Origin of the sequence: Aureimonas sp. AU20, assembly GCF_001442755.1 — a bacterium.
GTDB lineage: Bacteria > Pseudomonadota > Alphaproteobacteria > Rhizobiales > Rhizobiaceae > Aureimonas.
On record NZ_CP006367.1, the window covers coordinates 2,328,755 to 2,440,647 of the forward strand.

111 protein-coding genes, 6 tRNA genes and 1 pseudogene (2 of these 118 running past the window's edge) are annotated in these 111,893 nt (G+C 64.6%); 73 read left to right on the forward strand and 45 right to left on the reverse strand.

Going from position 1 to position 111,893, the window contains the following annotated elements; all coding sequences use genetic code 11:
- The 3 genes from purB to M673_RS10285 form a co-directional block, all read right to left on the reverse strand.
- Positions 1 to 619: the 5' end (the start) of an adenylosuccinate lyase gene (purB, locus tag M673_RS10275; protein WP_061975926.1), read on the reverse strand. The gene continues 689 nt to the left of window position 1, outside the view; only the first 619 of its 1,308 coding nucleotides appear in the window; the start codon lies at positions 617 to 619; the stop codon falls past the left edge of the window.
- Positions 620 to 720: 101 nt separating this feature from the next.
- A complete protein-coding gene (locus tag M673_RS10280) occupies positions 721 to 1,725 on the reverse strand; it encodes a P1 family peptidase (RefSeq protein WP_061975928.1) in 1,005 nt (334 codons plus the stop codon).
- A 5-nt stretch (positions 1,726 to 1,730) separates the two neighbouring features.
- Positions 1,731 to 2,762 (reverse strand): ABC transporter substrate-binding protein, encoded by a 1,032-nt coding sequence (locus tag M673_RS10285; RefSeq protein WP_187301249.1) that lies wholly within the window; start codon positions 2,760 to 2,762, stop codon positions 1,731 to 1,733.
- A 174-nt stretch (positions 2,763 to 2,936) separates the two neighbouring features.
- Between M673_RS10285 and M673_RS10290 the strand changes: the two genes are divergently transcribed.
- Positions 2,937 to 4,151 carry an ABC transporter substrate-binding protein gene (locus M673_RS10290; RefSeq protein WP_061975932.1) on the forward strand — a complete coding sequence of 405 codons (1,215 nt, stop codon included), beginning with the start codon at positions 2,937 to 2,939 and terminating at the stop codon, positions 4,149 to 4,151.
- Positions 4,152 to 4,214: 63 nt separating this feature from the next.
- On the opposite strand, the gene M673_RS10295 is transcribed toward M673_RS10290, so the two are convergent.
- The 5 genes from M673_RS10295 to M673_RS10315 all read right to left on the reverse strand — a co-directional run bounded on the left by M673_RS10295 (position 4,215) and on the right by M673_RS10315 (position 8,459).
- Positions 4,215 to 4,553: a DUF3140 domain-containing protein gene (locus M673_RS10295; protein WP_061975934.1), complete on the reverse strand. Its 339-nt coding sequence runs from the start codon at positions 4,551 to 4,553 to the stop codon at positions 4,215 to 4,217.
- An 86-nt stretch (positions 4,554 to 4,639) separates the two neighbouring features.
- Positions 4,640 to 5,932, reverse strand: coding sequence for a branched-chain amino acid ABC transporter permease (locus M673_RS10300; RefSeq protein WP_061975936.1), 1,293 nt, complete (start codon positions 5,930 to 5,932; stop codon positions 4,640 to 4,642).
- Complete coding sequence (locus M673_RS10305; RefSeq protein WP_061975938.1) at positions 5,932 to 6,924, reverse strand: branched-chain amino acid ABC transporter permease; 993 nt, start codon at positions 6,922 to 6,924, stop codon at positions 5,932 to 5,934. Before M673_RS10305 ends, M673_RS10300 begins: the two co-directional genes overlap by 1 nt.
- A gap of 30 nt (positions 6,925 to 6,954) precedes the next feature.
- A complete protein-coding gene (locus M673_RS10310) occupies positions 6,955 to 7,659 on the reverse strand; it encodes an ABC transporter ATP-binding protein (protein WP_061975940.1) in 705 nt (234 codons plus the stop codon).
- Positions 7,656 to 8,459, reverse strand: a complete 804-nt coding sequence (locus tag M673_RS10315; protein WP_061975942.1) for an ABC transporter ATP-binding protein — start codon at positions 8,457 to 8,459, stop codon at positions 7,656 to 7,658. The genes M673_RS10310 and M673_RS10315 overlap by 4 nt, the downstream gene beginning before the upstream one ends.
- Positions 8,460 to 8,704: 245 nt before the next feature.
- On the opposite strand from M673_RS10315, the gene M673_RS10320 reads away from it, so the two are divergent.
- Genes M673_RS10320 through M673_RS10345 form a run of 6 tightly spaced genes read left to right on the forward strand, consistent with a single transcriptional unit; the run spans position 8,705 to position 14,038 of the window.
- The gene (locus tag M673_RS10320) at positions 8,705 to 9,154 is read left to right on the forward strand and encodes a flavin reductase (protein WP_061977781.1); all 450 of its coding nucleotides are present in this window, start codon (positions 8,705 to 8,707) and stop codon (positions 9,152 to 9,154) included.
- A 44-nt stretch (positions 9,155 to 9,198) separates the two neighbouring features.
- On the forward strand, positions 9,199 to 10,110 hold the full coding sequence (locus tag M673_RS10325) for an AAA family ATPase (protein ID WP_061975944.1): 912 nt from the start codon (positions 9,199 to 9,201) through the stop codon (positions 10,108 to 10,110).
- A 3-nt stretch (positions 10,111 to 10,113) separates the two neighbouring features.
- A complete protein-coding gene (locus tag M673_RS10330) occupies positions 10,114 to 11,355 on the forward strand; it encodes a vWA domain-containing protein (RefSeq protein ID WP_061975946.1) in 1,242 nt (413 codons plus the stop codon).
- Positions 11,356 to 11,367: 12 nt separating this feature from the next.
- Complete coding sequence (locus M673_RS10335) at positions 11,368 to 11,697, forward strand: XdhC family protein (protein WP_061975948.1); 330 nt, start codon at positions 11,368 to 11,370, stop codon at positions 11,695 to 11,697.
- The gene (locus M673_RS10340) at positions 11,697 to 12,404 is read left to right on the forward strand and encodes an XdhC family protein (protein ID WP_061975950.1); all 708 of its coding nucleotides are present in this window, start codon (positions 11,697 to 11,699) and stop codon (positions 12,402 to 12,404) included. The genes M673_RS10335 and M673_RS10340 overlap by 1 nt, the downstream gene beginning before the upstream one ends.
- The gene (locus tag M673_RS10345; RefSeq protein ID WP_061975952.1) at positions 12,401 to 14,038 is read left to right on the forward strand and encodes an NTP transferase domain-containing protein; all 1,638 of its coding nucleotides are present in this window, start codon (positions 12,401 to 12,403) and stop codon (positions 14,036 to 14,038) included. Before M673_RS10340 ends, M673_RS10345 begins: the two co-directional genes overlap by 4 nt.
- A gap of 19 nt (positions 14,039 to 14,057) precedes the next feature.
- Here the strand turns inward: M673_RS10345 and M673_RS23660 are convergent, their stop codons facing one another.
- Positions 14,058 to 14,240: a DUF2256 domain-containing protein gene (locus M673_RS23660; protein WP_082639328.1), complete on the reverse strand. Its 183-nt coding sequence runs from the start codon at positions 14,238 to 14,240 to the stop codon at positions 14,058 to 14,060.
- Positions 14,241 to 14,503: 263 nt separating this feature from the next.
- On the opposite strand from M673_RS23660, the gene M673_RS10350 reads away from it, so the two are divergent.
- Entirely contained in the window at positions 14,504 to 14,788 is a 285-nt protein-coding gene (locus tag M673_RS10350; RefSeq protein WP_082639331.1) for an usg protein, read from the forward strand.
- Here M673_RS10350 and radC read toward each other — a convergent pair whose 3' ends face one another.
- From radC to phaC, 3 genes are all read right to left on the reverse strand, one after another.
- Positions 14,789 to 15,574 (reverse strand): RadC family protein, encoded by a 786-nt coding sequence (gene radC, locus M673_RS10355; protein WP_061975957.1) that lies wholly within the window; start codon positions 15,572 to 15,574, stop codon positions 14,789 to 14,791.
- Between the two features lie 11 nt (positions 15,575 to 15,585).
- The gene (gene map, locus M673_RS10360) at positions 15,586 to 16,437 is read right to left on the reverse strand and encodes a type I methionyl aminopeptidase (protein ID WP_061975959.1); all 852 of its coding nucleotides are present in this window, start codon (positions 16,435 to 16,437) and stop codon (positions 15,586 to 15,588) included.
- A gap of 135 nt (positions 16,438 to 16,572) precedes the next feature.
- Positions 16,573 to 18,387 (reverse strand): class I poly(R)-hydroxyalkanoic acid synthase, encoded by a 1,815-nt coding sequence (gene phaC, locus M673_RS10365; RefSeq protein ID WP_061975961.1) that lies wholly within the window; start codon positions 18,385 to 18,387, stop codon positions 16,573 to 16,575.
- A 57-nt stretch (positions 18,388 to 18,444) separates the two neighbouring features.
- Here phaC and M673_RS10370 point away from each other — a divergent pair, with 57 nt between their 5' ends.
- The 11 genes from M673_RS10370 to M673_RS10420 all read left to right on the forward strand — a co-directional run bounded on the left by M673_RS10370 (position 18,445) and on the right by M673_RS10420 (position 30,869).
- On the forward strand, positions 18,445 to 18,975 hold the full coding sequence (locus M673_RS10370) for a hypothetical protein (RefSeq protein WP_061975963.1): 531 nt from the start codon (positions 18,445 to 18,447) through the stop codon (positions 18,973 to 18,975).
- Between the two features lie 133 nt (positions 18,976 to 19,108).
- Entirely contained in the window at positions 19,109 to 20,326 is a 1,218-nt protein-coding gene (locus M673_RS10375; RefSeq protein ID WP_061975966.1) for an LL-diaminopimelate aminotransferase, read from the forward strand.
- Between the two features lie 45 nt (positions 20,327 to 20,371).
- A complete protein-coding gene (locus M673_RS10380) occupies positions 20,372 to 21,676 on the forward strand; it encodes a homoserine dehydrogenase (RefSeq protein ID WP_061975968.1) in 1,305 nt (434 codons plus the stop codon).
- 86 nt (positions 21,677 to 21,762) lie between these two features.
- Positions 21,763 to 22,752 carry a class II fructose-bisphosphatase gene (glpX, locus tag M673_RS10385; RefSeq protein WP_061975970.1) on the forward strand — a complete coding sequence of 330 codons (990 nt, stop codon included), beginning with the start codon at positions 21,763 to 21,765 and terminating at the stop codon, positions 22,750 to 22,752.
- Positions 22,753 to 22,828: 76 nt separating this feature from the next.
- Positions 22,829 to 24,625: a single-stranded-DNA-specific exonuclease RecJ gene (gene recJ / locus M673_RS10390; RefSeq protein WP_061975972.1), complete on the forward strand. Its 1,797-nt coding sequence runs from the start codon at positions 22,829 to 22,831 to the stop codon at positions 24,623 to 24,625.
- Positions 24,626 to 25,160: 535 nt separating this feature from the next.
- Entirely contained in the window at positions 25,161 to 25,523 is a 363-nt protein-coding gene (locus M673_RS10395) for a hypothetical protein (RefSeq protein ID WP_061975974.1), read from the forward strand.
- Positions 25,520 to 26,701, forward strand: coding sequence for a MarR family transcriptional regulator (locus M673_RS10400; RefSeq protein WP_061975976.1), 1,182 nt, complete (start codon positions 25,520 to 25,522; stop codon positions 26,699 to 26,701). Before M673_RS10395 ends, M673_RS10400 begins: the two co-directional genes overlap by 4 nt.
- Positions 26,694 to 27,074, forward strand: coding sequence for a hypothetical protein (locus M673_RS24175; protein ID WP_148640020.1), 381 nt, complete (start codon positions 26,694 to 26,696; stop codon positions 27,072 to 27,074). Before M673_RS10400 ends, M673_RS24175 begins: the two co-directional genes overlap by 8 nt.
- Positions 27,064 to 27,405 (forward strand): hypothetical protein, encoded by a 342-nt coding sequence (locus M673_RS10410; protein ID WP_061975980.1) that lies wholly within the window; start codon positions 27,064 to 27,066, stop codon positions 27,403 to 27,405. Before M673_RS24175 ends, M673_RS10410 begins: the two co-directional genes overlap by 11 nt.
- A 195-nt stretch (positions 27,406 to 27,600) precedes the next feature.
- Positions 27,601 to 28,077, forward strand: coding sequence for a hypothetical protein (locus M673_RS10415; RefSeq protein ID WP_061975982.1), 477 nt, complete (start codon positions 27,601 to 27,603; stop codon positions 28,075 to 28,077).
- Between the two features lie 2 nt (positions 28,078 to 28,079).
- Positions 28,080 to 30,869, forward strand: a complete 2,790-nt coding sequence (locus tag M673_RS10420; protein WP_082639333.1) for a phage tail tape measure protein — start codon at positions 28,080 to 28,082, stop codon at positions 30,867 to 30,869.
- A 19-nt stretch (positions 30,870 to 30,888) separates the two neighbouring features.
- Here M673_RS10420 and M673_RS10425 read toward each other — a convergent pair whose 3' ends face one another.
- Positions 30,889 to 31,302: a hypothetical protein gene (locus tag M673_RS10425; protein ID WP_061975986.1), complete on the reverse strand. Its 414-nt coding sequence runs from the start codon at positions 31,300 to 31,302 to the stop codon at positions 30,889 to 30,891.
- A gap of 288 nt (positions 31,303 to 31,590) precedes the next feature.
- On the opposite strand from M673_RS10425, the gene M673_RS10430 reads away from it, so the two are divergent.
- The 6 genes from M673_RS10430 to M673_RS10455 all read left to right on the forward strand — a co-directional run bounded on the left by M673_RS10430 (position 31,591) and on the right by M673_RS10455 (position 36,032).
- Positions 31,591 to 32,046, forward strand: a complete 456-nt coding sequence (locus M673_RS10430) for a hypothetical protein (RefSeq protein ID WP_061975988.1) — start codon at positions 31,591 to 31,593, stop codon at positions 32,044 to 32,046.
- Positions 32,039 to 32,260, forward strand: a complete 222-nt coding sequence (locus M673_RS10435) for a hypothetical protein (RefSeq protein WP_061975990.1) — start codon at positions 32,039 to 32,041, stop codon at positions 32,258 to 32,260. Before M673_RS10430 ends, M673_RS10435 begins: the two co-directional genes overlap by 8 nt.
- Positions 32,257 to 34,173 carry a prohead protease/major capsid protein fusion protein gene (locus M673_RS10440; protein WP_061975992.1) on the forward strand — a complete coding sequence of 639 codons (1,917 nt, stop codon included), beginning with the start codon at positions 32,257 to 32,259 and terminating at the stop codon, positions 34,171 to 34,173. Before M673_RS10435 ends, M673_RS10440 begins: the two co-directional genes overlap by 4 nt.
- A gap of 185 nt (positions 34,174 to 34,358) precedes the next feature.
- Positions 34,359 to 34,763 (forward strand): head-tail joining protein, encoded by a 405-nt coding sequence (locus tag M673_RS10445; RefSeq protein ID WP_148640021.1) that lies wholly within the window; start codon positions 34,359 to 34,361, stop codon positions 34,761 to 34,763.
- A gap of 1 nt (position 34,764) precedes the next feature.
- Positions 34,765 to 34,953, forward strand: coding sequence for a hypothetical protein (locus tag M673_RS10450; RefSeq protein WP_061975997.1), 189 nt, complete (start codon positions 34,765 to 34,767; stop codon positions 34,951 to 34,953).
- 56 nt (positions 34,954 to 35,009) lie between these two features.
- The gene (locus M673_RS10455) at positions 35,010 to 36,032 is read left to right on the forward strand and encodes a tyrosine-type recombinase/integrase (RefSeq protein WP_061975999.1); all 1,023 of its coding nucleotides are present in this window, start codon (positions 35,010 to 35,012) and stop codon (positions 36,030 to 36,032) included.
- An 18-nt stretch (positions 36,033 to 36,050) separates the two neighbouring features.
- Here M673_RS10455 and M673_RS10460 read toward each other — a convergent pair.
- From M673_RS10460 to M673_RS10475, 4 genes are all read right to left on the reverse strand, one after another.
- Positions 36,051 to 36,125: transfer RNA gene (locus M673_RS10460), tRNA-Glu, on the reverse strand.
- Positions 36,126 to 36,265: 140 nt separating this feature from the next.
- Positions 36,266 to 36,340 (reverse strand) — tRNA-Glu (locus tag M673_RS10465).
- A gap of 69 nt (positions 36,341 to 36,409) precedes the next feature.
- The gene (locus M673_RS10470) at positions 36,410 to 37,486 is read right to left on the reverse strand and encodes a YcbK family protein (RefSeq protein ID WP_148640022.1); all 1,077 of its coding nucleotides are present in this window, start codon (positions 37,484 to 37,486) and stop codon (positions 36,410 to 36,412) included.
- Positions 37,487 to 37,674: 188 nt separating this feature from the next.
- Complete coding sequence (locus tag M673_RS10475; RefSeq protein ID WP_061976003.1) at positions 37,675 to 38,115, reverse strand: VOC family protein; 441 nt, start codon at positions 38,113 to 38,115, stop codon at positions 37,675 to 37,677.
- Positions 38,116 to 38,438: 323 nt separating this feature from the next.
- Here M673_RS10475 and M673_RS10480 point away from each other — a divergent pair, with 323 nt between their 5' ends.
- The 5 genes from M673_RS10480 to M673_RS10500 all read left to right on the forward strand — a co-directional run bounded on the left by M673_RS10480 (position 38,439) and on the right by M673_RS10500 (position 40,136).
- Positions 38,439 to 39,020, forward strand: a complete 582-nt coding sequence (locus M673_RS10480) for a cold-shock protein (protein WP_061976005.1) — start codon at positions 38,439 to 38,441, stop codon at positions 39,018 to 39,020.
- On the forward strand, positions 39,020 to 39,493 hold the full coding sequence (locus tag M673_RS10485; protein ID WP_061976006.1) for a DUF192 domain-containing protein: 474 nt from the start codon (positions 39,020 to 39,022) through the stop codon (positions 39,491 to 39,493). Before M673_RS10480 ends, M673_RS10485 begins: the two co-directional genes overlap by 1 nt.
- Before the next feature lie 105 nt (positions 39,494 to 39,598).
- A tRNA-Pro gene (locus tag M673_RS10490) sits at positions 39,599 to 39,675 on the forward strand.
- Positions 39,676 to 39,718: 43 nt separating this feature from the next.
- Entirely contained in the window at positions 39,719 to 40,024 is a 306-nt protein-coding gene (locus M673_RS10495; protein WP_061976008.1) for an ETC complex I subunit, read from the forward strand.
- A gap of 36 nt (positions 40,025 to 40,060) precedes the next feature.
- Positions 40,061 to 40,136 (forward strand) — tRNA-Arg (locus M673_RS10500).
- Between the two features lie 177 nt (positions 40,137 to 40,313).
- On the opposite strand, the gene M673_RS24615 is transcribed toward M673_RS10500, so the two are convergent.
- Positions 40,314 to 40,466 (reverse strand): hypothetical protein, encoded by a 153-nt coding sequence (locus M673_RS24615; RefSeq protein ID WP_156421116.1) that lies wholly within the window; start codon positions 40,464 to 40,466, stop codon positions 40,314 to 40,316.
- A gap of 118 nt (positions 40,467 to 40,584) precedes the next feature.
- Here M673_RS24615 and M673_RS10505 point away from each other — a divergent pair, with 118 nt between their 5' ends.
- On the forward strand, positions 40,585 to 41,175 hold the full coding sequence (locus M673_RS10505; protein ID WP_082639334.1) for a pyridoxamine 5'-phosphate oxidase family protein: 591 nt from the start codon (positions 40,585 to 40,587) through the stop codon (positions 41,173 to 41,175).
- A gap of 5 nt (positions 41,176 to 41,180) precedes the next feature.
- Here the strand turns inward: M673_RS10505 and M673_RS10510 are convergent, their stop codons facing one another.
- On the reverse strand, positions 41,181 to 42,362 hold the full coding sequence (locus M673_RS10510) for a cystathionine beta-lyase (protein ID WP_061976012.1): 1,182 nt from the start codon (positions 42,360 to 42,362) through the stop codon (positions 41,181 to 41,183).
- A 193-nt stretch (positions 42,363 to 42,555) separates the two neighbouring features.
- Between M673_RS10510 and M673_RS10515 the strand changes: the two genes are divergently transcribed.
- From M673_RS10515 to M673_RS10535, 5 genes are all read left to right on the forward strand, one after another.
- Positions 42,556 to 43,575: an amino acid ABC transporter substrate-binding protein gene (locus tag M673_RS10515; RefSeq protein ID WP_061976014.1), complete on the forward strand. Its 1,020-nt coding sequence runs from the start codon at positions 42,556 to 42,558 to the stop codon at positions 43,573 to 43,575.
- 74 nt (positions 43,576 to 43,649) lie between these two features.
- The gene (locus M673_RS10520) at positions 43,650 to 44,840 is read left to right on the forward strand and encodes an amino acid ABC transporter permease (protein WP_061976016.1); all 1,191 of its coding nucleotides are present in this window, start codon (positions 43,650 to 43,652) and stop codon (positions 44,838 to 44,840) included.
- A gap of 10 nt (positions 44,841 to 44,850) precedes the next feature.
- Positions 44,851 to 46,341 carry an amino acid ABC transporter permease gene (locus tag M673_RS10525; protein WP_061976018.1) on the forward strand — a complete coding sequence of 497 codons (1,491 nt, stop codon included), beginning with the start codon at positions 44,851 to 44,853 and terminating at the stop codon, positions 46,339 to 46,341.
- A gap of 76 nt (positions 46,342 to 46,417) precedes the next feature.
- Positions 46,418 to 47,200: an amino acid ABC transporter ATP-binding protein gene (locus M673_RS10530; RefSeq protein ID WP_061976020.1), complete on the forward strand. Its 783-nt coding sequence runs from the start codon at positions 46,418 to 46,420 to the stop codon at positions 47,198 to 47,200.
- 137 nt (positions 47,201 to 47,337) lie between these two features.
- Positions 47,338 to 48,498, forward strand: a complete 1,161-nt coding sequence (locus M673_RS10535) for an AI-2E family transporter (RefSeq protein WP_061976022.1) — start codon at positions 47,338 to 47,340, stop codon at positions 48,496 to 48,498.
- Between the two features lie 78 nt (positions 48,499 to 48,576).
- Here M673_RS10535 and M673_RS10540 read toward each other — a convergent pair whose 3' ends face one another.
- From M673_RS10540 to M673_RS10550, 3 genes are all read right to left on the reverse strand, one after another.
- Positions 48,577 to 49,455: an OmpA family protein gene (locus tag M673_RS10540; RefSeq protein WP_244510296.1), complete on the reverse strand. Its 879-nt coding sequence runs from the start codon at positions 49,453 to 49,455 to the stop codon at positions 48,577 to 48,579.
- A 1,364-nt stretch (positions 49,456 to 50,819) separates the two neighbouring features.
- A complete protein-coding gene (locus M673_RS10545) occupies positions 50,820 to 51,959 on the reverse strand; it encodes an FAD-dependent monooxygenase (RefSeq protein WP_061976024.1) in 1,140 nt (379 codons plus the stop codon).
- Between the two features lie 10 nt (positions 51,960 to 51,969).
- Entirely contained in the window at positions 51,970 to 52,215 is a 246-nt protein-coding gene (locus tag M673_RS10550) for a zinc-finger domain-containing protein (RefSeq protein ID WP_061976026.1), read from the reverse strand.
- 129 nt (positions 52,216 to 52,344) lie between these two features.
- Here M673_RS10550 and M673_RS10555 point away from each other — a divergent pair, with 129 nt between their 5' ends.
- The 3 genes from M673_RS10555 to M673_RS10565 all read left to right on the forward strand — a co-directional run bounded on the left by M673_RS10555 (position 52,345) and on the right by M673_RS10565 (position 54,397).
- Positions 52,345 to 53,118 carry an alpha/beta fold hydrolase gene (locus tag M673_RS10555; protein ID WP_061976028.1) on the forward strand — a complete coding sequence of 258 codons (774 nt, stop codon included), beginning with the start codon at positions 52,345 to 52,347 and terminating at the stop codon, positions 53,116 to 53,118.
- A 149-nt stretch (positions 53,119 to 53,267) separates the two neighbouring features.
- On the forward strand, positions 53,268 to 54,089 hold the full coding sequence (cysE, locus tag M673_RS10560; protein ID WP_061976030.1) for a serine O-acetyltransferase: 822 nt from the start codon (positions 53,268 to 53,270) through the stop codon (positions 54,087 to 54,089).
- A gap of 98 nt (positions 54,090 to 54,187) precedes the next feature.
- Positions 54,188 to 54,397, forward strand: a complete 210-nt coding sequence (locus M673_RS10565) for a DUF3126 family protein (RefSeq protein WP_061976032.1) — start codon at positions 54,188 to 54,190, stop codon at positions 54,395 to 54,397.
- Between the two features lie 52 nt (positions 54,398 to 54,449).
- Here the strand turns inward: M673_RS10565 and M673_RS10570 are convergent, their stop codons facing one another.
- Together M673_RS10570 and M673_RS10575 are read right to left on the reverse strand one after the other, a co-directional pair.
- The gene (locus M673_RS10570) at positions 54,450 to 54,995 is read right to left on the reverse strand and encodes a transglutaminase-like cysteine peptidase (protein ID WP_061977783.1); all 546 of its coding nucleotides are present in this window, start codon (positions 54,993 to 54,995) and stop codon (positions 54,450 to 54,452) included.
- A gap of 545 nt (positions 54,996 to 55,540) precedes the next feature.
- Positions 55,541 to 56,146 (reverse strand): PilZ domain-containing protein, encoded by a 606-nt coding sequence (locus tag M673_RS10575; protein WP_061976034.1) that lies wholly within the window; start codon positions 56,144 to 56,146, stop codon positions 55,541 to 55,543.
- Between the two features lie 238 nt (positions 56,147 to 56,384).
- Between M673_RS10575 and M673_RS10580 the strand changes: the two genes are divergently transcribed.
- Positions 56,385 to 57,137 (forward strand): rhomboid family intramembrane serine protease, encoded by a 753-nt coding sequence (locus M673_RS10580; RefSeq protein ID WP_061976036.1) that lies wholly within the window; start codon positions 56,385 to 56,387, stop codon positions 57,135 to 57,137.
- A 75-nt stretch (positions 57,138 to 57,212) separates the two neighbouring features.
- A complete protein-coding gene (locus tag M673_RS10585; protein ID WP_061976038.1) occupies positions 57,213 to 57,647 on the forward strand; it encodes a CBS domain-containing protein in 435 nt (144 codons plus the stop codon).
- Between the two features lie 6 nt (positions 57,648 to 57,653).
- On the opposite strand, the gene M673_RS10590 is transcribed toward M673_RS10585, so the two are convergent.
- The 3 genes from M673_RS10590 to folE all read right to left on the reverse strand — a co-directional run bounded on the left by M673_RS10590 (position 57,654) and on the right by folE (position 59,791).
- The gene (locus M673_RS10590; RefSeq protein ID WP_061976040.1) at positions 57,654 to 58,643 is read right to left on the reverse strand and encodes a patatin-like phospholipase family protein; all 990 of its coding nucleotides are present in this window, start codon (positions 58,641 to 58,643) and stop codon (positions 57,654 to 57,656) included.
- Between the two features lie 90 nt (positions 58,644 to 58,733).
- Positions 58,734 to 59,171 carry a phosphoribosyl-AMP cyclohydrolase gene (gene hisI, locus M673_RS10595; protein ID WP_061976041.1) on the reverse strand — a complete coding sequence of 146 codons (438 nt, stop codon included), beginning with the start codon at positions 59,169 to 59,171 and terminating at the stop codon, positions 58,734 to 58,736.
- On the reverse strand, positions 59,168 to 59,791 hold the full coding sequence (gene folE / locus M673_RS10600) for a GTP cyclohydrolase I FolE (RefSeq protein ID WP_061977784.1): 624 nt from the start codon (positions 59,789 to 59,791) through the stop codon (positions 59,168 to 59,170). The genes hisI and folE overlap by 4 nt, the downstream gene beginning before the upstream one ends.
- 228 nt (positions 59,792 to 60,019) lie before the next feature.
- Between folE and M673_RS10605 the strand changes: the two genes are divergently transcribed.
- The 3 genes and pseudogenes from M673_RS10605 (at position 60,020) to thrS (ending at position 62,886) form a co-directional block, all read left to right on the forward strand.
- Positions 60,020 to 60,481, forward strand: a complete 462-nt coding sequence (locus tag M673_RS10605; protein ID WP_061976042.1) for an iron-sulfur cluster assembly scaffold protein — start codon at positions 60,020 to 60,022, stop codon at positions 60,479 to 60,481.
- Positions 60,478 to 60,735 (forward strand): annotated as a pseudogene (gene yidD / locus M673_RS10610) (membrane protein insertion efficiency factor YidD); the annotation flags it as partial. The gene M673_RS10605 and the pseudogene yidD, both read left to right, overlap by 4 nt.
- Before the next feature lie 177 nt (positions 60,736 to 60,912).
- On the forward strand, positions 60,913 to 62,886 hold the full coding sequence (thrS, locus tag M673_RS10615; RefSeq protein ID WP_061976044.1) for a threonine--tRNA ligase: 1,974 nt from the start codon (positions 60,913 to 60,915) through the stop codon (positions 62,884 to 62,886).
- A 44-nt stretch (positions 62,887 to 62,930) separates the two neighbouring features.
- Here the strand turns inward: thrS and M673_RS10620 are convergent, their stop codons facing one another.
- Positions 62,931 to 64,043 carry a hypothetical protein gene (locus M673_RS10620; RefSeq protein ID WP_244493147.1) on the reverse strand — a complete coding sequence of 371 codons (1,113 nt, stop codon included), beginning with the start codon at positions 64,041 to 64,043 and terminating at the stop codon, positions 62,931 to 62,933.
- Between the two features lie 163 nt (positions 64,044 to 64,206).
- Between M673_RS10620 and M673_RS10625 the strand changes: the two genes are divergently transcribed.
- The 3 genes from M673_RS10625 to M673_RS10635 all read left to right on the forward strand — a co-directional run bounded on the left by M673_RS10625 (position 64,207) and on the right by M673_RS10635 (position 66,647).
- Positions 64,207 to 64,791 (forward strand): nitroreductase family protein, encoded by a 585-nt coding sequence (locus M673_RS10625; protein ID WP_244493148.1) that lies wholly within the window; start codon positions 64,207 to 64,209, stop codon positions 64,789 to 64,791.
- Positions 64,791 to 65,423: a flavin reductase family protein gene (locus M673_RS10630; protein WP_061976047.1), complete on the forward strand. Its 633-nt coding sequence runs from the start codon at positions 64,791 to 64,793 to the stop codon at positions 65,421 to 65,423. Before M673_RS10625 ends, M673_RS10630 begins: the two co-directional genes overlap by 1 nt.
- Positions 65,424 to 65,510: 87 nt before the next feature.
- Positions 65,511 to 66,647, forward strand: coding sequence for a DUF2336 domain-containing protein (locus tag M673_RS10635; RefSeq protein WP_187301250.1), 1,137 nt, complete (start codon positions 65,511 to 65,513; stop codon positions 66,645 to 66,647).
- An 18-nt stretch (positions 66,648 to 66,665) separates the two neighbouring features.
- On the opposite strand, the gene M673_RS10640 is transcribed toward M673_RS10635, so the two are convergent.
- On the reverse strand, positions 66,666 to 67,439 hold the full coding sequence (locus M673_RS10640) for an NAD kinase (protein ID WP_061977785.1): 774 nt from the start codon (positions 67,437 to 67,439) through the stop codon (positions 66,666 to 66,668).
- 198 nt (positions 67,440 to 67,637) lie between these two features.
- Between M673_RS10640 and nagA the strand changes: the two genes are divergently transcribed.
- The gene (nagA, locus tag M673_RS10645; protein ID WP_061976049.1) at positions 67,638 to 68,819 is read left to right on the forward strand and encodes an N-acetylglucosamine-6-phosphate deacetylase; all 1,182 of its coding nucleotides are present in this window, start codon (positions 67,638 to 67,640) and stop codon (positions 68,817 to 68,819) included.
- Between the two features lie 24 nt (positions 68,820 to 68,843).
- Here the strand turns inward: nagA and M673_RS10650 are convergent, their stop codons facing one another.
- A complete protein-coding gene (locus tag M673_RS10650; RefSeq protein ID WP_061976050.1) occupies positions 68,844 to 70,070 on the reverse strand; it encodes a flavin monoamine oxidase family protein in 1,227 nt (408 codons plus the stop codon).
- A 676-nt stretch (positions 70,071 to 70,746) separates the two neighbouring features.
- Here M673_RS10650 and M673_RS10655 point away from each other — a divergent pair.
- Positions 70,747 to 72,819 (forward strand): NAD(+) synthase, encoded by a 2,073-nt coding sequence (locus M673_RS10655; protein WP_061976051.1) that lies wholly within the window; start codon positions 70,747 to 70,749, stop codon positions 72,817 to 72,819.
- Between the two features lie 46 nt (positions 72,820 to 72,865).
- Here M673_RS10655 and M673_RS10660 read toward each other — a convergent pair whose 3' ends face one another.
- Together M673_RS10660 and M673_RS10665 are read right to left on the reverse strand one after the other, a co-directional pair.
- Positions 72,866 to 73,963, reverse strand: coding sequence for a GGDEF domain-containing protein (locus M673_RS10660; RefSeq protein WP_187301251.1), 1,098 nt, complete (start codon positions 73,961 to 73,963; stop codon positions 72,866 to 72,868).
- A gap of 170 nt (positions 73,964 to 74,133) precedes the next feature.
- A tRNA-Lys gene (locus tag M673_RS10665) sits at positions 74,134 to 74,209 on the reverse strand.
- A 169-nt stretch (positions 74,210 to 74,378) separates the two neighbouring features.
- On the opposite strand from M673_RS10665, the gene M673_RS10670 reads away from it, so the two are divergent.
- From M673_RS10670 to glmS, 3 genes are all read left to right on the forward strand, one after another.
- Positions 74,379 to 75,116, forward strand: a complete 738-nt coding sequence (locus tag M673_RS10670; RefSeq protein ID WP_061977787.1) for a cytochrome c biogenesis CcdA family protein — start codon at positions 74,379 to 74,381, stop codon at positions 75,114 to 75,116.
- A gap of 55 nt (positions 75,117 to 75,171) precedes the next feature.
- Entirely contained in the window at positions 75,172 to 76,524 is a 1,353-nt protein-coding gene (gene glmU / locus M673_RS10675) for a bifunctional UDP-N-acetylglucosamine diphosphorylase/glucosamine-1-phosphate N-acetyltransferase GlmU (protein ID WP_061976052.1), read from the forward strand.
- A 125-nt stretch (positions 76,525 to 76,649) separates the two neighbouring features.
- Complete coding sequence (glmS, locus tag M673_RS10680; protein WP_061976053.1) at positions 76,650 to 78,476, forward strand: glutamine--fructose-6-phosphate transaminase (isomerizing); 1,827 nt, start codon at positions 76,650 to 76,652, stop codon at positions 78,474 to 78,476.
- Positions 78,477 to 78,491: 15 nt separating this feature from the next.
- On the opposite strand, the gene recG is transcribed toward glmS, so the two are convergent.
- Positions 78,492 to 80,600: an ATP-dependent DNA helicase RecG gene (gene recG / locus M673_RS10685; RefSeq protein ID WP_061976054.1), complete on the reverse strand. Its 2,109-nt coding sequence runs from the start codon at positions 80,598 to 80,600 to the stop codon at positions 78,492 to 78,494.
- A gap of 156 nt (positions 80,601 to 80,756) precedes the next feature.
- Here recG and M673_RS10690 point away from each other — a divergent pair, with 156 nt between their 5' ends.
- Entirely contained in the window at positions 80,757 to 81,053 is a 297-nt protein-coding gene (locus M673_RS10690) for an FAD assembly factor SdhE (RefSeq protein WP_061976055.1), read from the forward strand.
- The gene (gene mfd / locus M673_RS10695; RefSeq protein ID WP_061976056.1) at positions 81,050 to 84,562 is read left to right on the forward strand and encodes a transcription-repair coupling factor; all 3,513 of its coding nucleotides are present in this window, start codon (positions 81,050 to 81,052) and stop codon (positions 84,560 to 84,562) included. Before M673_RS10690 ends, mfd begins: the two co-directional genes overlap by 4 nt.
- A gap of 15 nt (positions 84,563 to 84,577) precedes the next feature.
- Here mfd and M673_RS10700 read toward each other — a convergent pair whose 3' ends face one another.
- A complete protein-coding gene (locus M673_RS10700; protein WP_082639339.1) occupies positions 84,578 to 86,440 on the reverse strand; it encodes an extracellular solute-binding protein in 1,863 nt (620 codons plus the stop codon).
- A gap of 188 nt (positions 86,441 to 86,628) precedes the next feature.
- Here M673_RS10700 and M673_RS10705 point away from each other — a divergent pair, with 188 nt between their 5' ends.
- Entirely contained in the window at positions 86,629 to 87,252 is a 624-nt protein-coding gene (locus tag M673_RS10705) for an invasion associated locus B family protein (protein WP_061976057.1), read from the forward strand.
- Between the two features lie 86 nt (positions 87,253 to 87,338).
- On the opposite strand, the gene hspQ is transcribed toward M673_RS10705, so the two are convergent.
- Both hspQ and M673_RS10715 read right to left on the reverse strand, forming a co-directional pair.
- Positions 87,339 to 87,677, reverse strand: coding sequence for a heat shock protein HspQ (gene hspQ / locus M673_RS10710; protein WP_061976058.1), 339 nt, complete (start codon positions 87,675 to 87,677; stop codon positions 87,339 to 87,341).
- A 66-nt stretch (positions 87,678 to 87,743) separates the two neighbouring features.
- A complete protein-coding gene (locus M673_RS10715; protein ID WP_148640025.1) occupies positions 87,744 to 88,961 on the reverse strand; it encodes a UbiH/UbiF family hydroxylase in 1,218 nt (405 codons plus the stop codon).
- Between the two features lie 146 nt (positions 88,962 to 89,107).
- Between M673_RS10715 and pcsA the strand changes: the two genes are divergently transcribed.
- The 6 genes from pcsA (at position 89,108) to M673_RS10745 (ending at position 93,695) form a co-directional block, all read left to right on the forward strand.
- Entirely contained in the window at positions 89,108 to 89,848 is a 741-nt protein-coding gene (pcsA, locus tag M673_RS10720; RefSeq protein ID WP_244493149.1) for a phosphatidylcholine synthase, read from the forward strand.
- Complete coding sequence (locus M673_RS10725; protein ID WP_061976060.1) at positions 89,845 to 90,819, forward strand: quinone oxidoreductase family protein; 975 nt, start codon at positions 89,845 to 89,847, stop codon at positions 90,817 to 90,819. The genes pcsA and M673_RS10725 overlap by 4 nt, the downstream gene beginning before the upstream one ends.
- Positions 90,820 to 90,847: 28 nt before the next feature.
- A complete protein-coding gene (locus M673_RS10730) occupies positions 90,848 to 92,098 on the forward strand; it encodes an acyltransferase family protein (protein ID WP_148640026.1) in 1,251 nt (416 codons plus the stop codon).
- A 13-nt stretch (positions 92,099 to 92,111) separates the two neighbouring features.
- Positions 92,112 to 92,201, forward strand: a tRNA-Ser gene (locus M673_RS10735).
- A gap of 277 nt (positions 92,202 to 92,478) precedes the next feature.
- Positions 92,479 to 93,180: a Crp/Fnr family transcriptional regulator gene (locus tag M673_RS10740; protein WP_148640027.1), complete on the forward strand. Its 702-nt coding sequence runs from the start codon at positions 92,479 to 92,481 to the stop codon at positions 93,178 to 93,180.
- Positions 93,181 to 93,302: 122 nt separating this feature from the next.
- Entirely contained in the window at positions 93,303 to 93,695 is a 393-nt protein-coding gene (locus M673_RS10745; protein ID WP_061976063.1) for a MerR family transcriptional regulator, read from the forward strand.
- A gap of 30 nt (positions 93,696 to 93,725) precedes the next feature.
- Here the strand turns inward: M673_RS10745 and M673_RS10750 are convergent, their stop codons facing one another.
- Entirely contained in the window at positions 93,726 to 94,685 is a 960-nt protein-coding gene (locus M673_RS10750; protein ID WP_061977790.1) for a DUF1624 domain-containing protein, read from the reverse strand.
- Between the two features lie 99 nt (positions 94,686 to 94,784).
- On the opposite strand from M673_RS10750, the gene M673_RS10755 reads away from it, so the two are divergent.
- Positions 94,785 to 95,615: an aldo/keto reductase gene (locus M673_RS10755; RefSeq protein ID WP_061976064.1), complete on the forward strand. Its 831-nt coding sequence runs from the start codon at positions 94,785 to 94,787 to the stop codon at positions 95,613 to 95,615.
- 90 nt (positions 95,616 to 95,705) lie between these two features.
- The gene (locus M673_RS10760; protein WP_061976065.1) at positions 95,706 to 96,524 is read left to right on the forward strand and encodes a YdcF family protein; all 819 of its coding nucleotides are present in this window, start codon (positions 95,706 to 95,708) and stop codon (positions 96,522 to 96,524) included.
- On the opposite strand, the gene M673_RS10765 is transcribed toward M673_RS10760, so the two are convergent.
- Together M673_RS10765 and M673_RS10770 are read right to left on the reverse strand one after the other, a co-directional pair.
- Positions 96,494 to 96,757: a DUF3253 domain-containing protein gene (locus tag M673_RS10765; RefSeq protein WP_061976066.1), complete on the reverse strand. Its 264-nt coding sequence runs from the start codon at positions 96,755 to 96,757 to the stop codon at positions 96,494 to 96,496. The genes M673_RS10760 and M673_RS10765 overlap by 31 nt on opposite strands.
- Positions 96,754 to 97,470, reverse strand: a complete 717-nt coding sequence (locus M673_RS10770) for a DUF599 domain-containing protein (protein WP_061976067.1) — start codon at positions 97,468 to 97,470, stop codon at positions 96,754 to 96,756. Before M673_RS10770 ends, M673_RS10765 begins: the two co-directional genes overlap by 4 nt.
- Before the next feature lie 117 nt (positions 97,471 to 97,587).
- On the opposite strand from M673_RS10770, the gene M673_RS10775 reads away from it, so the two are divergent.
- On the forward strand, positions 97,588 to 98,019 hold the full coding sequence (locus M673_RS10775; protein WP_061976068.1) for a DUF1489 family protein: 432 nt from the start codon (positions 97,588 to 97,590) through the stop codon (positions 98,017 to 98,019).
- Between the two features lie 3 nt (positions 98,020 to 98,022).
- Here the strand turns inward: M673_RS10775 and M673_RS10780 are convergent, their stop codons facing one another.
- Together M673_RS10780 and M673_RS10785 are read right to left on the reverse strand one after the other, a co-directional pair.
- The gene (locus M673_RS10780; RefSeq protein ID WP_082639686.1) at positions 98,023 to 98,307 is read right to left on the reverse strand and encodes a hypothetical protein; all 285 of its coding nucleotides are present in this window, start codon (positions 98,305 to 98,307) and stop codon (positions 98,023 to 98,025) included.
- A gap of 86 nt (positions 98,308 to 98,393) precedes the next feature.
- On the reverse strand, positions 98,394 to 99,851 hold the full coding sequence (locus M673_RS10785) for a D-alanyl-D-alanine carboxypeptidase (protein ID WP_061976070.1): 1,458 nt from the start codon (positions 99,849 to 99,851) through the stop codon (positions 98,394 to 98,396).
- A 311-nt stretch (positions 99,852 to 100,162) separates the two neighbouring features.
- Here M673_RS10785 and M673_RS10790 point away from each other — a divergent pair, with 311 nt between their 5' ends.
- From M673_RS10790 to M673_RS10825, 8 genes are all read left to right on the forward strand, one after another.
- Entirely contained in the window at positions 100,163 to 100,522 is a 360-nt protein-coding gene (locus M673_RS10790) for a phasin family protein (protein ID WP_061976071.1), read from the forward strand.
- Positions 100,523 to 100,852: 330 nt separating this feature from the next.
- Positions 100,853 to 101,878, forward strand: coding sequence for a glycosyltransferase family 2 protein (locus M673_RS10795; protein WP_061976072.1), 1,026 nt, complete (start codon positions 100,853 to 100,855; stop codon positions 101,876 to 101,878).
- A complete protein-coding gene (locus M673_RS10800) occupies positions 101,878 to 102,324 on the forward strand; it encodes a GtrA family protein (protein WP_082639343.1) in 447 nt (148 codons plus the stop codon). The genes M673_RS10795 and M673_RS10800 overlap by 1 nt, the downstream gene beginning before the upstream one ends.
- Complete coding sequence (locus M673_RS10805; RefSeq protein ID WP_148640028.1) at positions 102,317 to 103,954, forward strand: hypothetical protein; 1,638 nt, start codon at positions 102,317 to 102,319, stop codon at positions 103,952 to 103,954. The genes M673_RS10800 and M673_RS10805 overlap by 8 nt, the downstream gene beginning before the upstream one ends.
- A 258-nt stretch (positions 103,955 to 104,212) precedes the next feature.
- Positions 104,213 to 104,575, forward strand: a complete 363-nt coding sequence (clpS, locus tag M673_RS10810) for an ATP-dependent Clp protease adapter ClpS (RefSeq protein ID WP_061977791.1) — start codon at positions 104,213 to 104,215, stop codon at positions 104,573 to 104,575.
- 8 nt (positions 104,576 to 104,583) lie between these two features.
- Positions 104,584 to 107,106 carry an ATP-dependent Clp protease ATP-binding subunit ClpA gene (gene clpA, locus M673_RS10815; protein WP_061976075.1) on the forward strand — a complete coding sequence of 841 codons (2,523 nt, stop codon included), beginning with the start codon at positions 104,584 to 104,586 and terminating at the stop codon, positions 107,104 to 107,106.
- A 77-nt stretch (positions 107,107 to 107,183) separates the two neighbouring features.
- Positions 107,184 to 107,918: an AzlC family ABC transporter permease gene (locus tag M673_RS10820; protein WP_061976076.1), complete on the forward strand. Its 735-nt coding sequence runs from the start codon at positions 107,184 to 107,186 to the stop codon at positions 107,916 to 107,918.
- A complete protein-coding gene (locus tag M673_RS10825; protein ID WP_061976077.1) occupies positions 107,915 to 108,286 on the forward strand; it encodes an AzlD domain-containing protein in 372 nt (123 codons plus the stop codon). The genes M673_RS10820 and M673_RS10825 overlap by 4 nt, the downstream gene beginning before the upstream one ends.
- Positions 108,287 to 108,289: 3 nt before the next feature.
- On the opposite strand, the gene M673_RS10830 is transcribed toward M673_RS10825, so the two are convergent.
- The 4 genes from M673_RS10830 to M673_RS10845 are packed head-to-tail and all read right to left on the reverse strand — an operon-like array spanning position 108,290 to position 111,209.
- Entirely contained in the window at positions 108,290 to 108,718 is a 429-nt protein-coding gene (locus tag M673_RS10830; RefSeq protein ID WP_187301331.1) for an HIT family protein, read from the reverse strand.
- 54 nt (positions 108,719 to 108,772) lie between these two features.
- Complete coding sequence (locus M673_RS10835; RefSeq protein WP_061976079.1) at positions 108,773 to 109,990, reverse strand: GNAT family N-acetyltransferase; 1,218 nt, start codon at positions 109,988 to 109,990, stop codon at positions 108,773 to 108,775.
- A 23-nt stretch (positions 109,991 to 110,013) separates the two neighbouring features.
- A complete protein-coding gene (locus M673_RS10840) occupies positions 110,014 to 110,730 on the reverse strand; it encodes a glycerophosphodiester phosphodiesterase family protein (protein ID WP_061976080.1) in 717 nt (238 codons plus the stop codon).
- 14 nt (positions 110,731 to 110,744) lie between these two features.
- Positions 110,745 to 111,209 (reverse strand): RidA family protein, encoded by a 465-nt coding sequence (locus M673_RS10845; RefSeq protein WP_061976081.1) that lies wholly within the window; start codon positions 111,207 to 111,209, stop codon positions 110,745 to 110,747.
- A gap of 97 nt (positions 111,210 to 111,306) precedes the next feature.
- On the opposite strand from M673_RS10845, the gene M673_RS10850 reads away from it, so the two are divergent.
- Positions 111,307 to 111,893, forward strand: the 5' portion of a protein-coding gene (locus M673_RS10850) for an EipB family protein (RefSeq protein WP_061976082.1). Its footprint extends 220 nt past the window's final position; only the first 587 of its 807 coding nucleotides appear in the window; the start codon lies at positions 111,307 to 111,309; its stop codon lies off the right edge, out of view.

A 111,893-nucleotide genomic window follows, 5' to 3' on the forward strand; every position in this document is an offset into this window, starting at 1 on the left:
GACCGAGCGCCGCCGCCACATGCTCCTCGACGCGCGGATCGATATTGGCGAATGTGCCGACGGCGCCCGAGATGGCGCAGGTCGCGACTTCCTCGCGCGCGGCGACGAGGCGCTTGCGACAGCGGTCGAACTCAGCATAGGCGAGCGCCAGCTTGACGCCGAAGGTCGTCGGCTCGGCATGGATGCCGTGCGAGCGGCCGATCGTGACCGTGTCCTTGTGCTCGAAGGCGCGGCGCTTGAGCGCGGCCAGCAATGCATCGAGATCGGCCAGAAGCAGGTCCGACGCGCGCACGAGCTGCACGTTGAAGCAGGTGTCGAGCACGTCCGACGAGGTCATGCCCTGATGGATGAAGCGCGAATCCGGGCCGACGAACTCGGCGAGATGCGTCAGGAAGGCGATGACATCGTGCTTGGTCTCGCGCTCGATCTCGTCGATGCGCTCCACGTCGAAGGTTGCCGCGCCACCCTTTTCCCAGATCGTCTTGGCCGCTTCCTTCGGGATGACGCCAAGCTCGGCCAGCGCGTCGCAGGCATGGGCCTCGATCTCGAACCAGATGCGGAACTTGGTTTCCTGGGACCAGATGGAGACCATCTCGGGGCGGGCATAGCGCGGGATCATGGAGGCAAGCCTTCGCAACGGGGGAGGAACGGGATCGGGCCGGTCCTAACAGACGTGTCGCATCGCCTCAATCCATGCCGCGCCCAGGCGGACCGGCACGGTCAGACGAGGTCGCGCCAGGCGGCCAGAGCGGCGAATGCAGGGGCGCTGGCAGCATGGAAGACGCCGCGCGCGATGGCACGGGCCATGACGGCGGCGGCTGCCGCCGAGAACTCGAGCCGGTCGACGGCCGAGAGCACCTCGTCGCGCGCGCCGGTCGCGGCGGCGAAGACGAGGTCGCCGTCGAAATCTGTGTGCGCGGGGTAGAGCGCGCGGGCGAATCCATCATGGGCCGCGACGGCGAGCCGCTTCAGCTCCGCCTTGCCGAGGCGCAGGTCGGTCGCGATCACGGCGATCGTCGTGTTGGTGCCGGGGCGCGGGTCCATCTTGCTGCGAGGCCGGGCGCAGTCGGCCGGCAGCGGGACGGGCAGGCCGAGGTCGCCGAACTCGCCGTCCATTTCGAAAGGCGCGGCCCAGAAATGCCGCGTACCGCCGACGAGGGGGGAGCCGACCGCGTTGACCGCGACAAGGGCGCCGAGCGTCGCGCCGTTCGACAAGACGGCGGAGGCCGAGCCGAGGCCTCCCCGACAGACCGCCGTGGTCGCACCCATGCCGGCGCCCGCGCTGCCTAGCGCGAAATCCGCGCCCGCGCTTTGAGCTGCCGCGAGGCCGAGTTCGCGGTAGGGCGAATGGAGAGCCCAATCCTTGTCGCCGCCATTGGCGAGGTCGAACAGGATCGCGCCGGGCACGATCGGCACTCTCTGCCCCGCTACCTCGAAGCCGCGCCCGACCGACCGTAGATGGCTCTGCACGCCGGACGCCGCATCGAGACCAAAGGCCGAGCCGCCGGAGAGGACGAGTGCGTCGATGCCCTGCACGAGATTCTGCGGATGGAGCAATTCCGTGTCCCGGGTTCCCGGCGCGCCGCCGAGGATCTCAACCGCCGCGCTGGCCGGCGCGTCGAACAGAATCGCCGTCGTGCCGCTCAGCAGCCGCGCGTCAGCGGCATGGCCGACGCGCAGTCCGACGACGTCGGTGATGAGATTGCGCGCGCCTGCATGCCACATGGCTTTCAGCCCTCTTCGTCCGCCTGAAACCGGTCGCCCTGCCAGCGATAGGAGCGGAAGGGTACGACATCGGCCGACCCTTGCGCGTCGAAGCGCACGAGACCGCCTGAAGTGACGAAGGTCTCGTTGCCGAGGACATCGGCCAGCGTTCGCGTCTCGGCTTTTGATCGGCGCAGCGCTTCGATCGCGATCTCGGCGCCGACACGCGCGATCCGCGCATAGCCCTCGTCGGCGGGCGGCGCCTCGCTGGGCGGCCAGCCGACGTCGAAGCCTGAGGCCACACTCACCACGCCGTCCGGCAGCGGGACGTCTCCCGGCTCGTCCAGAAGCGATTCGCCGCTCGCGATCTGCAGATCGGGCGTCACGTCCAACGCGTCGCGCGCCATGATCGCGACATCGCGTCGCGCTCCGAACACGAGCACATGGCGCACGCCGCTTTGGGCGATGCGGCGCGCGAGGCCGAACTGCTTCTCTTCGGCGGGTCGGAAATTATCCGTCAGAAGCGGGCGAAGGCCCTGCGCTTCCAGAAGTTCCCGAACGCCTTCCGCCAGATCGCGGCCATAGGACGAGCCGTCCTCAATGAGTGCGAACGGCGCGCCCTGCCAGCGCTCGCGCACGAAAGCGGCCAGCGCCTGGGCTTCCGCGCTGGTGCCGGGCGCGATGCGCCAGACCTGCCAGCCCGCCCGCTCCCGCCGCTCCAGAACGCGGTCGCTGCGCGCGCCGATGTCGATGGTTGGAATATTGGATGATGAAAGGATGGGTAGCGCGCCTTCGAGCGCGGCCACGCAAAGGAAGCCCACTGCGATTTCGGCTTTCGCGTCCACCATCCGCCGGGCCGCTGCTTCGCCCCCTTCGCGGTCGCAACCCGTGTCGAACGTCGCGATCCGAGGAGCGGCGGTGTCGATCGCCGCAACCGCGCTGCGAGCGCCATCCGCTGCCTGACGGCCGAGAAGGGCGCTGGGTCCGCTCATGGGCACGGCGAGGCCGATCCCCTCCGCGCGCGCCGGCAAGGACAGCGCGGAGGAACCGAGAGACACGGCGAGAACGATTCGCAGGCAAGCCTTCATGAGAGGGAGCCTAACCCGATTTCCGGGTAGGATGCGAGGCGCAGCGGCTCGCCTTGACCGCCCCTGCGCGCCCCGCTTAACTCGCGCCCCAAGCGGCCATGCCAAAGCCGGCCCACCCCCATCCCCAATCGGAGAATCGACCGCATGACAGGCCCTTCCAAGACCCTTCTTGCCGCGACCGTGGCCGCCCTGACCCTGTCGGCTTCGCCTGCCGCCTTCGCGCAGGATGCAGCGGTCAAGCTCGGTTTCATCGGCGGCATCACGGGGCCGATCGAGAGCCTCATGCCGCCGATCACCAATGCGACCAAGCTCGCCATCTCGCAGGTGAATGCCGCCGGCGGAATCGGCAAGAACGGGGCCAAGGTCGAGATGGTGATGGGCGACGACGGGTGCATCGACGCTGCCCGCGCCTCCGACGCCGCCGATCGGCAGGTCAATTCCGAGAAGGTCGCTGCGATCGTCGGCGCCATGTGTTCGGGCGCGACGATCGCAGCGGCGAATGCCGCTGCCATTCCCGGCGGCGTGGTGATGGTCTCGCCCTCCTCGACCTCGCCCGCTGTGACCGCGCTGGACGACAAGGACCTCGTGTTCCGCACCGCGCCGTCCGACGCCTATCAGGGCGAGGTTCTGGCCCGCGTCGTGAAGAAGAACGGCATCGACGAAGTCGCCGTCACCTATGTCAACAACGACTACGGCACCGGCTTCGCCCAGTCCTTCAAGACTGCTTTCGAGGCGGCGGGCGGCAAGGTCGCCGTGTCGCAGCCGCATGAGGACGGCAAGGCCGACTACCGCGCCGAGATCGGCTCGCTCGCGTCCTCCGGCGCGCAGGCGCTGGTGGTCCTCGCCTATGTCGACGGCTCGGGCGGTCGCATCGTCAACCAAGCGCGAGAGACCGGCGACTTCTCGACCTTCATCGGCGGCGACGGCATGGTGGGCGCTGCGCTGACCAACACGGCCGGCGGCGACGAGAAGCTGATCCTGACCCGGCCTGGCGGCACGGCAGCAGCCGGGGCCGAGCTCTACGCCACGGCCGCGAAGGAAGCCGGCTTCGACCCTTCGGCAACCTATGCCGCGACGTCCTACGACGCGGCCTTCGTCCTGATGCTGGCGCTGGAGAAGACCGGCGGCAGCCGCGAAGGCTTGTCCGCTGCGCTGCGCGAGGTCGCGAGCGCGCCGGGTGAGGTGATCCTGCCGGGCGAGTGGCAGAAGGCCAAGGCGCTGATCGACGAGGGCAAGGACATCAACTATGAGGGCGCCTCGGGCTCGCTGGAGTTCGACGCCAAGGGCGACGTGCCCGGCTCCTATGACGAGGTCACGGTGCGGGACGGCAAGATCGTTCCGGTCGGCCCGGCGCAGTAAGCCACACGGATTTTACTGGACATGAGAAGGCCCCGGCACGCGACCGCCGGGGCCTTTTTTCGTTCAGTCCTTCAGCGGATCGTGGCCCCAGTTCATCAGCGAGAAGCGCCAGTTCGTCTCGGTGACGTCGCCCTTCGGCTTCTGCTCGGAATGGCGCTTGATGTAGCCGACGACCTTCTGCATATGCGCCCATTGCCTGTCGGTGAGATCAGCCTTCTTCGTGTGCTTGATCTCGATGATCGTGCGGCCCGAATGGTGGCCGACGGACTCGGCTCCGTCGTCGCTCTTCTGGCCGACCGAGCGCGAGTCCTCGGTCTCCAGCCACTTCTCCAACTCGCTCGGCGTCATGTTCACCAGCGAGCGGAACTCCTCGTAGATTTCCTGATGATCGCTCTCGGCCATTTGGCTTTCTCCGTTCGGCACCTATTGGTGCGGCCAACAGAGGGCACCGGGCGACGGTTCCGGGGCAGCCGCCGCCGAAACCGACGCTAATGCCGCAGGCGCTCCGGCAACACGCCGTCGGGGGCAAAGCGCAGGACGAGCGTGATGGTGAGCCCGATCACGAAGACGCGCATCTGCAGCGCGCGGGAATCGAGATCGGCCGGGGCGACCCAGCCGAAGAGCGCCGAGCCCCAGTCGCGCGCCAGCGAGAAGAGCGTCAGCGCCGCCGGCTCCGACATCGTCCACACGATGTAGACCAGCACCGCGCCGAAGATGGCGCCACGATTGTTGCCGGCTCCGCCCAGGATCACCATCACCCAGATCAGGAACGTGTGGTTGAGGTCCACGAAGCCGGACGGGTCGAAAACCGAGGTGAAATGCACCAGCACGGCGCCGCCGAGGCCCATCAGCATGGCCCCGAGCACGAAGATCTCCATGCGACGCCCGTCGACATTCTTGCCCATGGAACTCGCCGCCGCCTCGTTGTCGCGGATGGCGCGCATCATTCGGCCCCAGGGCGCGCGATAGGCGCGCTCCAGAAGCAGCGTGACCACGACGAGGATGATGGCGGCGAGCGAGAGGTAGAGACCACGCGCCCAGAGAAAGCCGATCTCGCCTGGCGTCGGAACGGGCCAGGGCAGGGGCGAGACGGTGAGCGTTCCCCGCGTCAGCCAGTCGGCGTTCTTCAGGAAGGTCTTGATGATCTGCGCGATGCCCAGCGTCGCGATGGCGAGATAATCCGCGCGCAGACCCAGGCAGATCTTGCCGATGACGAAGGCGATGGCACCGGCCACGAGCCCGGCCGCGATCCAACCGGCCGCGACGGGCAGGCCGAAGCCACCGATGAAGCCGGCCCCGGCCTCGATCGCCGTCGTGGCGGGATCGAACTTGGCGGAAACGATCGTGAACGCGACCGCCGCGACGATCAGGGTCGAGGCGGTGACAAGGCCTTTCGGCAGGCCGATGCGCCGACCCTGCGAGACGAGAGCGACAACCACGGCCGCGCCGAGGAGCCAGACGAGCGCCTCGCCCAACAGCGGCGCGCCGCTGCCAGCCCAGAACGCCGGGTTGACGGGAACGGTCATCAGGACGGAGGCTGCCGCGCCCGCGACGATGAAGCCCATGATGCCGACATTGAACAGGCCGGCATAACCCCACTGGATGTTGAGCCCGACCGCGATGATCGCATAGGCCGAGGCTTCCACCAGCATTCGCGTGGCATAAGCCGAACCCTGCAGGGCATAGACGAGGGCCACCAGCGCCAGCAGCGCGGCGACGAGGAGGAGTTCCCGGCGCAGCGGCCGGGCCGGGGCGGCAGGCGTGGCGGACGCACCAGTCATCAGAACACCCTTCCCTTGAAGATGCCTGTCGGCCGGTAGATCAGAACCGCGACGAGAATGAAGAAAGGCACGACGAGGCGATATTCCGTCGGCACCATCGCAAGGCTCGCAGGGATTTCGAAGCCGGCGGGCAGCAGGTCGCGGAAGGGGCGCAGCAGCACCGAAAAGTTGAACACGGCGAGCGTCTCGGCAAAGCCGATGAGATAGCCGCCGGCGATCGCGCCATAGGGCTGGCCGATGCCGCCCAGAATGGTCGCCGCGAAGATCGGCAGGAGGATGTTGTAGGCAAGGTCCGGCTTCAACTGCACGTCCATGGCCAGCATCGTTCCAGCGATGGCCGCCAGCCCGCCGCCGATTGCCCAGGTCGCCTTGACCACCCGCTCGATCGGAATGCCGGTAACGCGGGCGAGATCGGGATTGTCCGATACGGCGCGCATCGCCTTGCCCAGGCGCGAGCGCGTGAGGAAGAGATGCAAAGCCACGACGGAGAGCACGGTGAGCGCGATCAGCGCCACCTGCGGCTCGGTCAGCACAATCGGCCGTCCGCCGGTCGGGATGCGGAAGATGGTCTTCGGCGCGTCCAGATACATGTCGCGCGACCCGGTGCCGGCAAACAGGCGGATCAGGCCCTGCAGCATTAGCGTGACGCCGATCGAGGCCATGACCAGCACAACGGGCTTGGCCCCTCGCTTTCGCAGCGGCCGGTAGAAGGCGCGGTCGAGTCCGATCGCGAAAAGCGCCGTCAGCACCATGACCACCGGCAGTAGCGCCAGCACAAGCGGGATCGGCAGGGTGATGCCGAGCGAGGAAAGAATGGCTGCGAGCGCCAGCGCGATGAAGGCGCTGGCCGTCATCATGTCGCCATGCGCGAAATGGGCGAAGCGCAGAATGCCAAAGATCAGCGTGACGCCGACCGCACCGAGCGCATAGACGGAGCCGATGATGAGACCGCCGACCACGCCGCGATTGATGAAGAAGATGAGCTCGTCCAACGGAAGGTCTCGTGTGTTCGCGGGGTGGTGTCAGCCGCCGAGGAAGGATTTGGCGACGTCGGGATCGGCGAGCAGCGCCGCGCCTGTGTCGGTGAACCGGTTGCGCCCGCCGGTCAGCACGAAGCCTTTGTGGGCGATGCCGAGGGCCTGCCGTGCGTTCTGCTCAACCATCGCGACGGTGACGCCGGTCGCGTTGATGGCGAGGATGCGGTCGAAGATCTCGCTCATGAACAGCGGGGAAAGGCCCGCCGTGGGCTCGTCCAGAAGGATGAGCTTGGGGTCGATCATCAGTGCGCGGCCGACCGCCACCATCTGGCGCTGGCCGCCGGACAGTTCGCCGGCCGGCTGCGATCGCTTGGCTTTGAGCGGCGGGAAAATCTCGTAGACCCGGTCGAGCAGCGCCGAGACGTCGTCGCGCCGAACATAGGCGCCCATTTCCAGGTTTTCGTGGACGCTCAGTGTTTTGAAGACATTGTGCTCCTGCGGCACGAAGGCCATGCGCAGGGCGCTCAAACTCTCGGTCGGCCGGTTGGTGATGTCCTGCCCGTCGAAGGTGATCGTGCCGGCGGAGACGCGCAGAAGCCCGAAGATCGCCTTCAACGTGGTCGACTTACCGGCCCCGTTCGGGCCGACGATGACGCCGATCTCGCCCTGGTTCAGCGCAATGTCGACGCCATTGAGGATGGTCGCCGCGCCATAGCCGGCGACGACGCCGCGCACCGAGAGAAGGCTCATGCCGAAGCTCCGGGAAGCGTGGTGGCGTGGCCGGTCGGCGAGCCGCCGAAATAGGCCTCGACCACGCGCTGGTCGGCCTGGATATCCTTGAGCGACCCCTTCATCATCACCGAACCCGCCGCCATGACGATGACGGGGTCGCAGAGGCGACCGATCAGGTCCATGTCGTGCTCGATCACGAAGAACGTGTAGCCGCGCTCGCGGTTGAGCCGCTCGATATTGGCGGCGAGGTCGTTCAGCAGCGTTCGGTTGACGCCGGCCGCGATCTCGTCGAGCAGCACGACCTTGGCGTCCACCATCATCGTGCGGCCTAGCTCCACGAGCTTCTTCTGGCCGCCCGACAGATTGCCGGCGAGCTCGTTCTTCACATGGCCGATCTGCAGGAAGTCCACGACCTCCTCGGCCCGCTCACGTACCTTGGCCTCGAACTCGCGCACGCGGCGCCCGCGAAACCAAGCGTCGAACAGGTTCTCGCCGGGTTGGCCGTCCGGCACCATCATCAGGTTTTCCAGAACCGTCAGGCGAGAGAATTCGTGCGCGATCTGAAAGGTGCGCAAGAGGCCGCGCGCGAAGAGTTCGTGCGGCCTGAGCCCGCCGATCGGCTGGCCGTCGAGCAGGATCGTGCCCGAACTCGGCTCCAGATTGCCGGCCACCATGTTGAACAAGGTGGACTTGCCCGCGCCATTGGGACCGATCAAACCCGTGATGCTGCCGGCCTCGACGCTCAGGCTGCAGTCGTTCACCGCCACGAACCCGCCGAAGCGGCGGCTGACATTCTTCACTTCGATGATCGGGGCCATGCGGGGTCGTTTCCGTTCGGCGGACGTAAGGTCGCGCGACAAGAAAAAGGCGGAGCGGCCCCCATAAGCCAAGCCCCGGATTTTTCAAACCCTTTAAACGACCCGTGCCAAAGCGGGAGGGGCATTCTATGTTGGTCGGGAAGCCTCACGCCGACCTCCGAGTCGGAGATTTGCGGAAAGAGTTCGTGTTGAAGTCTGGTGTCGCCTCTCATCCGCTCGTCGACCGTCCGACCTATCGGGAGGCGATGAGCCATTTCGCGGCCTCCGTCTGCCTCGTGACGACGGATGGGCCGGCGGGCCGGCGGGGCGTCACCGTGACCTCGGTCTGCTCGGTCTCGGACGAGCCGCCGACCCTTCTCGTCTGTCTCAACCAGAGCAGCGCATCCAACACGCGCTTCGATCACAACGGCGTTTTCGCGGTCAACATACTGGCCTCGCACAACGAGCCTGTGGCCCGCGCCTTTTCCGGCGAAGGCCAGTTGGAACTCGAAGAACGCTTTGCCGCAGGCCGCTGGACGACGCTTGCAACCGGTGCGCCCATACTGGCGGATGCGCTGGTCAGCTTCGACTGCCGCGTCATCGACAGCCGCCCGGTGGCGACGCACCGTGTTATTCTGGGCGAAGTTCTGGCCATCGGTGAGCCGACGCTCGGCGAAAGCCTTCTATACCGCGCGCGCCGATATCATTCCCTCTGAAGGGCGCCGCGTTCCAGCTTCCAAAATCGCAAGGACTTGAACCCGTGACCCAAGTGCCAGCCAGTATCGAGAAAACGGTCGCGCTGCTGGCCGGTGCGGATTACGTGGCCGATCGGTCGCTGGCGACGGTCCTGTTTCTCGCCCTGCGCATGGGCAGGCCGCTGTTTCTGGAGGGCGAGGCAGGGGTCGGCAAGACGGAACTTGCCAAGGTGCTGGCAAAGACGCTGGACCGGCCGTTGATCCGGCTCCAGTGCTACGAGGGGCTCGACATTTCCTCCGCGGTCTATGAGTGGAACCACGCCGCCCAGATGATCGAGATCCGCCTGCGCGAGGCGACGGGCAGCGCCGAAGGGGACGCGCTGCGATCCGACATCTTTTCCGAGCGCTTCCTGATCCGCCGTCCGGTTTTGCAGGCGCTGGGTGGCGAGCCGGGCCGAGCCCCGGTGCTCCTGATCGACGAGCTCGACCGCACCGACGAGGCCTTCGAGGCTTTTCTTCTGGAAGTTCTGTCCGATCATCAGGTCACCATTCCCGAATTCGGCACGATCCGTGCCGCCGAGCCGCCTATCGTCGTCATCACCACCAATCGCACGCGGGAGATCCACGACGCGCTGAAGCGGCGCTGCCTCTATCATTGGCTGGACTATCCCAGTGCCGAGCGCGAGCTCGATATCGTCCAGCGCAAGGCACCGGGCGCCGGCGCGGACCTGTCCCGCGAGATCGTCGCCTATGTGCAGAAGCTGCGCGCGGCGGACCTGTTCAAGGCACCGGGCGTCGCCGAGACGATCGACTGGGCGACGGCACTGACCGAGTTGGATGCTTTGGCGCTCGACCCGCAGCTCGTTTCCGACACGCTGGGCGTCCTCCTCAAATACCAGGACGACATCGCGCGGATCGAGAAGGGCGAGGGGCGAGAGATGCTGAACGCGGTCAAGCGCGAACTGGCCCTGGGCTGAACCATGAGCTGGCAAGCGGCGCCAGAGGGTGAGCGGCCGGGCGGGCAGATACCGGCCAATGTCGTTCATTTCGCTGGCGCTCTGCGCCGCGCCGGCCTGCGCACCGGGCCGGCGGAAACGCTGGACGCGATCAGCGCCCTGCGGCTCGGCGGTGTCGGCTCGCGCGAGGATTTCTATTGGACGCTGCACGCCGTGTTCGTGCATCGGCACGAGGACGGGCCGGTCTTTGCGGAGGTCTTTGCCGCCTTCTGGCGCACGCGGCAGATGATCGAGAAAATGATCGCGCTGTTCTCGGGCCGGGCCCCGGCTCGGCCAGCCGAGCGCAAAGCCGGCGGCCGGCGGGCGGACGAAGCGCTGTCGGACGGACTGCCGCCGCGCCCGGCGCGGCAGGACAAGCCGATCCTCGATGTCGACGCGCGCTTCACCGTCTCGGCGGATGATCTTCTACGCTCCAAGGACTTCGCTCAGATGACCGCGAGCGAACTGGAAGCGGCGCGCCGCGCGGTCCAAAACCTGGTGCTGACCGGCGACGAGCGGCGCACGCGGCGATTGCGCCCGCATACGCGTGGCGAGCGGATCGACCTTCGGGAAACGCTGCGCGCCAGCGCTCGGACCGGCGGCGATCTTCTCCTCCCGCATTGGCGCACCGCGCAGCGGCGGCCACCGCCGCTGGTCGTTCTGGCCGATATCTCGGGCTCGATGAGCCAGTACAGCCGGCTGTTTCTCCATTTCTTTCACGCCGTCACGGCGCGTCGTCGGCGCGTTCACACGTTCCTGTTCGGCACGCGGCTGACCAATGTGACGCGCGAATTGTCGCGGCGCGACCCGGACGAAGCCGTGGATCGCAGCGCGGCTGCCGTTCGCGACTGGTCCGGCGGCACGCGGATCGGCGAGGCGCTGGCGCTGTTCAACAAGGATTGGTCGCGGCGCGTGCTGTCCGAAGGTGCCACCGTTCTTCTCATCACCGACGGATTGGAGCGGGACGACACGACGCTTCTTGAGCGAGAGATGAAGCGACTCCATCTCTCTTCTAAGCGCCTCGTCTGGCTGAACCCGCTTCTGCGTTTCGACGGGTTCGCCGCCAAGGCCAAGGGAATGAGAGCGATGCTGCCGCATGTCGATGAATTCCGGCCGGTCCACTCGGTCGCCTCGCTGGAAGCGCTGAGCGCGGCTCTGTCCGGCGCACGTGCCGGCCCGGCGCCGCGCTCGCCGCGCGATTGGCTTCGCGACGTGGCCGAGGCTTGAGGGAGAGTGACGATGGACACCCTGCAGGGACGAGCCGACGTGCTGGACGTCGCCGAGGATTGGGCGCGAGAGGGGCGCGGCGTCGCGCTCGCGACCGTGGTTGAAACCTGGGGTTCGGCGCCTCGCCCAGTCGGCAGCCATCTCGTGATCGATGCGGCGGGCGATTTCGCCGGCTCGGTCTCCGGCGGCTGCGTAGAAGGCGCGGTCGTCGCGGAAGCCGCAGAGGTGATCGAGACGGGGGTGCCTCGCATACTGGAGTTCGGCGTCGCGGACGATACCGCTTGGCGGGTCGGCCTGTCCTGCGGCGGGCGCATCTGCGTCTATGTCGAGAAACTCGCCTGATGGACCTGTCCCTTCTTCAGGCCCTGAATGCCGAGCGCGCCGCACGCCGCGCCTGCGTCCTCGTCACCGATCTTTCCCAGGGCCGCCAGAGATTGGTTCGCGAAGCGGACGTGGAAGCGGACGAACTGGCGGATGATCTCGCCAAGGCGCTTGGTAGCGGCAAGTCAGGAAAGCTGGGGGAGACGATCTTCCTCAACGTGCATCTGCCGCCGCCGCGCATCGTGGTGATCGGTGCTGCCCACATCTCCCAAGCCCTGGCGCCCATGGCGACGATTGCCGGTTTCGACTTGGAGATTATCGACCCGCGCACCGCCTTCGCCACGCCCGAGCGTTTTCCCGGCGTTCAATTGCGCGCCGAGTGGCCGGACCTTGCGCTGAAGGATCGACCGTTGGACTCCTATTGCGCCGTCGTCGCCGTGACGCACGACCCGAAGATCGACGATTTCCCCTTGATTGAGGCCGTGAAGGCAGGGTGCTTCTATATCGGCGCCTTGGGGAGCCGGAAGACCCATGCCAAGCGCGTCGAGCGCCTGATCGCGGCCGGGCTACCCGAACATCGGATCGCGCGTATCGAAGCGCCAATTGGCCTCGACATATCGGCCTCGACCCCGGCGGAAATCGCCGTTGCGATTCTCGGTTCGGTCATCTCGGCGTTTCGCAAGCGGAAAATGCATGCCGAGCGGCGCGGCGAGATGGAGCCCGCGTGAGGTTCGGACCGGTCGAGACCGCCTGCGCCGAAGGCGCTATCCTCGCCCATGCGACGCGGGCCGGCGCCGTGCACCTTGCCAAGGGCACACGGCTTACGGCGAGCGACATCGCGACGCTTATGGACGCCGGCTTGCCGAGCCTCATCGTGGCACAACTGGACCCGGCCGACGTGCCGGAAGACGAGGCAGCGGCGGATCTGGCCGAGCGACTGGCAAGTGCCGAGATCGGCGCGGCGCCTGCCGCCACGGGGCGGGCCAACCTCTTTGCTGGCGAAGCGGGGCTGTTTCTACCGCGTCGGTCGGTGGTCGATGCGATCAACCGGGTTCACCCCGGCATCACGCTGGCGACGCTCGGTGAATTCACCGCGGTCGAGGCCGGGCGCATGGTGGCGACGGTGAAGATCATCCCCTTGGCGGTGCCGCGCGCCGCGTTGGACGAGGTCCTTTCGCTCCTATCCGCCGAGCCCGCTTTCACCCTCGCGCCGTTCTGCCCGCGTGCGGTTGGGCTCGTGCAGACGATTCTGGACGGGACCAAGGCGAGCGTCCTCGACAAGACGGCGCGGGTGCTTCGCAAGCGCCTGGAGCGCTCCGGTTCTCGGTTGGTGCGCGAGACGCGCGTGCGCCACGAGGAAGGGCAACTCGCTACGGCGATCGCGGCGAGCCACCCGGAGGAGGAGATGACGATCGTCTTCGGCGCGTCGGCAGTGATCGACGAGGGCGATGTGGTGCCTGCAGCGCTTCGAGGCGCGGGCGGGCAGGTCGATCATCTCGGCATGCCGGTCGATCCCGGCAATCTCCTGCTGCTCGGCCATCTCGGAGAGCGGATCCTTCTCGGCGCGCCCGGCTGTGCCCGTAGCCCGCGCGAAAACGGATTCGACTGGGTTCTGGACCGACTGCTTGCCGACCTCACGGTCACGCCGCACGACATCACCGGCCTCGGCGTTGGAGGACTGCTCATGGAAATCGCCTCCCGCCCCCAGCCGCGCGATGTTTTGCCGACGCCCGAGCGCAAGCCTGCGGTCGCCGTCGTGGTGCTTGCGGCCGGGCGTTCCAGCCGGATGGGCGGGCAGAACAAGTTGCTCGCCACCTTCGATGGCGTTCCGCTCCTGCGCCGCAGCGTCGAGACGGCGCTCAAGGCAGACGCGAGCGCGGTGCATGTCGTGCTCGGCCATCAGGCGACGGACTTGCGGGCAACGCTGGCGGGGCTCGACGTCGCTCTGCACGAGAACCCGCAGTTCGCCGACGGACTGTCGACCTCGCTGAAGCTTGGCTTCGAACAGGCGGCGGGCGAGGCGGACGGCGTTCTCGTGATGCTGGCCGATCAGCCGCTTCTGACCGCCAAGCATCTCGACGCCCTGATCTCGGCCTTCCGGCCCCTTGGCGAAGGGGCGATCGTCCTTGCCTGCGACGGCGGGCGGCGGGCCAATCCCGTGGTGCTGTCGTCGAGGTTCCGACCGGATGTCGCCGCGCTTGAAGGCGATGTCGGCGCGCGCGGCATCGTGCAGCAGCATCGCGATCTCGTGCGGGAAGTCGAAATCGGCCCGGCCGCGTCGTTCGACGTCGACACGCCCGAACTTCTTTCAAGAGCCGGCGGCATCTTGGCAAATCCGCCGAGCGATGGCGCGTCAGGCTAAGGCCTCCGCCATCTACCGTTCAATCCGACGGGTCGCGCCGTCCCGCGGCCTTTCGTTTCGCAGCGGCTTCTTTCTGGCAGCGATCTGAGCAATAGAGAACCTGATCCCAGGTCCGCACCCAAGCTTTGCGCCAGACTATGGGACGCCCGCATTCCACACAAGGCTTGGCTGGAAGGTCGCTTTTTCCACGCATTTTCGGCATGTTGAGGAAATGGCCTCCCTCAGATTATGAGCAAGGGGCCGTCGGTCGCTGCTGGAAAAAGACCGTCCACCGAGAACAAGAATTCTATTCGAAATTTCAGCGATTTGAAGAATGATCTTCTAACGTTGAATGAAGGTCGAAGATCACGAGCTGCGCAAGTTTTGGGCTGGCGCCTTTGCTAGGCAAATCGCAAGGCTTCGTTAAGCTTGGAAGCGCAGCCTTTCTCTCGGCGCCGTTCCGCGCCGTCTGCGAAAGGATGCGAAATGCCAACTGCACGCATGCCCGACCCGCAATTCTGCAAGATGCTTTCGGGCCACGGAATGACCTTTGCCGAGGTCCTCTACCGGATGCCGGATCATCCGAGTTTCCTTCAGACCTTCTCCTGGCAGTTCGAGGACGTGGCTCCCGACTATCCCCGCCTGCGCCGCTTTCTCGATCATTGGGAACGCGAGATCGAAGCGCGCATCCATTCCGTCCGCGTAACGCATCGGTCGTTGATTGGGCCGCAGGAAATCCGCATGGTCCGCGAGCTCGGCCATCTGCACTGACTACATCAGGCGAAGGCTCTTGAAGCTCGTATGGCCGTTGCGCCCGATGATGAGGTGATCGTGGACCACGATGCCGAGCGGTCGGCAAGTGTCCACGATGATCTTGGTCATTTCGATATCGGCATTGGACGGGGCCGGGTCGCCGGACGGATGATTGTGGACGAGGACGAGAGCCGAGGCAGAAAGCTCCAGCGCTCGGCGGATCACTTCGCGGGGATAGACCGGCGTGTGGTCCACCGTCCCCGTCTGCTGCACTTCGTCGGCGATCAGCGTGTTTTTCTTGTCGAGGAACAGGACGCGGAACTGCTCGCGTGTTTCGTGCGCCATGGCGGCATGGCAGTAGTCGATCACCGCCGACCATGAGGACAGGACCTCGCGCGAACGGATGCCTGAGCGCATGGCGCGCTGAAGGAGCGCGGCGACGATGCGAAGATCCAGTGCCGAGGAGCGGCCCATGCCATCCACCTCCTGCAGGAGATGGGTCGGTGCGTTCAAGACATCTTCCAGCGAGCCGAAGCGCTGGAGCAGGGCTTTCGCGATGGGCTTCACGTCGCGCCGGGGGATGGAACGGAAGAGCACGAGTTCGAGAAGTTCGTAATCGGCTAGCGCGACGGCACCCGCTTCCGCGAAGCGGTCCCGCAGCCGGTCGCGATGGCCGTCGTGATGCTTGGGCTCGGGCGTCGCCTTGGCAACGGGTGAGGCCACCGGCTCGGCGCCCCGCAGCAGTTCCGTCGACAGGAACCCGCCGGCTTCGTTCAACCCTTTGCGGTCCTTGCGCGGCGGCATGGCGACGGGCGTCAGGCGGAAATTTCGGCCAGCCGATCGGCCGAGAAGCCCGGCATATCGAGCCCGGCCGGAGAATAGGTGAAGACCTCGCAGCCGCCTTCCGTCACACCCACAGTGTGCTCGTACTGCGCGGTCAGGCTGCGGTCGCGCGTCACGGCCGTCCAGCCATCCGGCAGCACCTTCACATGCGGGCGGCCGAGATTGATCATCGGCTCGATGGTGAAGATCATGCCGGGACGCATTTCAACGCCTTCGCCGCGCCGGCCATAATGGAGGATGTTCGGCGAATCGTGGAACAGCTTCCCGACGCCGTGGCCGCAAAAATCCCGCACGACCGAGCAGCGCTCGCCTTCGGCATAATCCTGGATCGCCGCGCCGATATCGCCGATATGGCCGCCCGGCTTCACCTCGCGGATGCCGAGAACCAGCGAGCGATAGGTGATCTCGCACAGACGCTCGGACGCGCGCTTCACCTTGCCGACGGGATACATGCGGGAGGAGTCGCCATAGAATCCGTCCACCACGAGCGTCACGTCGATATTGACGATGTCGCCTTCGCGCAGCGGCTTGTCGTTGGGAATGCCGTGGCAGACGACATGATTGATCGACGTGCAAACGCTCTTCATGTAGCCGCGATAGTTCAGCGTCGCGGGAAGGGCGCCGGCATCCAGGGCGAAGTCGAAGACGAAATCGTCGATCGCCTGCGTGGTCACGCCCGGCTTCACGATGTCCGCCAGCCTGTCGAGACAGGTCGCCGTCAACTGGCAGGCGCGGCGCATGCCCTCGAAGGCTTCCGCCCCGTAGAGGCGGATCGAGCCGGTGTTGCGAAGGGGCTGGGCCTCGGCCTCAAGATAGATGGTCATCGGGAAACACTGGAATCCATGGGCCGCGCGAGGGCGGCGTTTGCAAGCAGATGTCGCATCGATGCGAGCGGTCTTCAACCCCAAAGCGCCAGGGGCCGCGCCTTGCGCGAAGCGCCTGCGCGGCCCGACGCGGCGTCAGCCGCGAACGTAGCGCCCCGGCGCGTCCTCGATCGGCGCGAGCGTGCCGCCGCCGGGCTCTCGCGCCGGCACCTGCTCGCTTCCGCCCAGAGCGGAAATCCAGGCTTGCCAATGTGGCCACCAGGAGCCGGGCGTTTCCTCGGCGGTTTTCCACCAGTCCTCGTAGGTCACGTCCCGCGCGGGGGCCGCCCCTGTCCAGAACCGATATTTCTGCTTGGCCGGCGGATTCACGACGCCGGCGATATGGCCCGAGGCCGTCACGACATAGGTGGTGGGCCCGCCAAGCGCGAGGCTGCCCTCGTAGACGCTGATCGCCGGGGCGATATGATCCTCGCGGGTCGCCAGATTGTAGACGGGAATGGTGACGGTGGAGAGATCGAGCGGCACGCCCGTGATCTCCATTTCGCCGCGCGCCAGCCGGTTCTCGAAATAGCAGGCGCGGAGATAGAAGAGGTGGTTCGTCTTGGCCATGCGCGTGGCGTCGGCGTTCCAGAAAAGAAGGTCGAAAGGCGCCGGCTCCTTGCCCTTCAAATAGTTGCTGACCACATAGGGCCAGATCAGCTCGCCCGAGCGCAGGAGGTTAAAGGTCGTCGCCATGCGCGTGCCTTCGAGATAGCCGCGCTCCATGATCTTTTCGAGCTCGGCCAGCTGCTGCTCGTCCACGAAGACCTTGAGATCGCCTGAATGGCGAAAGTCGATCTGCGTGGTCAACAGCGTCGCGGAGCGGATGCGCTCGTCGCCGCGTGCCTTGAGATAGGCCAGCGCAGCGCTGAGAAGCGTGCCCCCGACGCAATAGCCGATCGCGTTGACATCCTCTTCGCCGGTCGAAGCCTTCACCGTGTCGAGGCCGAAGACCAGCCCCTCCTCGATATAGTCGCCCCAGTCCTTGTCCGCATGGCGCGCGTCGGGATTGACCCAGGAGATCACGAAGACCGTGTGACCCTGCTCGACCATCCAGCGGATCAGAGATTTTTCGGCATTGAGGTCGAGAATGTAGAAACGGTTGATCCAGGGCGGGGAGATCAGGATCGGTCGCTTGGCGACCGTCTCCGTCAGCGGTGCATATTGGATGATCTGGCAAAGCTCGTTTTCGGCGACCACCTTGCCCGGCGTCGTTGCTACGTTCTCACCGACCCGGAAGGTCTCTTCGCAGGACTGACGCAGCTTCAGAAAGCCTTCGCCGCGCGCCATGTCCTCGGCGAACATGCGCATGCCGCGCACCAGATTCTCGCCGTTCTCCGCCATGGTCTCGCGGTAGAGTTCGGGATTGGTGGCGATGAAATTGGCCGGCGACAGGGCGTTGAGGATCACGCGGGTGTAGAAGGCCGCCTTGTGTTTGGTGTGGGGGTCGAGCGCGTCGGCATCGCGCACCAGAGCGCTCGACCAGTCGTTCAGGACGCCATAGCCCTCGCGCAGGAAGGCAAAGAGCGGATGGCGATGCCAGTCCTCGTCGGCGAAGCGCTTGTCGGGCTTGGCCGGCGGAGCGACCGGCTGGCCGCTGGCGCGCGCCAACGAATTGGCCCAGACCCCCATGAAGCCGGCCATCAGCTTGGCCTGCGCCTGAAAGGCCCGCTGCGGGTCGCTCAGCCAATAGTCGCCGACCTCTGATAAGGTCGAGACCACGTCGCCATAGCTGATCGGCCCGTCGCGCACCACGCCCCGCTCGCGCGGCTCGACCCAGGCCGAAGCCGCCTTGCCCAGATGCTCCAGCATATGCGCGACGTTGCGCGCGAAGGCTTCCGGGTCGCGCACGGCATAACCCTTGAACGGATCGGCATCGGGGTTCGGGGAGGCGGGCCGCGTGCTGTTCATGAGGTCTCCTTCTGCCGGCGACATAAGCATGATTTGGGTCCGCTTTCAGCGGGCGGGATGGAGTGGCGGGCGGAATTCGTCGCGGCGGCGCAGCAAGAGCGGACCGGAATCGACCCATTCCCAACCCGCACGGCTTTAGGTAAAGAAGGCCTGGATCGGATCGGGATGCGGCACATGGTGAAGAGACGCTTGGGATTGGTGGCGACGCTCGCCCTTATCGGCGCGCCTCTCTCCGCCTGCCAGCCCCTGCTTCCGCGCGACGACACGCCTACCATCCTTCCACGCTTGGCGACGGCTCCGAATTCCGGCCCCTCGGCCCAGCGGATGGATGCGAACGGATATCCATTGATCGGCGCTTATCCCAAGGCGGCGACGCAGCAGGTTTCCAACGAGGACGTACAGGCGACTCGAGACCGTTTTGCGAATGTCGAGGCGCGTTCCGTCCCGCCGTCCGACACGGCCTATCGCAGCCGTGTGGTTGAGATGCAGACGCTTGCGGCCAGGCAGCAGGCCGAGGCCGAAGCGCGGCTGCGCGCCGCGAGCACGGGCGAGGCGGCGGGAGACGCCGCCAGCAGCCGGGCGCAGTAGAGCGCCGCCGACCCCTGAGAAGGGTCGATGTGCCCGGCCTCAGCGGACGCTCAACAGAATAATGAGCCCCGGCGCGCGCCAGACGAATGGCGTTGCGGTTCCGGCAGTCCGTCCTGATTCGAAAGCAGATCCGATGACCGAAGAGTTTCACAAAGTCCGCCGCCTTCCGCCTTACGTCTTCGAAGAGGTGAATAAGAAGAAGGCGGCCGCGCGCGCCCGGGGCGTCGACATTATCGACCTCGGGATGGGCAACCCCGATCTCCCGACGCCGAAATTCGTCGTCGACAAGCTGTGCGAGGCGATTCGCGATCCGCGCACGCATCGCTATTCCGCATCCAAGGGCATCGCCGGCCTTCGCCGCGCCCAGGCCGCCTATTACGAGCGGCGCTTCAACGTGAAGCTCAATCCCGACACGCAGATCGTCGCGACGCTGGGCTCCAAGGAAGGTTTCGCCAACATGGCGCAGGCGATCACCGCGCCCGGCGACGTGGTCCTCTGCCCGAACCCGACCTATCCCATCCACGCCTTCGGCTTCCTGATGACGGGCGGCACGATCCGCTCCATCCCCGCGCAGCCGGACGAGGACTTCCTGCGGGCGATCGACCGCGCCGTGCGCCACTCGATCCCCAAGCCCATCGCTATCATCCTGAACTATCCGTCAAATCCGACGGCCTACGAGGCGACGCTCGACTTCTATGCAGAGGTCGTGAAATTCGCCAAGCAGCACGAGATCATCATCCTGTCCGATCTTGCCTATGCCGAGATCTTCTTCGACGGCGCGCCGCCGCCGTCCGTCCTGGAAGTGCCGGGCGCGATGGACGTGACGGTGGAGTTCACCTCCATGTCGAAGACCTTCTCCATGCCGGGTTGGCGCGTCGGCTTCGCGGTCGGCAACGAGCGGCTGATCGCGGCGCTCGCGCGCGTCAAATCCTATCTCGACTACGGCGCCTTCACGCCGATCCAGGTGGCCGCGACCGCCGCCCTCAACGCCGGTGATGCGGCGATCGAAGAGGTGCGCGGCGTTTATCGCCATCGGCGCAACGTGCTGGTGGAATCCTTCGGCCGCGCCGGCTTTCACGTGCCGCCGCCGTCCTCCACCATGTTCGCCTGGGCGCAGATCCCCGAGCCCTACCGGCACATGGGCTCGGTGGAGTTCTCCAAGATGCTGATCGAAAAGGCCGATGTCGCCGTCGCGCCGGGTGTCGGTTTCGGCGAGTATGGCGACGATTTCGTGCGCATCGCCCTGGTGGAGAACGAGCACCGCATCCGGCAGGCCGCGCGCAATCTGCGACGCTTCCTTGCAACGGAGCAGGATCAAGGCCAAAAGGCGGCAGCCGGCGCCGCGAGGTAACGGCCGCCCGAACCCTTTTCGCAGAGCTCACCCCAAGGACACACCATGGATCGCCCGATGCGGCTCGGCATTGCCGGGCTCGGTACGGTCGGCGCCTCGCTCGCCCGGCTGATCGCCACGAACAAGGACGCCTATACGCTGCGCGCCGGGCGTCCGGTCGAGACCGTCGCCGTCAGCGCGCGGGATCGCACCAAGGACCGGGGCGTGGACCTGTCGGGCGTTCAATGGTTCGACGATCCCGTGGCGCTCGCCACGAACGGCGAGATCGACCTGTTCGTCGAACTGGTCGGCGGGGCAGAGGGTGTAGCGCTCGACAGCGTGAAGGCCGCGCTCAATCGCGGCCTTCCGGTGGTCACCGCCAACAAGGCGCTGCTCGCTCATCACGGCGTTCAGCTTGCCAAGCTTGCGCAGCGCAAGGGCACGACGATCTTCTTCGAGGCCGCCGCCGCCGGCGGCATCCCGATCATCAAGACGATGCGCGAGGGGCTGCGGGGCAATAAGGTCAGCCGCGTCTACGGCATCCTGAACGGCACCTGCAACTACATGCTGACTCGCATGGAGCGCGAGGGCATCGCCTTCGACGACTGTCTGCGCGACGCGCAGCGGCTGGGCTATGCCGAGGCCGATCCGACCTTCGACATCGGCGGCTTCGACGCCGCGCATAAACTGGCGCTGCTGACCTCGCTCGCCTTCGGCTGCGAGATCGATCTGGAATCGATCTTCATCGAGGGCATCGAGGCGGTGACCACCGAGGATATCGAGGCGGCGGCCGATCTCGGCTATCGCATCAAACTGCTGGCGGTGGCCCAGCGCACGGAATCGGGCATCGAGCAGCGCGTCCATCCGACCATGATTCCGGCGCATTCGGCGCTGGCGCAGGTCGACGGCGTGACCAACGCCGTGGCGGTCGACACCGATCTTCTCGGCTCCATCTTGCTCGTCGGCCCCGGTGCGGGCGGCAATGCTACGGCCTCAGCGGTCCTGTCGGACGTGCTCGACGCCGCGCGCGGGATTGCGATTCCGACCTTTGCCGTCGAGCCGACGCATCTGGCGCCCTACAAGCGGGCCCGGATGCGCGCTCACGAGGGCGGCTACTACATCCGTCTCAGCGTGCTCGACCGCGTGGGCGCCTTCGCCTCCATCGCGCGTCGCATGGCCGAGAACGACATTTCCCTGGAATCCATCGTCCAGCGCAAACGCGAGGGCGAGGAGGAGCGGGACGCCGCGCCGGTGATCCTCATCACGCACGAGACCACCGAAGCGGCCGTTCGCAAGGCGCTCGATGCGGTTTCCAAGGATGGACACCTGAAGAGCGAGCCGCGCATGGTGCGGATCGAGGCTTTGGACTGAGCGAGGCCGGAGCCCCCGCTTTCGCCTCCGCTTCTCGAGCGGGAACAGGTGAAAGCGAGGGTTCGCGAAGCCGGAGGATGAGAACGATGCCGGAGCGAGTGGACGAAGGCTTGCAATCGCTCGACCGCGTTCTATCGATCGAGATCGCCCGCGTCACCGAGCGCGCAGCGGTTGCCGCCGCGACCCTGCGCGGGCGCGGAGACGAGCGCGCCGCCGACCGGGCGGCCGTCGAGGCGATGAAGCGCGAGCTCGGAGCCCTGTCGATTAACGGCACCATCGTCGTCGGCGAGGGCGAGAAGGACCAGGTTCCCTCGCTCTATATCGGAGAGACGATCGGCGCCGGAGGGCCGCCGATGGACGTCGCGCTCGATCCTCTCGAGGGTACGACGATCTGCGCCAAAAACCTGCCCGGTGCGTTGACGATCTTGGCCATCGCCACCAAGGGCGGGCTGATGCACGCGCCCGACGTCTATATGGAGAAGATCGCGGTTGGCCCGGGTTTTCCCGAAGGGATCGTTAGCCTCAACCGCAGCGCTGCCGAAAATCTCAACGCTTTGGCGAAAGCCAAGGGCGTGCCGGTCGGCCAGATCACCGCCTGCATTCTCGATCGTCCGCGCCACGCCAAGATGATCGAGACGATCCGCGAAACCGGCGCCGCGATCCGCCTGATCGGCGATGGCGACATTGCCGGCGTCATCCAGACCACCGATCCGAAGGAAACCGGGATCGACATCTATATGGGCATCGGCGGCGCGCCCGAGGGCGTTCTGGCGGCGGCCGCGCTTCGTTGCATGGGCGGGCAGATGGAGGGGCGTCTCCAGCTTAACACCGGTGAGAAGCGCACCCGTGCCGAAAAGCTCGGCCTCGGCGACCCCGACCGCATCTATCGGCTGGACGATATGGTGCGTGGCGACGTGGTCTTTGCCGCGACGGGCGTCACGGACGGCAACCTTCTGGACGGCGTTCGCTTCCGCAAGGGCCGGATCGAGACCCATACGCTGGTGATGCGCAAGCAAGGCCGCACGATCCGCGACATTCGCGCCCGTCACTACGAGTTTGAGAAATTCGGCCTGTAACTCCAGCGGCTGAGCGTCTCGTCATGCTCAATCAGAGCGGAGCCGCCTTAAGCGGCCGCGCCCCCTTTCAGGACCCATGACCACCGAAATCCGGACTTTTCTCCAGGTCGAGCAGTCGGCCTCCCGCCGTCGCTGGGTCCACGCGCTCGACCTGAGGGCGGAGGCGACGGCATCGCGGATTGCTCAGCTTCATGCGATTCCCGAGATGGTGGCACGGGTTCTGGCCGCGCGGGACGTGGACGCCGAGGGCGCGGCCCGCTTTCTCGATCCGACGCTTCGCGACCTCATGCCCGATCCATCTACGCTAACGGATATGGATCGGGCCGCGGAGCGGATCGCCGACGCGATCGCACGGCGGGAAAAGGTCGCGATCTTCGGGGACTATGACGTGGACGGCGCGGCCTCCGCCGCCCTTCTCGCCCGCTATCTCCGGCATTTCGGCCTGACGCCCGCGATCCGCATTCCCGATCGCATGACGGAAGGCTACGGCCCCAATCCGCGCGCCATGCTAGACCTGATGGAGGATGGCGCGACGCTGGTCGTCACGGTGGATTGCGGCACCGGCAGTTTCGAGGCGCTGGAGGCGGTCGCCGCGCGGCAGATCGATCTCGTCGTGCTGGATCACCATCAGACGGGCGGTCTGCTGCCGCCGGCCCATTCCATCGTCAATCCGAACCGGCAGGACGATCTGTCGGGGCAGGGGCATCTCTGCGCTGCGGGCGTAGTGTTCGTCACGCTCGCTGCCGTTTCGCGCGTCCTGCGCCAGCGCGGCTATGCCAATGCCACGCTCCCGCCGCTGATTGACGATCTCGATCTCGTCGCGCTGGCGACGGTCTGCGATGTCGTGCCCTTGCAGGGGTTCAATCGTGCGCTGGTGGTGAAGGGCCTTCTCACCATGCGCCATCTTCACAAGCCGGGCCTGAAGGCGCTTGCGGAAGTCGCGCGCCTGTCGGGCCCGATCGACACGTTCCATCTCGGCTTCCTCCTCGGCCCCCGCATCAACGCTGGGGGGCGCATCGGCGAATCCAATCTCGGAACGCGCCTGCTGCTGACGTCGGACGATCTCGAAGCCAAGGAACTCGCTGAGCAGCTCAACCTCCTCAACGCCGAGCGTCAGGCGATGGAGCGCGTGATGCTGGACGAGGCGGAGGCCGAGATCCGCACTGAGATCGGCAGCGGAGACGGGCCACCCGTTCTGATCGCGGCTCGCGCGAACTGGCATCCCGGCATTGTCGGTCTTTTGGCCGCACGATTGAAGGAGCGCTTCTCGCGGCCCGCCTTCGCCATCTCTTTCGACGCTACCGGCCGCGGCACCGGCTCGGGCCGCTCCATTCCCGGCTTCGACATCGGACGCTTCGTGCGGCGCGCAGTGGAAGCGGGCGTGCTGGTGAAGGGCGGCGGCCACGCCATGGCGGCAGGGCTGACGATCGAGCGCGAGCGGCTGGGCGATTTCCGGGCGCTAGCTGAAGAGCAGGCCAAGCGGATCGTACCGAACCTTATGGCGGGCGAAGTCATTGCGATCGACGCGGCCATGTCCGCCTCGGCCTTCACGCCGGACACCTATTCGCTGGTGGAGAAGGCCGGCCCCTACGGCGCCGGCCATGCCGCACCAATCTTCGCGTTGCCGCGCCATCGTCTCGTCCAGGCCTCGCATGTCGCGACGGGCGGGCACATCCGCCTCGCGCTGAAATCCGCGGACGGCGCCCAGGTCTCCGCGATCGCCTTCCGCGCCGAGGGAACGCCTCTCGGCGAGGCCTTGATCGCCTCGCGCGATCGGGTGATCCATGCGGCGGGGACGCTGGCGATGGATCGCTATGGCGGAAGAGAGAAGGTCACGCTGCGCGTCGTTGACATCGCAATCCCGAAGGACTGAACGGCGTCGGAAGAGCCTTAAGGCTCAGCCATTCAACTCGCTTGTCCTCAGTGCGATCGAGACGGGAGAGCTGTATTCAGCAGGCGCGTCGTCCGTCGGATTGTTCGAGATCGGATTCCTTCGATGAACTCAGTCGATTGCAAACCTATCGGGCGGAGGCAGACGTAGGCCAGCTACAGTCCAAACGAAGCCTATTACGGCGATCCGTGAAAAGTTCGAAGATATAAAAAGGAAGGAAAGTGGTACGCCCAAGGAGAGTAAGCCTCTCCAGGCAAATCAACGGGTTAGCTCGCCTGACCCGGTCTTATCCCACGCTTGAATTCATTCGGCAATCTTCGACGATGTCCAACATCGAAGGCGATCCACCGCCGAAAACGAAAGCGGCCGATGGGGTTAGCCCTCCCATCGACCGCCAGTCCGTGAAGAAGCTGCCTAGCGCCTTCGATCCTCAGAATAGCATCTTTCCTCCGGCGCTCGCAATCGCATCGGTGTGGGTGTGCTGGGTCGTGCTGCCCTTCGTTTTGGAGGCGGCGCGATGAACCCGGTCGCCTTCCACTGGCAACAAGCCTGGGCTCTGGCCCGCGACAAGCGCCTCAAAGGCGATGATCTCCGCGCCGCTGTTATCGGCCGGCTCGCCATCAACGGCGATCCTCGCACCAGTATTGTCTCCTTCGTCGCTGCCTCGGAGGAGGTGACGGATCTCGCGTTTAGGAGCTTCGTCATCGCCCTGGCCGTCACCGTGCTGGCCGACGCCGGCCGAGTGTTCACCGACGCCGAGGCCGACGCCAGGGTCCGAAAGGTCGCTCGCGATCTCGACATTTCAGAACTCCGCGCCGGACGCGCGCTCGATAGCCTAGCGCCGGTTATGGCCCGCGCCGGCTTCGGAGGCGCCGCATGACCGCCGTCCTGACGAACAAGTACGAGTGGGCGCGCAAGCTGCTCCCGCTGGACCTGTCCGGCGAGCGCTGGCGTGTCCTTTTCTCGGTGAAGGAGATCCATCGCGGCGAACTCGCCGAGGTGTCAGTGACCAAGATTGCCGAGATGACGGGGCTCAATCGACGCACGGTGACGCGGCACTTAAAGGCATCGGAAGCCGAACAGCTGATCGCAGTCGAATGGTCTAAGGGTGGCCGCGCACCGCACCGCATTCGGCTCCTCGAGCCTACTGCGACACCCCTCCTACTGCGACACCATGAGTGTCGCAGTAGGAATGACGGATCTGAGGTGTCCTACTGCGACACCATGAGTGTCGCAGCTACTGCGACAGCCCACGCGTGCGCGCGGATTACACCTTCGACTTTAGAAGCCGGGGCGGCCCTCCAGGCCGTCCCCGGCTATTCTCTAACTACATCTCCGATCGTGGATGCCGCCCCTGACGCGCCTGGGGGCGCTGGGGCTAACGCTGACCATCATCCTTCAAACGAGTCGACCGCATCGGAGGTTCTTCCCGACGCGAGGAAGAGCGCTGGCAACGCCGAGCCCTTCCCGGCTGACGAGTCGGCCGAGCTCGACGAGCCGAGCCTTGCCGAACGGATTGCCGCCCTCGAGGCCGATATTGCGGATCTCGCGGAACAAGGGCTGTCCGTTCCCGACGAACTCGCGGCGTTCCTCGATCGGGGCCACGATCCCGATGAGGCCGAGGTCTCGCAGATGGAAGACCTCGCCCGCCAAGTCGTCGACGACCACAACGAGCGGGTCGAACGCGAAAACGCCGAGATCGATGCAGCACGGGAGGCGGTCGCGGCTCGGAAGGCAGCGGTCGAGCCGCTTTCCTCGAGGATCAATGATCCTGCGAAGCGGGCTGACTTCATCGACCGCCTCGGCAGCTACCTCCTTACGCTCGATCGCGAAGCGCGCTGGCAATCATGCCGGCGGCGGGAACTCGCCATGCGCGCCGAGCTCCAGAAGACGCTGCCGCGGTTCATGGCCTGCCGGATCGCTGAGGAAATCTTCGACGACGTCAAGACCGAAGTGTGGCGTCGCGAGCGGCCAGTCGACGCCGCGGATGCGGGGAACCTCGTTTCCATCGCGTTCGCGCAAGCCGCCATTGGGATGGGAGCATCGACGAATGGGTGACCTTGTCATTTTCAAGCTCGGTCGATCGGCCGGCATCGTTCAGACGTTCGCCGAGGCACTGGCCTCCCATGACGACGAGGCGGCCATTGCTCTGGAGTGGCGAGAGCGCGTCCTCGATCTCGTCCGGCCCTTATTCGGCAAGGTGCTGGCCGTAGATCTCGACCGCGAGCTCTTCGACCTCATGGGCTCGGCGGCAGCAGCGGCGGACGTTCTTCGCGCGGCTCGTCAGCGGGAAGCATCGAAGCGACAGAAGCGCCGCCCGGCACTTCGCGTCGTCGCCAGACGTCCAGAGCAACTCGATCTCTTCGACACGAAACCTGGGCCCGCAAAAGCCCCAGCGCCAATTGGAGGCGAGATCTCGCATGTCGGTTGATACGATCTCGATCGGCGCGCTGGCCGACGCAATGAACGCGATCGAAACCGCACCGCGCTCGCGGCGCGCCGGCGTCTGGACAAGGGCCGTTCGGCGGTGGCGAAGGCAACTTCTTGCCGCCGGGCTGACCGAGCCAGACGCTGAGTTCGCGATCGGCCGCGCCTTCACACTCGCTTGGCAGAACTGTGCCGAACTCCGCGAGGTGACGCCTCGGCCATCCGGCCTCGAAAATGGCCCTCAGAAAGCGATGGGGCGTTTCAACCTTCCTCCCCTTGTGAAGAGGAAGAAATACGCTCCACGGCCCGCCACGGCGGCAGGAGCGGTGTCGTGACTGGCCGGGCTCGACCGGCCGGGCAGGCGCGGGGTGTGGCGGCAGCGCCACACCCGGCACCCCGCCCCCCCCTATGGGTCCTTTCCAGGGGACGCGCAGAAGCCGCGGGTGGCGCGCAGCGCAGTTTCTCGCAACTTTTTCGATTTTCGTTTTCGCATGTCCACGTCCCCCAAATCTTCCTCAAGGTAGATCGAGATGAAGACCCCAGAATTTCCTGAAACCCTTTCCCGGCAGGGGCTGGCGACGCTTCTGGGCCTGTCGCCGAGACACGTCGCTCGGCTCGCCAAGGAGGACATCCTCGTCCGCGACGGCGCCGGGAAATATCCGGTTGTCGGCAACGTCGCCCGCTATGTCGGCCACGCGCTCTCGCTTGAAGCGCGCCGATCGTCCGAGACATCCGGCGACCGATTGAGGGAAGCGCGCCGGCTCGACTTGGAACGCGCAATGGCCCGCGACGATCGTGCAATCATCGATCTCGACGAGGCGCAGGACAGCATCGCCTCCTTGGTCGCGATGTTCGCTGCCGCGCTGGACGCGCTGCCCCGCCAAGCTGCCCCGGATGATCGGGGCTTGCAGACCCGCCTCACGGGCGTCTGCGACGGCATTCGCTCAGCCCTGAGCGCGAAGCTTGCCGATGAAGCAGCGAAACTCAAGAACGGGAAGGAGGCCTGACCATGGCCCGAGGTGCCCAGACTACTCTCACTCTCCGGCTTATCGACGCGGTCAGCGCCCCGGCGCGCGCCGCGCGCGCCGCGCTCGCCGGATTGAACGCGGGCATCGGTGCCCTTCAAGGCTCAGGCAATATTCTGGCAGCTGCCGGACGAAACGCGCAGCGCGATATGGGCCGTGTCGCCGCCGCTGGAACGGCGGCCGGCGCTGGTCTGGCGGCCGGAGCCTTGGCGATCGTATCCACGGAGAAGGCGCTCAACGCCGCCGCCGCCGCCGGCAATCTTTCGATGAAGGATCGAGCCGACGTCTATGACAACGCCATCCGTTTGAACTACGACTACGGCGGCTCTGTTCGTGATGTCATCAATGCGAACACCGAACTTCTTCGTTCTGGTCTGGATCTCCAGAACAGCAAGGCGGCATTGCCGGATTCGTTGAACTTGGCGCAAGCAACCGGCGAGAATTCGGTTGATACGACGCGCGCGATCGTGACGAACCTGACGGCGCTGGGGCTCCAGTACGATCAAACGGCGGCGGCAGCGGATCGCTTCGTCCAGGCCTTGGACCGCACTGCTGGCGTGAACTTAATCGACTTCGAAACGTCGGGAAAATACTTCAACCCGGTCGCCGCAGCGACGGGGATGAGCGCCGACGAAACCATGGCGATGCAGATCGAAATGGCGAAGCGTGGCATCTCCGGATCGTCGGCCGGCACGGGCCTGCGCGCCGGTCCTGCGTCTATCCTCGCGCCGACGAAGAAAGCGCTGGGCGCCTATGCTCGCCTGAAATTGGACCCACGTCAGTTTCAGGGCGATCGCAAAGGTGACGCAACTGCCGAGCAAATTCTCGGCGTGCTCGAAGCCCGCGGCGCCAACACCGAAGGCGTCGAAGCGGCTGTCGCGGCGATCGTCGCTGCCAAGGCGAAGGACTCCGACAAAGCGAATCGAATTGTTCGTGACCTCGGGGACCAGCTGGGCGCGGTTACCGCAGAAGACCGCGCCGAAATGGTTCAGGCGGTCATGGCCGGGCTCCAAGGTGGCGCGCGGCGAGCCGATGTTCCGGGCCTCGTCAAGGAGCTCCAGCGACGAGGCGCCGGCTTCGCCGACTTCGAAGCGATTTTCGGCAGGAACCACGCTTCAAAATTTTTGGGCTTCAACGCGGCCAGCTACGATGAGGAGCTTGGTCTGATGCGGACGCAGGCCCCCGGGTCGACGGACCGCAAGTCCAAAATGATGATGCAGGGCTTGCCGGGCGATGTGAACAACGCCGAGGGCGCGCTCCAGGGCCTTATCGCAGCGCTGTCCAAGGCGGGCGGGCTCTCTGATCTTTCCAAGGGCTTTCGGGCCGCTGCGGAGGCGCTGACGACCCTGTCGGACCAGAATCCGGCGCTTCTCCGGTTCGGCACGCTGGCCGCTGCCGCCGTTGCGGCGCTCGCGCCGCTCGGCTTTATGGCTGGATCAGCCGGCGCCGCGATCGGCCTGCTCATCAACCCGGTTTCGCTGGCCGGCGCGGCCATTGCCGGGCTCGTCGGGATGAACCTGAAGCCTGTTACGAATGGGCTTCGCACCTTCTCGAATGCGCTACGTCGCTCGATCGACCTAACCATCATTCGGGGCATGCAGGCCCAGGGCGAGGCGGCACGCGAATGGCTCAGCTCGTTCCGCGCCGGCCGGCTCGCATTCAACCGAGTCGGCGACGATCTCGGCCGGGCGCTCGGGCGCGGCGTCAACGCCGCCGCACGCGCGCTTCCGCAGCTGCGGGCCGCTGCCGGCGCGCTCGCTTCGTTGGGTCAGACCGCTCTGGCTGCTCTCGGCCCGCGCCTCACGCCAGCAATCTCGAGCCTCCGCGATCTCGCTGAAACCTTCGCCGCGCCAAAGATCGAGGCGGCGCTCCGGCTCGGCGAGGCGCTGAAGCAGTTCGGTGCAAACGCCAGTGCCGCGATCGGACCAGCGCTCGCCGCCGGGATCTCCATCGTTTCAACCAGCTTCGGAACGCTGACCGCCGGCGCCGAGGCGGTGATCCGGACGCTAAATGCCGTGCAGACGGGCATGGTCGCCTTCGCCAGCGGCCTTCTCGAGGCGATCTCGCCGGACGCCCTGGCATCGGCGTCGCGCGGTTTATCGGCGCTGGCTGACGCGGCGAGCCGGCCCGTCGCCCTCCTGGGCGACGGCTTCCGCGCGATCTCCAACGCGGTCGCTGGATCGACGGACTCGCTTGCCGCTTTTGCATCGAGCGCCGGTGCCAGCGTGGGCGCCGGGATCAATGCTGCCGTCGCCGCCCTGGCGAATGGCCGCGCTGCGCTGGCCGCGACCTGGAGCGCCATCACCGGTCTCTTCGACGAGATGGGGCGCTTCGTGCCCGACTTCGGCCCCTTGGTCGGCGCGATCCAATCGGCGATCGGATCGATCGTCTCGGTCCTGGAGCGCGTCGGCAGCGCTGTATCGGCGGCGCGCTCGGCCATTTCCGGATTGGCCGGGGGCGGCGCACAGCAAGCGGCAACGGCCGGCGCTGCGATCGGCGGCATGGCGGCACCGATGCAGGGGCCGCCCATGCCACGACGGGCCGGCGGCGGTTCCGTTCGACGCGGCCCTGTCTTGGTCGGCGAGCGCGGCCCCGAGGTGCTGAATTTGGGCGGCAACGGCTACGTCACGCCGAACCATAAGCTCGGCGGCGGGGGCGACACGATCAGCATCCACGTCAACGGCGCGGGTGATCCCGAAGCCGTCGCTAACCGGGTCATGCAGAAGCTGAACCGGAAGGTGCAGCGGTCCAGGCAGATCGGTATGAACAGGTAGGTGCGTAATGCGAATCGCGCTACCGCTCAAGTGTAGGCTTTTCTTCTTTAAAAGCCTTCCGTTTCAGTGGCTTGTCGAAATGCATGTAGTTCTTCATCTGCGTAAATGCGTAATTCAGGAGTTGATTGTTGATAGTCGCCTCCTCCTCGTTCAGGTAAACATCAACTAATGTTTGGGAGATTCTCTTATCAAACAAGAACGTTGATGCTCGAACGGCATTCAAAAGCTCTTCTTTGTCGGGCCGGGTATCCACTACGAACTGCGATGGGTAGTAGTACTGTGTGATAGTCTGATAGATGGCAAATCTCTTATCAAAGAGATCCAAGGCGAGCTTTTCCCTAGCGGTTTGCCATTGTCTCCAGGCTATGTACGCCACCGACATGCCAACGATCAAGGTGGATATGGCCTGGGCCCATGGTGCTGTTATCGTCATTTCGCCCCCTTTCTCCCGTGCAGATCTGCGAATGTACTACGAGGTCGCATCGGGGAAACGCTCGAAACTGAAGATGGGGCGGCCTTCGGGCCGCCCCCTTTTTTCGTGTGTTCGCTAGCCTGTGGAAAAATAAAAAATTCGAGAGACAATGCAGTGACTTGCTTCGGAAATTCACCTTTAGAAGACGAATTGAGCTTTGCTTCGGAGGCTATTTGAGTCAAATTCGGCCGTCGGCGAGAAAACCCTAGATCGGGCTAAGCCGCTTCCCTTACAATTTGAGGTTTTGAGATGTCCGAAGATTTTCGGACGTCCGTACTCGCGCGCGCATTGGAACGCGACGAGGCGGTCGTTCGTGCATTCGCGGGCGGCTTGCCCATGGAAAGTCGCGTCCGACATCGAGTCGAGCGGCGATTCACGCTCAAAGACGCTCTCTCCATCACCATTTGCGACGCGGTTGCTTCCCAGCTTCCGCGTCGTTTTTCGTTCGCCTTGGTCGCGCAGGCCGCCGACCATTTTGAGCGCATCGTCGCGAACGACGATTACTCTCCGTGGTCCGTCTCATGGCCCGATCCGACGTCCGTTACCGGCTTCTCGTTCGCTTTCTTCAGCGACCCAGAGGCGGCGCTGGCATGTGTGCTCGAGCACGACCAGGCGAGCACGTTCTCGTGGGCGGATCTCGTCCGGGGCGCCCTCGGGCGCATCCTGGAGGCAAAGCGCGTCGCCAAGGAGAAAAACAATGGGTGACCGCACGGAAGAACGCGGCGTCACCGGACTGGCCGTAACACGCTCCGGACACTTCGCCATTGGCCTCGGTGAAAACACCGCTCTGCTGGCGCTAGAGCCGGCCGAAATGCGCGATTTGGCAACGCAGCTTTTGCTGGCCGCCGCGGATCTGGAAGCGACTGCCGCCGCCGCGACCGAGGCCGCAATCGCCAGGGCCCGTGGAGGTCTTCAATGACCGGCAACAAAGTTCGCATCCCTGACGTTCTGCGCAGCGACGTGCAGATTCGCGCCGACACGGTGGATGAAGAAGCGCGAACCGTCGAAATCGTGTGGGCCGCCGGCGCCCCCGTCCAGCGTTATGACTGGTGGGAGCGCGAGAACTACATAGAAGAGCTTTCGATGGACCCTGGCGCGATCCGCATGGATCGCTTCGCCGCCGGCATGTCGCTTCTCGACAGCCACAATCCCTACTCCATGGACGATCGCCTCGGCGTCGTTCTCCCGGGCTCTGTCCGGGTCGAGAACGGCCTCGGCATTGCCACGGTCCAGTTCTCGCGAAAGCCGCGCGCCGAAGAGCTATTCCAGGACGTCATCGACGGCATGCCGTTCCCGGTCAGCGTGGGATATCGAACCCACTCCTACGAGCGAACCGAGGCGAGCGACACTTCGATCGCCCGTCTCACTGCAATCGATTGGGAGCCGATGGAATTGTCGGCCGTCCCGATCCCCGCCGACCCGGCCGCCCACTCGCGCGGAGAAGCCCCCGGTCAAGTCCAGAAATTTCACGACGTGGCCGTGATGAGCCGCTCATCTTTGAAGGAGGGGCGAATGCCTTCCCAGAACAACCGCGCTCCCGAGCGTGATAATTCCCTTGGCTTGCCGCTCTCGACGCGACAGGCCGAGATGACCCGCATCTTCCCGAAGGAGGACGCCGTCCGTGCGTTCGTCGCCGGCCGCGAAGACATCGACTCCGAAGCATTCGTTGCTGAAACGCGCGGAATGAACGAGCTTCAGATTCGCGCCGCGCTTCTCGACCATATTGTCGAGCGCCAGGAGCGGACGCCAACTTTCCCGCACGCTCCGGCTCGTGCTGGCGCGGCCGATCGGCGTTCTGAGATCGAGGTGCGGGGCGAGGCGATCTACGCCCGGGCCAACCCAGCGCATCGCCTGTCCGAGCAGGGACGCCAGTTCGCCCACATGCGCTTTTCCGAGCATGCACGCGACTGCCTCCGGCATGCGGGGGAGAACGTCACGGGACTGTCCGATGCGCAGCTTGTGACGCGCGCCCTTCACGCCACTTCAGACTTTCCGCTAATCCTCGGGATCGCTGGCGAGCGCGCTCTCCGCGCTGGCTACGAGGTACAGGACAGTGAACTGCGCAAGACGGCGCGCCAGTCGACGCTTTCGGACTTCCGCACCCACTACGCGGTGAACCTTTCGGCAGCGCCCAGCATCCTCAAGGTTAACGAGCACGGCGAATACAAGCGCGGCACGCTGCGCGAGAGCCAGGAGGGCTACGGCCTTTCCACCTACGGCCGCATCATCGGTCTGACTCGGCAGCTGCTCATCAACGACGACCTCGGTGCGTTCGCGCGGATCGCCCCCGCGATCGGCCGGAAGGCGCGAGATTTCGAGATTGCCAGTCTTGCGGCGATCATCGAGGCGAACCCAATCATGTCGGACGGTCTCTCGGTGTTCTCGGCCGAGCACGGCAATTTGGGCGCCGCCGCCAGTCTCTCGGTCGAAAGCCTCTCTGCGGCCCGGCTCGCGATGCGGAAGCAGACCGGCCTCGCGGGCGAGTCGATCGGCGTTCGGCCCAAGTATCTCGTCGTACCCAGCGAGCTCGAGACGATCGCGGAAAAGGTCCTCACGCAGATTGCGGCCACGAAAGTCAGCGACGTCAATCCTTTCGCCGCGAGACTCGAATTGATCGTCGAGCATCGTTTGAGCGACCCAAGCGCGTGGTTCCTTGCCGCTGATCCGAACGAGGTCGACGGCCTGGAGTTTGCCCACCTAGCCGGTGAGGAAGGCGTCCACATGGAAACGAAGGCAGGCTGGGACGTCGATGGGATCGAGATAAAAGCCCGCCTCGACTTCGGAGCCGGCTGGATCGATCACCGCGGCTGGTACCGCAATCCTGGCCAGTAATTCACGAATACCCGATGCGGAGTGGCATCGCGCATCGGGGGTAGGCCAGTCCTCGCTGGCCGGAAAGTCCACCTTGTGAGGTGGTGGCAAAGAGGGGGGGCGCGGAGTCGTCACCGCGCCCCTTTTTTTCGACCTTCGCGCTTCGCGCGGCTGAAGCGCGCGAGCCGCGAATGCCGGAGGAAACCATGAATATCTTCGACGACCTTCTCGGCATGGCCGAGGAAACGCTTGATCTCGTGAACGGCGAACCCGTCGTCATTCATCCCCAGTACCGCGGCCCGAACGGTCGGGCCGTCCCTGATCCCGAGCGCCGGCCGGTCCACCTGTCCGGCATTTTTGAGATCCGGCCAGGGCCCGGGGACATTCAACTCGGCAACCGCAACAGCGCACGCGGCGGCAATGATCTGCGGCTCCTTCAGAATGGCGCAACGAACACCCTTTCGATCCGTGCAACCGACCTCGACGGCTTGGAACTGCGCCAGGGCGACCGCATCGACCTTCCCGACAGGGGAACCGGCAGGCGCTTCGAGGTCGTCGCATGCCAGCCAGACGAGCACGGGCGGCTGAAATTGCAACTGGTGGAGAAATGAGATGGGCGAGAAGCGTTCGACGATCTCGATCTCGCGCTACGCGAACCTGATCGCCGCGGCGAAAGCGGCAGGACTTCCGGTGGTCCGATCCGAGATCGACGCGGACGGCCGGATCGTTCTGGTCCATGCTGAACCATCTGATGCAACGAGGATGGCAGGCTCCAATTCCTTCGACAGGATACTGAGGTGAGAAAGCGGCCCAACCCTTACCCTGGCATCACGCCTGCACCCGATCGACACGGAAAGATGCGGTGGCGCTTCCGCATGAAGGGGCGGCCAGCGTGTTACATCAATCACGAATACGGATCGAAGGCGTTCGAAGCCGCCTACAAAGCGGCGGTCGAGTCCAGCTTCGACATCACGTCTCCGACGCTCGACGAGGGCAGGGGCACATTCGGCTGGCTGATCGAGGAATACGCGCGTCGGCCGGCGTGGTCCAAGCTCGCGAAGATCACCCGCACAAATCAATGGAACGATTTCCAGCGCTTCCGGCAGGAATATGGGACCGCCATGGTCCGCGATCTACGTTCCGACCATGTCGAGAAGATGCTCGCAAAAAAGGCTTCTACTCCCAGCGCGGCGAACCACCTCTTGCGCACCGTCAAACTGCTCTGCCGCTTCGCCGTGAAGATCCGGCTGATCGAGGCCGACCCGACCGCCTCTGTGGAACGGTACGCCGAGAACCCAGACGGCTTTCACACATGGACGACGCTCGAAATCGGCCAGTTCATCGAGTTCCACGGTGCAGCATCGAAGCCAGCTCTGGCCCTTGAACTGATGCTTTCGACCGGCGCGGCGCGTCAGGACGTCATCGCCTTGGGCTGGCAGAACATCCGCGCCGGGCGCATCGCCTACCGCCGTCACAAGACGGGCGGGGAGGTGGATCTTAACCTCTCGCTCATGCCCGATCTTTCGACGCTCCTCGAAGATCTGCCGCGTGACCGGATGCTGTTCCTATCCTGGGGTGCCGGTCGCCCTTACACAGCCGCCGGCTTCGGCAATCGCTTCCGAGAATGGTGCAGCAAGGCCGGACTTCCGCATTGCAGTGCGCATGGCCTGCGCAAGGCCGGCGCAACGCGGCTCGCCGAGGCTGGTGCGACCGAGTTCGAAATAATGAGCTTCCTCGGCCATCGCACAACAGACGAAGCCAGGACTTACGTGAAGCGCGCAAATCGTGCAAAAATGGCCGACGCTGGGATGCGAAAGCTTCTCGGTGTGTCCAACCAAGTCGTCGGGTTGGACAAGCATCGATCCAAGCTACTGAAGTAGAAGGAGAAAAAAAGATGGTGGTACGCCCAAGGAGAATCGAACTCCTCTCTCCACCGTGAAAGGGTGGCGTCCTAACCGATAGACGATGGGCGCGGACAAGTGCGTCTATAAGATGATTCGACCGGTCTGACAAGCCTTTGTCGCAGAACGCGAAGAGATCGCTTCAAGCGCGAAACGCATCGCTCCATAGACGATGCGATGGACAGGCTGACTCAGAAGAATAGAAGGGAAAGTGGTACGCCCAAGGAGAATCGAACTCCTCTCTCCACCGTGAAAGGGTGGCGTCCTAACCGATAGACGATGGGCGCGGACAAGCGGGTCTATAAAAGGACTTTTCGCGAGTCGCAAGCCCATTTCGGGCTTGGGGGAGATTTATGTCAGGTGGCGCGGCGCGAGCTGCGGCAGGGCCAGTTCCAGTCCCGACGCGGGCCAACATCGATGTGGATTGCAGCCGTGTGGCAGTAGGTTCCGACGCCGCCGCGCATCGGCAGAGCGCGCACGAAGCGCGCGACTTCCTGCCCATTGACGCCCGGCACGTGAAGGTCGGCCGCCTTGCACTGCATATGGAGGGATGCTTTCGCGCCGTTCACGCTGCGATTGTGCGAAGGAGAGCGATAGCCGGAGGTGATGACCACCTTCTGATGGAAGCGCGCTTCCACCTGCGAGATGAGCGACATGAGGTTGGAGTCGAAGCAGTTGGTGACGACATCCTGCCGCTGGATCATCAGACCGCTCGGCGCGAGGCGGGCGATGCCGCTGAGCGAAGCCATCTGGTAGCTGTCGCCGAGATCGTCGATCAGTTCGGAATCGACGGAGGCGCGCTGCCCGATCTCGAAAAGCGATTTGGGATCGACGCCCGGCAGGCCGTTGTCGGCGGATTTGGGCTTCTCGTTGTCGGATTGGTGCACGATCACGCGTCGGCTCTTGCCGGCTTCCGCGTTGCGCAGCGGCACCTTGGCTTCGGCCTGCGTATAAAGCGAGGCGTAGAGCGAGTGCTCGGCCTCGCGCCCGTCGCGTTGTGGCTGCGCGAAGGCGGTGACCGCCGGTCCCGACATCGGCGTCAGAAGACTGCGAGTCTTGCCCGGCTCGATCTCGCGGCTGGCAGCCGCAACCTGCATGTCCTTGGACGCTGGTTTGCTGGCCTCCGCGATCCGGCGGGCGGCGTCGCTGGAGGCGACGGCCTTGAGCGCTTCGCCCTTGGATGGTTCCGCAGCCTCGCTGCCATCCTTTGCGGCGGGGGGCCCAGCCTGCTCGGCGACCTTGCCGTCTGACGCGATCACCTCGGCGATCGACGGGCCGCCCTTCGCCTCGTTGGGTTTGGGCGGATTGGAGAACCCGAAGGCGGAGCTTTCGTCCACCGCCGAAACGCAGCCGGTCAGAAGCGTCGATGCGCTTGCCAGGCCCGCGACAACCCATACGCAGCGTGCGCGCCGCCAATTACTCGTGGTCGTCAATCGCTAGTCCACCCTCTGGAGCGCCGCACGGTCGACGCGTTAAAGTTCGGCATCGTTCCCTGGCGGGATCGATGCCGAAAAACCGTGCAGGCTTCTCAAGTTCCCACGCGAACGCCCTTTCGGGCGCACCCTCTCACATTACAAAATGTTTAACACTACGGCGCAAGTAGGGCTACTGGCCCAAAGCCCTACCAGGAGCCGGTGTTCTCCATGCTCGCCCAAGGTTCGGCAGGCGCCTTGCTCTCACCCTTCTGCAAAAGCTCGAAGGAGATATTGTCCGGCGACTTCACGAACGCCATGCGTCCATCGCGCGGCGGCCGGTTGATGGTAATGCCAGCGTCCATCAGGCGTTGGCAGGTCTGGTAGATGTCGTCCACCTCGTAGGCGAGATGCCCGAAGTTCCGCCCGCCGCCGTAGGTTTCCGGGTCCCAATTGTAGGTAAGCTCGAGAAGCGGCGCCGCGTTGGCGCGACCGGCCTCGACATCCTCAGAGGCGGCTAGAAAGATCAAAGTGAAGCGGCCTGTTTGGCTCTCGCTACGGCGGACCTCCGTCATGCCCATGTGCTTGCAATAGAACTCGAGCGAGCGATCGATATCGCTGATGCGAACCATGGTGTGCAGATAGCGCATGAAATTCCCCCGAAGAAACGCTCGCGGGACGTAGCGCTTACGAGCGGTTTGGCCAGTGCTATGCGAAAAGGTTCCCAATTCTCTAAACATTGCCGCCCCTCGTTTTGATAGGGGTGACCGGATGCATTTGGACCAGGGCGTGTCCAAAATCCATAAAATGCCGGCTTGAGGATTCCCAAAATCACCGCGCCATCTATTCTGATATTTAATGTGAGTTCGGACGACGGTTAGCCGCGAATCGATGTGAGGGCCGCCGGGCGCATATCGTTTGGACGGGGGTTTGGAATGCGCGTTGGGTATGGGCGAGCGAAGCGGCGGTGGGTATGACCGAGCAAGGTTCATCTCGCACAGCCGAACGCGATTTGCCGTTCGACGCCGCCTCTGACGGCCATCCCGTGATCGAGGGCCGCATCAAGTGGTTCGACGTCGCCAAGGGTTTCGGCTTCATCGTGCCGGACGACGGGTCGGACGACATTCTTCTCCACGTCACCTGCCTGCGGCGCGACGGCTATTCCACCGTTCTGGAAGGCGCGCGGGTCGTCTGCGAGGTGCAAAGGGGCGAACGGGGGCTGCAAGCCTCCCGCGTCCTCTCGATGGATTCCTCCACGGCGGTGCAACCCTTTTCGCAAACCGGCCCGATGCGGACACATGTGCAGGTCGAGGCGACGGGCGACCGCGAGCAGGCCGTCGTCAAATGGTTCAATCGGACCAAAGGTTACGGCTTCATCTCGCGCGGCGAGGGAACCGAGGACATCTTCGTCCATATGGAGACGCTGCGCCGCTGTGGTATGACCGAGCTTCGGCCGGGGCAGCTGGTCATGGTCCGCTTCGGCATGGGGTCGAAGGGGCTGATGGCCGCCGAGATTTACCCGGTCGACGACGCTTCCATGAATGATGGTGACTGATGGCTCGATCCTCCCTCAGACAAACCGGCGCGGTGCTAGGTTTCGCGGCTGTCGCCGTTGCCGGCGTCCTGGCCTGGACGACGCATTCCTCGGGCTCCACGGCAACGCTGGTAACGGGCAAGGGGCAGTTTCCCATCGAGATCGAGATCGCGGACACCCCGAGCACGCGCGAAACCGGCTTGATGAACCGCGAGACCCTTGCCGAGGATAGCGGAATGTTGTTCGACTTCGGCGAGGCGCGGCCGGTCGATATGTGGATGAAGAACACGCTGATTCCGCTCGACATGCTGTTTCTCGACGAGACGGGCCGTATCGTTCGAATCGGAGCGAACGCGCAGCCTTTGTCGCTCGATCTGATCTCCTCTGGTGGCCCGGTGCGCTACGTTCTCGAGATCAACGGTGGGGCGGCCGCGCGCTACGGCGCGGCGCCGGGGGACCGATTGGAGCATTCGATCATCCCTCGCCGAAACTGATTGTTGAGGGCTTCGCCGGGAAAGCGCGCTCGCCGCGAAGGCTTCGCTTGACCCGAGGGGTGCGGCAGGGCATATGCCACCTTGTTCCAGTCGTTCGGGGCCGTTCGGAGCGTAGCGCAGTCTGGTAGCGCATCTGGTTTGGGACCAGAGGGTCGCAGGTTCGAATCCTGCCGCTCCGACCATGTCTCGAGGGACTGGTTGGCTTGATTGATTGGAGATCTCTGTATGGTTGCCCGGATCTATCGTCCCGCCCGTACGGCGATGCAGTCCGGCAAGGCGAAGACCAAGGAGTGGCTGCTCCAGTACGAGCCTGCCGCGCCGAAAGTCGTTGAGCCTCTGATGGGCTACACGTCGTCGTCCGACATGCTGTCGCAGGTGCGGCTGTCCTTCGAAACGAAGGAACAGGCCATCGCCTATGCCGATCGTTACGCCATTCCCTACCGTGTCGAAGAAGAGCACGTGTCGGTTCGCCCGAAGGTCTCCTATTCCGACAATTTCCGCTACGACCGCATCGCGCCCTGGACGCATTGAGCCACGCCAGCGCCGCAGGACCTGCGGCGCCCAACCGGCCCCGTAGCTCAGTGGATAGAGCACCGGCCTTCTAAGCCGATGGTCGCAGGTTCGAATCCTGCCGGGGTCGCCACCTCATTTCCCGATTGATTGTTTCGCCACGTGGGGTCTCGCACGGGGCAAATTTTTGTTTGGCGGAAGCCAAGGGCGTTTGCCGGTGGCTTCCAAAGTGACTGGGGCGGTTCCGCTCGCACCTGAAACAACCGCGCAGAGGCGTCGGCGCTTCAGGTGACGGTGCGGGGGTGAGACGTTAGAACGTCTCTCCGAAACCTTCGCTCCAGGCGCGCCAATCTGCGCTTCCCGGACGGTAGGGGTTGTCCTTGCGGCTGCGACGGCGCGACCGGGCGTCTTCGCCCTCGCGCTTGACGATATCGTTGCGGGTCATCAGCGAGTGTTGGGTCATCGTTCACCTCCTTTCATCGAAGGCGCGCGAGATAGAGCATGTATGTTGCAAGATCAAGGCAGGCTCCGATTTGCGTTGTCTGCGGATTTGAGCACACCTGCGCGGCGACGAACGGAGTATGAGTGAGATGGCAGCGGATGGCGAAGCGCTTCACGATCTCGGACCCTCCGTTTGGCGCCGTTGGACGCGTGCCTTGACCGAAAAGGACGATCCGTTTCGCACGCTCGTGCTGGCGAGCGCCGGTCTGGAGGGCGGTGGATACGCGCGGATGGTCGTTCTGCGGGGCGTCGAGGCGAAGGAGAGGCAGCTCGAGTTCCACACGGATGTCCGCTCCCCGAAGGTCGAGCAACTGCAGGCCGACCCGCACGCCACGCTACTGGTCTGGGACCCGGCCGAGCGCCTTCAAGTGCGCGCCGAGGGACGGATCGTGTTGTTCGCCGAGGGCACGGACCTCGCGCGTGAACGGTTCGAAGCCTTGAGCGAGAGCGCGCGCAAAACCTATGGCACGCAGACGGCGGCGGGCCTGACATTGGACAGTCCTGACGCCTTGGGCGCGTCGCTTCCCGAAGATTTTGCCCGGCGGAGCTTCGTGGTGGCGCAGCTGACGGTCGAGCGGATCGACTGGCTCCGTCTTACCCCCGAGGGGCAGCGGCGCGCCGAGATCGTCTATCGACCGACGGGCGCGATCCAGCGTTGGATCGCGCCCTGACGACGTTAGACGAGAGCTCGGACCGCGGCAAAGCCGCGCGCCAGATCTTCTCTCAGGTCTTCGACATCCTCCAAGCCGATCTGCAGCCGGATCACCGGCCCCTCGCTTGGCCCCTTTGCGAAGAGCCGGTCGGAAAGATCGACGTGCAGTGCCAGACTCTCGAAACCGCCCCAGGAATAACCGAGGCCGAAAATGCGCAGAGCGTCGAGGAATGCCTCCGCCTCGCGTTGGCCGCCGCCGTTCAGAACGATCGAGAAGAGACCGCTGGCGCCCTTGAACTGCCGTCGCCAAAGATCGTGTCCGGGGAAGGAGGGCAGGGCGGGGTGAAGCACCCGGGCCACGTCGGCCCGCGCTTCCAGCCACTGGGCGAGATCGAGCGCCGCGCGCTCGTGCGCGCGTAGGCGCACCTCCATCGTTCTGAGACCGCGAAGCGTGAGATAGGCGTCGTCCGGCGCGGCATTCACGCCAATCTGCATCTGCGCATCGCGTAGGCGCTTGTAGGTCGCGGCATTGGCCGAAACGCTGCCGAGCATCAGGTCGGAATGGCCGCCGGGATATTTGGTGAGCGCATGAATCGACAGATCGACGCCGAAATCCAGCGGGCGCAGAAACAGCGGCGTCGCCCAGGTGTTGTCCATCATCGAAACCGCGCCGCCTTCACGCGCGATATCGGCCATCTCCCGAATGTCGATCATCTCGAACGTGTTCGATCCCGGCGCTTCCAGAAAGACGACGCGCGTGTTCTTGCGCATGAGATCGCGCAGACCGGCGCCGATCGCGGGGTCGAAATATTCGATCTCGACGCCCATGCGCCGAAGCATCGTGTCGCAGAAATGCCGCGTCGGACCATAGACGCTGTCGATCACCAAACAGTGGTCGCCTTGCCCAAGGAAGGCGAGAAGCGGCACGCTGATCGCCGCGAGCCCCGACGGCACGAGAATCGTGCCGGCCGACCCTTCGAGATCGTCGAGCGCGGCTTCCAGCGCCTCCGTGGTCGGTGTGCCGCGCAGCCCATAAAGATAGGTGTGATCGCGCCGGCGCATCGTCGCCGCATCCGGGAACAGCACGGTTGAGGCCCGCACGACAGGCGGGTTCACAAAGCCATGGAAGACGTGTGGGTCGTAGCCGGCGTGAAGAAGACGGGTCGAGGTTCGGAACTGATGTTTGTCGTCCGTTTCACTGCTCACGCGCGGGGCTTTCTGAAAACATTTTGAAGAGCGGATTTGGTCAAGCCGAACAAATCCTTGGGAAAAATTTTGCCACATGCTTGACCTGCGCAGTTTTATGGCATGAACCTTTCGCTCGCAACTCGACTGAATTGCCCATGCTGCGCAGGCATGCGGCGAACGAACGTTCAACCCGCAATTCGAAGGTATTGGGATGAAACTGAAGCTTCTGGCCGCCGCGCTCTGCCTCTCAGTCATGGGAGTGGCGACGACTGGCGCTTCCGCCGGAACCTTGGACGACACCAAGGCACGCGGAACCGTCCGTTGCGGCGTCAACACCGGGCTTCCCGGATTCGGATACCAGAACGACAAGGGCGAGTGGGCTGGCCTCGACGTCGATTATTGCAAGGCGATCGCCTCGGCCATTTTCGGTGATGCGACGAAGGTCGTCTATTCGCCGCTTTCAGCCGTGCAGCGTTTCCCGGCCCTTCAGAACAACGAGGTCGACGTTCTCGCCCGCAACACGACCTGGACGATGAGCCGCGACACGTCTCTCGGGCTCGCCTTTGCCGGCGTCAATTTCTACGACGGCCAGGGCTTCATGGTCCGCAAGTCGCTGGGCGTGAACTCCGCGCTCCAGCTTTCGGGCGCCACGGTCTGCGTGCAGAGCGGCACCACCACGGAGTTGAATCTGGCGGACTATTTCGCCGCAAACAACATGCAGTACAACCCGGTCGTCATCGAGGCGCAGTCCGACGTGAACTCGGCCTATGACAGCGGTCGCTGCGACGTGCTGACCACCGACCAGTCCGGCCTCTACGCCTCGCGCCTCGAACTCGGCACGCCGGACGACCATCTGGTTCTGCCCGAGATCATCTCGAAGGAGCCGCTCGGCCCCGCCGTGCGCCAGGGCGACAGCCAGTGGTTCAACGTGGTGAAGTGGACGCATTTCGCGCTGCTGAACGCCGAAGAACTCGGCATCACCCAGGCCAATGTGGACGAGATGAAGGCCTCGACCAACCCGGAGATCCGTCGTCTTCTCGGCGTCGAGGGCACGTTTGGTGCCGATGCCGGCCTGACCAACGACTTTGTCGTAAAGATCGTGAAGGCGGTCGGCAACTACGGCGAACTTTTCGAGCGCAATGTCGGCACCGGCTCGCCGCTCGGCATCGCGCGCGGCCAGAACGCGCTCTGGACCAAGGGCGGCCTGCAGTACGCGCCTCCGGTCCGCTAAGCCGCCGCTAAAGTCTCACGCCCTGCCGCCGGCTTGTCCGGCGGCAGGTTCTCCTTTCCCGTCGAAGGATGCTCATGACAGCCGAAACCGGAACGATGCCAGCGGGTCGCGATCGCGACTCGGTCTTCACCAATCCCCTCGTGCGCAGCATCGTCATCCAGGTCGCGCTGGTTTTGGGCCTCGCCCTTTTCGTCTTGTGGATCGTCAGCAACACGGCCGAAAATCTTCGCAGCGCCAACATCGCCTCGGGCTTCGGCTTCCTGCAGACGCGCTCCGGCTTCGACATTTCCCAGGTGCCGATCGCCTATACGAACAACGCCACCTACGGCCGAGCCATTCTCGTCGGCCTGACGAACACGCTGATCGTCGCCGGCACGGGCATCGTCTTCGCCACTATTCTCGGCTTCGTGGTGGGCATTGGTCGTCTGTCGCACAATGCCTTGGTGCGCGGGATTGCAACGGTCTATGTCGAGACGTTCCGCAATATCCCGCCGCTGCTCGTCATCCTGTTCTGGTATTTCGGCGTCCTCTCGCTGCTGCCGCAGCCGCGTCAGGCGATCGAGCTTCCCTTCGACGCCTTCCTGTCGAATCGCGGCCTGCAGACGCCAAGCGTGCAGTTCGGCGCGGAAGCTTGGCTGACCTTCGCAGCCCTCGGCGTCGGCCTCGTCGCGACGTTCGTTCTGTCCAGCGTGTTCAGCCGGCGCCAGAAGGCGACCGGACGTCGGCCGAGCCTGCTCTGGCCAGCGGTTGCTCTGATCGTCGGGCTTCCGATCCTCACCTTCGCGGCGTCCGGCTTTCCCGCCGCCTTGGACATTCCGCAGCGCGGCACGTTCAACTTGAGCGGTGGCTTTCAGATCAAGCCGGAATTCCTGTCGATCTTTCTGGCGCTCTCGGTCTACACCGGCGCCTTCATTGCTGAGATCGTGCGCGCGGGCATCCTTTCCGTCTCCAAAGGCCAGACCGAGGCGGCCGCCGCGCTCGGGCTGCGGCGCGGGCTTTCGCTCCGTCTGGTGATCGTACCGCAGGCCTTCCGCGTCATCATTCCTCCGCTGACCTCTCAATATCTCAATCTGATCAAGAACTCGTCGCTGGGTCTTGCCATCGGGTATCCCGATCTCGTCGCCGTGGGCTCGACGGTTCTCAACCAGTCCGGCCAGTCGATCGAGGTCGTCGTCATCTGGATGAGCGTCTATCTCGGCATCAGCATCGCCATCTCGATCCTGATGAACCTGTTCAATCGACGCATGAAACTGGTCGAGCGCTGAGGGTCGCATCATGGAAGAACAAGTCGCTCGCTTCGTATCCAGCAGCCATCTTCAGCCGCTTCCGCCGCCGGAGGCCGTCGGCGGCCTTTCGGGCCGCCTGCGCCGCAGCTTCTTCGCGACTCCGCTGGACGCGGTGCTGACCACGATCTGCCTCCTGCTCGTGGCCTATGTGGCCTGGGGCATCTTCCAATGGGGCGTCGTCAACGCCGTCTTCACGGGAGCGGATCGCACGGCGTGCCTCGGCGAGGGCGTTGGCGCCTGCTGGGCCTTCATCGGCGCGCGGTTCCAGCAATTCATCTTCGGGCTCTATCCCGTGGAAGAGCGCTGGCGCGTGCTCCTGGTCTTCGCGCTTCTCATCGTGCTGGTGATCCCGCTCGCCATTCCGCGCGCGCCCTACAAGAGCCTGAACGCGATCCTTCTGTTCTTCGTCTTCCCGCTGACGACGGCGGTGCTTCTAACGGGCGGGCGCTTCGCCATGTCTGGCTCGTCGATCGCTCTGGTCTTCGCGCTCGCAGCTGCGGCCACGCTTTTCCTCTGCATCGGCATCAGCGCCCAGGCCACGTCGCATCCGATGATGAAGCTGGGCTGGGGGCTTGTGTTCATCGCCTTCGTTGCGGCCCTGGTCGCCCCTTATGTCAGTTCGGACCGCTTCACTTTTCTGACCTTCCGCTTCGACACGCTAGGCTTCATCGCTCTTCTGGCCGCCATCGCGGCGATCGGACTGGCGCTCGCCACCGCGTTCGCCACGCTGGACGAGAAGGCGCCCGCGCTCGGCTTGATCTACCCGCCGCTTGCAGCCTTGTTCCTCGTCGCGATGCTGACCAGCGATTTCGGTTTCAGCTTCGTGCCGACCAATCTTTGGGGCGGCCTTCTCGTCACGCTGGTCGTGGCGCTGACTGGTATTGCGCTGTCCTTTCCGCTTGGCATTCTGCTGGCGCTCGGGCGCCAGTCGCGGATGCCGGCCGTGCGTCTCTTCTCGATCATTTTCATCGAGTTCTGGCGCGGCGTGCCGCTGATCACCGTGCTCTTCATGGCCACGTTCATGCTGCCACTCCTGTTGCCGAGCGGCGTGAGCCTTAATCAGCTTCTTCGCGTCCTTGTCGGCGTGTCGCTCTTCGCCGCCGCCTACATGGCGGAGGTGATTCGAGGTGGCCTTCAGGCCATCCCGAAGGGCCAGTACGAGGGCGCCGACGCTATGGCGCTGACCTATTGGCAGAAGATGCGCATGATCATTCTGCCGCAGGCGCTGACGCTGGTGATCCCCGGTATCGTCAACACGTTCATCGGCCTGTTCAAGGACACCAGCCTCGTTTCCATCGTGGGTCTGGCCGACCTTCTGGGCGCGGTGCGTCGCGGTTTCAGCGATCCGACCTGGATCACGCCGACGACGCCGGCCACGGGCCTCGTCTTCGCCGCCTTCATGTTCTGGCTCTTCTGCTTTGGCATGTCGCGCTACTCCATCTTCATGGAGCGTCGTCTCTCGAGAGGGCACAAGCACTGACGCGCCCGGTCGGCCTCGCCCATCGCCGGATCGGCCCAGACCGGTCCTCCTCGGATACAAAGTTTCGGACCCCAACATGACCGTATCGAACGCCCAAACCTCCGCTCTTCCCACGGGCCAGCTCGGCCCGGTCGCGATTGAGCTCGCCAACGTCAACAAGTGGTATGGCGAGTTCCACGTGCTGCGTGACGTGAACCTGCGCGTTCAGCGCGGCGAGCGCATCGTGGTGTGCGGCCCGTCGGGCTCCGGCAAGTCGACCATGATCCGCTGTATCAACCGGCTCGAGGAGCACCAGAAGGGCACGATCGTCGTGGACGGCGTCGAGCTGACCAACGATCTGAAGAAGATCGACCTCGTGCGCCAGGAGGTCGGCATGGTGTTTCAGCACTTCAACCTCTTCCCGCATCTCACAATTCTGGAAAACTGCACGCTCGCGCCGATCTGGGTGCGCAAGATGCCGAAGAAGAAGGCCGAAGAGATCGCCATGCATTACCTGACCCGGGTGCGCATTCCCGAGCAGGCGCATAAATATCCCGGTCAGCTCTCCGGCGGTCAGCAGCAGCGCGTAGCCATCGCCCGCGCCTTATGCATGCGGCCCAAGGTCATGCTGTTCGACGAACCGACGTCGGCTCTCGATCCGGAAATGGTGAAGGAAGTTCTCGACACGATGGTCAGCCTTGCCGAAGAAGGCATGACCATGATCTGCGTGACCCACGAAATGGGCTTCGCGCGGCAGGTGGCGAACCGCGTCATCTTCATGGATGCCGGGCAGATCGTCGAGCAGAACGAACCCAACGCCTTCTTCTCGAACCCGCAGCACGAGCGCACCAAGCTGTTCCTCAGCCAGATCCTTCATTAAGCACGAACCTGAAGGCGCCCGGCTTACGCCGATCGCCTTTGCCGAAGCGGCCGCCGGCGAAATCGTCAGGCGGCTGCGTCAATGTGGAACAGGGGACTTAAATGTCGCATTTCCCTTGCACATAAGGGACGTGAGACATGGCAGATGGCGAGTTGGCCTCGAAACGCGAACCGACCACGGTCGTCTCGCCCGATATCGGCTTGGTCAACAAGCAGACCATACAGGTCGGCCCTCGTTGGGCCGTCATCGGGATTTTCCTGATCCTCCTGTTCGGTGCGCTCTACCTGTCGCGCGACTTCGTGCTGCCGGTCGTCTTCGCGCTGCTCTTCATGCTGGTGCTGAGCCCGATCGTTCGCGTCGCCAAGCGTCGATTGGGTCTTTGGGAGCCTTTCACCGCCGGCCTTCTCGTGTTCGGCACGTCGCTGCTGATCCTGGGCTCTTTCTATGCCTTCAGTGGCCCGATCGCGCAGATCGCCGAGAACACTCCGCGCTATGTCGAGGCGGTGAACCGCGAAGTCTCCGTGCTGCGCGAGCGCTTCATGACGGTGCGCGAAGCCGGCCAGCAGGCAAAGGAGGCAACGGCCAATGGCGGTGGCGCGACGCCGCCCGAGGACGTGGTGATCAGCGGACCTTCCCTCTTGGGCAACATGGCGGCCATCGTTCCGCGCATCGGCGCCAGCATCGGCTTCGCGCTGATCTTCCTATTCTTTCTTCTCTCCTCCGGCAGTCTCTTCTATCGAAAGACGATCGAGACCTTTTCGAGCCTTTCCGACAAGAAGCGCGCGCTGTCGATCGCCTTCGAGATCGAGACGGAACTCTCGCGCTACCTCTTCGCGATCACGGCTATCAATCTCTGCCTCGGCCTTGCCATCGGCTCGGCCATGGCTTTGGTCGGCCTGCCTATGCCGGCGGTCTTCGGTGCCCTGGCGTTCGTCCTGAACTTCATCCCCTATCTCGGCGCCATCATCGGCATCGGCCTCGTGGGCATGGTGGGGCTGACGGAGTTCGGTACCTTCCCCGACGCGATTTTTCCGCCCTTGCTCTATCTCGCGATCACCTCCATCGAGGGGCAGTTCATCACGCCGATCCTCGTCGGACGCCGGCTGCGCATGAACGCGGCGGCGGTGTTTCTATCGGTCGCCTTCTGGGGCTGGATTTGGGGCGTCACCGGCATGTTCCTGGCTGTGCCGCTGATGGTCTGCATCAAGATCATCGCCAGCTATTTCGACTCGCTGCATTCCTTCGTCGGCTTTCTGGCGGCCGACGAAGCCGACGAACCGGCATCCCCTCCGACCTGACTCATTCGGAGCCATCATGAGAAAGGGCCGGGCGCTTGCGCGTCCGGCCCTTCTTCGTTCCAAGCCAAAGGCATTGCGTTATCGGCTGGCGGAGGCCACCGGCTTCACCAGAGATGTGATGCGGCGCAGGGTGACGCGCCGATTCTCGCGATTGGGCTCTTGCGTCGCGACCTTCAAGTTCTCCTCGCCATAGCCTTGCGTGACGAGATTTTCCGCCGGGATGTCGAAATAGGAGGTCAGCGCGCCCGCGACGGATTCGGCCCGCCGGTCGGACAAAGCGAGATTAGCAACGTTGCTGCCGACCGCGTCCGTGTGCCCTTCCAGAAGGAAGACCTCGCCCGGATTCTCGTCGATCACCCGCTTCACCGCATCCGCCAGGGCCTGGAGATTGCGAACCTGCGTCTGGTCGATATCGGCGGAGCCGAAGGCGAAGTTGATCGTGTTCAGATCGATCCGCCGAACCTTGTCGCGGATGCGCGTCGAGCGGCGCACCTCGTCCACGGAATAGATCCGCTCCACCGTTTCGACCGGCGGCGCGACGATGGTCTGGTAGTAGAGGTCTTCGTCCGGTCGAGAGACATCGACGATGTAGCGATCACGCGGGATGGTGAGCTCCAGCGGCGGGAGATCGGCTCCGGCGTCCTCGTAATAATCCGGCCGGTTCGTATCCTCGGCATACGGGTCGTAGAACAGAACAACCTCGCGCCCGTCCGGCATGATCTTCGATCGCTGGATCACGTCGCCATACTCGTTCTCGACCGTGACCACCTCGACACCATTCGGGCGGCGGATCGTCTGGCGCGTCAGTCCACGCGGCAACTGCTCGAAGCGAACGTCCTGCGAGCCTTCCGTCAGTCGCTGGTTGTCGTCCGAGCGGATGAAGTAGGCCGCAAGTCCGCCGGCCGCGGCTCCCGCGACGCCGGCACCGACGAGCGAGAGAATATCGCGATTCCCCACACGCTGGACCACTTCCACATTGGGCGGCAGTGTGGGCGGCGGCGGAGCCTGAATCGCTTGACCCTCGACTTGGCGAACCGGAGGAACCTCGACCGGCTGCGTCAGCTGCTGAACGCGCGCGTCGCTCTGTCCGACGCCGCCTTGCGGGACCGGTGCGGTCTGCACATCCGCTGGGACGGGGCGCGGCGGCTCGGCTGGAGGAGGCGGAGCGGAGGCCTGCGGCGAACTCGGCGGCGCGGCGCCTTCAGGAGGAGGCGCGGCGCCGGGCGGCTGTCCGGCAGGCGCACCTGGAGCGACAGGCGGTGTGGTTTCACCGGGGGCCGGAACAGGCGGTGCCGGCGGCGTGCCAGGTGCGACGGGCGCGGCGTTCGGCGCAACCAGCGGCGCAGTCGGGCTCGTCGGTGCGGTGGGTGCGGCTTCTGGCGTTGCGCGCGCCGCTGGATCCTCGGCAGGCCGGGCCGGCTCGCTGCCGGGCTGCGGAGGCGCAGGCGGAACCGGGGCGTTCGCGGGAGGGGCGGGCGGCGGCGCGGCAGGCGCGGCGTTCGGCTCCGGTGTCGCAGGAGCCTGCGGAGGCGGAGCATCAGGAGCGGCGGGTGGTGCAGCGCGCTGAGCCGGCTCTGCTGCAGGTGCGGGAGGCGTAGGTTCTGGCGCCGCGGGCGGTGAGGACCTCGGATTGGGCGCCGGCGCCGCGTCGTTCAGCGTTCCCTCGTCGGTCGGCAGCTTATTCCGATCGCCCTCCGGGGCGTTGACCGGAGCACCCGTGTCCGGCGCAGCCGGTGCGGCGGGCGACGAGGGGCCACCCGGCTGAGGCGCGTTCGGTGCCGAGGGAGCAGGGGGTTCGTCGGCGGGCGAGGGCGCTGGTTCCTCCGCTGGGGCTGGTGCGGGCTCGGCCGGCGGCGGACGCACAGGCTCGGGCTCCGGTTGCGGTGCCGGCGCTTCGGGGGCTGGCGCATCGGGAGCCGGAGGGGCGGTCTCGGAAGGAGATTGGTCGGCGGGTGCTGGGATTTCCGGCGGTGCGCCATCGACAGGAGGCGGCGGCGGTTGTTGGGCCAGCGCGGCCAAGGGGCCGGTCAGGGCAGTGGAGGCGGCGAGCGCCGTGATGGCCAGAAGTCGCCCGGCGCGTACGAAGTTCGGCATGTCATACCTTTCCATCTGTCCCTTGCAGACCGTGGCGGTCGGCAGCCTCCGAGAGGAAACGCACCGAGCCGCATCGCCATTTGATGGGCGAGACACAGAGGAAAGCAGGTAGGTCGGAGCGGGATGAAGGGAATGCTCGGGTCTGGCCGGGGCCGCGACCTCGCGCTTGCGTGATCGCCGAAGCGTCGCCGTCGCGACAGAGGCCGGCTTCTCTGCGAGACCGGCCATTAAGCCAGCGGCGCCGCGCGCCAGTCGTAGAGCCATGCCAAATCTCCGCGCATGGCTCGCTCGGACCGCAGCGCCATCGCGGCGTTGCGCGCAAGGCTCGCGGGCCAACCCAGGTGATAGACGAAGCGGTGGAAGCGCACCCGCTTCAACACGCGCTCGATGCGCGGCCGCCGTGCGTCGAGATAGGCGCCGATCGCCCGGTCCATGTCGGCTTGCGTCGCCAGCGAAGCGGCGAGCACCCAGGCGTCTTCCAGCGCCATCGCCGCGCCCTGGGCGGCGAAGGGGAACATGGCATGCGCGGCATCCCCGACGAGGACGACGCGGCCGAAGGCGCGCATGCGTTCGTCGGGGTTCACCGTCAGCAGCGGCCAGCGACCGAGATAGGTGCCATGGCGGATGAAGCCGGCAAGGCGCGGGTTCCAGCCGTCACCCGAGGGCGCCTGTTTGCCGCCTTGCCGCTCCACCAGAACCAGATTGCGCTCGCCCGAGCGGCGCATGGGATAGGAAACAGCGTGCGAGCGGGGCGAAAGCCAAGCCTCGATCTCATCCCCCGGCGCATCGTTGAGAGAGAAACGGTGTGCGACAAGGCCGCCGTCGGTCGGCGGGGGGCAGGACAGAAGTCCGGCGGTCGCGGAATGGACGCCGTCGGCCCCCACCAGAAGCAAGGTATCGATGGTCTCGCTTGAACCAGCCGAACGCGCGAAGCTCGCCCGCACGCCGCTCGGTCTGGTTTCGACCGCCTTCAAGCTCCGGCCGAGGCGTAGCTCAATACGGGGATCGACCTGAACCGCTTCCAGAAGAACGGATTGAAGATCGGCGCGATGCACAGCGAGATAGCCATCCGCCCCGGATTCGACGGGAACACGCGCGAGCAGACGATCCGACGCGCCGTCCCTCAGCGCGACAGTGCGCGCAGCGAAGGCGTTCTCGCGAAGCGAGGCGAGAACGCCCAAGCGATCGAGAACGCTCAGCGCATTGGCGGAAAGCTGCAGGCCAGCGCCGACCGGGTCCAGTCGATCCGACCGCTCGCAGACCACCGAACGAAACCCGGCCTTGGAGAATGCGAGAGCAGAGGCGAGGCCGGCTATGCCGGCACCCACGATCAGAAGCGGCCGGTCGTCCCGGTCCGGTGTGTTCACTGGAAAGCCGTCAAGCGGCCTTGTCGTGATAGGCGCAACCGACGGGCAGCGTTTCGTCGCGCTTCAGGGCCGGATTGTAGCGATAAAGCGTCGAGCAGTACGGGCAGACCTTCTCCCCCTCATCGCCCATGTCGAGATAGACATGCGGGTGGTCGAAAGGCGCATCGGCGCCGACGCACATGAATTCCGCGACGCCGATCTCGATCACGTCATACCCGCCGCTGTTCTGGAAATGGGGCGTGCCATAACCGGCCATGAAGCTCTCCGTTCGACCCTCGTCTGATTTGGCGCGGACTTTAATCGCCTTTGCCGAAAAAGAACAGGGTGGTCGCGCGGCTCGGATCGCGATAATCCCGCTCGCGCCGAACACGACAAGAGGGCTGAGATGGCTGAGTTCGAGAATGGTGGCTATCGCCTTCATTTCATCGACGAGGGAGACCGGGATGCCCCAGCGATTTTCCTCGTGCACGGCTTTGCCTCCAGTCTTCGCGTGAACTGGGTGGACCCGGGTTGGGTCAAGGCACTGACCGACGCGGGATACCGGGCAGTGGCCTTCGACCATCGCGGTCACGGGCAGAGCGACAAGCCGCGCGAGGGTTCGGCTTATACGCCGGAAGCCCTGGCGAGCGACGTGTTGGCGCTGGCCGACCATCTGAAGATTCCGACGGCCGCTCTCTTCGGCTATTCCATGGGCGCTCGCGTTTCGGCCTTCGCCGGACTTCGCTATCCCGACCGATTTCCGCTCCTTGTTTTCGGCGGGCTTGGATCAGGTCTGGTGGACGGCGTGGGCGACTGGGACCCGATCGCCGAAGCGCTGCTCGCTCCCTCGCTCGACGACGTGTCGCACGAGCGCGGCCGGATGTTCCGCGCCTTCGCCGACCGAACCCGTAGCGACCGGCTGGCGCTCGCCGCCTGCATCGAGACGTCCCGCAAGGAACTGACGGCCGACGAGGTACGGCAACTTCGACAGCCGGTGCTGATCGGGGTCGGGACGAAGGACGACATCGCCGGTTCGCCCGAGGCCCTGGCGGCGCTTCTTCCGGAGGGCGTGGCCTTCGACATTCCCGGCCGCGACCATATGCTGGCGGTGGGGGACCGCTTGTTCAAGGCAAAGGTTCTGGAATTTCTGGATGTCCACCGGGCGCTGATCGCGCGCTGAAGGGCGCGCGTTGGAACCTGCGCCGATTTAGGTTAAGCCCAAGCGCTGGCAACGGCGCGGCGCCGACTTACCTTCGAAGCAGATTGGCCTTCGAAGCAGGCCGGTCGGCTCATATGCCGCGACGAACACGAGACGAAAGCGACAGGACGATGACTGTGATTCCCGCTAGCTTTGCGGATCGTCTTCACTCGGTCGATCCGATCTGGGCTCGCATGCGAGAGGAAGCGCATCGCGCAGCCGAGCGCGAGCCGGCGCTCAGCGGTTTCCTTTACGCGGCGGTCCTGAACCAGCGCTCGCTGGAGACCGCCGTCGCCCACCGCGTCGCGCAGCGGCTCGACCATCCCAACGTGCCGGCCTCCCATATCGAGCAGGGCTTCGCCGATATGGCAGTGGCCAGTTCCGATTGGGCCGGCCAGGTGCGCACGGACCTGCAAGCCGTGTTCGACCGCGACCCCGCCTGCGAGCGCTATATCGAGCCGCTTCTGTTCTTCAAAGGCTTTCAGGCGATCCAGACGCATCGTCTCGCGCACTGGCTTTGGAATGCGGGCCGGGCGGATTTCGCGCTTTACCTTCAGTCTCAATCTTCCTCGGTCTTTCAGACCGATATCCACCCGGCCGCGCGCATGGGCAAGGGCATCTTCCTCGACCACGCGACCGGCCTCGTGGTCGGAATGACTGCGGCGGTCGGCGACAATGTCTCAATCCTTCAGGACGTCACTCTCGGCGGGACGGGCAAGGAGTTCGGCGACCGCCATCCCAAGATCGGCTCCGGCGTGCTGATCGGGGCGGGCGCGAAAATCCTCGGCAACATCCATGTCGGCGCCTGCTCGAAGATCGCGTCGGGCTCGGTCGTTCTCAAGGACGTACCGCCCAATTCCACGGTCGCCGGCATTCCCGCCAAGATCGTCGGCACCTCGGGCTGCGCGGAGCCTGCCAGCGCCATGGATCAGAGTTTCAGCCGCGGGGATTGATCTCTCGATCCACGCGAGTCCCGCAACGGCCGCATGGCCCACACCAGCCAGGCTCGGCCGATCCCGCCGCCGGCCAAGCTTCTCAAGGAGCCCTCGACTTGAAACCAGACGAAATCCGCAAACTCGAAGCCTTCTTCAAGCGCACCTTCAAAGGCGTCGACTTGAAGGTACGCCCGATGCCGAAGCGGAACGACACGGCCGAAGTCTATCTCGACGACGAGTTCGTGGGGACGCTCGGCAAGGACACGGACGAGGGTGAACTGTCCTATCACTTCACGATGACGATCCTCGACATCGACCTCGACTAAACGACCAAAGGCCGGCTTCGAAGCCGGCCTTTGTTTTCGGACCTCCGAACTTCTAGCGCACGCTGCCGACCAGCATGTCGCGGCCGTCGTCGATCGAAACCCACTTGGACGAGTCCTGCTCGGCCTGGCGCTTGAGATACTGGTAGGGCGTCAGCGTCCAGTCGAGGACACGCTGGTCGAGATTGTCGAGCACCATGTCGCCGCGATCCGTGCGCAGCGTCAGCACGGCATGGCCTTCGCCATTACGCTGGCGCACCACCGTCATCAGCAGCGCCGACCGTGGAAAGCCCTCTCGCTCCAGCATGTACTGCTTCAAGAGCGCAAAGTCCTCGCAATCGCCTTCCGTGGTCGGATAGGCCCAGCGTTCCGGCACCCCGTAGATTTCCTGATCCGTGCGAGCGGTGATGCCGTTGTTCACCGCCGCGTTGATTTCGACGATCGTCGCCCAGGCCCGGTCCGTCAGGCGGATCGGCCGGACGTCGGCGTTGCGGCCGCACTCGGCCGGGTAGGTCTTGCAGAAGTCGAAATGGCCGACCGGCTGAGACGTCGCACCACGCGTCACCATAGCGGCTTCTGCGGAAGGCAGGGATGCGAACATCGCTGCGACCACGAGCGGCAGGGCGAGAAGACGACGAAACGAGGTGAACACGGCGGACCTCCCAAGAACTTGGGACGACCATCGCAGTTCGGATTGACGGAATACGAAAGTGGAATCTGCGAATTTTACTCGTTCGAGCGGCCGGAAAGTAAGAATTCAGCCAATTCGAAAAATAGAGAACGGTATTAAATTTTTCTTGGCTGCATTCAACCTTCGCTAGGGATAAAGCCTTGCGGTCACGAAGGTGAAGACGAGCTCGTAGTCATCCGTCGCCCCGCTGGGGCTTCGCCCGTCCGGCGTTAACGATTGATCGGGTTGCGCGTTAACACCTCTGAACGGGTGGGCGCTGCGCATGGCACGCGGGCTAACCGGTGCGCGCGAGCCGTCCGCATCGGGTCAGGCTTCTGGGCTTAAGAAACGGCCGAACAGCGCCACGTCCCTTTTTCCAGTTTTCCACAAGCGAATGCGATTTTGGACCATCGACGGGTATTCGTGATCCGAAAAGCGGACCCGACGAGCCGGTCCAGGCCGTCGAACGCCGGGCGTCAGCGGAAGGATTCGTTGAGCGTTTCCGCCGTCTGGAGCGTCGAGAACTCGATGGCCAAACCGTCTTCGAGCTGACGGACGACGCGCCCCTGCATCGTGCCGAGCGTCACCTTCGAGCCGTTGGCCGGGCGAACCGCGCAGGCGATGGCAGCGCCGGACAGCGACAAGTCGATGATGCGCACCTGATACCGGCGCCCGTCTTCCAGCACCATCTCGATGATGGGGTTGCGCGGCTGGATGCGCTCGTGACGACGATCTTCCGGCAGCGAGAGTTCATGGCGGTTGGCGAGCCAGGTCAGCTGCGCCGCGAGCTTCTCGCGCTTGCGATCGGTCGCCTGGATCTGCAACGCGAAGCCGCCCGCAAACGCCCTCACGACCGATCCCTCGATGCGGCCGATATGGTCGGCATAAAGAATGATCCGCTCGTTCGAGCGCGGCTCGACGGCCGAGATCACCGCGATGCCGCCCGGACTCACATTGTCGATGCGGCAGGGATACTCTTCGTGACTCTCCCGCATGAAGCGGCCGAGGAGATCGACCTTCACCCGCTTGAAGTGGCGACGGTCTTCCGAAACGAGCGGGATCGCGGGCAGGGGGCTCAGCATGGGTGATCGAGGCCATTGTATCAGCGTGGTGAAGGAAGCCTAACCAGAAAGCGTTAAGAGCCCGTTCGACCCGGCGCCGATATCGCTCGGTCTGGTCCACGCTCCTTGGCCTGCCGCAATCGGAAAGCCGCTCACGCAATGGAATTCCGGCATGGCGCGTTGGCCGTGCCTTGCAGCCCCGGGCATTTGCCTTCATCCGGGCGCGCGTTAGAACAAGCGCCGATAGAAGGAGTGTCGCGTGTCTCTCGATCCAGCCTCGATGCACGGCGACAGCCGCCCGCCACGCCCCGTTGCGCCCATCAACGTTCCGGCGGTGGTGCTGGCTCTGATCGCGATCTTCGGCGCGACACATTGGCTGCGCACCAGCGTCCTCTCGCAGGACGAGGACGTTTGGACCCTTCTGAACTTCGCACTCATCCCCGGCTGCTATCGCGATCTCGATCCCGTGTGCCAGTTGCGCGAGGCGTGGGCGGGCTGGGTCTCGCCGGTCGGCCACGCTTTCCTGCATGGGGACTGGACGCATTTCGCCACCAACGCCGTCTGGCTGCTGGCCTTCGGCACGCCTGTTGCGCGGCGGCTGGGCGGGCTGCGCTTTCTCGGCTTTTCCGCAGTGGGCGCGCTAGCGGGGGCCGGATTTTTCTACCTTCTCAACCCGACACTGGTTCAGCCGATGATCGGAGCATCCGGGGTCGTGTCCGCCCTGATGGGCGGCGCGGCGCGTTTCGCCTTGGGCGCTATGGGCCGGCTGACATCGGGCGAGGTCGCACATGCGCCCTTGATGAGCATCGGCGCCAGCCTGTCGGACCGGACGATCCTGTTCTTCATCCTCATCTTCTTCGGCACCAACCTGCTGCTTGGTTCGGGCGGCGCGGCGATCTTCGGCGAAGGGGGGGGCATCGCCTGGGAAGCGCATGTCGGCGGCTTCCTGTTCGGCTTCCTGTGTTTCGCCTTCTTCGATCCGCGCCGGCAAAAGCCGATCGAGGCCATCTGAGGGTTCCGTCGCGGTAGAGCTTGCGCGCCACCGATTCTGCCTCCACGATGCGTCGTCTAAGGAAGGGAGGTCCTGATGACGGTGCAACTCATTCTCGAGAGCAAGGGGCGGGACGTCGCGACGGTCGATCCCGCGCAGTCCGTGGCGGATGTGATCGAGGCGCTTCACACGCGCCGGATCGGCGCGCTTCTGGCGCTCGACGCGGACAATCGGCTGCTGGGGATTGTGTCGGAGCGCGATGTGGTTCGCCTCCTGGCGGAGCAGGGCGCGAACGCGCTGGCGCGCAGCGTCGGCGACGTGATGACCCGGAGCCTCGTGACGATAGCCGAAGAGGCGACGATCGACGAGGCGATGGGCCTGATGACGCAAGGCCGCTTCCGCCATCTGCCCGTGGTGCGGGATGGGCGCTGCGTCGGCATCGTGTCGATCGGCGATATCGTGAAGCGTCGAATTCAGGACGCCGAGCGCGAGGCCGAAGACCTCAAGACCTACATCCACGCCGGGGGTTAGAGCGACCTACCGATTCGGCAGGGAGTGGCAGAGCCGTTCGATCTCGGCCATTCCCCGCATCGTCTCCTCGTAACCGAAGGCGATGCATTCGCGGGCGCGGAAGAATTCCGACAGGCCGATCTCGCGAACGCGCGGGTGCACGGTGTAGTCCGGCGGATCGCCGGCCAGCCGCGAGCGGGAGATCCGGTCCTGGATGATGTTGAACGCATCCACCACCGAGCGGCCGATGCCGATCCTGTCCGGCTGTCGAGGCGGCTTGGGGTCAGTGCCGAGCAGCGGATCGTTGCGATTGGCCTCGTTCGTCCGGTCGGGCGCGGTGGTTTCGGCGGTCATGCGCAGCACGGCGGCGCGGCCGAACAGGTCGTAGTGAAGGTTCACCGCCACCACCAGGGGCTCCTCCAGCGCACGACAGACCGAGACCGGCACAGGATTGACCAGCGCGCCGTCGAGAAGTCGGCGCCCGTTGCATTCGACCGAGGGGAAAACGCCGGGCAGAGCGTAGGACGCGCGCATCGCCAGAACCAGCGAACCCGAATCCAGCCAGACCTCATGACCACTGCGGGCCTCGGTCGCGACGCAAACCAGCGGCCGGCTGAGATCCTCGATCCTCATATCGGAGAGCTCGGCTGCGAGGCGGCGATGCAGCCGTGCGCCGCCGATCAAGCCGCCCCCGCCCCATCGAATATCGAAGAAGCGCATCATGCCGCGCCGCGTGAGCGACAGGGCGAACTGCTCCAACTCGTCCAGTCGGCCCGCAAGGTAGCAGCCGCCCACGAGAGCGCCGATCGACGTGCCCGCGATCATGGTGATGGGAATGTCGGCCTCAGTCAGCGCGCGGATGACGCCGATATGCGCCCAACCGCGCGCCGCGCCGCCGCCAAGCGCCAGGGCGACCCCGCGCTTGACCGAGGGCGTCGGCTTTTCTTCGCGATGGTTCACCTCGTCTCGGCCGGAGCCGGACGAATGAGAATTTCGCCTGAAAACCAGATCGAGCATCCACCGGCTCTCCCATCGTCGTTCGGCTTAGATCGAGAGCTTACCCGACGACCGCTTTCCGGTTTCCTCACCGGCGCGGTTAACACATGGTCAACTATGCTGCGATGCAGCGCGCCGTTCGACCTCTATCAAAGCAGGATGACCGTTTGAAGGATCGATCCGACGATAGAAGCAGGTGGTCCGGCCCGTGTGGCAGGTGTCCTCGGGCTTGGCGACATCGACCTTCAACCAGATGGCGTCCTGGTCGCAGTCGACCCGCGCCTCACGCACGGTCTGAAGGGCGCCGGAGGTTTCGCCCTTCTTCCAAAGGCTCTGGCGAGAGCGGCTGTAATAATGCGCGATCCCGGTTTTAAGCGTCAGCTCGAGCGCCTCGGCGTTCATATGAGCCACCATCAGCAATTCGCCCGAGGCAGCGTCGGTCACGACGGCGGTGACAAGCCCGGCCGCGTCGAAGCGCGGCGCGAGAACGCTGCCTTCCTCCAGCTCCGTCTTGCTCGCGGCTGTTGCGAAGGGAGCGGCCGACGTCACTTCACGCCAACCATGGCGAGAAACCGCGCCTGCTCGCTCTTGTCCTCGCGGAACGCGCCGTAGAATGAGGTGGTGAGCGTCGTGGAGCCCTTGGTGCGGATGCCACGCATCGACATGCACATATGCTCGGCCTCCAGCATGACCGCCACGCCGCGCGCGTTTAGGGCGCCGTCGATGACGCCGGCGATCTGCTCGGTCAGCGCTTCCTGCGTCTGCAGGCGCCGGGCATAGACGTCGATGATGCGCGGGATCTTGGACAGGCCGACCACGCGGCCGCCGCTCGGCAGGTAGGCGACATGCGCCTTGCCGATGATCGGCACCATGTGGTGCTCGCAATGGGAGGTAAAGTCGATGTTCTTCAGGAGCACCATGTCGTCATAGCCCGCAACCTCCTCGAAGGTGCGGTTCAGAATGGCGGCCGGTTCCTGATTGTAGCCCGAGAAGAGTTCCTCATAGGCCTTGACCACCCGGCGGGGCGTGTCGATCAGCCCCTCGCGCGACGGGTCTTCGCCGATCCAGCGCAGGAGCGTCTCGACGGCGGCCTCGGCCTCTTCCCGCGACGGGCGCTTGGTCTCGTCCGGCTGCATGGTCTGACTGGTCTTTCTGACGCTCGCGTCCATCATCTCATCCCGAACTCAAGATCCCGGGCGCGGCTTCGCCTCGCTGCGAAACCACCATGACCCAAGCCGACGTCGAACCGCTTGATGTTGCAAAGCATCAAGGGCGTCAAGCAAAGACATACCTTGCAACCCGGCGCGGCTTCCGATCGCCCTTTCGCGCTCCTATATGTCGATTGTCCGGCGCGGTTGAAAGTGCCTTGGCCGGAACGGTGCTTCCACGGGGCGGCGATGATCGACGATCTCTACAATGAGCGAATCCTCGAATTCGCCGGCAATATCTCGCATCTAGGGCGGCTGGACGCGCCGGACGGGACGGCGACGGCCCATTCCAAGCTCTGCGGCTCCACCGTCACCGTGGACCTAAAGCTCACGAACGGTCTCGTCTCGGACTTCGCGCACGAGGTTCGCGCCTGCGCCCTCGGCCAAGCCTCGTCCTCCATGATGGCCCGGCACATCGTCGGCGCGAGCGCGGAGGAGTTGCGCGCGCTACGCCAGACCGTGACGCGTATGTTGAAGGAGGGTGGCGCGCCGCCCGAAGGGCGCTTTGCCGACATGCGCTATCTCGAACCCGTTCGCGAGCACAAAGCCCGCCATGCCTCGACGCTCCTGACCTTCGACGCGGTGGAGGCCGCGTTGGAGAAGGCCGAAGCGGGCGGGGACAAGACCAACAAGGCGAGCGCCGCCGCGTGAGCGCAGCCGGGCGCAACTATGCCGGCCCCTGGCGCCGGACGCCGGGCCGCCTGTTCGGCACCGGCTTCATCCGGCTTTATCAGATCGTCTTCTCGCCGCTGGTGGGCGGTCATTGCCGCCATATCCCGACCTGTTCGGAATATGGCTTCGAGGCCATCGCCCGGCACGGGCTCTGGCGCGGCGGCTGGCTGACGACGCGCCGCGTCGCGCGTTGCGGCCCGTTCGGCTGCGCCGGGCACGACCCCGTTCCCGACTGAACGCCGCGCGGCACCGCCAGACAAAGCTCGGCGCAAGCTGGAGATAAGGCTTGGCGCTTGCGCGCCTGCCGCCCCACGCCTAGAAGCCGGGGCCTTGCAGCCCGTATCGAGGCTGCGTCCATCGATCGAAAAGCTTTCCCGCATGGTAGGCGGGGGTGAGCGGAAAGGACAGACATGATCGACGTCACGTTTCCCGACGGTTCCGTGCGGACCTACGAGCCCGAGACGACTGGCGCGGTTATCGCCGCCGGCATCTCGAAGTCGCTCGCCAAGAAGGCCATCGCCTACGCGCTCGACGGCGAACTGCGCGACTTGTCCGAGCCGGTTGGCCGGGCCGGGCGCCTCGAAATCGTCACCCGCGAGGACGATCGCGCGCTGGAGCTGATCCGCCACGACGCGGCCCATGTCATGGCCGAGGCGGTGCAGGAGCTTTGGCCGGGAACACAGGTCACGATCGGTCCGGTGATCGAGAACGGCTTCTACTACGACTTCGCCAAGGAGACGCCCTTCACGCCCGACGACCTGCCGGTCATCGAAAAGAAGATGCTGGAGATTATTCGGCGCAACGCGCCGTTCACGCGCGAGGTCTGGTCGCGCGACGAGGCGCGCCGCGTGTTCGGCGAGAAGGGCGAGACCTACAAGGTACAGCTGGTGGACGCGATCCCCGAGGGCCAGGATCTCAAGATCTATCGCCAGGGCGAGTGGTTCGATCTCTGCCGTGGCCCGCACATGGCCTCGACCGGCCAAATCGGCGAGGCCTTCAAGCTGATGAAAGTGGCTGGCGCCTATTGGCGGGGCGATTCCAACAATCCGATGCTGACGCGCATCTACGGCACGGCTTGGCGCACGGCGGACGAGCTGAAATCCTACCTCACGATGCTTGAGGAGGCGGAGAAGCGCGACCATCGCCGGCTCGGCCGCGAGATGGACCTGTTCCACTTTCAGGAGGAAGGGCCGGGTGTCGTCTTCTGGCACCCGAAGGGCTGGTCGCTGTTTCAGGACCTCGTCGCCTATATGCGCCGCCGCCTGCGCGGCGACTATGCCGAGGTGAACGCGCCGCAGGTGCTCGACAAGTCGCTTTGGGAGACGTCGGGCCACTGGGGCTGGTATCGTGAGAACATGTTCCAGGTTCAGTCGGCGGGCGACGAGGCGGAGGACAAGCGCGTCTTTGCCCTCAAGCCCATGAACTGCCCAGGACATGTCATGATCTTCAAGCATGGCTTGAAGTCCTACCGCGAACTGCCGATCCGCTATGCCGAATTCGGCACAGTTCATCGCTACGAGCCGTCCGGCGCCATGCACGGGTTGATGCGCGTTCGTGGCTTCACGCAGGACGACGCGCATATCTTCTGCACCGACGAGCAGATGGAAGCGGAGTGCCTGAAGATCAACGACTTGATCCTCTCGGTCTATCGCGACTTCGGTTTTGAGGAGATCATGGTCAAGCTCTCGACGCGCCCCGAGAAGCGCGTCGGCACGGACGAGATGTGGGACCGCGCCGAGACCGTGATGCGCGACGTACTGAATACGATCGAATCGCAGTCCGGCGGCCGGATCAAAACGGGCATCAACGAAGGCGAGGGCGCGTTTTACGGGCCGAAGTTCGAGTACACGTTGAAGGACGCGATCGGCCGCGAATGGCAGTGCGGCACGACGCAGGTGGATTTCAACCTGCCCGAACGCTTCGGCGCCTTCTACATCGACTCCAACTCCGACAAGCGCCCGCCGGTCATGATCCATCGCGCCATATGCGGCTCGATGGAGCGGTTCCTCGGCATCTTGATCGAGAATTTTGCCGGCCATTTCCCGCTTTGGATGGCGCCGACGCAGGTCGTGGTCGCGACGATCACCTCCGAGGCGGACGAGTATGCGAGCGAGGTCGTGCGCGATCTGCGGGCCGCGGGCCTGCGGGTGGAGAGCGATCTTCGCAACGAGAAGATCAACTACAAGGTCCGCGAGCACTCGCTGGCCAAGGTCCCGGTCATTCTCGTCTGCGGAAAGCGCGAGGCGGAGGAGCGGTCGGTGAACCTGCGCCGTCTCGGCTCGCGCGATCAGGAGGCAATGAGCTTCGACGCCGCCAAGGCGCTGCTTCTGGACGAGGCCGTAGCTCCCGATCTCAAGCCGACGGCCGCCGCGCAGGCAGCCTGACAAACGAAGGGCGGCCCGCAGGCGCCGCCCTTTTTCGTCGCGCGTCAGTCGCCCGTGCCGACATCCGGACTATTGGGATCGACCAGATCGCTGGTCAGCACTTCCACATCGGCATCCTCGCCGCTGACGACGCGGAACTGGCGCTGGAAGATGCGCTCCTTGTTCCGAGCCACGATCACGTAGTCGCCCTCCGCAAGGACCATGGAGGGAAACGCGCCGACGCTTTCCTGAATCAGGTCGCCCTGCGTCGAGGTGATCGACCAGGCCGTGTCGGCCAGCGCCTCGCCGCCATGCTCGCGCACCAGCTTCATCGTCAGCTGCGCGCCGCGTTGCTTCATCACCGCGTCCGTGATGCGACCGGACTCGACGCGCACCTCGGCTCGCGCCACGGCGTTCACGTCTCCATAACGAGAGACGACGTGGTAATTGCCGGAGTTCAGCCGGACCACGACACCGGGCGGCACGTCGGAGGCCACGAGCCGGCGATCACGCTCCTCGGTCGCCTCGCTGAAAATATCGAAGTGAACGCGCTCCTTCGGTAGGCTGGCCGTGTCGGACGCCTTGGCGACGAGCCGCAGGCCGCCCGCGTCGATCGCCACGGTCTCGTGGGTCTCGCGCCCATTGAAGTCGATCCGCTTCGTCATGCCCGCGCGGCCATAGCCGACATGCAGGAGATAGGCCCCTGGCGGCACGTCGAACACAGCCTCGCCGCCCTTAGCCACCGCGATCACCGGCAGCTTTCCATCGCCGCCGGGCGCCGGCGCGAAGAGGCGCCAGACGAGGTCGGACGGGATGGCTGGCCCGTCTTTGCCGAGGGTCGCGCGCAGCGTCAGCGCGTTGGGCGGGCGTGCGATGTCGAGATGAGGCTGGGGCTGCGGCGCGAAAGCGGGAATGGCGGGCAGCTTCAGGTCCGGGCCCTGGATCTTGGGCACGGGCTCGGGAAGGGCGATCGGATCCAGGCGCTTCAGCCCGCGCGCGGAGGGAATGCCGAGATCGACTGCGGCTGGATCCTGCGGAATTGCGGACGGCGAGGCATAGGCGCCGGGTGCCTCCAGCGCGTCATGCCCGCCGCCGGGAGGGGGGGACTGCTGGGCGGAAGCGGGAATCGCGATCAAAGACAGGAGGCAGGTCGAGACGATCCCCACGATCGGGCGCATGGTCCATCTCCCCTTTTTGCATTTCAGAAGTGCCGTCTTGAACGGCAAGGCATAGACCATTTCAAGGCCAATTGGCGACAGCGCATGGTTCGATCCGCAATCCGGTTTGCAAACGGCGGGAATTTTCTTAGCTCTCATGCGGCAACCACGAGGACCCGAATCCGTGATCGACGCGAAGACCCTGCTTGCGACCCGCCGCTCCGTTCCCATTCCCGCGCTTGTCGCGCCGGCACCGGAAGGCGCCGAACTCACCGAGATGTTAACGGAGGCGACCCGCGTTCCCGACCACGGCAAGCTGGCGCCCTGGCGGTTCATCCTGTTTCGCGGCGAGGCGGCGCTGGCGATCGGCGCCCGGCTTGCCGATCTCGCGGAGCGGCGCGAGGGACAGGCTCTGAGCGAAGGACGCCGGACCTACGAGGAAGCGCGCTTCACCCGCGCACCGCTGGTGGTCGGTGTCGTCTCGACCGCAAAGCCGCATTTCAAGATTCCCGAATGGGAGCAGGTGCTGTCGGCGGGCGCGGCCACGATGAACCTCATTCACGCCGCCCATGCGCGCGGCTATGGCGCGAACTGGATCACCGAATGGGTGGCCTATGACGAGGAGGCCAAGGCTCTGATGGGCATCGCTCCCGACGAAAAGGTCGTCGGCTTCGTCTACATCGGCACGCCGGCCGAACGGCCGAGCGACCGGCCACGGCCGGAGCTTTCCGCTGTGGTTTCGGAGGCGGCGGTTCCGACTGGCGCGTGATGTTCTACGAGACAGCGGCGAACCGGCACGGCCTGCCCCACGATCCGTTCAAGGCCATCGTCGCGCCGCGACCGATCGGCTGGATCTCGACCCGGTCGAAGGAGGGCGCGGTGAATCTCGCACCCTACAGTTTCTTCAACGCGATCGCGGACGATCCCAAGCTCGTCATGTTCTGCTCGTCCGGCATGAAGGACTCGGCAAGCTTCGCCATCGAAAGCGGCGAGTTCGTCGTGAACCTCGCCACGTTCGATTTGGCGGAAGCGCTCAATCGCTCCTCCGCACCGGCCCCGCGCGGCGTCAGCGAGTTTGCCATCGCCGGGCTCACCGAAGCGCCATGCCGCCTCGTCGCCGCTCCGCGCGTGGCGGAGTCGCCGGCCGCACTGGAATGCAAGGTCACCCAGTCCTTCCGACCCATGGGGATCGACGGCCCGTCGCCTTCGGCCGTCATGGTGATCGGGCAGGTGGTGGGCATCCATATCGACGAGCGCATCCTACGCGACGGGATGATCGCGATGGATCTGGCGCAGCCGCTGACGCGCCTCGGTTATCTCGACTATGCCGTGACACGCGAGGTCTTTTCGATGAACCGGCCCAAACGTCCCGACGCCAGCGACCTCGACCCCCAAGCTTAGCAAGGGGTTCTTAAACGTGGTAAACGCTTCTTAAAGGATTGGCGGGCAGGAATAGGGCACATGCCCTTACGTTCGAGGCCGATTCCCATGCTCGCTCATCACTTCGTCAAATGGTGTGAGACCGCCAACACGGTGGAGCGTTGCGCGGGTGTGGCTATGCTGGCCGAAGCGGTGATCCACCGCAAGTTTCTGCCGAAGGAAACGCGCGAGGCGGAAGCGGCGCTTCTCTATGCGCTGGAGGACGTTTCGCCCCTCGTCCGACGCACGATCGCCAATCTCGTCGCTTCGTCGGATCGCGTGTCGCGCCAGCTCGTCTTGGGGCTCGCGCGGGATGTGAACGAGATCGCACTGCTCGTCGTCTCGCGCTCGCCGCTCCTGACCGGGTCGGATCTTACAGAGCTTGCAATGGACGCGAGCGGCCCTGTTCGCGCCGCCATCGCGCGGCGGCCCCACCTGCCGTCTGACGCCTGCCATGCCATCGCCGCGCTGGAGGACCCGGATGCGGCCTTGGCGCTGGCCGGCAACAGACACGCCGAGATGACTGTCGAGACGCTTCGTCAGCTTGCAACGACGTTCGGCGGCGATGGGCGGGTGCGCGGGGCGCTTCTGGAACGCGACGACCTGCCGTCCGACATGCGCCATCGCCTCGTCCACGCCGTCGCCGAGCAATTGGGCCGCTCGCCCTTCCTCGCCGCCGTGCTGGGGGAGACCCGGAGCGAGCGCCTGCGCGAAGAGTTGCAGGAGCGCGCCTTGACCGCGATCGTCGACAAAGTGTCGGCCGAGGGGCTCGAGGCCTTCGTAGAGCATCTGCGCTCCGACGGCGCCCTAAACACAGCCTTGCTGCTTAAAGCGGTCTGCGCCGGGCGGATCGATCTCTTCTCCGCCGCCCTGGCGCGGCTGACCGGCTATCCCGAGCCGCGCGTGCGCGCCATCATCGCAGAGGCGCGCCAGCCCTCCTTCGCCGCGCTGGCCGCCAAGGCCGGACTGCCGCCCGTCGTCGTGCCGCTGCTCCTGGCCGCGACACGCGTCTGGAAGGATGCCTCGATGATCGACGATCTCGACTCGGCCGACGTCACGGCTTCTGTGATGCAAAGGCTGCTCGGCCATCAACGCCGGGAGGCAACTGCCGACCAGAAGGACCTCACCGAACTTCTGGAGCGCCTGTCGAAGGACGCGCAGCGCACCACGGCTCGTCAGCGTATGCAGCGCTATCTCGCCGCCTGACGGCGGTCCTGTCGCCCCTCAGTAGCGGAACTGTTCGGCCAGGATTCGCTCGTCCCAGGAATGTTCGGGGTCGAACAGGATCAGGCTGCCGAGATCTCGCACCTCGCGAATCTCGATATGACGCACGGACTTGACCTCGCGATGGTCGGCCACGGCGTTGACCGGCCGCTTCTCCGCTTCCAAGACCTCAATATCGACCACCTGCCGGTTGGCGAGCAGCGCGCCGCGCCAGCGACGGGGGCGAAAGGCGCTGACCGGAGTCAGCGCCAGCAGCGGTGCTTCGATCGGGATGATCGGCCCTTGCGCCGAGAGATTGTAAGCCGTCGATCCCGTTGGCGTTGCCACGAGCACCCCGTCGCAGACCAGTTCCTCCAGCCGCGTTCGGCCATCGATCGAAATCTTGAGCCGCGCCGCCTGATAGGACTGGCGGAACAGGGCGACTTCGTTGATGGCCAGCGCCGTGTGGCGCATGCCGACATCGTCGATGGCGGTCATCTGGAGCGGTCGAATTTCGCTCTGAACAGCCTTGTCCAGCCGCTCCGACAGATCGTCCTCGCGGAAATCGTTCATCAGGAACCCAACGGTTCCCTTGTTCATCCCGTAGATCGGTTTGCCCGTGTCCATGAAGCGATGGAGGATGTGGAGCATGAAGCCATCGCCGCCGAGCGCGACCACGATGTCGGCGTCTTCGGGATCGACCGTTTCATAAAGGGATCGCAGCCGGGCGAGCGCCTCCTGCGCCTCCGGGCTCTCGCTCGCGACGAGGGCGATCGGTCGGATCGTTTGTCGCATGACCATCCACATTCGAGGGTTTGAGCGGCCGACCCGTCCGCATGTCGGAGCGAACCTAAATCCTCTCCCCGCAGACGCAAGCCATGACCTCGCCTTTCTTTGGGCAAAAGCCGGGGCGCCGGAGGGACCGTCGCGCCGATATTACGTTGAGTTCGGCGGTGCTATCTCTCGGTCACCTGCTTCTTCGAGGTCGTTTCCATGGCACGATTCGCAATTTCCGGCCCAGACATCTTCGACGGCGTGAGAACGCGCCGAAACGCGGCGCTGATCGTCAAGGACGGGCGGGTCGAGGGAATCGCCGAGAGCGTGGACCTCGACCCCGATCTGCCGGTGGAGCGGCTGGACGGTGGAACGCTGGCGCCGGGCTTCGTGGATATTCAGGTCAATGGCGGCGGCGGCGTTCTGCTGAACGACCGGCCCGATGTGGAGGGCGTTCGGGCGATCTGCGAGGCTCACTTGGGTTTCGGCACCACGTCGCTTCTGCCGACCGTGATCACGGATCGAGAGGAGGTGACCTTCGCCGCCATCGACGGCGTGCGCACGGCTCTGGCTCGCCATGTGCCGGGTTGCGGCGGCATCCATGTCGAGGGGCCGTTCATCGCGCTGAAGCGCAAGGGCGCCCACGACCCGGCCTGCGTCCGCGCCATGACCGACGAGGACGTGGCGAAGCTCTGCGCGGTGGACGTGCGCCCTTTCCTCATCACGGTCGCGACCGAGTCCGTGACTCCCGAGCAGATCGCCACGCTGTCTCGCGCCGGCATTCACGTCTCGATCGGTCATTGCGACGGTAGCTATGACGATGTGATGGCCGCCATCGCGGCCGGGGCGAGCTGCGTCACGCATCTCTTCAACGCCATGAGCCAGCTCGGCCACCGTACGCCGGGCGTCGCCGGGGCGGCGCTCGATTCGCCGGATGTCTGGGCCAGCATCATCGCGGACGGGCACCATGTTCACCCGGCCATGGTCGAACTCGCCCTGCGCGCCAAGAAGGGCGAGAACCGGATGATCGCCATTTCGGACGCGATGCCGACCGTCGGTAGCGAGGGGCAGGTCTTCGAGCTCGGCGGGCGCCGGGCGACGCGCAACGGCGGGAAGCTGACACTGGACGACGGAACGCTGGCGGGCTGCGACATCTCCATGCTCGATGCCGTCACCTATCTCGTCCGCACCATCGGCCTTTCGCTGGAAGAAGCCTTGCGCATGGCGACGGCCAATCCTGCTCGCCTCCTGCGGCGCGAGGTGGATCGCGGCTTTCTGAAAGCCGGATCGCCCGCCGATCTCGTCTGGCTGCGCGACGATCTTTCGCTCGGTCGCCTCTGGTTGCACGGCCGCGAAAGGCGAAACGAGAAGACCACGCGGCCCGCCCCGGCCCATCGCTGACGCGAGGCCGATCCGGCAGCACGCTCAACGCAGCGCCAGGATTTCCTCCGCCGCGCGCAGCCCTGTTTCCCAGGCGCCGTGCGCGGTCGAGAAGGCGTGCGTATGCGTCGCCTCTCCAGCCCAGGTGACGCGATCGTCCACCTGTTGCGCCAGGACCTGACGCGCCTCGGCATGGCCGGGGAGGGCATGGGAGTAGGAGCCGAGCGCGAACGGGTCCTGTCCCCAGGCCGTTTCGCATTCCGGTTCGATGGACCGTATGAGTTCGGCGCCGAACAGACCGCGCAGCTCTTCGAGAGCGAAGGCCGTCATGGCGCCCGGTCCCTCCGCCTCCAAAGCGGCGGCATGGCGTCCGCCGAAAAAACCTTCGATCAGCGGCTGGCCGAACGGGCGAATTTGGTAGCTGCCTGTCGCGGCCGTATCGATCCGGCCGAAGAGATGCCCCTCCACCGAAAAACGCTCGGGCTCCCGCAAGCGAAAGAAGACCTTGTTCGCCAACCCTAAGGGCAAGCCATTGGCGGCCTCGATCTTCGCGTCGAAGCGGGATGGCAGGATCAACCTTCCGCTGGCGAGCACGGTCGTGGGTACGCTCAGCACAACATGGCGCGCTTCGAGATCGCCAGCTGGGCTTTGCAGGAGCGATCCGTTCGGCCGATCTTCGATTGCCTCGACACGCACGCCGAGGCGACAGGTGACCGAACCCGCCATGGCGGAGAGGGCGGCGCCATAGCCCCGGCGTACGCGCCAGTTCACCCCGGTGTCGACGTAGCGGGCATAATCGAGAACCGAGACGCGATCGTATTCCGTCCCGTTGTAGTAGCTGCTGACCGCGTCGATCAGGGCGTTCCAGCGGCCGTTCGGTTCGAAATAACGGGAGGCCGCGTCGTCCCGGCCCTGGTCGGCCGCTTCCGCCAGCCGCTCCTCGAACGCGTCGAAAGCCTCCGCGAATTCGCGCTGCTGCTCCGGCGAAAAACCGCGATTGCCGTCCTGCTCATCCCATTTCGGCTTCGTGCGGTCGATCTCGATCCCGAGGGACTCGAAGAGGGGCACAAGCGGATTGACGTCGCCGGAATGGAGCCACTCGCAGCCGAGGTCGATCGGATCGCCCTCGCGGGTCGTGACCGTATGGGCGCGGCCGCCCAGCCGATCCCGAGCATCGATCAAAACGACGGAACGGCCGGTGGAGGCCAGGCGCCACGCGGCGCCAAGGCCCGCCGCGCCCGCACCGACGATGGCAACATCGCAGGATATCATGGGATCAATCGAAAGCTGGGTTGAGGAAGGCCGGGCGCAGTTCGACGCAAGTATCGCCTGCCAATGCCGTCAAGAGATGGCTTCCGGTTCGGCGCGGCGAGAGGCGAGTGGGACGCCGAAAGCCGCCCGAACCGGATGCTTGGAACGTGTATAGGTCGGGAAGATTGCAACACGATGAAGGTTCGTCATCAAATTGTCGGCCTCTCGATAGATCGGCGATTTAGTTCCCCAACGTGAGCCGTCAATTCCAGCACCGCGACAAAAGATCGGTGGTGATGGTTTCAGCCTATTGTCCAGCGGCTGCGATAAACTTCGATCGGCATCTCCTGCATCTCCTGCATCTCCTCAGGGTGAAGCACACACAAGGCCTTTCGGATAGGCGTCAACGATCCCGAACAACCCGTGCAGGACGCGATCGACCGGGTTACGGAAGGCCTCGTCACCGATCGGCACGACCTGAAGCGAAGGTCCCCTTGCGTCTCGCTCATGCGTGCTCCTGCCCAACCGCGAGACGAAGAGAAGCTAGAGCCATGTTGTCGGATGGCCGATGTCGAGTATCGTCGGCAGACGCAAAACCCGCGCGAATGGCCTAGAATGGGCTTCAGGCACCGGTTGATTCGTCCGGCGCATCGTCCACCTGCCTGTCCGAACGATCCGCAGATAAGGTCCGGCTACCATGTCCTTCGAGACCGCCCAGCGTCGCGTCGAACGATTCTATTCCCTGCACGAGCACGGGTTCGTGCGAGTGGCTGTCGCCACGCCCCGCGTCTTCGTCGCCGATCCCGACGCCAATGCCGTGGAAATCCTTCGCGAGGCGGAGCGCGCGGTCGAGCGCGGCGTCGATCTGGTCGTCTATCCCGAACTCTGCCTGTCGGCCTATGCGATCGACGATCTCCATCTTCAGGACGCGCTGCTGGACGATGTGGAACGGGCGGTCGGTCGCATCGCGGCCGCGTCCGCCGAACTCCCATCGGTTCTCCTGATCGGCGCGCCGATACGGCGCAACGGCCGGCTCTACAATTGCGGCATCGCAATCTCGCGCGGAGCGATCCTCGGCGTGGTGCCTAAGATTTTCCTGCCGAATTACCGCGAATATTACGAGAAGCGCTGGTTCGCCTCCGGCAGCGGCATCACCTCTTCCGCCATCGATCTCGCAGGGCAGAGGGTGCCTTTCGGCACCGATCTCCTGTTCGCCGCGACCGACCTGCCGGACTTCATCTTTCATATCGAGGTCTGCGAGGACTTCTGGTCGCCGACTCCCCCGTCCATCGACGGCGCATTAGCCGGGGCATTGCTGCTGTGCAACCTGTCGGCCTCGAACATCACCGTCGGCAAGTCGACCGATCGCCATATCCTCACCTCAGCGCATGCGATGCGATGCATGGCGGCCTATGTATATTCTGCCGCCGGGCAGGGCGAAAGCACGAACGACGTGTCGTGGGACGGGCAGGCGATGATCTACGAGGTTGGCGACCTGCTGGCCGAGTCTGAACGCTTCTCACGCGAGCCGCAGCTGACCGTCGCCGACGTCGACCTTCAACGGTTGCGGCTGGAGCGCATGCGCGTGCCGACCTTCAACGATTCCGCCGCGCGCGCGGGCCACCCGGAACTGCGATTCCGCCGGATCGAGTTCGCCCACCAGCCCTCCTTCGCCGATCACGGGCTGGAGCGGCACATCAGGCGTTTTCCCTATGTGCCCGACACGCCCGCCCGGCTGGACCAGGATTGCTACGAGGCCTTCAACATCCAGGTCCATGCGCTCATCAAGCGCTTCGAGTCGACGCCGGGCGACCGGATGGTCATCGGCGTCTCCGGGGGGTTGGATTCCACGCATGCGCTGATCGTCGCTGCTAAGGCCTGCGATACGCTCGGCCTACCGCGATCCACGATTCTCGGCTTCACCATGCCGGGCTTCGCAACGGGCGACGAGACGAAGGGCAACGCTTGGGCGCTGATGCGCGCGCTCGGCATCGAAGCCGACGAGATCGACATTCGCCCCGCCGCCCGTCAGATGCTGGGCGATATGGGCCACGCCTTCTCGTCGGGCGAACCGGTCTACGACATCACCTTCGAAAACGTGCAGGCGGGACTGCGGACCGACTATCTGTTCCGGCTGGCGAACCAGCGCAACGGCTTCGTCATTGGCACCGGCGACTTGTCGGAACTGGCGCTCGGCTGGTGCACCTACGGCGTCGGCGACCAGATGAGCCATTACGGCGTCAACTCCGGCATCCCCAAAACGCTGATCCAGTATCTGATCCGCTGGACCGTGACGACCGGCCAGTTCGACGCGGAAACGAACCGGGTGCTGACGGCAATCCTCGAAACCGAGATTTCGCCCGAGCTGGTGCCGGCCGATGCCAGCGGCGCCTTACAGAGCACCGAGTCCAAGATCGGCCCCTACGAACTCAACGACTTCTTCTTGTTCCACACCATGCGCTACGGCCAGCCGCCGGCCAAGGTCGCGTTCCTCGCGTATCACGCGTGGCGCGATCTCCAGCAGGGGCGCTGGCCCGCACACTTCCCGGAGGCGAAGAAGAACCAGTACGATCTCGCCACGATCCGGCTCTGGCTGGAGCGTTTCCTCGTTCGATTCTTTCAAACGAGCCAGTTCAAACGCACCGCCATGCCCAACGGCCCCAAGGTTTCGGCCGGCGGAAGCCTGTCGCCGCGGGGGGATTGGCGCGCGCCGTCCGACGGCCGCGCCCATGCTTGGCTCCGCGACCTCGAGCGTGTTCCGAAGACGTAAGGCGAAGCTTCGAGGTCGAACGGACTTCGTGATACTGGCTGGATGATCAGGCTGCCTTCACGCGGTCTCGTCCCGCGAGCTTGGCTTCGTAGAGGGCCGCATCGGCCTGTTCGAGGGCACGGGACAGGCTGGTCCGCGTGTCGGACAAGGCCACACCGACGCTGGCGGTGACGGGGATCGATTGGCCGTTCCACGAAATGGGCCGGCTACCGATCGCAAAGCGCAGGCGCTCGGCAAGGATCATGGCCGCGTTCCGGTCTTTCGCGGCGTAGAGGAGAACGAACTCCTCGCCTCCGAACCGTGCGAGATGGCCGTCCGCCGGCAGGATGGCCTTGGCTCGCCTTGCAAATTCCCGCAGCACCTCGTCGCCGGCCACGTGGCCGAAGCGATCGTTCACCGACTTGAAGTGATCGAGATCGGCGAAGATGACGCAGGCCGGCCCGGAGTGGCGGCGAACCGCCTCCGCTAAGCCCTCCCGATTGAGAAGCTGCGTCAGCGGATCGGTGCGCGCCTGTCTCGCTACGGCGGAGTAGGCCTTCTCGGCTTCCAGCGCGAGAATCGATGTCGTCAGTAGGATCGACACCACATGATCGACCACGAAAATGATCACGATCGACATTGCGACATGCGAGGGCTGCAACGGCAGCAGGGGCAGGCAGATCGCTACCGGAATGGAAGCCAGCGCGAGCCCGGCTAGGAGCCGGATCGGGGAGCGGGAAGGGTTGCGCGCCAGCACGTAATGGGCCGCCGCGCCTTCGTGCAGCGCATAGGCGAGGGTGCTGGCCGCGTTGATCGCCGAGGGGCTGAATCCACTTGCGGCGCATACGATATGCGCGGCGGTCGGCAGCACGAACAGCGCCACCATGGGTCTGGTCACGGCCCGTTGGTTGTCGAACAGCCGAAAGCCGCTCCAGAATAGCGAGCCTCCGAGCGACCATCCCAGCGGCGACCACACGCTGCCGTAGTAGCCGAAATCCACGAACCAGACGGACATGAACGCGCAGGTGAAGAAGCTGGCGCCAAACAGGAGATGGTGAATTTTTTCGCGATGAAGCAGCCAACAGGCGGCGAATACAGAGCCGCAAGTCGCGAACACGACGAAATCCGTGAACTGCAACGTGGGGATCGAGAGATCCATCGCCATAGGCCCAATGCGCATGGACCAAGACTTACCGAACCGAAATCTAGGGTTCCCTACGAGCGCCCGCAAATTGCGCGGGATCGTTATCCCGGAGTAAATCGCGTTGAGCGACGAATGATCGCGGCTACGAGTTTTACCGCCAGGCTGGTGGGCATTCCAAAAAAATGGGAAAATGGTGAGCGCGGTGGGACTCGAACCCACGACCACATGATTAAAAGTCACGTGCTCTACCAACTGAGCTACGCGCTCGAACCTACATGAACTCATGTACGGAATGCGCGGACCATAGAAAGGTCGCCGGTGCCGGTCAACAGCTTTTGCGATGTCATCCACACGGTTTGAACCCGATCGGCCTTCGTCGTAAGACCCCTCCAATAGGCCCTTTCGAAGGGCGATGTGGGTGAGGGCGGCTGTCTTGATTTCGGACCTTTCGTATCCGACGGCGATTTTGGCCGGAGCGCTGTCTTTCCTGTCGCCCTGCGTGCTGCCGCTGGTGCCGCCCTATCTCTGCTACATGGCCGGTGTCTCCGCCGAGGACCTGCGACGAGGCGGGTCGATGGCCGTGCCCGGCTATAGGCGGCTCGTTCTCACCGCCCTCGTCTTCGTGCTGGGATTTTCTACGGTCTTCGTTTTTCTCGGCGCGGGAGCGAGCACGCTCGGGCAGCTTCTTCGCCGCAACACGGATTGGCTCGGCCTTCTCGCGGGCATCGCGATCATTCTGATGGGACTGAAATTCCTTGGTGTTCTGCGGCTGAACTTCCTGTCGCGGGAAGCGCGCTTCCAGCCGGAGGCACCGCGTCGCTCGCTTGGCGGCGCCTATCTCATGGGCCTTGCCTTCGCCTTCGGTTGGACGCCCTGCATCGGCCCGGTGCTGGGGCTGATTCTCGGCCTTGCCGGCGCACGCCAGTCCGTGAGCGAAGGCATGGTGATGCTGAGCCTTTATTCGGCCGGCCTCGGCATTCCCTTCGTCCTCGCCGCCGCATTTTCCGCCAGCTTCCTGCGCGCCATGGGTCGCATTCGTTCGCATTTCGGCGCGGTCGAAAAGGCGATGGGTGTCATGCTGGTGGCGACGGGCGTTCTGTTCCTGACGGGCGGCATGCAGGCCATGTCCTTCTGGCTCCTGGAAACCTTCCCGGCCCTTCAAAAGATCGGCTGATCTCCCTATCGCCATGCGCACCAAACGACGCTTCTTTGTTTCGAGGACTCCTCCCATGAGCCGCACCTGCCTTTCCATCGTCCTTGCCGCAGGCGAGGGAACGCGCATGAAATCGACGCGCGCCAAGGTGCTGCACGAGGTCGCCCATCGCCCGCTCGTGCTGCACGCTGTGGATGCCGCGATGCGCGCCGGATCGAGCGAAATAGTTGTGGTCGTCGGCCGCGATGCCGAAAGCGTCGTGCGCCTGGTCTCGGGCTTCGAACCGCCCTTGCGCCATTTCGCGCAGGCGGAACGTCTCGGCACGGCGCATGCGGTGCTCGCGGCGCGCGGCGCTCTGGCCGATCGCTTTGACGACGTGCTCGTGCTGTTCGGCGACACGCCGCTCGTGCGGCCCGAAACGCTGCTTGCGGCGCGGGCCGAGATCGCGGCGGGTGCTGCAGTGTGCGTCGTCGGGTTCCGCAGCCGCAAGCCGACCGGCTATGGCCGCCTGATCCGCGAGGGTGATGAACTCGTCGCCATTCGCGAGGAAAAGGACGCCTCGCCCGAAGAGCGGCTAATCGATCTCTGTAATGGCGGGGTCATGGCGATCGACGGTGGCCGCGCGCTCGACCTTCTCGAACGCATCGGCAACAGCAATGCCAAGGGCGAATATTATCTCACCGACATCGTCTCCGTGGCGCGAAGCGAGGGCTTGTCCGTGCGGCTCGTCACGGCCGAGGAGGAGGACGTGCTCGGGGTCAACACCCGGCTGGAACTCGCCCGGGTCGAAGCGATCTGGCAGGAGCGCCGCCGCGAGGAGGCGATGCTCTCTGGCGTGACCTTGATTGCGCCGGAGACGGTCTTCTTCGCGGCCGACACGGTGGTCGAGCCCGATGTCGCGATCGAGCCGAACGTCGTTTTCGGTCCGGGCGTTCACATTCGCAGCGGCGCGGTTCTTCGCGCCTTCAGCCATATTGAGGGCGCGTCCGTGGGTGCGAAGGCGAGCGTCGGCCCCTTCGCTCGGCTGCGGCCGGGCACGGACCTGCGGGACGGGGCGAAGGTCGGCAACTTCGTGGAGATCAAGAGCACTACGGTCGGCCAAGACGCGAAGGTCAGCCATCTCACCTATCTCGGCGACGCCAGCGTGGGCGCGGAAGCCAATATCGGCGCCGGCACGATCACCTGCAATTACGACGGGTTCAACAAGTACCGCACGGTGATCGGCGCCGGTGCCTTCATCGGGTCGAACTCCGCTCTGGTCGCGCCGCTGTTGATCGGCGACGGGGCGTATGTCGCCTCGGGCAGCGTCGTGACGGAAGATGTGCCGGCCGATGCGCTGGCCTTTGGCCGGGCGCGACAGGTGGTAAAAGAGGGGCGCGGGCGCGAGATCAACGCGCGCAACGCCGCGCGCAAGGCGAGCCAAAGCTGACGCGCGGCCGCGATCTCTAAAAACCAGCAATGAAAATTGAGCGACGGTTTTGCGCCGTCGCGCTATCAGCAGACGGCGCGAAGCACCGGACCGGCCGGGGCTTTCCCGAAAGGATCGGTTCGCTCATGTGTGGCATCATCGGAATCATCAGCCAAGCCCCCGTCGCCTCGCGGCTCGTGGACTCGCTGAAGCGCCTGGAATACCGGGGCTATGATTCCGCCGGCATCGCGACGCTGGAAGACGGCGCGCTGGCACGACGCCGTGCGGCGGGGAAGCTGCGCAATCTGGAAGCCGTGCTCACTGAGCAGCCGCTCCAGGGGACGATCGGCATCGGACACACGCGCTGGGCCACCCATGGCGTGCCGAACGAGGCGAACGCCCATCCGCATTCGACCCAGCGGCTGTCCGTCGTTCACAACGGCATCATCGAGAATTTCCGCGAGTTGAAGACCGAACTCGCCGCCGACGGATACGCGTTCGAGAGCGAGACGGATTCGGAGGTCGTCGCGGTCTATGTAACGCGGCAGATCGACCGGGGCATGGGCCCGCAGGAGGCCGTCGCCTCCACTCTGAAGGTTCTCGAAGGCGCCTTCTCGCTCGCCTTCCTGTTCGACGGCGACACCAAGCTTCTGATCGGCGCGCGGCGCGGCAGCCCGCTGGCGATCGGCGAGGGTGAGGGCGAGATGTTCCTCGGCTCGGACGCCATCGCGCTGTCGCCCTTCACCGATTCCGTGCGCTATCTCGAGGATGGCGACTGGGCTGTCCTGTCGCATCGGGGCGCCGAGATTTTCGACGAGCACGACCAGCCGGTGGACCGACCGGTTCGGCGTTCCGTCGGCGAGGCCTTCTATGTCGACAAGGGCAATCATCGTCATTTCATGCAGAAGGAAATGTACGAGCAGCCAGAGGTGCTCTCCCATACGCTGGGGGCCTTCGTGGACATGACGAGCGGGCGCACGCGCCTGCCGCAGGGCCAGGCGTTCGACTTCTCCAAGGTTCGTCGCATCGCCATGTCGGCCTGCGGCACGGGCTATTACGCCGCTTTGGTCGGCCGCTATTTCTTCGAGCGCTTTGCCGGTATCGCCTGCGATCTCGATGTCGCCTCCGAGTTTCGCTATCGCGAAAGTCCGCTTGGCGATGTGGACCTTGCGCTCTTCGTCTCTCAGTCCGGCGAAACGGCCGATACGCTGGCCTCGCTGCGCTACGCCAAGGAGTCTGGGCTCAAGACTGCGGTGGTCGTCAACGTGCAGGAATCCACCATGGCGCGGGAGGCGGATCTGGTCTTCCCGACGCTGGCCGGGCCGGAGATCGGCGTCGCCTCCACCAAGGCCTTCACCTGCCAGCTGATGGCCCTGGCCGCGCTGGCGGTGCATGCCGGCGTCGAGCGCGGCGTGATCTCGGGCGATGGCGAGCTGGAGCTGACGCGGGCGCTCGCCGAGGCGCCGCGCCTCGTCAACGCCGCGCTGCATCTGGAGGATCAGGTCGAGAGCCTGTCGCGCGAGATGGCAACGCATCGCCATGCGCTGTTCCTTGGGCGCGGCTTTTCCTTTCCGCTGGCGCTGGAGGGCGCGCTGAAGCTGAAGGAAATCAGCTACATCCACGCCGAGGGGTATGCCGCCGGCGAACTGAAGCACGGGCCGATCGCGCTGATCGACGAGACCATGCCGGTCGTGGTCGTAGCGCCGCATGACCGGGTGTTCGAGAAGACCGTGTCCAACATGCAGGAGGTCGCCGCGCGCGGCGGGCGGATCATCCTCCTGACCGACGAGGCGGGCGCCGCGTCCGGCGCGGTGCAGACGGTGAACACGCTGGTCCTGCCCAACATGCCGGAAATCCTGACGCCGATCGTCTTCGCGATCCCGCTCCAGCTCCTGGCCTATCACACGGCCGTGCAGATGGGCACGGATGTCGATCAGCCGCGCAATCTGGCAAAATCCGTCACCGTCGAATAGCGCGCCGACCAGCGCTCAGCCGGCGCGCAGAAGCTTGATCGCGTCGTCCTTGCCGAAGAGGTAGAGAAGGGCGCGAACGGCCTCGCCCCGCTTCGAGCCGAGTTCGGGGTCGGTCGCGATCAGCAGCCGCGCGTCGTCGCGCGCGGATTCCATGAGATCGGCATGGGCTTCGAGATCGGCGATGCGGAAACTTTGCATTCCGGATTGCCGCGTGCCCAGCAGATCGCCTTCGCCGCGCAGCTTCAGGTCTTCCTCGGCGATACGGAATCCGTCCTCCGTTTCGCGCATCACGGCAAGCCGCGCCTTGGCGGCTTCGCCCAGCGGCGCGCGATAGAGAAGGACGCAGGAGGACGGCTTGTCGCCTCGCCCGACTCGACCGCGCAACTGGTGCAATTGCGACAGGCCGAAGCGCTCGGCATGTTCGATCACGATGATCGAGGCATCGGGCACGTCGACGCCGACCTCGATCACCGTCGTCGCCACCACGATGCGCGTGCGGCCCGACTTGAAGTCGGCCATGGCGGCGTCCTTCTCGGCGCCGGTCATCCGGCCATGCACGAGCCCGACCTGATTGCCGAAGAACTGGCGGAGCACCTCGGCGCGCTCCTCGGCCGCCGTCAGATCGCTCGTCTCGGTTTCCTCCACCAGCGGGCAGACCCAATAAAGCTTCTCGCCTTCTTCGATGGCGCGCCCGGCGCGGGCGACGACCTCTTCCAGCCGATCGAACGACACGGCGACGGTGGTGATCGGCTTGCGGCCCGCCGGCTTGCCGTGGAGACGCGACACGTCCATGTCACCGAAGGCCGCGAGCACCAGCGTGCGCGGAATGGGCGTCGCCGTCATTACCAGAAGATCGGGCGCGCTGCCCTTGCGGGTGAGACGAAGCCGCTGCTCCACGCCGAATCGATGCTGCTCGTCTACCACGACGAGGCCGAGATTGTGATAGGCGACATCGTCCTGGAACAGGGCATGCGTGCCCACAATGATGTCGATCTCGCCCGACGCGATCGCGGCGAGCTTGCCCTCGCGCGTCTTCCCCGTGTCTCGTCCGGTCAGAAGCGCGATCGAAAGCCCCGCCGCGTCGCAGTAGCGCGAAAGGCCAGCGAAGTGCTGACGGGCGAGGATTTCAGTGGGTGCCAGCAGCACGGACTGGGCGCCCGATTCCTTGGCCGCCGACATGGCGAGCAGGGCGACCACGGTCTTGCCGGCGCCGACATCGCCCTGCAGCAGCCGGACCATACGCTCCGGCCGCGCCATGTCGGCGAAGATTTCTGAAAGCGACTCATTCTGCCCGGGCGTAAGCTTGAAGGGGAGCGAGCTTTCGGCCCGGGCGCGGATGGCGCCATCCGTGCCGAGGCTGCGCCCGGCTTCCTGCTTCATGCGCCGGCGCGAGAGGGCGAGCGCCAATTGGCTCGCCAGAAATTCGTCATAGGCGAGGCGACGGAAGGCGGGGTTGGCGAGGTCGAGATCCTTGGGGTCTTGGAGCTTGTGCAGGCTTTCCAACGCCGCGCGAAAGGGCGGGAAGCCTTCGCGCTTGAGGATGCTCGGCTCGATCCATTCGGCGAGTTCCGGCAGTTTTTCCAGCGCGTTGGCAACGCCGCGCCGCAGAACCTTGGGCGAAAGGCCCGCTGTCATGGGGTAGACCGGCTCGACCAGCGGCAGGCTTTCGGCATCCTCGGCGCTGCCGACGAAATCGGGATGCACCATCGAGGCGCGGCCGTTGAAACGATCCACCTTGCCGGAGACGAGCAGCGTTTCGCCCAGCGGAAACAGCTTTTCCAGCCATTGCGACTGGGCGCGGAAATAAACCAGCGCGATCTCGCCCGAGGCGTCGTGCGCGATGACGCGCGTCGGCTGATTGCGGGCCTCGCGGGATGGGAACTGATAGTGGTCGATGCACACTTCCAGCGTGACGATCACGCCGTCGGGCGCCGAGGCGATCTGCTCGCGGCGACGCCGGTCGATTGCGCCACTCGGCAGATGGAACAGGAGATCGCGCACCTTGGCGACGCCGCCGGCGCCCGGCGGCGCGACGAGCCCGCCGATCAGGACGGAGACCTTCGGCCCGACGCCGGTCAGCGTCGAGACGGAGGCGAAGAGCGGGTCGAGAATCGAGGCGCGCATGGAAGCGGTGTTTATCGTCTGTTCTCGTTTTTGGATAGGCTGACAGGCCGGGACGCGGCAACTATATAGGGACCGTGACCGAACCGGACCTTGCCCCCGAGCGGGGAAGCGATCTGGCGAAACCTGTTTGAGACCTGAAACAATCGGACGATCGCGATGACCGGAACCACACGCTCCTCCAGCGATCTCGACCCGCGTCGGCGCAAGGCCCTGTTCCGGTCCTGGCATCGGGGGACGCGCGAGATGGATCTGGTTCTCGGCCGCTTCGCCGACGCCGAGATCGGCCATCTCAACGACGAGGATCTCGGCGTCTACGAGCTTCTGATGGAGGCGCCCGACCGCGACCTCTTCTCCTGGCTGACGGGCACCGAGGAAACTCCGGCAAACTACGACACTCCGGTCTTCCAGCGCATCCGTACCTTCTACGCCCTGAACCAGGTGGTGGCTTCGTGAGCAGTCCCGCCGTCGTCAAGAAGGCGCTGGAGAAGGGCGTCGGCCTGCGCATCGGCAATGTGCTGGATGGCTACGAGCCGTTCCTGCTTGCCGAGATCGCGCGGGCTCGCGGCAAGAACAAGCCGGTCGTCTTCGTCATGCGCGATGGCAACCGCATGGGCGAGATCGAGGACGCGCTGCGCTTTATCGCGCCGGACCTGCCGGTTCTCTCGCTTCCGGCCTGGGACTGCCTTCCTTATGACCGCGTCGGCCCATCGTCGGAAGCGGCGGCGCGCCGCCTTTCGGCCCTCTCGGCCATCGCCTCGCTTCAGCGCGATCCCCATCGCGCTCTGATCCTGACCAGTGCAAATGCGCTCCTGCAGAAGATGCCGCCGCGCAAGGTGCTGGAGGAGGAGACGATCTCCGCCCGCGCGAGCGGGCGCATCGCCATGGAGCAGATCGTCCAGGTGCTCGGACGCGGCGGCTTCGAGCGGGTGACGACGGTGCGCGAGCGCGGCGAGTTCGCGGTGCGCGGCGGCATTCTGGACCTTTTCGCGCCGAGCGACGAGGAGCCGGTTCGGCTCGACTTCTTCGGCGACACGCTGGAATCCATTCGCTCCTTCGACCCCGCGACGCAGCGTACCACAGGACAGCGCAAGAGCTTCGAACTCGCGCCCGTCTCGGAAGTATCGCTGAAGGACGAGACGATCTCGCGCTTCCGCTCCAACTACGTGAAGCGCTTCGGCGCCCCGGCGCGCAACGACGCGCTCTACACCTCGATCAGCGAGGGCAAGCGCTTCTCCGGCATGGAGCACTGGCTGCCGCTCTTCTACGAGAGCGTCGAGACGCTGTTCGACTATATCGACGGCTTTCCGCTGGTGCTGGACCATCTCGTGTCCGAGGCGGTGGGCGAGCGACGCAAGCTCGTGCAGGACTATTACGAGGCGCGCCGACGCGGCGTCGCCGAGAACAGCGCCGAGTCCGTTCCCTACAACCCGCTCGGGCCTCAGGAACTTTATCTCACCGAGGACGAGCTGAGCGGCGGCCTCGCCAGAGCCGACCCGGTGCGCCTGTCTTCCTATGCCGTAACCGATGCCGGCTTCCAGATCGACACGGTCAATCTCGATGTGCAGCGCGGGCGCGACTTCGCGGCCGAGCGGCAGGCGGGCGACGTCAACGTCTTCACCGCCGCCGTGGATCACATCTCGCGCCTGCGGGCGGACGGCAAGCAGGTAATCCTGGCAGCTTGGTCGGAAGGCTCGCGCGAGCGCCTGACGCAGGTGGTCGAGGAGCATGGGCTCGGCAACATCAAGCCGGTCGACACGCTGAAACAGGCGCTCGAAGCCGGGCGCCACATGGTGGCGACGGCGATCCTGGGCGTCGAGGCCGGCTTCGAGACCGACCGTTTCGTCGTCGTCGGCGAGCAGGACATTCTGGGCGATCGTCTCGTCCGGCGGGGCCGTCGCAAGAAGCGCGGCTCGGACTATATCTCCGAGGTCACGGGCCTCAACGAAGGCGACATCGTCGTCCATGTCGATCACGGCATCGGCCGCTTCGTCGGCCTGCGCACGATCGAGGCGATGGGCGCGCCGCACGACTGCCTAGAGCTGCGCTACGCCAACGACGACCGGCTCTTTCTGCCGGTCGAAAACATCGAGCTCCTGTCGCGCTATGGCGGCGAGGGGATGGATGCGACGCTGGACAAGCTCGGCGGCGGCGCCTGGCAGGCGCGCAAGGCCAAGCTCAAGAAGCGGCTTCTCGACATGGCGGGCGGCCTCATCCGCATCGCCGCCGAACGCGAGATGCGCGGCGCGCCGAGACTGCTGCCGCCCGAAGGACTATGGGCCGAATTCCAGGCGCGCTTCCCCTATGAGGAAACCGAGGACCAGCTTAACGCGATCGAGGCGGTGGCCGACGATCTTGCGCAAGGGCGCCCGATGGACCGGCTCGTCTGCGGCGATGTCGGCTTCGGCAAGACCGAGGTCGCCCTTCGCGGGGCGTTCCTTGCGGCGATGAACGGGCTGCAGGTCGCGGTGGTCGTGCCGACGACCCTTCTGGCGCGCCAGCATTTCAAGACCTTCTCCGAGCGCTTCCGGGGCCTGCCGCTCAACGTCGCGCAGGCATCGCGGCTGGTGACCACCAAGGAGCTGAACGAGGTCAAGAAGGGCGTCACGGCCGGCACGGTCGACATCGTCGTCGGCACCCATGCGCTTCTGGGCAAGGGCATCACCTTCAAGAACCTCGGCCTTCTCATCATCGACGAGGAGCAGCATTTCGGTGTCAAGCACAAGGAGCGGCTGAAAGAGCTGAAGTCGGACATCCACGTCCTGACGCTTTCGGCGACCCCAATCCCCCGCACCCTGCAATTGGCGCTGACAGGCGTGCGGGAGCTTTCGCTCATCACCACGCCGCCGGTGGACCGTATGGCGGTGCGCACCTTCGTCACGCCCTTCGATCCGCTCGTGGTGCGCGAGACGCTGCTGCGCGAGCGCTATCGCGGCGGCCAGAGCTTCTATGTCGCGCCTCGCCTCGCCGATCTTGCCGGCATCAAGGAGTTCCTGGACGAGCAGGTGCCGGAATTGAAGGTCGCGGTTGCGCATGGCCAGATGCCGGCGGGCGAACTCGACGACATCATGAACGCCTTCTACGAGGGTCGCTACGACGTCCTCCTGTCCACGACGATCGTGGAGTCGGGCCTCGACATTCCCTCGGCCAACACGATGATCGTGCACCGGGCGGACATGTTCGGCCTCGCGCAGCTCTACCAGCTGCGCGGCCGCGTCGGGCGCTCCAAGCAGCGCGCCTATGCGCTCCTGACCATTCCCGCCAACAAGACGCCGACGGCCGGTGCCGACCGCCGCCTTAAGGTGCTGCAGTCGCTGGACAAGCTCGGGGCCGGCTTCCAGCTCGCCAGCCACGATCTCGACCAGCGCGGCGCTGGCAATCTGCTCGGCGACGAGCAGAGTGGACATATCAAGGAGGTCGGCTTCGAGCTCTACCAGCAAATGCTGGAAGAGGCCGTGGCCGAGATGAAGGGCGTCGAGGTCGAGACCGACGGCACCTGGTCGCCACAGATCTCGCTCGGCACGGCCGTGATGATCCCGGAAAGCTATGTGCCGGACCTGCAGCTTCGCATGACGCTCTATCGGCGCCTCGCCGAGCTGGAGGACGCGCGAGAGATCGACGCCTTCGGCGCGGAACTGATCGATCGGTTCGGCAAGCTGCCGGTGGAAGTCGAGCATCTCCTGAAGGTCGTGTTCATCAAGGCGCTCTGCCGCAAGGCCAATATCGAGAAGCTCGATGCGGGGCCGAAGGGCCTCGTCATCCAGTTCCGCGACAAGACCTTCGCCAATCCCGCCGCTCTGGTGCGATATATCGGCGAGCAGGGGCCGGCGGCGAAGATCCGGCCGGACCAGTCCATCGTGCTCGCTCGCGTCTGGGAAAAGCCGGAACAGCGCCTCAACGGCGCCGCCGGCATCGCGACGCAGCTTGCCCGCTTCGTGGACGAGGGGCAGAAGAAGGCGGCTTGAGCCGCCTTCTCCATCTCACTCGCTTTTGGGGTCGCGCCAAAAGGCCGGCAGATAGAAGCCGGTCAGCGGCGTCACCTCGGGGTGCTGGATGAAACGCCAGCGCGCCAGCCATTGCTCGCCGATGAAATAGAGCGGCACGACATAGTGGCCGCTGATGAGAAGGCGGTCATAGGCTCGCACGGCCGAGACGAAATCCTCGCGAGAGCGCGCCGTCACCATGGCCTGGATCATGGCATCGACGGCCGGGCTGGCGACGCCAGCATAGTTGAACGAGCCCGGCCGGTCGCGCGCTGCCGATCCCCAGCGGTTCACCTGCTCGGCGCCCGGCGACAGCGTGCCGGAAAAGGCCGAGACGATGACGTCGTAGTCGAAGCTCTGCTTGCGCTTCTGATACTGCGCGTCGTCCACCTGCCGCACATCGGCCTGAACGCCGATCCGCCCCAGCGTGCGGGAATAGGCGAGGGCGATCTTCTGCTGGTCGCTGTACTGCACCAGGATCTCGAAGCGCAGAGGCGCGCCTTCGGGGCCGACCATCTGGCCGTTCTCGAACCGGTAGCCGTCGGCCTGAAGCAGATCGACGGCCTCTCGCAACAGCCCGCGGTCGCTTCCCGAGCCGTCGCTGACGGGCTGACGGTCCTCGCCCTTCAGCGCCTTCGGAGTCACGTCAGCCTGATAGGGGGCGAGCAGCTTCAGCTCGGTCTCGTCCGCAAGGTGTCCGATGCTCGACAGGTCGGAATTGTCGAAGAAGCTGTTGAGGCGCTTGTAGGACCCATAGAAGAGATTGGCGTTTACCCATTCGAAGTCGAACAGCAGCGACAGCGCCTCCCGGACCTTGGGGTCCGTGAAGGGCGCGCGGCGCGTGTTGAAGAAGAAGGCGTTCAGATTGGCCGGGCGCCCCGTCTCAAACACTTCCTTGATGACGCGCCCATCCCGCACGGCCGGAAAGTCGTAAGCCGTCTGCCAGTGGCGCGGATTGGGCTGCTGATAGACGTAGACGTAGGACAGACCCTTCTTGAAGGCCTCGAACTGGGCATTCTGGTCGCGGTAATATTCGACCGTGATCTCGTCGTAATTGTCCAGCCCGCGCTTGGTCGGCAGGTCCTTGGCCCAATAGTCGGGATTGCGGCGATAGGTGATGCGCTGTCCGGGTTCGACTCGATCGACGAGATAGGGGCCGGAGCCGACAAGAGGCTTCAGCGTCGTCTGGGCGATCGTGTCGGCATTGAAATCGCCGGCGGGCAGGACGGGGAGACCGGCGAGAAGCAGTGGCAACTCGCGATCGGCCTTCTCGTTAAAGGTGAAGCGGACGCCGTGCTCGCCGCGCTTCTCGACCGAGGCCACCTTGGCGAGCCAGGCGGAATATTGCGGGCGAACTGAGCCTTGCGTACGCAGAAGCTCGACCGTCGCCAGCACATCCTCAGGCCGGATCGGGCGGCCGTCGGAAAAGCGGGCGGCGGGGTCGAGCTGGAACTCGACGAAGGTTCGGTCCGGGTCCGTCTCGACGCTCTTGGCGATCAGCCCGTAAAAGGTAAACGGCTCGTCGGCCGAGCGCTGCATCAGGGGCTCGAAGACGAGATTGCCGAATTCCGGGTCGGCGAAGATGCCGCGAGCTGTGGTCAGCGCGCCGCGCACGCTGACGGGGTTGAGATTGTCGAAATCGCCGAACACGCCATAAACCATGCGCCCGCCCTTGGGGGCCTCAGGGTCGGCATACGGGAAATGGTCGAACCCTGCGGGCAGCTTCGGCTCGCCCTGCATGGCGATCCCATGCATCGACTCCGCCAGCGCCGACGCGTTTCCCGAGGCCAGAGTCGCCAGCGAGACCAGGGCCGGAAGAGCGAGGCGGCGCAAGATTCGAGCAAGGCTTCGGGTCGGCATTCGGCTGGAAACTCCGTGGCATTTCGCGGCGGAAACTATCGGTTTTGCAGCGCCTTGCCTACACCTCGCAGCCCCGCCGCCAGCTTTGGGCAGGTCTTCAAACGGCCTCATTTGCAGAAGACCGCAGAGGCGTCTATTGCAGTCCGCGACCCGGATCGAGGCTCACGCCAAAGAAGGAAGAACAGACGGTGAGAACCCATACCAAGAACATTCAGCAGGCGTTGGCGTTGGCTGGTCTGGCCGCAGTCGCCGGACTGGCTCTGCCGGTCGCGAGCGCATCCGCGCAGCAAGTCCCGGCGGAGTGGTTCAAGGTCTGCTCGCCGCAGGGCGAAAACAACATCTGCAACACCCAGTACACGATGATCGCCGACACGCGGCAGCTCATCACCGCCGTGAACCTCATCAACGTGACCGGCAAGGTGAACCAGAAGGTCCTGCAGGCCGTCGTCCCGACCGGCCGCGTGGTCCCGGCCGGCGTGCAGATGCAGATCGACGAGAACAAGCCGCAGACCCTGAACTACTCCGTCTGCTTCCCCGACCGCTGCATCGCCGAGGCCGAGCTTTCCGACGCGCTCGTCGCGTCGATGAAGAAGGGCAAAGTCCTGAAGGTCACGTCCGTGAACTTCCAGCGTCAGCCGAACCCGATCTCCGTCTCGCTCTCGGGCTTCACGCAGGCTTATGACGGCCCGGCCCGCGCCCAGCCCGAACTCGCCCAGCGCCAGCAGGAACTCGACAAGGCCCTGCAGGGTCAGGCCGAGGCTCGCCGCCAGCGCTTCGAGGACGCGCAGAACAAGGCCAAGGCCACGCAGTAAAGTGGCCCCAGCCTTTTCAAATGCCAACGGCGGCCTGAAGGGCCGCCGTTTTGCTGTCTAGATTGGAATGGATGCGGTGAGACCGCTCAGTTCCGATGCTGGCCTTTCAGGCGATAGACGCCATCGAAGGGCCCGTCGAACATCTCGCCAACCTGCGGGTGGCGCACGGCCTGACCGGATTCGTCGGGCACGAGGTTTTGCTCGGAGACATAGGCGACATACTCGCTCTCCGCATTCTCGGCGAAGAGGTGATAGAACGGCTGGTCCTTACGCGGTCGGACCTCTGCCGGAATGGACTGATACCATTCCTCGGTGTTGTCGAACTCGGGATCGACATCGTAGATCACGCCCCGGAACGGAAAAATCCGGTGCCGAACGATCTGTCCGATAAAGAAGCGGGCGGTCTGCGTTGAACTGACGGTCATCGATCGCGGTCTAACTCCGGCCCTCGCGCTTCGCAAGCGGCGAGCCATTTCACCCAAAATCAAAGCTTAAATCGAGGCACGCCGGGGGCCGCGTGGTCCGAAAGGCAGGCGCACGCGCATCGAGGAGCCAGGTTCGACGCCCTCGCGCATCAGGCTGCGACGCAGAACCGGGAGGTGCGACAGTAGCCCGACGCCCAGCGTGCGAAGGACCTGCACGGGAAGGAGGCCCGACAGGAGCGAGCGGTTCAGGAGATCGACGGCCGCGGTTCGCGTCGCCACATCGGCCCCGCGCGCCTTCTCGTAGGCCGCGATCATGGCAACACCGCCGAGATCGTCGCGGTGCCGCCCGGCCACCTCGACCAACTCTGCCACGTCCCGCAGACCGAGATTGAGCCCCTGCGCTCCGATGGGCGGGAAGACGTGGGCAGCCTCGCCGACCAGAACGCTGCGCTCGGCCCCGAACCGTGTCGCCGTCGCGCCGGATAGGGGAAAGCTCTGAACGTCCTCTTCCACCTCAACCGCGCCGAGAATGGAATGCATCCTTTCCTCGACCATGCGCGAGAGCGCCTCCGGCCGCGCCGCCAGGATCAGTTCGGCGGTTTCCGGCCGTTCGACCCAGACGAGGGACGAACGCCGACCGGGCAGGGGAACCTGCGTAAAGGGGCCGGTGCGCGTGTGGAACTCGGTCGAGACACCATCATGATCACGCTGGTGGCGGAAGTTCAGAACGATGGCGCTCTGCGGGTAGGACCAGCTGCGCATGGCGATGCCCGCCGCTTCCCGCACGCGGGACTTTCGTCCATCGGCCCCGACCGCGAGGCTCGCGCGGATAACCTCTCCCGACGCGAGCGTCAGCACTGCATGGTCTTCCCCTGTCTCGATCGAGGCGAGCGGCGAAGGCAGAATCGTCAGCCGATCGGCCAGTCGATCCGCCGCCTCGCGCAGGATCGACATGAGATCGGCGTTCAGGATGTTGATGCCGAATGCGTCGCGATCGATCTCGCTGGCATGGAACTCGACATTCGGCGCGCGAAAAAGCCGCATCGTGTCGTCCACGATCCGCATGACGCGCAGCGGCTCGCCGGCCTTTTCGATCTCGTCCAGAAGACCGCAACCGGCCAGGAAATCGAGCGAGGACCCGATCAGCGCGGTGGAACGCTTGTCGACCGGGGCCGGGGGGGCGATCAGAACCGTGTCGAAACCAGCCTTCGCCAGACCGATGGCGGCACTGGTTCCGGCCAGCCCGCCGCCGATCACGGCGACCTCACGTCGGATTGTGGGCATCGATTCCTCGTCTTTCCGATGGTCTCGCACGCAAAGCACTGTATCTCTTTTCAGTGTTTAAACGAGATACGGCCTCGCGGACGGATGACAATCCTATGTCGCGTGCGTTAGGCAGCGGAAATGAAATTCGAGGCTTGGCGAACGACGTGACATCGAGTTTTCGGCAATGGCGCGCGTTTTCCGTTCATCTCCTGACGGCGAGCGGCGCATTCTGGGCGTTTCTCTCCATCATCGCGGCGGCGGAGCAGAACTGGGTCCACATGTTCGCCTGGCTGGGGCTTGCCCTGTTCGTCGACGGGATCGACGGGCCGATCGCAAGACGCGTCGATATCAAGCAGGTGCTGCCGAACTGGTCGGGCGACATGCTCGACGCGATCATCGACTATTCCACCTATGTGCTGATTCCAGCCTTCGGCCTTTATCAGTCCGGCATTATCGGCCGGCCCTGGTCCTTCGTGGCGGCCGCGCTGATCGTGGTGACGAGCGCGGTCTACTACGCCGACATGCGCATGAAGACGAAGGACAACCACTTCCGTGGCTTTCCCGTCACTTGGAACATGGTGGTCTTCACCTTCTTCGTGGTGCAGCCGGACGATTGGACGGCCTTCGCCTTCGTCTTGTTCTGTTCGATCGCGACCTTTCTTCCGATCAAGTTTCTCCATCCCGTTCGGGTCGTGCGCTTCCGCAGCTTCAACCTCGCGGTCTTCGCAGTCTGGTCGGTGCTCGGCCTCGTCGCGATCGGCTATGCGTTCGAATCCCCGTTCTGGGTGCGCAGTGGCGTCCTCGTGACCGGCCTCTACCTTTTCTCCGTCGGCGGCGTCCTTCAGATCGTCGACAAGCTGACGGGGAGGCGGGAGACGCCTGCCGAAGGAAAGGACGTGCCATGACCCATGCGATCGTCGTCGACCGGATCGGTGGTCCAGACGTTCTCCAGTGGCGCCCCGTGGAGCGGCGCGCGCTCGAGCCCGGTGAAATTCGCGTTCGGCAGGAAGCGATCGGCCTGAACTTCATCGACGTTTACTTCCGAAACGGCACCTACAAGGCGCCGCAGATGCCCTTTGTGCCCGGCAAGGAAGGCGCGGGCGTCGTGATCGAACTGGGGCCTGAGGTCGCCGACCTTCGGTTGGGCGACAGGGTGACATATTGCGGCGTCGACGGCGCCTATGCCGAAGAAATTATCCTGCCCAGCGCCCAGGCGCTGGCGCTGCCGGACGAGATTGATTGCCGGACGGCCGCGGCCATGATGCTGAAGGGCATGACGGCGGAGTATCTGCTTCGCCGCACCTTCGAGGTCGGCCCCGGCCATACCGTTCTCATCCACGCGGCAGCCGGTGGCGTCGGCCTCATCGCTGGCCAGTGGGCCAAGCATCTCGGCGCCCGTGTCATCGGCACGGCTGGATCGCCGGAGAAATGCGCCCTGGCGCTGGACCATGGCTACGATCATGTCATCGACTACCGCAAAGAAGATTTCGTCGCCGTTGTGAGCGAGCTCACGGGCGGCGCCAAGTGCGACGTGGTCTACGACTCGGTCGGGAAGGACACTTTCCCGAGCAGTCTCGACTGCCTGAAGCGTCGCGGACTGTTCGTGAGCTTCGGCCAGTCTTCGGGCAAGATCGAAGGCTTCGACATCGGAATCCTGAACCAGAAGGGTTCGCTCTACCTGACGAGGCCGAACCTCAACGGATATACCGCGACACGGGCGGAGTTGCAGGCGAGCGCGCAAGCGCTGTTCGAAGTCGTGCGCAGCGGCGCGGTGAAGATCCGCATCAATCAGACCTTCCCACTGGCCGAGGCCGCCAAGGCGCACGAGACGCTCGAAGCGCGCGGAACGACCGGGGCATCCATTCTGACCGTTTAGACGGCGGACCAGAGAGAAGCCGAGCCTCGTGCACCAATCCAAGCCAGACGCGGCGGGACAGTCGGTTCTCCCGACCTCGCAAGACCCGCGCTTCCGCAACAGAAACCTGCAATGGATGCGCGCGATCGCCGCGCTCTTCGTGCTGCTCTACCACGCCAGTGTCTATCTCGATCAGATCACCGGCGAGAGCGCGTTCCTCCGCGTGTTCGACGGTCGCTTCGGCCTGATCGGGGTCGCGATTTTCTTTGCGATCTCCGGTTATCTGATGGCCGAGATCCTGCCGAAGGTCGATCCCTGGCGCTTTCTCCTGCATCGGGTCGTGCGGATCTACCCGATCTTCCTGATCGTCCTCCTGTCGTTGCTGCTGGTGCGGCGCCGGCTCGACGAAGTGGACCTTTGGGCCGTAACGCTCGTGCCAGTGGGCGAGGGGCGGATTTACTATCTCGGCGTGGAATGGACGCTTCTGTTCGAGACGACGTTCTACGTCTTCCTGTTCATCTGCAGCCTTCTCGGCCTTCGCCATAGGCTTCACTGGATCGCCGGGCTTTGGCTCGTGGTGATCACTGTTGGAACCTTCGCCTATAGCAGCGTCCAGTCGGTGCTGACGCCGCGAATCGAGCTCTTGCCGATCATGTCCGTCAATGCCGCCTTCGCGGCCGGTCTGTTGATCCCGCGCCTGCGGGCGAGCGGTCTGTTTCAGCCCGCTCTCGCCACGTTGGCGGTCGGCATTCTTTTCCTGTCCGGTGTCTTCTCGTTCGGGGTCGATCGCTTGGTGGCCTCGGCCGCCGCGATCCTGCTCGTGGGGCTCGTCGTCTCGAATCGACAGCAGGGCACTGGACGGCCCGGCATTGTCTCCCGCATTGCGGACCGATACGGCGACTGGAGCTACGCGCTCTACCTCTGTCACGCGCCGCTCGTGGTGGCGATCTACCTCAAGCATCCGCCCTTGCCGGGCTGGGGCCTGTGGTGTCTGGCCGTGGTCGTGCCGCTTCTCGTAGCCATTCCCTACGGCATCCTCGATCTCGCGCTCTACCGTGTTCTGAAAGCGTGGGTGGATCGCAGCAGCAAAACCACCGCAGCGCTCCTCGCGAGCCTCTACACCGCGTTTTTCATCGCTGTCGCGGCGACCGCCTCGCTGGTCGGCACGGGTCCGACCCCTCAGCTCAATCGCCAGCCCATCGCCAAGCCCGTTCCGCCGCCGGCCGAAACCGCCGTCCCCACCCTGGTTCCCGACCCCGTCGCTCCGCAGACGCTTGCGCCAAGCCCGAGCGTCCCTTAAAGACGCCGACCATGGATGGGTGGCCGAGTGGTTTAAGGCAGCGGTCTTGAAAACCGCCGTGCGGGGAACCGTACCGTGAGTTCGAATCTCACCCCATCCGCCATCGATCTTCTTCGCACCTCTACGCACCGCTTACGTCATTGCATCTTGGCCGTCGGCGAGTTGTTACCTCCTGCCGAACATGCGAGAAGCAGGACGTTCCAACTTAACTTCCATCATCGGGTACTGGTTCTCGATCTACAACCAACGCACGAGTATCACCTGATCGCGCGAGATGAATTGTCTCGACACTCAAGCAAGTTTCGGCCATCCTTGCGCCGGTCCAAAATAAGGTGACGGTTTTGAGCGCGGTTTCGGACAAGCAGGAAGAAGCTCAGGACATGTTGACCCGCCGACTGCGCGCGATCGGACGGCTTAGCGCGCAGGACGAGATGATGATCTCGACGCTTCGCTGGGACGTCGTCGATATCCCGCCGCGAACCGACTTCATCAACGAGGGCGACATTCAAAACCGATGCTGTCTTCTGATGGAGGGAGTCGTCGTCCGGTCGAACTTCACACGCTCTGGCGAACGCCAAATCCAGTCCGTCCATATTCCCGGCGACATGCCGGACCTGCAGAGCCTGCATCTGCAGCGAATGGACCATTACATCGGCTCGGTTTCGCACTGCCGCGTGGGTTTCGTGACCCATGAAAGCATGTTGCGCGTTCTCGACGGATCTCCCAAACTCACGGCGACCTTCTGGCGCGAGACGCTGATCGACGCTTCTCTCTACCGCGCCATTATCGTACGCAACGCGCGGCTCGGTTCGACCGAACGTCTCGCTCATTTCATCTGCGAGATGTGGTGCCGCTTCCATGCCGTGGGGCTCACCGATCGCACGGGTTTCGCCTTTACGATGACGCAGGAGATGGTGGGGCAGGTGCTCGGCCTCAGCATCGTCAGCGTCAACCGCTCCATGCAGATCCTTCGGTCCGAAGGATTGATGGTCTGGGATCGAGGGCGAATCGATGTGCTGAATTGGTCGCAACTGGCCGATCTCGCGCAGTTCGACCCCAGCTTCCTGCATTTGAACGACTAGCATGGAAAGCGTTCAAGTCCGATGACGCGGATCTTCGCTCGCGCGTCGCTTGGGGATACGGGCCGACGGATTGACTTGCCTCCGTTGCCGGGTCACACAAAACGTCCATTCGGACAATCTTGATGCGCGATTACTACACGATCACGGAGCTGACCCGCGAGTTCGACATCTCGACGCGGACTATACGCTTCTACGAAGACGAAGGGCTGATCTCGCCCATCCGGCGAGGGAGAACCCGGCTTTTCCGCCATTCGGATCGTCATCTCTTGCGCATGATTCTCCGTGGCAAACGCCTGGGGTTCTCGATCGCCGAAATCCGAGAGATCATGGGCATGTACCGCACGCCGCCGGGCGAAGCCGGGCAGCTTCGAGCGATCGTGCGGCGCGTCAGCGAGAAGCGGGGCGAGCTCGAGCAGAAGCGTCGGGACATCGAAGATCTGCTGGCTGAACTGGATCAAGCCGAGGAAGCGTGTCTCACCCGCATGGCGGAACTCGGGATTTCGCCGACGAGCTAAGCGGTAGGCCGCTCCTTTCGCTGCGCGCTCTCACGGAGAGGCGGGCAGGGCGAAGGAGCAAGCGTTGACGGTCTCGCCCACCTTTTGCCGCTCGTCTTCCGTCAGCTGACCGCGAAGCAGTCGATCGAGCAGCTTGTCCGACTCCAGCCGTGTCTGGACGCAACCGCAGTAACTCTGGCAGAAGGCCGCGTCCCGATCCTTCTCGCAGGTCTGCCGGCAGCTGGCCTGAAACGCCTCGGTCTGATCAGGCGGCGCCAGGAACGCCACGAGCGCGACGATCCCGATCGAGACCGGCTGGTGAACGAGATAGAACAGGAGCGAGTGCTTCCCAAGGGTCGAGAGGGGCCAGAGAGCGCGCAAGGGAGCGTTGAGCCGCGAGAGCACTGGCCATTGGTTGAAGCGGCCGATCGCCTGCGCGATAGCGATTCCGAACAGAATGGCGCCGAACCAGGGGAACAGCGGAACGAAGTCGTTGGATAGAGGGGGGTGCTCGGAGAAGCCGATCCAGGCCAGCCAGCGGCTGTCGGTCAGGGGCGTCGTGAAGCTGAACGATATCGCGACCAGCGCTACGGCTAGCAGGCCGGTGAGCCAGAAGGGCAGGCGCAAAAACGGGAGGCCCAACAAGCTTCCAACCGCGATCAGATGCAGGATGCCGAAGAAGACGAAACCCTGCGGCGTGAAGAGATAGGTCGCGAGCGAAATTGCGGCCGCGCCGGCGGCGATCTGCAACAAGCGCTTACGGAAAGACGCCCAGCGCACGCCGCGACCATGCGCCAGCACGAGGCTGACCCCGACCAAGATCAGAAAGCTCGAAGCGATAATGCGCGCAAAAAGCTTCCATCCGCCGACCTGCGCGAAGCCCGGCGCGAGATAGCCGAAGAATTCGAGATCCCAGGTGAAATGATAAACCAGCATGGCAAGGAGCGCGCAGCCTCGCGCGATGTCGAGGAGGTCGATCCGCTCCCCACGGATTTTCTCGGGTGCCGTCATCATGCGTCCACTGGTTCGATCCCGGATTCGCCTATCTCAAATGCGGAAGGAAGGCGAACGGAACTTCTCTCGCCTTCGACCCCATTCGAGGACCATGGCATGAAGATCATCGAGGCATCCGGCGCGCGCATTCCCGCCCTCGGCTTCGGCACCTACAAGCTGACCGGCGAAACCTGCATCCGCATGGTGGGAGAGGCGATCGAGGCGGGCTATCGCCATATCGATACGGCCCGAATGTATGGCAACGAACGGGAAGTCGGCGAGGGTGTTCGCGCCAGCGGCATCGCGCGGGATGATCTCTTCGTGACCACGAAGGTCTGGTACGAGGACATCGGCGCCGATCGGCTCGTCGCCACAGCCGAAGCGGCGGTGGAGGCGCTCGGCATCGGCGCGGTTGACCTGCTTCTGATCCATTGGCCGAATGCGGGCATTCCGTTGGAAGACTCGATTTCGGCGCTCAACGCGGCGAAGGAGCAGGGGCTGACCCGGCATATCGGCGTCGCGAACTTTCCGAGCACGCTTCTCGACGACGCGGCCGCCATGAGCACGGCGCCGCTCGTCTGCAATCAGGTCGAGTATCATCCGCTCTTGTCGCAGGAGGCGATTCTCGGCTCTTGCGAGCGCAACGACATGGCTCTCATCGCCTATTCGCCGATCGGGCAAGGCGGCGAGCTGCTCCAGCATCCGACGGTGATGGGAATCGCGCAGCGCCTGAGCCGCACGCCCGCCCAGGTGATCCTGCGCTGGGAGATCGAGCAGCCCCGCGTCGGCGCCATTCCGCGCACCTCCAATCCCGACCGCCTGCGGGAAAATTTCGACGTCTTCTCGTTCGAACTTTCTGAGACGGATCGAACTGCGCTCAACGACATGACGCGGCAGCGCAAGCGTCTGGTCGACCCGGCCTTCGCGCCGGCGTGGGACCGGATTTGACAGAGCCACGCTTGGGCTGACATCGAAAGCGGGGCGGCCCGAACGGCCGATCCCCATGCCATCTCGCGATAATAGGATATCAGCCGACCGATGTTTTTCGCCCTTTCGAAACTCGGCTGGTATCTGGTCCAGCCCCTCGTCGGCATTCTGCTGATCTCCGCCGTCGGCTTTCTCTGCCTCTTGCTGAAATTGCCTCGGACAGGCCTTGGTCTCCTCGGCTTCGCCTTCCTGGTGCTGGCGATCATCAGCCTCTCGCCGCTAGGGCTTCTGATGCTGGCGCCGCTGGAGAACCGCTTTCCGAAGCCCCTGCTGCCGGAGCGCGTCGCCGGCATCGTGGTTCTCGGAGGCTCGTTCGACACGCGCGTCGCCCGCACGCGCGGCGAACCGGAATTGAACGACGCGGCAGACCGCATCACCACCGCGCTCGCTCTTTCGCGGCAGTTTCCGGAGGCGAAGATCGTCTTCAGCGGCGGCGCGGCCGCCATGTTCGAGGACGACGTGACGGAGTCTTCCGTCGCGCAGCGCCTGTTCGGCGACCTCGGCCTCGCGCCTGAAAGGCTCGTTCTTGAGGATCGCTCACGCAACACGGTCGAGAATGCGCGCTTTTCCAAAGAACTCGCCGATCCGCAAAGCGGCGACACTTGGCTTCTCGTAACCTCGGCCGCGCATATGCCCCGTGCGGTCGGGTGCTTTCGCACGGCCGGATTCGACGTGATTCCTTATCCCACGGACTATCAGACGCCTGCCGGTGACGCGATCTACCGGCCCTCGACCGCGACGGTGCGCAATCTGGAGAAGGTCCACTTCGCGATCCGCGAGTATCTGGGGCTTCTCGCCTATCGCCTGACGGGCAAGACCGACGCGCTGCTGCCGGCGCCTCAGCCTTCGTCCGGGAGCGCCAGCCTGTAGATTCCTTTGAAGTCGTGCGGGTTCACCGCGCGGCCCTTGCGTAGAATGCGGACCTCGCCGGCATCCGCCAGGGCTACCGCAACGGCGCGGATCGGCGTCATCATCAGCCGCCAGACCTTTTCGTCGGAGCCGGCGATCTGGCGCGCGATCTCGGACGGGCAGACCGTCTTGCCCAAGCCCCGCTCCGTGATGGCCGCGAGGATGGTTGTTCTGATCTCGTCTTGGCCGGTCAAGATGCGTCGTCCTCTCTCGTTGTCGCCAGGCAGTCGTTCGCGTCGGAATAGAACTGCCGTCTGGCCAGAATGAGGATGACGGTCAAGGTCGTCGCGATCAGGACCCAGGGACTGATGAACCAGCCGAGATAGGCCATGGCGAAGAAGATCGCCCGGAGCCCGGAATTGAAGTGCCGGGCCGCGATCTGGTTCATCCTGAGAGCGCGCCGAACGGCCAGTTCCGCCGCCTCCGGATCGGCTTCCGCTTCGCGTGCCATGGGCACGGCTCCGATCAGGATCGTGCAGTAGTTGAAGAGACGGTAGGCCCAGCCGAACTTGAAGAAGGCGAAGACGAAGATCGTCACGAGACCGAGGAGCTTCGACTCCAGCAGCGCGCGGTCGAACGTGCCTTGCAGCGGCAGGTCGGTCACGACGGTCGCGATATGGTCGGCCGATCCCATCAGGGCGAAACAGCCGCCGATCGCGAAGATGCAGGCGGAGGCGAAGAAGCCGGTGCCTTGCTGAAGGCCCGTCATGATGGCAGTGTCGATCATGCGCAGGTCGCGCCGCAGCATGGTGTACATCCACGCTTCGCGCTGCATGTTCATGCGCCGGCTCAAGCCGCGCCGGGACAGGGCGCTGCCGTCCACCGCATAAGCATAAATCGTCCAGCCGAGGCTGAAGGTCAGAAGGGCGACGAGGTTTGCGGGATCGAGTATCTGCTGAAGCGGCATGGACGGCGGAGCCTCTTCGCGGGCTGGGAGCGACGCGAAGAATCGCTCGCCTTGCAATTTGGAACGAGCGCGTCAGCCGGCCTTGACCTCGCCGCGATAGGGGCGGATGGAGCGCTCATGTCGCTCCATATGATCAAGCTTTGCGTCGGTGTCGAATCGATCGAGGATCTGCAGACCCATGTCGAGCATCGCCTGCAGCTCGCTAATCTGTCCGGCCAAGTGGCCGAGCAGACCCATGTCACGCGGGTCATGCCCAAGCGCGCCGCCGAGATCTTGGCAGGCGGGTCGCTTTACTGGGTGATCAAAGCGCAGGTGCAGGTGCGCCAACCCATCCTGCGCTTCGACGCCTTCACGGCCGAGGATGGGATCGAGCGATGCCGCATCGTGCTGGCGCCGGAGTTCATCCCGACGCGGTGGCAACCTCGGCGCGCCTTCCAGGGATGGCGCTATCTCACGCAGGACGACGCGCCGCCTGACCGAACATCAGGGGATGGCGAGCCCCTACCGGCAGACCTGCAACGCGAACTCGCCGGGCTCGGACTTCTCTAACTCTCAGAGACGATCCACACGTCCGCAGGAGATGCGAACCGCAGGCGTGCCCGTCGGCGTGTTCACCTTGAGATAAATCATCCCTTCCGGCTGCGCGGCGCGCCAAGCGCGCGCACCGTGGCAGAGCAGCAGCCCGACCAGGTCCTTGGCGCGCACGCGCGTCTTGCCATCGCGATAGTCGCCGAGGCGCGATGCCGCTTGCTGTAGGGGGTGAAGACCGATCGCGGAAACGTTCGAAGCCTTTTCCCCGGCAGACGAAAAACCAAGGATTTCCTGTTCAACGGACATGGGAACCTCGAACTGACACATACACTGATGATTTGGAAAACTCGGACGGACGTCTTTCCAAGCCCGTCAAGGCAGGGCGCAGGCGATCAGTTGGCGGCGATCGCGTAGCATGCATAGGAGCGGGCCTTCAGGACCTCGCAGGCAGCATTCGCAGCCGTCTTGGTGTCGAAGCCGCCAAACCGGGCGCGATAAAGCGTCTGCGATCCGTTGCCGACCGACTGAGTGAAGGGCTTGGCCCGGGACAGGGCCGATCCGCCACGCTGCTTGGCCTCGGACAGGATCTCCAGCGCCGTCGCCTCGACCGGCGTTGCCGCGATCTGGACGACCCAGCCGCTGCTGGGAGCGAGGGAAGCGGTGGCGACGGCGGTCACCGGTCCGGCGTTGGGGATGGACGCGCGCGGACGAGGCGCGCCGGCCAAGGCGTTCGAGGTCGGGATTTCCATCGCGTCGACCTCCTTACGACCGAGGGCGGCGCGCAGGGCCTCGCGACCGATCACCTGACGCTCGGGCGCCGTAATGGCATTCATCGCGCCGGCCGCATTCGAGCCATAGGCCTGAGCGACGCGCTCGTTGATCGACGAGGCGCGGCGCGTGGGAAGCGGCACGCTGGCGGGGATTTCGGCGACATGGGCGGCAACGGACGGGCCGCGCGCGGTCGGGGAATAGGCCGCGATCACGGGATCGCCCGAACGCGTGCTGACGTCCGGCAGATACTTGTTCACGAGTTCGGCCATGTGATCGTCGCGCGAGCGCGCCGTGCGCCCGCCCATGACCACCGCCACCAGCTTCTTGTTTCCGCGCAGGACGGAGGTCACGAGATTGAAGCCGGAGGCATTGATGTAGCCGGTCTTGATGCCGTCGACGCCCTGGATACGACCCAGAAGCCGGTTATGATTACCGATGACCTGACCGCGGAAGTTGAACGAACGTCGGCTGAAATAGCCGTAATACTGCGGAAAGTGCTCTCGCAACGCGACGCCGAGCGTCGCCATGTCGCGGGCCGTGGTCATCTGACCCGGGTTCGGAAGTCCGTTGGCGTTCTGGAATGTGGTGCGCGACATGCCGAGCTTGCGTGCCTTGGCCGTCATCATCTCGGCGAACTGGCTTTCAGTCCCGCCAAGATACTCGCCGATTACCACCGCCGCGTCGTTGGCCGATCGGGTCACGAGAGCAAGGATACCTTCCTCCACCGAGATCGTGGTTCCCGGCTTCAGCCCGAGCTTAGAAGGCGGGCGGGCCGAGGCATAGGCCGAGACCTTCATCGGCGTCGACAGCGTGGCCCGACCACTCTCCAGCGCATCGAAGAGAAGGTAGAGCGTCATCATCTTTGTAAGCGATGCGGGGTAGCGGCGCTCGTCGCTGCTCTTGGAGTAGAGGACCTTGCCATTGTTCGCGTCGAGAACGATGGCGGAGTAACGCTCGTCGCTGCTCTGGGCGTGAGCGCCAGGAACTGTGGCGAGAAGGCTGGCACCAACGAGGAGTGTCCCCATCGCCATGGATGCGCGCTTGGTCAGACCATCGATCCGGGAAGGGGCCTTGAGCATGAGGCAGCACTCTCGTCTCTGCGATTTCGAGATGCTGCGATTCGGCGGCTAAGCCGAACCTTACCAACTGCGTGGCGTCGCGATCTCATCTTGTGGGAAAGATACGCCCGAGGGCCTTACCAATCCGTTTATGGTTGCCGGAACCTTGTGATCGGAAGGTGGCATTCATCTCAAATTTTTGACGACCTGAGCGTGATCGAAAAATTCTTTTGAGAACCCAAGATTGCATCTTGCGATTTTTGTGCGGTGCAATATAAACGAGCGCGCTGCACCCAGGCGTGCGGCCTCTGGGTTGGAACGGGAGCAGTGCAATGAACATGTATGCGGACGCTGGTCAGGCCGGCAAGGAAGCCATGGACAACTTCATCAAGTCGGTTTCGACGGTGACGAAGGGTTTCCAGCAGATCGCCGCCGAGACCGGTGAATTCACCAAGCGGAACTACGAGACCTCCACCAAGCTGCTTGAAGAGCTGGCGCAAACCCGTACGCCGGACAAGGCGATCGAACTGCAGAGCGCCTATGCCAAGAGCTTCTACGAGGCTTGGATGTCGCAGGCGACGAAGATCGGCGAACTCTACACGAACATCGCCCGCGAGTCCTTCAAGCCGCTGGAAACCAACATGAACAAGGCCGCGTCCTACGCGCAGGATTCGGTGCAGCAGGCCGCCTGATCGGCTCGCGCTAGCGCACCATTTGCAAGATCAGTTCTGCATTTCGAGAAAGCCTGGCCTCCGCTGGGCTTTCCGTCGTTGAGTATCTCACCATGCTCTTACGGTCATTCCGAGACTGTCGAGCAAGTGTTCGACGGAGGGGCGGATTGATCTACTACCCCGCGTTGCAATAGCGACAGAACTATCCATTTCCACCTTCTAATACAAATAAGCTCTGTATTTTATATTTATCGGACGCTATTCCTTTTCGCGTCGAAAAGCCTCGCGTGGCCCTTCCCTTAGAGCTCCGCTCCAGCGCGTCGACCAAGTAGATAGGGGCGTCGTCATCTCATGGCCGGGATCAAACTGTCCGTCGTAGCTCCATGCTACAATGAGGAAGCGGTGCTAACCGATTTTCATCGGCGCATGTCGGCGGCCTGCCTCGACGCGGTTGGCGACGCGCATGAGATCGTTCTGGTGGACGACGGATCGTCGGACCGCACCTGGGCCATGATCGCGGAACTGGCGGAGCGAGACGCGCATGTCGTCGGCGTGCGGCTGTTTCGAAATCACGGGCATCAGTTGGCCGTCACCGCCGGCTTGTCGGTCGCCAAGGGTGCCCGCGTTCTCTTGATCGACGCCGACCTTCAGGACCCGCCCGAGCTTCTGCCCGATATGATGAGCATCATGGATGGCGGTGCGGACGTGGTCTACGGCCAGCGCGCGTCCCGCTCGGGCGAAACCGCTTTCAAGCTCATGACGGCCTCAATTTTCTATCGCCTCCTCGACAAGGTCTCGGCCGTGCCGATCCCACGTGATACCGGCGATTTCCGTCTGATGAACCGGACCGTGGTCGACATTCTCTGCGGCATGCCCGAGCAGCACCGTTTCATTCGAGGGATGGTGAGTTGGATCGGGGGGAAGCAGGTGGCTTTGCCCTATGCGCGTGAGGCTCGGTTCGCCGGAACGACCAAATATCCGTTGCGAAAGATGATCGCCTTCGCCACCGACGCGATGACGAGCTTCTCCACCGTGCCGCTTCGGCTGGCGGTCTGGCTCGGAATGCTGTCGGCCGTGTTCGCCTTCCTCATTCTTGCCTACGCCGTCGCTCAATGGGTGCTCGGCAATGTCGTCCCCGGTTGGGCGAGTTCGCTCGTCGCGATATCCTTCTTCTCCGGCGTTCAGATGATCGTGATGGGTGTGTTCGGTGAATATCTCGGACGGGTGGTCCAGGAAGTGAAGCGGCGTCCGCTCTTCACGATTGCGGAGATTCGGCAGACCGCATTGGTGCAGCCATTCGCGGTGCGAGAGGCCGATAGCCTCGCTGCCGGAGGGGCTGGGTCGTTGGTCGATCGAGGCGTGGAAGCGTCCGCCTGATGTCATCGCAGGGCGCGCGTAAAGAGATCAACGAGGACGCCGCTTCGCCGTCAGGCGGGTCTCTTCGGCAAATGGTTCTGTTTGCGCTGGTCGGCATCGTGAACACGGCTGTCGATTTAGCGGCCTTTGCAGTCCTTCTTTGGATCGGTCTGGCACCGCTGGCGGCCAACGCGATCAGCTTCAGCCTCGGCGCGCTCAATAGCCTGATCCTGAACAAGAACCTGACCTTCCGCGAGGCCGGCGCCCACTATTCGCCGCGTCTGGTGTTCAGTTTTGCGGCGGTAACGCTTCTGTCGCTCGGCGTGTCGCAAGCCAGCCTTTCGGCCTTGATGACGATGGGAGCACCGGCGCTCGCGGCCAAACTCGCCTCGGTTCTCGTCACCTTTGTCGTCGGTTTCGGTCTCAATAAATTCGTGACGTTCAGGAAGTCATCCCAGCATGGTTGATCTAGCATCGCGCGCGCCCTTGCCACCCATCACGAAGGCGAAGTCCGCACGAAGCGACAATGCGCTCATGCTTCTCTTCCTTCTAGTCGCTGCCGTCCTCTCTCTGCTACCGATCCTGCGTGTCGAAATCCCGCCGCTGCTCGACTATCCCAACCATTATGCGCGGCTCTGGCTCATCTCCGGCGGCGCTCAAGATCCTGTCATGGCCGCCATGTACCGGGTTGATTGGGGCGCGGCGTGGACCAACGTCTTGACCGACATGATCGCCGCCGCGGTCGGCCCCGTTCTGCCGCTCCAGATCTTGAGCCGGCTGCTTCTCGCGCTGGGGCTGCTGATGCCTGCCATCGGCCTGACCGCGCTCAACCGGGCGCTGTTCGGCGGATTGCATTGGTGGAACATCGTCTGTGTGATCTTGGTCTGGAATGTCATCTTCCTGGCCGGTTTCCTGAATTTCAGCATCGGGCTCGGCCTTGCGCTCCTTCTGGTGGCGGGAGACCTCCATCTGGCATCCCGGTCCTTGGTTCTTCGACTGGCCTATCGCGCGGCGTCGTCCGCTCTGCTTCTGATCGCCCATCCCTTCGCGCTTTTGTTCTTCGTCGTGCTTCAGGCCGCGTTGGCCTTCGGACCGCATCTCTCGCTGCTTGCCGATCGATCGCTCTGGAAGCCGATGCTCGGCCGAGTGCTAGCAGCCTGCACGCCGTGCTTCATTCCGCTCTTGGTGCTGCTCGCGTTCGGACCCGCGCTTCCGGGGTCGAACAGCGCGGCCGGGCAGGGCGGCACGGTCTGGAGCGAAATATCGCTGACCAACGCGATCTCGGTTCTGCTAACCTACTTCAAGACCTACGATCTTCAGGTCGATGCCGTTTATGTCGTCCTCTTCGCGGGCCTCATTGGGTTGGCCTGTCTGCGCCGCCGCCTGTCGGCCCATGCCGGCCTGCTATTGGTTGCGGGTCTTCTGGCCGTGGTCTCCCCTTTCATCCCGGTGTCCTACCGGGCGACGGGTGCGATCGATCTGCGTCTGCCCTCCATGATGGTCCTAGCGATGGCCGCAGGCGTTCGCCCGCGCCTGTTCGAAGCCGGGCGTGATCGACTGGTGCTCGCTTCGCTTGCCCTAGTCCTCGTCGCGTCGCGCATGATCGTCGTGGACCGGGTGTGGAGCGAAGCGGAAAAGAATATCGCCGCTGTCGAGGCGGCGGTCGCGGACCTGCCTCCGGGCGCGAAGCTTCTGCCGCTACAGGACACAGGCGACAAGGCGCTCAATTCCCAGGCGCCGAGTGGCCGTTTCCTGGGGCGCAACATGCCGCTGCATTGGCATTACGGTTCGCTCGCCGTCGTTCGCGAAAAGGCCTTCATCCCGACCCTGTTCACCGCCGCCGGCAAGCAGCCTATCACCGTCCTGCCGCCCTATACCGAAATCTCCGTGCCGGAAGGCGTTCCTCCCACGGTCGATCTTCTGACCAAGCCAGTCCAGGCGGCCTTTCCCTATCTTGCGGATTGGACGCACCGCTTCGACTACATCCTGGTGCTCAACGCCGATCAGCCGAACGCCGCCGGCCCCATGCCGAACCTGCCCAATCTTGTTTCGGTCGCGGACAAGGGTTTTGCGCGGCTTTACCGCATCGCGCGGTAGCCGAGACGTCTCCCCCTCGACATCGTGAAGCTCTGCATGGGCTCAGAATTGAGCTTTCCCTCTACCGACGTCCGTTCCCCAAAGGCTCTGTCGCGTCTTGAGAAGACGCTTGCGCCGTGGCGGCGAATCCTGTCGAGTCCTCGGCTGGATCGCGGGATGGAATGAAATTCGGCTGCGGCGGGATGGCGTCTTAAAATGGACGATCGCGCACATACATATCAGCCGAAGGCGAAGGTGACGGCATTGAACGATATGGTCATGGGCATTGGGGCTCCAACATCGAAAGTTCGCGCGCAGGCGGGCGACGACGAGGGTGTCGGCAACGACCGTGGGACATCCGTCATCACGCGTACGAAGCCGAAAACCAAGCGACCGAATCTTTACAGAGTTCTTCTTCTGAATGACGATTACACTCCGATGGAGTTCGTCATCCACGTTCTCGAGCGGTTCTTCCAAAAGGACCGGGAGGCGGCCACGCGCATCATGCTCCATGTTCACAAGCACGGGGTGGGCGAGTGCGGGGTCTACACCTACGAGGTCGCGGAAACGAAGGTGACGCAGGTCATGGATTTCGCCCGTCAGCACCAGCATCCGCTTCAATGCGTGATGGAAAAGAATTGAGGTGAAGCTTGCCGACATTTTCTCAAAGCCTCGAAAAGTCGCTGCACCAGGCGCTGACCTACGCCAACGAACGCCATCAGGAATTCGCAACTCTCGAACATCTCCTCCTGGCTCTGCTGGACGATAAGGACGCGGCCAACGTCATGCGCGGCTGCAGCGTCGATCTCGACGCGCTGCGCGGATCGCTCGTCGAATATATCGACACGGAATTGGCCAATCTCGTCAGCGGCAGCGACGACGACTCCAAGCCGACCGCCGGTTTCCATCGCGTGATCCAGCGCGCGGTGATCCATGTCCAATCATCCGGGCGCGACGAAGTGACGGGGGCCAACGTGCTCGTCGCCATCTTCGCCGAACGGGAAAGCCATGCCGCCTTCTTCCTGCAGGAGCAGGAGATGACGCGTTACGATGCCGTGAATTTCATTTCTCATGGAATTTCCAAGCGGCCTGGGGCCTCGGAAGGCCGCACGGTTCGCGGAACGGAGGACGAGCAGTCGGTCATGGGGAACGAGGACGAAGGGCGTCGCAAGACGGCGCAGGATGCCCTGACCGCCTATTGCGTCAATTTGAACGAGAAGGCCAAGACGGGTCGCATCGACCCGTTGATCGGCCGCGCCAGCGAGATCAGCCGGACCATTCAGGTCCTCTGCCGCCGGTCCAAGAACAACCCGCTCTATGTCGGCGATCCCGGCGTCGGCAAGACGGCGATCGCCGAAGGCTTGGCCAAGCGCATCGTCGAAGGCGACGTGCCGGAGGTTCTGGCGGACGCCACGATCTTCTCCCTCGACATGGGCACGCTGCTCGCTGGTACGCGCTATCGCGGCGACTTCGAGGAGCGGCTGAAGCAGGTCGTCAAGGAACTCGAGGAGTATCCCGGCGCGGTTCTCTTCATCGACGAGATCCACACTGTGATCGGTGCCGGCGCCACGTCCGGCGGCGCGATGGACGCTTCCAACCTCCTGAAACCCGCTCTCTCGTCCGGCGCGATCCGCTGCATCGGCTCGACGACCTATAAGGAATACCGCCAGTTCTTCGAGAAGGACCGTGCGCTTGTGCGCCGCTTCCAGAAGATCGACGTGGCGGAACCGACGGTCGAAGACGCGATCTCGATCCTCAAGGGCCTCAAGCCGTATTTCGAAGAGTTCCACCATGTGAAATTCTCGAACGACGCGATCCGCTCTGCGGTCGAGCTTTCGGCGCGCTACATCAACGATCGCAAACTCCCCGACAAGGCGATCGACGTGATCGACGAGACGGGCGCGTCGCAGATGCTCCTACCCGAGCCGAAGCGGAAGAAGAGCATCGGCGTCAAGGAGATCGAGGCAACCGTCGCGACCATGGCGCGCATCCCGCCGAAGTCCGTGTCGAAGGATGACGAGGAGGTTCTGTCCAACCTCAACGAGCAGCTGAAGCGCGTCGTCTACGGTCAGGACGCGGCGATCGAGAACCTGACGACCGCAATCAAGCTGGCCCGCGCCGGGCTTCGCGAACCGGAGAAGCCGATCGGCTCCTACCTGTTCTCGGGTCCGACGGGCGTCGGCAAGACGGAAGTCGCCAAGCAGCTGGCGTCGGCGCTCGGTATCGAGCTTCTGCGCTTCGACATGTCGGAATATATGGAACGCCACACGGTCTCGCGGCTGATCGGCGCCCCTCCGGGCTATGTCGGCTTCGACCAGGGCGGCCTGCTGACCGACGGTGTGGACCAGCATCCGCATTGCGTGCTTCTGCTCGACGAAATTGAGAAGGCCCATCCCGACCTGTTCAACATTCTGTTGCAGGTCATGGATCACGGCAAGCTCACCGATCACAACGGCAAGAAGATCGACTTCCGCAATGTGATCCTCATCATGACGACCAATGCCGGCGCTTCGGAAGCACAGAAGGCGGCGATCGGCTTCGGCTCCAGCCGGCGCACGGGCGACGAAGCGGAGGCCATCAACCGCCTGTTCACGCCGGAGTTCCGCAACCGTCTGGATGCGATCATTCCGTTCGGTGCCCTGCCGACCCCGGTGATTCACGAGGTCGTGCAGAAGTTCGTCATGCAGTTGGAAGCCCAGCTCTCCGAGCGCGGCGTGACCTTCGAACTCACGCAGGAAGCCATCGCCTGGCTGGCGGAAAAGGGCTACGACGAGCATATGGGGGCCCGGCCGCTCGGCCGGGTCATCCAGGAACACGTCAAGAAGCCACTGGCGGACGAAGTCCTGTTCGGGAAGCTCAAGCGTGGCGGTACGGTCAAAGTCACGGTCGTAACCGACGAGACCGGCGCCAAGAAGCTGCACCTCGAAGCGATCGCCGACGAGAGCTTCACCAAGCCGCGCAAGCCCGGCGAGGCGCGCATGCGCCGCGCCAAGGTGGGGCCCAACGGCGAGGACGTGATCGAAGAGGATGACGAGGACGAATTCCTCGAAGAGGACGAGGACGCGGAACTCTCGACCGCGGAGGCCGAGGCCGAGCAGGCGCCAGAGGAGCCTGCTCCTCGCGGCGGAAAGCGGGCGGGAACGGTCCCGAAAGTTCCCCGCAAGCTGAATTGATCGGTTAAGGAAAGGCCGCCTTAAAGGGCGGCCTTTTTGTTTGGGCTGCCCGTCGAGTCGAAACTTCGGGGTATGCCATGGATGGCTCGGACGTCCTGACGGTCGAGGAAACGCGCTTCTGGGTCCGCAAGGGCATGGGGCAGATCCTGTCCGCGCCAGCGTTGATTCTCGTCACCGCGCATCTGGGCTTCGCGGGTCTGGCGCGCGACGCCGGCATCAGCTGGTTCGAGGCCTCCTTCATGGTCTTCACCATCTGGGCCCTACCGGCCAATCTCATTCTGCTCGGCGCCATCACCGCTGGCCTGTCGCTCGCGGCCGCGGCCGTCGCCATCGGGCTGTCTTCGCTGCGTCTGATGCCGATGGTGATCGCGCTGGTGCCGGAGATGCGGGCCGAGGGCACGCGCAAGCGCACGCTCCTCGTCCTGTCGCATTTCGTCGCCGTCACCGCCTGGGTCGTGGCGCGCGAGCGCTTCCCCACGGTGCCACGGCGCTATCGCACGGCCTATTTCGCGGGTTTTGGCGTGACGCTGACCGTCGTCAACACGCTGGTCGTCGCCTTCGCCTTCAATCTCATGGGCCAGTTGCCGGCGCTAGTCACAGGCGCGCTGGCCTTTCTCACGCCGGTCTATTTCCTCACCTCGCTTTATGGCTCGGCGGGCGACCTCACCGGACGGCTGGCGCTGTTTCTCGGCATGGCGGCGATCGTGCCGGCCAATTGGCTGGCGCCCGATTTCGACATCCTTATCGCTGGAATAACTGCCGGCCTCGCGTCGCTGCTTGTCGGACGATTGGCGGAGGGGCGGCGGGCATGAGCTGGCTCGATACCAGCTACAGGGCGCTTGTCGCGCCCTGGTGGCCGTTCCTGTTCATCCTTCTGGCAGGCTGGCTACCGACGGATGTCTGGCGCTGGCTCGGTGTCCTGTCGTCGGGTCGGATCGACGAGAAGTCGACCCTGATCGTTGCTGCCCGCGCCATCGCGACGGGTCTGGTCGCCGCCGTGATCGGGCGCCTGCTCCTGTTTCCCGGCGGATCGCTGGCCACGATCCCGGATTGGATTCGGATCGCGGCGCTGGCCGGCGGCTTCTGCGCCTATCTTTGGCTCGGCCGCCAAACGCTGGTCGCGATCCTCGTGGCCGAGATCATTCTCCTCGGCGTTCCCTGGGCGATGGGACTTCTATAGCGCCTAAACGAGGTGTTGCCGGATCTGTTCGGCTTGTTCGGCCAGAACGGCCGGGTCCGCCATGCCCGAACTGCCATGCGGGCGCAGCGCCACGCCTTCGAAACGCGGGATAACGTGGACATGAAGGTGGAAGACGCTCTGTCCGCCCGCCGCCTCGTTGAACTGCATCACCGACACCCCGTCGGCTTCGAACGCCTGCTTCGCCGCACGTGCGAGCCGCGCCGTCGCGACTATGACCTCCTGCAGAACCACGTCGTCGGCATCGAGCAGATTTCGAGAGGGGGTCTTGGGGATCACGAGGCAATGGCCCTTGGACTGGGGCATGACGTCCATGATCGCGACGAGCTGGTCAGTCTCGAAGATCTTGGTGCTGGGAACCTCCCCACGCAGGATTTTCGCGAAGATGTTCGTGTCGTCGTACTGAGTCATCAGAGGCCCGAATCCTGAATGCCGATGGGCCGATCATAGGCGACGGGCAGGGCAGGTCTAGGAGGGATCAAGCTCCATTCCATCAGACTTACGAAAGGGCGTGTGGTCGGAGAGGATATCGTGCATCCGCTCGACATCGCGGCGCTCGCGTTCGAGATAATCCTCGACGGCATGGCGAAGGCCGGGATGCTGAATGTAGTGGGCGGAATGGGTCGTAACCGGCTCATAGCCACGCGCGAGCTTGTGTTCGCCCTGCGCACCGGCCTCCACCACCTCCAGCCCGTTCTCGATCGCATAGTCGATCGCTTGGTGGTAGCAGACCTCGAAATGCAGGAAGGGGTGGTCTTCGACGCATCCCCAGTAACGGCCGTAGACGCGCCCGGACCCTACGAGGTTGAGCGCCCCGGCGATGTAGCGGCCCTCTCGCTTCGCCATGACGAGCAGAACCTTGTCACCGAGGCGTTCGCCCAGTAGCGAAAAGAAGGCGCGGTTGAGATAAGGGCGCCCCCATTTGCGACTGCCCGTGTCCATGTAGAAGCCGAAAAACGCGTCCCAGGCAGCTTCCGTCAGTGTTGCGCCGGTCAGCCGCTCGATCGTGATGCCGTTCGCCAAGGCATCGCGCCGCTCCTTGCGCAGCCCTTTGCGCTTGCGGGACGCCAGCGTTTCGAGAAAGGCCTCGTAGTCGGCATAGCCCCGATTGATGAAGTGGAACTGCTGATCGGTGCGATGCAGGAACTCGCCGTCCGATAATGCGGCGAGGTCGGGCTGCGTCAGGAACGTCGCGTGCGCCGACGAGACGCCCGTGGCCTTGACATAGCCTTTCACGGCTTGGCCCAGCGCATGGCGCAGAACCTCGGCGTCCGATCCGGCGCCGACCAGAAGGCGAGGGCCGGTGACCGGCGTGAACGGCACCGACAGTTGGAGCTTGGGATAATAGCGACCGCCCGCGCGCTCGAACGCATCCGCCCAGCCTTGGTCGAACACGTATTCGCCCTGGCTATGGCTTTTGAGATAGCCGGGGGCGACGGCGACAGTCCGTCCGGTTTCATCCGACAGGATCAGATGCTGCGGCAGCCAGCCGGCCTTGCGCCCGACGCTTTTGGACGCCTCGAGGCATTCGAGGAAGGCGTGGCTGAGGAAGGGGTTCAGCGAATGGGCGGGATCGACCAGCGCCAATCCATCCCACAAGGCTGGTTCGACATCCGAAACGCTCTCCACCACCCGGAGCGTCAGTTCGCCGGGGGTGGTGGATGGTTCCTGATCACAATCGTCCATGTCGACCTCCTCGGTGAGAAAGGTCAGCGCGCTGGCGTGAACCCCTCGAACGTGATCTGATCCGCGTGAAGCTCACTCTTTTGCGCCTCGGCCGGAGTGCGGATCGTCCAACTGATGACGGGCGCGCCGCGCTCACTTCGAACCCATTCCACGAATGCGTTCGGAAGATGATGAACGTTATAGGACGTGAAGTCGCAGCGCCGCTCGAAAAGCGCGCGGTGCTCGGTCAGAACGTCCGGCCTGGTTCCCTCAGCCGTCAGGCCGATCGGGTAGGCGCCGCCGAAAGCATCCGTCTGGTGAAGCAGCCAAGCGTCGAAGGACATGAAGGCCAGCGGACCTTCATAGCCTGATGCGACAGCCGCCACGGCTTCCGCGAAGCCTTGGTCCTCTGCCTCGCTCTCGCCCTTGAGTTCCACCACGAGAGGAACGCGGCCATCCACGAGACGCAGAAGGTCGGCCAAGGTCGGGATCGTATCGCTGGAGGAGCCGAACCGCAGCGTGGAGAGCTCCGCGGTCGAAAACTCTCGCAGCAAGGCGTCGCGCCCTGTCATGCGCCCGAGATGGCTGTCGTGAAACACGACCGGTACCTTGTCTGAGGAGAGGTGAACGTCGCACTCGATGGCAAAGCCACCGTCGATGGCGGCTTGGAAGGCCGACATCGAGTTTTCGAAAACCGTCTGATTGCCGTCATGAAGACCGCGATGGGCGATCGGGCGATCCTTGAGCCAGTCAGTGTTCATGGAGGGGCCTACGATCAGGCGATCTCGAACAAAGCTTCGATCTCGACCGCCGCATCCATCGGCAGCGAGGGAACGCCCACGGCCGAACGGGCATGACGACCGCGATCGCCCAGGATCTGCACGAGGAAGTCGGATGCACCGTTGGCCACCTTATGCTGCTCCGTGAAGCCCACCTCGCTGGCCACGAAGACGGTAAGCTTCAGGAGGCGGCCGATCGTCTCCAGATCGCCCAACGCGGCCTGGGCCTGCGCCAGGATGTTGATGGCGCAATGGCGCGCCGCAAGCTGGCCGTCCTCCAGCGCCACGCCGCCGCCGAGCTTTCCCGACACCGCGATCTTGCCATCGGCCAGCGGCAACTGGCCTGAGGTCTGGAGCAGGTTGCCAAAGCGGACCCAAGGCACATAATTGGCCGCCGGGGCGGCCGCCTGGGGCAACTGGATACCGGCGTCGGCCAAGCGGCTGCTGATCGTGCTGCTCATGCGAATCCTCGTGGGTTAACTGGTCGAGCGACCGCTAGCAGGTTTTGCCTCGGCCTTCGAGAGTGGCCCGGGCGATCACAGGGAAAGTTGGATCATCATGCGGCTTCGTCATCTGGCCTTTTGCGCCTTGCTTTCAACGCTGGGCGTCGCTTGCGCCGAAGCCGCGAGCCTCGTGCCGCAGGAAGCCGTCTATGACCTGACGCTCGATCAGCCCGGCTCAGGGGTCAACGGCGCAGAGGGGCGGATCGCGCTGCAACTCAAGAACGACACCTGCGAGGCGATGAGCCTCGACTATCGCTTCGTGGTCCGGTTTCAGGAGGACACAGAGCTGACCGTGACCGATCAGCATACGCTGTCCAAAGAATCGCGGGACGGGCGCCGCTTCGAGTTCGAAACGCGCACGACGATCGACGGCGCGCCGCAGGAAGCGGTGAAGGGCAAGGCCGTGACCGAGGGCGAGAAGACGCGCATCGACTACGAACTGCCCGTCGTCCGCCAAACCGAGATCGAAAAGGCCGCCTTTCCGCTGAACCACACGGCCGAGATCATCGAGCAAGCCAAGGCCGGCCAGCGCATCTTCGAAACCCGTCTCTTCGATGGCGACAACGAGGCCGAGAAGGACCTGACCACCACCGTGATCATCGCGCCGACGAGTGCCAAGCCGACCGAGCGCACGGTGGACTC

Coding starts and splice junctions, on each gene's coding strand:
- M673_RS10315 (WP_061975942.1), bottom strand. CDS start 8,459: ATGGCCCCGATCATCGAAGTGAAGAATGTCAGCCGCCGCTTCGGCGGG.
- M673_RS10755 (WP_061976064.1), top strand. CDS start 94,785: ATGAAGATCATCGAGGCATCCGGCGCGCGCATTCCCGCCCTCGGCTTC.
- M673_RS10650 (WP_061976050.1), bottom strand. CDS start 70,070: ATGATATCCTGCGATGTTGCCATCGTCGGTGCGGGCGCGGCGGGCCTT.
- M673_RS10370 (WP_061975963.1), top strand. CDS start 18,445: ATGGAGTGGCGGGCGGAATTCGTCGCGGCGGCGCAGCAAGAGCGGACC.
- M673_RS10350 (WP_082639331.1), top strand. CDS start 14,504: ATGCCAACTGCACGCATGCCCGACCCGCAATTCTGCAAGATGCTTTCG.
- M673_RS10455 (WP_061975999.1), top strand. CDS start 35,010: ATGCGGTGGCGCTTCCGCATGAAGGGGCGGCCAGCGTGTTACATCAAT.
- M673_RS24615 (WP_156421116.1), bottom strand. CDS start 40,466: ATGACCCAACACTCGCTGATGACCCGCAACGATATCGTCAAGCGCGAG.
- M673_RS10640 (WP_061977785.1), bottom strand. CDS start 67,439: ATGCGACAAACGATCCGACCGATCGCCCTCGTCGCGAGCGAGAGCCCG.
- M673_RS10775 (WP_061976068.1), top strand. CDS start 97,588: ATGTCGCTCCATATGATCAAGCTTTGCGTCGGTGTCGAATCGATCGAG.
- M673_RS10555 (WP_061976028.1), top strand. CDS start 52,345: ATGGCTGAGTTCGAGAATGGTGGCTATCGCCTTCATTTCATCGACGAG.
- M673_RS10800 (WP_082639343.1), top strand. CDS start 101,878: ATGTCATCGCAGGGCGCGCGTAAAGAGATCAACGAGGACGCCGCTTCG.
- M673_RS10745 (WP_061976063.1), top strand. CDS start 93,303: ATGCGCGATTACTACACGATCACGGAGCTGACCCGCGAGTTCGACATC.
- hspQ (WP_061976058.1), bottom strand. CDS start 87,677: ATGACCGTCAGTTCAACGCAGACCGCCCGCTTCTTTATCGGACAGATC.
- M673_RS10340 (WP_061975950.1), top strand. CDS start 11,697: ATGGACCTGTCCCTTCTTCAGGCCCTGAATGCCGAGCGCGCCGCACGC.
- M673_RS10795 (WP_061976072.1), top strand. CDS start 100,853: ATGGCCGGGATCAAACTGTCCGTCGTAGCTCCATGCTACAATGAGGAA.
- M673_RS10635 (WP_187301250.1), top strand. CDS start 65,511: ATGCTCGCTCATCACTTCGTCAAATGGTGTGAGACCGCCAACACGGTG.
- M673_RS23660 (WP_082639328.1), bottom strand. CDS start 14,240: ATGCCGAAAATGCGTGGAAAAAGCGACCTTCCAGCCAAGCCTTGTGTG.
- phaC (WP_061975961.1), bottom strand. CDS start 18,387: ATGAACAGCACGCGGCCCGCCTCCCCGAACCCCGATGCCGATCCGTTC.
- M673_RS10450 (WP_061975997.1), top strand. CDS start 34,765: ATGGGCGAGAAGCGTTCGACGATCTCGATCTCGCGCTACGCGAACCTG.
- M673_RS10330 (WP_061975946.1), top strand. CDS start 10,114: ATGAGCTGGCAAGCGGCGCCAGAGGGTGAGCGGCCGGGCGGGCAGATA.
- M673_RS10480 (WP_061976005.1), top strand. CDS start 38,439: ATGACCGAGCAAGGTTCATCTCGCACAGCCGAACGCGATTTGCCGTTC.
- M673_RS10845 (WP_061976081.1), bottom strand. CDS start 111,209: ATGAGCAGCACGATCAGCAGCCGCTTGGCCGACGCCGGTATCCAGTTG.
- M673_RS10415 (WP_061975982.1), top strand. CDS start 27,601: ATGAAGACCCCAGAATTTCCTGAAACCCTTTCCCGGCAGGGGCTGGCG.
- M673_RS10550 (WP_061976026.1), bottom strand. CDS start 52,215: ATGGCCGGTTATGGCACGCCCCATTTCCAGAACAGCGGCGGGTATGAC.
- M673_RS10655 (WP_061976051.1), top strand. CDS start 70,747: ATGTCCTTCGAGACCGCCCAGCGTCGCGTCGAACGATTCTATTCCCTG.
- radC (WP_061975957.1), bottom strand. CDS start 15,574: ATGCCGCCGCGCAAGGACCGCAAAGGGTTGAACGAAGCCGGCGGGTTC.
- recJ (WP_061975972.1), top strand. CDS start 22,829: ATGACCACCGAAATCCGGACTTTTCTCCAGGTCGAGCAGTCGGCCTCC.
- M673_RS10420 (WP_082639333.1), top strand. CDS start 28,080: ATGGCCCGAGGTGCCCAGACTACTCTCACTCTCCGGCTTATCGACGCG.
- M673_RS10335 (WP_061975948.1), top strand. CDS start 11,368: ATGGACACCCTGCAGGGACGAGCCGACGTGCTGGACGTCGCCGAGGAT.
- M673_RS10725 (WP_061976060.1), top strand. CDS start 89,845: ATGACCCATGCGATCGTCGTCGACCGGATCGGTGGTCCAGACGTTCTC.
- M673_RS10840 (WP_061976080.1), bottom strand. CDS start 110,730: ATGAACACTGACTGGCTCAAGGATCGCCCGATCGCCCATCGCGGTCTT.
- M673_RS10430 (WP_061975988.1), top strand. CDS start 31,591: ATGTCCGAAGATTTTCGGACGTCCGTACTCGCGCGCGCATTGGAACGC.
- M673_RS10380 (WP_061975968.1), top strand. CDS start 20,372: ATGGATCGCCCGATGCGGCTCGGCATTGCCGGGCTCGGTACGGTCGGC.
- M673_RS10400 (WP_061975976.1), top strand. CDS start 25,520: ATGACCGCCGTCCTGACGAACAAGTACGAGTGGGCGCGCAAGCTGCTC.
- M673_RS10310 (WP_061975940.1), bottom strand. CDS start 7,659: ATGAGCCTTCTCTCGGTGCGCGGCGTCGTCGCCGGCTATGGCGCGGCG.
- M673_RS10280 (WP_061975928.1), bottom strand. CDS start 1,725: ATGTGGCATGCAGGCGCGCGCAATCTCATCACCGACGTCGTCGGACTG.
- M673_RS10820 (WP_061976076.1), top strand. CDS start 107,184: ATGGATGGCTCGGACGTCCTGACGGTCGAGGAAACGCGCTTCTGGGTC.
- M673_RS10575 (WP_061976034.1), bottom strand. CDS start 56,146: ATGCTGAGCCCCCTGCCCGCGATCCCGCTCGTTTCGGAAGACCGTCGC.
- M673_RS10485 (WP_061976006.1), top strand. CDS start 39,020: ATGGCTCGATCCTCCCTCAGACAAACCGGCGCGGTGCTAGGTTTCGCG.
- M673_RS10630 (WP_061976047.1), top strand. CDS start 64,791: ATGTTCTACGAGACAGCGGCGAACCGGCACGGCCTGCCCCACGATCCG.
- M673_RS10445 (WP_148640021.1), top strand. CDS start 34,359: ATGAATATCTTCGACGACCTTCTCGGCATGGCCGAGGAAACGCTTGAT.
- M673_RS10700 (WP_082639339.1), bottom strand. CDS start 86,440: ATGCCGACCCGAAGCCTTGCTCGAATCTTGCGCCGCCTCGCTCTTCCG.
- M673_RS10520 (WP_061976016.1), top strand. CDS start 43,650: ATGACAGCCGAAACCGGAACGATGCCAGCGGGTCGCGATCGCGACTCG.
- M673_RS10530 (WP_061976020.1), top strand. CDS start 46,418: ATGACCGTATCGAACGCCCAAACCTCCGCTCTTCCCACGGGCCAGCTC.
- clpS (WP_061977791.1), top strand. CDS start 104,213: ATGGGCATTGGGGCTCCAACATCGAAAGTTCGCGCGCAGGCGGGCGAC.
- M673_RS10740 (WP_148640027.1), top strand. CDS start 92,479: ATGTTGACCCGCCGACTGCGCGCGATCGGACGGCTTAGCGCGCAGGAC.
- M673_RS10375 (WP_061975966.1), top strand. CDS start 19,109: ATGACCGAAGAGTTTCACAAAGTCCGCCGCCTTCCGCCTTACGTCTTC.
- cysE (WP_061976030.1), top strand. CDS start 53,268: ATGACTGTGATTCCCGCTAGCTTTGCGGATCGTCTTCACTCGGTCGAT.
- folE (WP_061977784.1), bottom strand. CDS start 59,791: ATGGACGCGAGCGTCAGAAAGACCAGTCAGACCATGCAGCCGGACGAG.
- M673_RS10690 (WP_061976055.1), top strand. CDS start 80,757: ATGACCGGAACCACACGCTCCTCCAGCGATCTCGACCCGCGTCGGCGC.
- M673_RS10435 (WP_061975990.1), top strand. CDS start 32,039: ATGGGTGACCGCACGGAAGAACGCGGCGTCACCGGACTGGCCGTAACA.
- M673_RS10585 (WP_061976038.1), top strand. CDS start 57,213: ATGACGGTGCAACTCATTCTCGAGAGCAAGGGGCGGGACGTCGCGACG.
- map (WP_061975959.1), bottom strand. CDS start 16,437: ATGACCATCTATCTTGAGGCCGAGGCCCAGCCCCTTCGCAACACCGGC.
- M673_RS10295 (WP_061975934.1), bottom strand. CDS start 4,553: ATGGCCGAGAGCGATCATCAGGAAATCTACGAGGAGTTCCGCTCGCTG.
- M673_RS10320 (WP_061977781.1), top strand. CDS start 8,705: ATGAGCCATTTCGCGGCCTCCGTCTGCCTCGTGACGACGGATGGGCCG.
- M673_RS24175 (WP_148640020.1), top strand. CDS start 26,694: ATGGGTGACCTTGTCATTTTCAAGCTCGGTCGATCGGCCGGCATCGTT.
- M673_RS10805 (WP_148640028.1), top strand. CDS start 102,317: ATGGTTGATCTAGCATCGCGCGCGCCCTTGCCACCCATCACGAAGGCG.
- M673_RS10525 (WP_061976018.1), top strand. CDS start 44,851: ATGGAAGAACAAGTCGCTCGCTTCGTATCCAGCAGCCATCTTCAGCCG.
- M673_RS10605 (WP_061976042.1), top strand. CDS start 60,020: ATGATCGACGATCTCTACAATGAGCGAATCCTCGAATTCGCCGGCAAT.
- M673_RS10290 (WP_061975932.1), top strand. CDS start 2,937: ATGACAGGCCCTTCCAAGACCCTTCTTGCCGCGACCGTGGCCGCCCTG.
- glmS (WP_061976053.1), top strand. CDS start 76,650: ATGTGTGGCATCATCGGAATCATCAGCCAAGCCCCCGTCGCCTCGCGG.
- M673_RS10590 (WP_061976040.1), bottom strand. CDS start 58,643: ATGCTCGATCTGGTTTTCAGGCGAAATTCTCATTCGTCCGGCTCCGGC.
- M673_RS10825 (WP_061976077.1), top strand. CDS start 107,915: ATGAGCTGGCTCGATACCAGCTACAGGGCGCTTGTCGCGCCCTGGTGG.
- M673_RS10715 (WP_148640025.1), bottom strand. CDS start 88,961: ATGCCCACAATCCGACGTGAGGTCGCCGTGATCGGCGGCGGGCTGGCC.
- M673_RS10300 (WP_061975936.1), bottom strand. CDS start 5,932: ATGACTGGTGCGTCCGCCACGCCTGCCGCCCCGGCCCGGCCGCTGCGC.
- nagA (WP_061976049.1), top strand. CDS start 67,638: ATGGCACGATTCGCAATTTCCGGCCCAGACATCTTCGACGGCGTGAGA.
- M673_RS10515 (WP_061976014.1), top strand. CDS start 42,556: ATGAAACTGAAGCTTCTGGCCGCCGCGCTCTGCCTCTCAGTCATGGGA.
- M673_RS10505 (WP_082639334.1), top strand. CDS start 40,585: ATGAGTGAGATGGCAGCGGATGGCGAAGCGCTTCACGATCTCGGACCC.
- M673_RS10770 (WP_061976067.1), bottom strand. CDS start 97,470: ATGCCGCTTCAGCAGATACTCGATCCCGCAAACCTCGTCGCCCTTCTG.
- thrS (WP_061976044.1), top strand. CDS start 60,913: ATGATCGACGTCACGTTTCCCGACGGTTCCGTGCGGACCTACGAGCCC.
- M673_RS10780 (WP_082639686.1), bottom strand. CDS start 98,307: ATGTCCGTTGAACAGGAAATCCTTGGTTTTTCGTCTGCCGGGGAAAAG.
- M673_RS10425 (WP_061975986.1), bottom strand. CDS start 31,302: ATGACGATAACAGCACCATGGGCCCAGGCCATATCCACCTTGATCGTT.
- M673_RS10395 (WP_061975974.1), top strand. CDS start 25,161: ATGAACCCGGTCGCCTTCCACTGGCAACAAGCCTGGGCTCTGGCCCGC.
- glmU (WP_061976052.1), top strand. CDS start 75,172: ATGAGCCGCACCTGCCTTTCCATCGTCCTTGCCGCAGGCGAGGGAACG.
- M673_RS10760 (WP_061976065.1), top strand. CDS start 95,706: ATGTTTTTCGCCCTTTCGAAACTCGGCTGGTATCTGGTCCAGCCCCTC.
- M673_RS10835 (WP_061976079.1), bottom strand. CDS start 109,990: ATGGACGATTGTGATCAGGAACCATCCACCACCCCCGGCGAACTGACG.
- M673_RS10790 (WP_061976071.1), top strand. CDS start 100,163: ATGAACATGTATGCGGACGCTGGTCAGGCCGGCAAGGAAGCCATGGAC.
- M673_RS10570 (WP_061977783.1), bottom strand. CDS start 54,995: ATGTTCGCATCCCTGCCTTCCGCAGAAGCCGCTATGGTGACGCGTGGT.
- M673_RS10535 (WP_061976022.1), top strand. CDS start 47,338: ATGGCAGATGGCGAGTTGGCCTCGAAACGCGAACCGACCACGGTCGTC.
- M673_RS10440 (WP_061975992.1), top strand. CDS start 32,257: ATGACCGGCAACAAAGTTCGCATCCCTGACGTTCTGCGCAGCGACGTG.
- M673_RS10475 (WP_061976003.1), bottom strand. CDS start 38,115: ATGCGCTATCTGCACACCATGGTTCGCATCAGCGATATCGATCGCTCG.
- M673_RS10410 (WP_061975980.1), top strand. CDS start 27,064: ATGTCGGTTGATACGATCTCGATCGGCGCGCTGGCCGACGCAATGAAC.
- M673_RS10750 (WP_061977790.1), bottom strand. CDS start 94,685: ATGACGGCACCCGAGAAAATCCGTGGGGAGCGGATCGACCTCCTCGAC.
- M673_RS10660 (WP_187301251.1), bottom strand. CDS start 73,963: ATGGCGATGGATCTCTCGATCCCCACGTTGCAGTTCACGGATTTCGTC.
- M673_RS10495 (WP_061976008.1), top strand. CDS start 39,719: ATGGTTGCCCGGATCTATCGTCCCGCCCGTACGGCGATGCAGTCCGGC.
- M673_RS10785 (WP_061976070.1), bottom strand. CDS start 99,851: ATGCTCAAGGCCCCTTCCCGGATCGATGGTCTGACCAAGCGCGCATCC.
- M673_RS10620 (WP_244493147.1), bottom strand. CDS start 64,043: ATGCGCCCGATCGTGGGGATCGTCTCGACCTGCCTCCTGTCTTTGATC.
- recG (WP_061976054.1), bottom strand. CDS start 80,600: ATGCGCGCCTCGATTCTCGACCCGCTCTTCGCCTCCGTCTCGACGCTG.
- glpX (WP_061975970.1), top strand. CDS start 21,763: ATGCCGGAGCGAGTGGACGAAGGCTTGCAATCGCTCGACCGCGTTCTA.